The organism is Desulfosediminicola flagellatus (genome assembly GCF_005116655.2).
GTDB lineage: Bacteria > Desulfobacterota > Desulfobulbia > Desulfobulbales > Desulfocapsaceae > Desulfopila > Desulfopila flagellata.
Genome location: NZ_CP050698.1, coordinates 6,335,245 through 6,450,587 on the forward strand (window position 1 = coordinate 6,335,245; position 115,343 = coordinate 6,450,587).

General features: G+C 45.4%; 91 protein-coding genes (1 of these 91 running past the window's edge). 53 read left to right on the forward strand and 38 right to left on the reverse strand.

Annotated elements, in window-relative coordinates; genetic code table 11:
• The first annotated feature begins 159 nt into the window (after window positions 1-159).
• From FCL46_RS26230 to FCL46_RS26345, 24 genes are all read left to right on the forward strand, one after another.
• Window positions 160-846 carry a hypothetical protein gene (locus tag FCL46_RS26230; protein WP_136808700.1) on the forward strand — a complete coding sequence of 229 codons (687 nt, stop codon included), beginning with the start codon at window positions 160-162 and terminating at the stop codon, window positions 844-846.
• 672 nt (window positions 847-1,518) lie between these two features.
• Window positions 1,519-2,238, forward strand: a complete 720-nt coding sequence (locus FCL46_RS26235) for a hypothetical protein (RefSeq protein ID WP_136808699.1) — start codon at window positions 1,519-1,521, stop codon at window positions 2,236-2,238.
• A 5-nt stretch (window positions 2,239-2,243) separates the two neighbouring features.
• A complete protein-coding gene (locus FCL46_RS26240; protein ID WP_136808698.1) occupies window positions 2,244-3,290 on the forward strand; it encodes a polysaccharide biosynthesis/export family protein in 1,047 nt (348 codons plus the stop codon).
• Between the two features lie 16 nt (window positions 3,291-3,306).
• On the forward strand, window positions 3,307-4,809 hold the full coding sequence (locus FCL46_RS26245; RefSeq protein ID WP_136808697.1) for an O-antigen ligase family protein: 1,503 nt from the start codon (window positions 3,307-3,309) through the stop codon (window positions 4,807-4,809).
• A 160-nt stretch (window positions 4,810-4,969) separates the two neighbouring features.
• Window positions 4,970-7,279 carry a GumC family protein gene (locus FCL46_RS26250; protein WP_136808696.1) on the forward strand — a complete coding sequence of 770 codons (2,310 nt, stop codon included), beginning with the start codon at window positions 4,970-4,972 and terminating at the stop codon, window positions 7,277-7,279.
• Window positions 7,279-8,529: a tetratricopeptide repeat protein gene (locus FCL46_RS26255; RefSeq protein ID WP_136808695.1), complete on the forward strand. Its 1,251-nt coding sequence runs from the start codon at window positions 7,279-7,281 to the stop codon at window positions 8,527-8,529. The genes FCL46_RS26250 and FCL46_RS26255 overlap by 1 nt, the downstream gene beginning before the upstream one ends.
• Complete coding sequence (locus FCL46_RS26260; protein WP_275942840.1) at window positions 8,526-10,100, forward strand: J domain-containing protein; 1,575 nt, start codon at window positions 8,526-8,528, stop codon at window positions 10,098-10,100. The genes FCL46_RS26255 and FCL46_RS26260 overlap by 4 nt, the downstream gene beginning before the upstream one ends.
• A 31-nt stretch (window positions 10,101-10,131) precedes the next feature.
• Window positions 10,132-12,213 carry a polysaccharide biosynthesis protein gene (locus FCL46_RS26265; protein ID WP_136808694.1) on the forward strand — a complete coding sequence of 694 codons (2,082 nt, stop codon included), beginning with the start codon at window positions 10,132-10,134 and terminating at the stop codon, window positions 12,211-12,213.
• 97 nt (window positions 12,214-12,310) lie between these two features.
• The gene (asnB, locus tag FCL46_RS26270; RefSeq protein WP_136808693.1) at window positions 12,311-14,167 is read left to right on the forward strand and encodes an asparagine synthase (glutamine-hydrolyzing); all 1,857 of its coding nucleotides are present in this window, start codon (window positions 12,311-12,313) and stop codon (window positions 14,165-14,167) included.
• Window positions 14,164-14,832: a class I SAM-dependent methyltransferase gene (locus FCL46_RS26275; RefSeq protein ID WP_136808692.1), complete on the forward strand. Its 669-nt coding sequence runs from the start codon at window positions 14,164-14,166 to the stop codon at window positions 14,830-14,832. Before asnB (FCL46_RS26270) ends, FCL46_RS26275 begins: the two co-directional genes overlap by 4 nt.
• A complete protein-coding gene (locus FCL46_RS26280; protein ID WP_167505952.1) occupies window positions 14,829-15,704 on the forward strand; it encodes a class I SAM-dependent methyltransferase in 876 nt (291 codons plus the stop codon). Before FCL46_RS26275 ends, FCL46_RS26280 begins: the two co-directional genes overlap by 4 nt.
• A gap of 16 nt (window positions 15,705-15,720) precedes the next feature.
• Window positions 15,721-17,034, forward strand: coding sequence for a lipopolysaccharide biosynthesis protein (locus FCL46_RS26285; RefSeq protein WP_136808690.1), 1,314 nt, complete (start codon window positions 15,721-15,723; stop codon window positions 17,032-17,034).
• On the forward strand, window positions 17,031-18,791 hold the full coding sequence (locus FCL46_RS26290) for a carbamoyltransferase C-terminal domain-containing protein (RefSeq protein WP_136808689.1): 1,761 nt from the start codon (window positions 17,031-17,033) through the stop codon (window positions 18,789-18,791). The genes FCL46_RS26285 and FCL46_RS26290 overlap by 4 nt, the downstream gene beginning before the upstream one ends.
• Window positions 18,792-18,819: 28 nt before the next feature.
• Window positions 18,820-19,884, forward strand: a complete 1,065-nt coding sequence (locus FCL46_RS26295) for a hypothetical protein (protein WP_136808688.1) — start codon at window positions 18,820-18,822, stop codon at window positions 19,882-19,884.
• Between the two features lie 30 nt (window positions 19,885-19,914).
• The gene (locus tag FCL46_RS26300) at window positions 19,915-21,237 is read left to right on the forward strand and encodes an O-antigen polymerase (protein WP_136808687.1); all 1,323 of its coding nucleotides are present in this window, start codon (window positions 19,915-19,917) and stop codon (window positions 21,235-21,237) included.
• A complete protein-coding gene (locus FCL46_RS26305; RefSeq protein WP_136808686.1) occupies window positions 21,234-22,313 on the forward strand; it encodes a glycosyltransferase family 4 protein in 1,080 nt (359 codons plus the stop codon). The genes FCL46_RS26300 and FCL46_RS26305 overlap by 4 nt, the downstream gene beginning before the upstream one ends.
• Entirely contained in the window at window positions 22,307-23,239 is a 933-nt protein-coding gene (locus FCL46_RS26310) for a glycosyltransferase family 2 protein (RefSeq protein WP_136808685.1), read from the forward strand. The genes FCL46_RS26305 and FCL46_RS26310 overlap by 7 nt, the downstream gene beginning before the upstream one ends.
• A 19-nt stretch (window positions 23,240-23,258) precedes the next feature.
• A complete protein-coding gene (locus FCL46_RS26315) occupies window positions 23,259-24,119 on the forward strand; it encodes a class I SAM-dependent methyltransferase (protein WP_136808684.1) in 861 nt (286 codons plus the stop codon).
• A gap of 57 nt (window positions 24,120-24,176) precedes the next feature.
• Complete coding sequence (locus tag FCL46_RS26320) at window positions 24,177-24,914, forward strand: class I SAM-dependent methyltransferase (protein WP_136808683.1); 738 nt, start codon at window positions 24,177-24,179, stop codon at window positions 24,912-24,914.
• 9 nt (window positions 24,915-24,923) lie between these two features.
• Complete coding sequence (locus FCL46_RS26325) at window positions 24,924-26,009, forward strand: glycosyltransferase family 4 protein (RefSeq protein WP_136808682.1); 1,086 nt, start codon at window positions 24,924-24,926, stop codon at window positions 26,007-26,009.
• A gap of 19 nt (window positions 26,010-26,028) precedes the next feature.
• Window positions 26,029-27,984 carry an asparagine synthase (glutamine-hydrolyzing) gene (gene asnB, locus FCL46_RS26330; RefSeq protein WP_136808681.1) on the forward strand — a complete coding sequence of 652 codons (1,956 nt, stop codon included), beginning with the start codon at window positions 26,029-26,031 and terminating at the stop codon, window positions 27,982-27,984.
• Window positions 27,981-29,120: a glycosyltransferase family 4 protein gene (locus FCL46_RS26335; RefSeq protein ID WP_217909528.1), complete on the forward strand. Its 1,140-nt coding sequence runs from the start codon at window positions 27,981-27,983 to the stop codon at window positions 29,118-29,120. Before asnB (FCL46_RS26330) ends, FCL46_RS26335 begins: the two co-directional genes overlap by 4 nt.
• Before the next feature lie 41 nt (window positions 29,121-29,161).
• Entirely contained in the window at window positions 29,162-30,124 is a 963-nt protein-coding gene (locus FCL46_RS26340) for an aldo/keto reductase (RefSeq protein WP_167505951.1), read from the forward strand.
• 82 nt (window positions 30,125-30,206) lie between these two features.
• The gene (locus FCL46_RS26345) at window positions 30,207-30,767 is read left to right on the forward strand and encodes a sugar transferase (protein ID WP_136808811.1); all 561 of its coding nucleotides are present in this window, start codon (window positions 30,207-30,209) and stop codon (window positions 30,765-30,767) included.
• Between the two features lie 445 nt (window positions 30,768-31,212).
• Here FCL46_RS26345 and FCL46_RS26350 read toward each other — a convergent pair whose 3' ends face one another.
• From FCL46_RS26350 to FCL46_RS26365, 4 genes are all read right to left on the reverse strand, one after another.
• Complete coding sequence (locus tag FCL46_RS26350; RefSeq protein WP_136808679.1) at window positions 31,213-31,656, reverse strand: universal stress protein; 444 nt, start codon at window positions 31,654-31,656, stop codon at window positions 31,213-31,215.
• A gap of 150 nt (window positions 31,657-31,806) precedes the next feature.
• Window positions 31,807-32,316: an Hsp20/alpha crystallin family protein gene (locus FCL46_RS26355; protein ID WP_136808678.1), complete on the reverse strand. Its 510-nt coding sequence runs from the start codon at window positions 32,314-32,316 to the stop codon at window positions 31,807-31,809.
• 498 nt (window positions 32,317-32,814) lie between these two features.
• Window positions 32,815-33,828 (reverse strand): RNA 3'-terminal phosphate cyclase, encoded by a 1,014-nt coding sequence (rtcA, locus tag FCL46_RS26360; RefSeq protein ID WP_136808677.1) that lies wholly within the window; start codon window positions 33,826-33,828, stop codon window positions 32,815-32,817.
• 80 nt (window positions 33,829-33,908) lie between these two features.
• On the reverse strand, window positions 33,909-35,099 hold the full coding sequence (locus tag FCL46_RS26365; protein WP_136808676.1) for an RtcB family protein: 1,191 nt from the start codon (window positions 35,097-35,099) through the stop codon (window positions 33,909-33,911).
• A gap of 297 nt (window positions 35,100-35,396) precedes the next feature.
• Here FCL46_RS26365 and rtcR point away from each other — a divergent pair, with 297 nt between their 5' ends.
• On the forward strand, window positions 35,397-36,986 hold the full coding sequence (gene rtcR / locus FCL46_RS26370; RefSeq protein ID WP_136808675.1) for an RNA repair transcriptional activator RtcR: 1,590 nt from the start codon (window positions 35,397-35,399) through the stop codon (window positions 36,984-36,986).
• 401 nt (window positions 36,987-37,387) lie between these two features.
• Here rtcR and FCL46_RS26375 read toward each other — a convergent pair whose 3' ends face one another.
• Window positions 37,388-37,972, reverse strand: a complete 585-nt coding sequence (locus tag FCL46_RS26375; RefSeq protein WP_136808674.1) for a PEP-CTERM sorting domain-containing protein — start codon at window positions 37,970-37,972, stop codon at window positions 37,388-37,390.
• A 746-nt stretch (window positions 37,973-38,718) separates the two neighbouring features.
• On the opposite strand from FCL46_RS26375, the gene FCL46_RS29000 reads away from it, so the two are divergent.
• The gene (locus FCL46_RS29000; RefSeq protein WP_420811298.1) at window positions 38,719-38,970 is read left to right on the forward strand and encodes a transposase; all 252 of its coding nucleotides are present in this window, start codon (window positions 38,719-38,721) and stop codon (window positions 38,968-38,970) included.
• Between the two features lie 103 nt (window positions 38,971-39,073).
• Here FCL46_RS29000 and FCL46_RS26385 read toward each other — a convergent pair whose 3' ends face one another.
• Complete coding sequence (locus FCL46_RS26385) at window positions 39,074-41,779, reverse strand: MlaD family protein (protein ID WP_136808672.1); 2,706 nt, start codon at window positions 41,777-41,779, stop codon at window positions 39,074-39,076.
• A 24-nt stretch (window positions 41,780-41,803) separates the two neighbouring features.
• On the reverse strand, window positions 41,804-43,117 hold the full coding sequence (locus FCL46_RS26390) for a paraquat-inducible protein A (RefSeq protein ID WP_136808671.1): 1,314 nt from the start codon (window positions 43,115-43,117) through the stop codon (window positions 41,804-41,806).
• Window positions 43,118-43,164: 47 nt separating this feature from the next.
• On the opposite strand from FCL46_RS26390, the gene FCL46_RS26395 reads away from it, so the two are divergent.
• The gene (locus FCL46_RS26395; RefSeq protein WP_228723286.1) at window positions 43,165-43,644 is read left to right on the forward strand and encodes a DsrE family protein; all 480 of its coding nucleotides are present in this window, start codon (window positions 43,165-43,167) and stop codon (window positions 43,642-43,644) included.
• 52 nt (window positions 43,645-43,696) lie between these two features.
• Here the strand turns inward: FCL46_RS26395 and FCL46_RS26400 are convergent, their stop codons facing one another.
• Complete coding sequence (locus FCL46_RS26400) at window positions 43,697-44,224, reverse strand: O-acetyl-ADP-ribose deacetylase (protein WP_136808670.1); 528 nt, start codon at window positions 44,222-44,224, stop codon at window positions 43,697-43,699.
• A 294-nt stretch (window positions 44,225-44,518) separates the two neighbouring features.
• On the opposite strand from FCL46_RS26400, the gene FCL46_RS26405 reads away from it, so the two are divergent.
• Window positions 44,519-45,535: a nitrogen regulation protein NR(II) gene (locus FCL46_RS26405; RefSeq protein ID WP_136808669.1), complete on the forward strand. Its 1,017-nt coding sequence runs from the start codon at window positions 44,519-44,521 to the stop codon at window positions 45,533-45,535.
• Window positions 45,536-45,678: 143 nt separating this feature from the next.
• A complete protein-coding gene (locus FCL46_RS26410; RefSeq protein WP_136808668.1) occupies window positions 45,679-46,083 on the forward strand; it encodes a response regulator in 405 nt (134 codons plus the stop codon).
• A gap of 238 nt (window positions 46,084-46,321) precedes the next feature.
• Here FCL46_RS26410 and FCL46_RS26415 read toward each other — a convergent pair whose 3' ends face one another.
• From FCL46_RS26415 to FCL46_RS26425, 3 genes are all read right to left on the reverse strand, one after another.
• Window positions 46,322-48,265 (reverse strand): acetoacetate--CoA ligase, encoded by a 1,944-nt coding sequence (locus FCL46_RS26415; RefSeq protein WP_136808667.1) that lies wholly within the window; start codon window positions 48,263-48,265, stop codon window positions 46,322-46,324.
• A gap of 82 nt (window positions 48,266-48,347) precedes the next feature.
• A complete protein-coding gene (locus tag FCL46_RS26420; protein WP_136808666.1) occupies window positions 48,348-48,836 on the reverse strand; it encodes a DUF4231 domain-containing protein in 489 nt (162 codons plus the stop codon).
• Between the two features lie 134 nt (window positions 48,837-48,970).
• Window positions 48,971-49,462, reverse strand: coding sequence for an Lrp/AsnC family transcriptional regulator (locus FCL46_RS26425; RefSeq protein ID WP_136808665.1), 492 nt, complete (start codon window positions 49,460-49,462; stop codon window positions 48,971-48,973).
• Window positions 49,463-49,607: 145 nt separating this feature from the next.
• Between FCL46_RS26425 and aceE the strand changes: the two genes are divergently transcribed.
• From aceE to trhA, 3 genes are all read left to right on the forward strand, one after another.
• Window positions 49,608-52,310 carry a pyruvate dehydrogenase (acetyl-transferring), homodimeric type gene (aceE, locus tag FCL46_RS26430; protein WP_136808664.1) on the forward strand — a complete coding sequence of 901 codons (2,703 nt, stop codon included), beginning with the start codon at window positions 49,608-49,610 and terminating at the stop codon, window positions 52,308-52,310.
• A gap of 10 nt (window positions 52,311-52,320) precedes the next feature.
• Complete coding sequence (locus FCL46_RS26435; protein ID WP_136808663.1) at window positions 52,321-53,580, forward strand: 2-oxo acid dehydrogenase subunit E2; 1,260 nt, start codon at window positions 52,321-52,323, stop codon at window positions 53,578-53,580.
• A 540-nt stretch (window positions 53,581-54,120) separates the two neighbouring features.
• The gene (gene trhA / locus FCL46_RS26440; RefSeq protein WP_136808662.1) at window positions 54,121-54,786 is read left to right on the forward strand and encodes a PAQR family membrane homeostasis protein TrhA; all 666 of its coding nucleotides are present in this window, start codon (window positions 54,121-54,123) and stop codon (window positions 54,784-54,786) included.
• Window positions 54,787-54,970: 184 nt separating this feature from the next.
• Here trhA and FCL46_RS26445 read toward each other — a convergent pair whose 3' ends face one another.
• Window positions 54,971-56,677, reverse strand: a complete 1,707-nt coding sequence (locus tag FCL46_RS26445; protein WP_167505949.1) for a cache domain-containing protein — start codon at window positions 56,675-56,677, stop codon at window positions 54,971-54,973.
• Window positions 56,678-57,024: 347 nt separating this feature from the next.
• Between FCL46_RS26445 and FCL46_RS26450 the strand changes: the two genes are divergently transcribed.
• The 3 genes from FCL46_RS26450 (at window position 57,025) to FCL46_RS26460 (ending at window position 59,391) form a co-directional block, all read left to right on the forward strand.
• Window positions 57,025-57,579, forward strand: a complete 555-nt coding sequence (locus FCL46_RS26450) for a DUF4136 domain-containing protein (protein WP_136808661.1) — start codon at window positions 57,025-57,027, stop codon at window positions 57,577-57,579.
• A 324-nt stretch (window positions 57,580-57,903) separates the two neighbouring features.
• Entirely contained in the window at window positions 57,904-58,782 is an 879-nt protein-coding gene (locus FCL46_RS26455; RefSeq protein WP_136808660.1) for an NAD(P)-dependent oxidoreductase, read from the forward strand.
• A 78-nt stretch (window positions 58,783-58,860) separates the two neighbouring features.
• Window positions 58,861-59,391, forward strand: coding sequence for a PilZ domain-containing protein (locus tag FCL46_RS26460; protein WP_136808659.1), 531 nt, complete (start codon window positions 58,861-58,863; stop codon window positions 59,389-59,391).
• A 51-nt stretch (window positions 59,392-59,442) separates the two neighbouring features.
• On the opposite strand, the gene FCL46_RS26465 is transcribed toward FCL46_RS26460, so the two are convergent.
• Window positions 59,443-60,786: a sigma-54-dependent transcriptional regulator gene (locus FCL46_RS26465; RefSeq protein WP_136808658.1), complete on the reverse strand. Its 1,344-nt coding sequence runs from the start codon at window positions 60,784-60,786 to the stop codon at window positions 59,443-59,445.
• Window positions 60,783-62,381 carry an ATP-binding protein gene (locus FCL46_RS26470; protein WP_136808657.1) on the reverse strand — a complete coding sequence of 533 codons (1,599 nt, stop codon included), beginning with the start codon at window positions 62,379-62,381 and terminating at the stop codon, window positions 60,783-60,785. Before FCL46_RS26470 ends, FCL46_RS26465 begins: the two co-directional genes overlap by 4 nt.
• 353 nt (window positions 62,382-62,734) lie before the next feature.
• Between FCL46_RS26470 and FCL46_RS26475 the strand changes: the two genes are divergently transcribed.
• The 5 genes from FCL46_RS26475 (at window position 62,735) to FCL46_RS26495 (ending at window position 67,491) form a co-directional block, all read left to right on the forward strand.
• Window positions 62,735-63,109 carry a cytochrome c3 family protein gene (locus FCL46_RS26475; protein ID WP_136808656.1) on the forward strand — a complete coding sequence of 125 codons (375 nt, stop codon included), beginning with the start codon at window positions 62,735-62,737 and terminating at the stop codon, window positions 63,107-63,109.
• A 36-nt stretch (window positions 63,110-63,145) separates the two neighbouring features.
• On the forward strand, window positions 63,146-65,536 hold the full coding sequence (locus tag FCL46_RS26480; RefSeq protein ID WP_136808655.1) for a molybdopterin oxidoreductase family protein: 2,391 nt from the start codon (window positions 63,146-63,148) through the stop codon (window positions 65,534-65,536).
• Between the two features lie 197 nt (window positions 65,537-65,733).
• The gene (locus FCL46_RS26485) at window positions 65,734-66,039 is read left to right on the forward strand and encodes a chaperone NapD (protein ID WP_136808654.1); all 306 of its coding nucleotides are present in this window, start codon (window positions 65,734-65,736) and stop codon (window positions 66,037-66,039) included.
• The gene (locus tag FCL46_RS26490; protein WP_136808653.1) at window positions 66,036-66,635 is read left to right on the forward strand and encodes a 4Fe-4S dicluster domain-containing protein; all 600 of its coding nucleotides are present in this window, start codon (window positions 66,036-66,038) and stop codon (window positions 66,633-66,635) included. The genes FCL46_RS26485 and FCL46_RS26490 overlap by 4 nt, the downstream gene beginning before the upstream one ends.
• On the forward strand, window positions 66,625-67,491 hold the full coding sequence (locus tag FCL46_RS26495; RefSeq protein ID WP_228723287.1) for a 4Fe-4S binding protein: 867 nt from the start codon (window positions 66,625-66,627) through the stop codon (window positions 67,489-67,491). Before FCL46_RS26490 ends, FCL46_RS26495 begins: the two co-directional genes overlap by 11 nt.
• 58 nt (window positions 67,492-67,549) lie before the next feature.
• On the opposite strand, the gene FCL46_RS26500 is transcribed toward FCL46_RS26495, so the two are convergent.
• Complete coding sequence (locus tag FCL46_RS26500; protein ID WP_136808652.1) at window positions 67,550-68,602, reverse strand: ketoacyl-ACP synthase III; 1,053 nt, start codon at window positions 68,600-68,602, stop codon at window positions 67,550-67,552.
• A gap of 386 nt (window positions 68,603-68,988) precedes the next feature.
• Here FCL46_RS26500 and FCL46_RS26505 point away from each other — a divergent pair, with 386 nt between their 5' ends.
• Complete coding sequence (locus FCL46_RS26505) at window positions 68,989-69,369, forward strand: YbaN family protein (protein ID WP_136808651.1); 381 nt, start codon at window positions 68,989-68,991, stop codon at window positions 69,367-69,369.
• Window positions 69,370-69,461: 92 nt separating this feature from the next.
• Here the strand turns inward: FCL46_RS26505 and FCL46_RS26510 are convergent, their stop codons facing one another.
• A complete protein-coding gene (locus tag FCL46_RS26510) occupies window positions 69,462-70,781 on the reverse strand; it encodes an L-cysteine desulfidase family protein (protein WP_136808650.1) in 1,320 nt (439 codons plus the stop codon).
• 30 nt (window positions 70,782-70,811) lie between these two features.
• On the reverse strand, window positions 70,812-71,201 hold the full coding sequence (locus FCL46_RS26515) for a RidA family protein (RefSeq protein ID WP_136808649.1): 390 nt from the start codon (window positions 71,199-71,201) through the stop codon (window positions 70,812-70,814).
• A 399-nt stretch (window positions 71,202-71,600) separates the two neighbouring features.
• Between FCL46_RS26515 and FCL46_RS26520 the strand changes: the two genes are divergently transcribed.
• The 4 genes from FCL46_RS26520 to FCL46_RS26535 all read left to right on the forward strand — a co-directional run bounded on the left by FCL46_RS26520 (window position 71,601) and on the right by FCL46_RS26535 (window position 79,416).
• Window positions 71,601-73,661: a serine protein kinase PrkA gene (locus tag FCL46_RS26520; protein WP_136808648.1), complete on the forward strand. Its 2,061-nt coding sequence runs from the start codon at window positions 71,601-71,603 to the stop codon at window positions 73,659-73,661.
• A 124-nt stretch (window positions 73,662-73,785) separates the two neighbouring features.
• Window positions 73,786-75,171 (forward strand): DUF444 family protein, encoded by a 1,386-nt coding sequence (locus FCL46_RS26525; RefSeq protein ID WP_136808647.1) that lies wholly within the window; start codon window positions 73,786-73,788, stop codon window positions 75,169-75,171.
• Window positions 75,172-75,467: 296 nt separating this feature from the next.
• Window positions 75,468-77,096, forward strand: coding sequence for a SpoVR family protein (locus FCL46_RS26530; protein WP_136808646.1), 1,629 nt, complete (start codon window positions 75,468-75,470; stop codon window positions 77,094-77,096).
• Between the two features lie 34 nt (window positions 77,097-77,130).
• Window positions 77,131-79,416, forward strand: a complete 2,286-nt coding sequence (locus tag FCL46_RS26535; protein ID WP_136808807.1) for a serine protein kinase PrkA — start codon at window positions 77,131-77,133, stop codon at window positions 79,414-79,416.
• 127 nt (window positions 79,417-79,543) lie between these two features.
• Here FCL46_RS26535 and FCL46_RS26540 read toward each other — a convergent pair whose 3' ends face one another.
• Window positions 79,544-80,311: a sirohydrochlorin cobaltochelatase gene (locus FCL46_RS26540; RefSeq protein WP_136808645.1), complete on the reverse strand. Its 768-nt coding sequence runs from the start codon at window positions 80,309-80,311 to the stop codon at window positions 79,544-79,546.
• A gap of 522 nt (window positions 80,312-80,833) precedes the next feature.
• On the opposite strand from FCL46_RS26540, the gene FCL46_RS26545 reads away from it, so the two are divergent.
• The 4 genes from FCL46_RS26545 (at window position 80,834) to FCL46_RS26560 (ending at window position 85,451) form a co-directional block, all read left to right on the forward strand.
• Window positions 80,834-82,348 (forward strand): DUF3373 family protein, encoded by a 1,515-nt coding sequence (locus FCL46_RS26545; protein ID WP_136808644.1) that lies wholly within the window; start codon window positions 80,834-80,836, stop codon window positions 82,346-82,348.
• Window positions 82,349-82,514: 166 nt separating this feature from the next.
• On the forward strand, window positions 82,515-83,288 hold the full coding sequence (gene pgeF / locus FCL46_RS26550) for a peptidoglycan editing factor PgeF (RefSeq protein ID WP_167505948.1): 774 nt from the start codon (window positions 82,515-82,517) through the stop codon (window positions 83,286-83,288).
• Between the two features lie 71 nt (window positions 83,289-83,359).
• The gene (locus FCL46_RS26555; protein ID WP_136808642.1) at window positions 83,360-84,034 is read left to right on the forward strand and encodes a winged helix-turn-helix domain-containing protein; all 675 of its coding nucleotides are present in this window, start codon (window positions 83,360-83,362) and stop codon (window positions 84,032-84,034) included.
• Entirely contained in the window at window positions 84,015-85,451 is a 1,437-nt protein-coding gene (locus FCL46_RS26560; RefSeq protein ID WP_136808641.1) for a sensor histidine kinase, read from the forward strand. Before FCL46_RS26555 ends, FCL46_RS26560 begins: the two co-directional genes overlap by 20 nt.
• On the opposite strand, the gene FCL46_RS26565 is transcribed toward FCL46_RS26560, so the two are convergent.
• Window positions 85,397-86,149: an endonuclease/exonuclease/phosphatase family protein gene (locus FCL46_RS26565; RefSeq protein ID WP_136808640.1), complete on the reverse strand. Its 753-nt coding sequence runs from the start codon at window positions 86,147-86,149 to the stop codon at window positions 85,397-85,399. The two genes, FCL46_RS26560 and FCL46_RS26565, sit on opposite strands and share 55 nt — an antisense overlap.
• A 264-nt stretch (window positions 86,150-86,413) precedes the next feature.
• On the opposite strand from FCL46_RS26565, the gene hemC reads away from it, so the two are divergent.
• The 3 genes from hemC to FCL46_RS26580 all read left to right on the forward strand — a co-directional run bounded on the left by hemC (window position 86,414) and on the right by FCL46_RS26580 (window position 90,138).
• A complete protein-coding gene (gene hemC, locus FCL46_RS26570; protein ID WP_136808639.1) occupies window positions 86,414-87,349 on the forward strand; it encodes a hydroxymethylbilane synthase in 936 nt (311 codons plus the stop codon).
• Between the two features lie 330 nt (window positions 87,350-87,679).
• A complete protein-coding gene (locus FCL46_RS26575; RefSeq protein WP_136808638.1) occupies window positions 87,680-88,144 on the forward strand; it encodes a hypothetical protein in 465 nt (154 codons plus the stop codon).
• A gap of 815 nt (window positions 88,145-88,959) precedes the next feature.
• On the forward strand, window positions 88,960-90,138 hold the full coding sequence (locus FCL46_RS26580; protein WP_136808637.1) for an ABC transporter substrate-binding protein: 1,179 nt from the start codon (window positions 88,960-88,962) through the stop codon (window positions 90,136-90,138).
• A gap of 215 nt (window positions 90,139-90,353) precedes the next feature.
• Here the strand turns inward: FCL46_RS26580 and FCL46_RS26585 are convergent, their stop codons facing one another.
• The 19 genes from FCL46_RS26585 to FCL46_RS26675 all read right to left on the reverse strand — a co-directional run bounded on the left by FCL46_RS26585 (window position 90,354) and on the right by FCL46_RS26675 (window position 114,361).
• Window positions 90,354-94,541, reverse strand: coding sequence for a DEAD/DEAH box helicase (locus FCL46_RS26585; protein WP_167505947.1), 4,188 nt, complete (start codon window positions 94,539-94,541; stop codon window positions 90,354-90,356).
• Between the two features lie 223 nt (window positions 94,542-94,764).
• A complete protein-coding gene (locus FCL46_RS26590; protein ID WP_136808635.1) occupies window positions 94,765-95,337 on the reverse strand; it encodes a helix-turn-helix domain-containing protein in 573 nt (190 codons plus the stop codon).
• 13 nt (window positions 95,338-95,350) lie between these two features.
• The gene (locus FCL46_RS26595) at window positions 95,351-96,574 is read right to left on the reverse strand and encodes a (Fe-S)-binding protein (protein ID WP_136808634.1); all 1,224 of its coding nucleotides are present in this window, start codon (window positions 96,572-96,574) and stop codon (window positions 95,351-95,353) included.
• Window positions 96,574-97,947: an FAD-binding oxidoreductase gene (locus FCL46_RS26600; RefSeq protein WP_136808633.1), complete on the reverse strand. Its 1,374-nt coding sequence runs from the start codon at window positions 97,945-97,947 to the stop codon at window positions 96,574-96,576. The genes FCL46_RS26595 and FCL46_RS26600 overlap by 1 nt, the downstream gene beginning before the upstream one ends.
• A gap of 9 nt (window positions 97,948-97,956) precedes the next feature.
• Entirely contained in the window at window positions 97,957-99,234 is a 1,278-nt protein-coding gene (locus FCL46_RS26605; protein ID WP_136808632.1) for a TRAP transporter large permease, read from the reverse strand.
• A complete protein-coding gene (locus tag FCL46_RS26610; RefSeq protein WP_228723290.1) occupies window positions 99,231-99,743 on the reverse strand; it encodes a TRAP transporter small permease in 513 nt (170 codons plus the stop codon). Before FCL46_RS26610 ends, FCL46_RS26605 begins: the two co-directional genes overlap by 4 nt.
• A gap of 98 nt (window positions 99,744-99,841) precedes the next feature.
• The gene (locus FCL46_RS26615) at window positions 99,842-100,879 is read right to left on the reverse strand and encodes a TRAP transporter substrate-binding protein (protein ID WP_217909530.1); all 1,038 of its coding nucleotides are present in this window, start codon (window positions 100,877-100,879) and stop codon (window positions 99,842-99,844) included.
• Between the two features lie 398 nt (window positions 100,880-101,277).
• Window positions 101,278-102,045: a hydrogenase nickel incorporation protein HypB gene (gene hypB / locus FCL46_RS26620; RefSeq protein ID WP_136808631.1), complete on the reverse strand. Its 768-nt coding sequence runs from the start codon at window positions 102,043-102,045 to the stop codon at window positions 101,278-101,280.
• A gap of 190 nt (window positions 102,046-102,235) precedes the next feature.
• Window positions 102,236-102,583: a hydrogenase maturation nickel metallochaperone HypA/HybF gene (locus FCL46_RS26625; RefSeq protein WP_136808630.1), complete on the reverse strand. Its 348-nt coding sequence runs from the start codon at window positions 102,581-102,583 to the stop codon at window positions 102,236-102,238.
• 5 nt (window positions 102,584-102,588) lie between these two features.
• Window positions 102,589-103,149, reverse strand: a complete 561-nt coding sequence (locus FCL46_RS26630) for a HyaD/HybD family hydrogenase maturation endopeptidase (RefSeq protein WP_136808629.1) — start codon at window positions 103,147-103,149, stop codon at window positions 102,589-102,591.
• 70 nt (window positions 103,150-103,219) lie between these two features.
• Entirely contained in the window at window positions 103,220-104,233 is a 1,014-nt protein-coding gene (hypE, locus tag FCL46_RS26635; RefSeq protein ID WP_136808628.1) for a hydrogenase expression/formation protein HypE, read from the reverse strand.
• Between the two features lie 117 nt (window positions 104,234-104,350).
• A complete protein-coding gene (hypD, locus tag FCL46_RS26640) occupies window positions 104,351-105,439 on the reverse strand; it encodes a hydrogenase formation protein HypD (protein WP_136808627.1) in 1,089 nt (362 codons plus the stop codon).
• A complete protein-coding gene (locus FCL46_RS26645; protein ID WP_136808626.1) occupies window positions 105,439-105,720 on the reverse strand; it encodes a HypC/HybG/HupF family hydrogenase formation chaperone in 282 nt (93 codons plus the stop codon). Before FCL46_RS26645 ends, hypD begins: the two co-directional genes overlap by 1 nt.
• Complete coding sequence (gene hypF / locus FCL46_RS26650; RefSeq protein WP_136808625.1) at window positions 105,683-108,067, reverse strand: carbamoyltransferase HypF; 2,385 nt, start codon at window positions 108,065-108,067, stop codon at window positions 105,683-105,685. Before hypF ends, FCL46_RS26645 begins: the two co-directional genes overlap by 38 nt.
• Window positions 108,045-108,686: a Ni/Fe-hydrogenase, b-type cytochrome subunit gene (cybH, locus tag FCL46_RS26655; RefSeq protein ID WP_136808624.1), complete on the reverse strand. Its 642-nt coding sequence runs from the start codon at window positions 108,684-108,686 to the stop codon at window positions 108,045-108,047. Before cybH ends, hypF begins: the two co-directional genes overlap by 23 nt.
• Before the next feature lie 60 nt (window positions 108,687-108,746).
• Window positions 108,747-110,447 (reverse strand): nickel-dependent hydrogenase large subunit, encoded by a 1,701-nt coding sequence (locus FCL46_RS26660; RefSeq protein WP_136808623.1) that lies wholly within the window; start codon window positions 110,445-110,447, stop codon window positions 108,747-108,749.
• A gap of 100 nt (window positions 110,448-110,547) precedes the next feature.
• Window positions 110,548-111,621, reverse strand: a complete 1,074-nt coding sequence (locus tag FCL46_RS26665; RefSeq protein WP_136808622.1) for a hydrogenase small subunit — start codon at window positions 111,619-111,621, stop codon at window positions 110,548-110,550.
• A 376-nt stretch (window positions 111,622-111,997) separates the two neighbouring features.
• Window positions 111,998-113,365, reverse strand: a complete 1,368-nt coding sequence (locus FCL46_RS26670; protein ID WP_136808621.1) for a tRNA nucleotidyltransferase/poly(A) polymerase-related protein — start codon at window positions 113,363-113,365, stop codon at window positions 111,998-112,000.
• Window positions 113,366-113,374: 9 nt separating this feature from the next.
• On the reverse strand, window positions 113,375-114,361 hold the full coding sequence (locus tag FCL46_RS26675; RefSeq protein WP_136808620.1) for an NAD(P)H-dependent flavin oxidoreductase: 987 nt from the start codon (window positions 114,359-114,361) through the stop codon (window positions 113,375-113,377).
• Between the two features lie 269 nt (window positions 114,362-114,630).
• Here FCL46_RS26675 and hisS point away from each other — a divergent pair, with 269 nt between their 5' ends.
• On the forward strand, window positions 114,631-115,343 hold the 5' portion of the coding sequence (hisS, locus tag FCL46_RS26680; RefSeq protein ID WP_136808619.1) for a histidine--tRNA ligase. The gene runs 535 nt beyond the window's last position; 713 of the gene's 1,248 nt are visible here — the first part of the coding sequence; the start codon lies at window positions 114,631-114,633; its stop codon lies off the right edge, out of view.

Sequence of the window (115,343 nt, forward strand, 5' to 3'; positions counted from 1 at the left end):
GGTGGTTGATTGTACGTTTGTTTTGCGTGCAGTGATGTGGGAATGGTGTTAAATAAAAATGGTATTTGTATATCTTGAGTAGTTTTGTATTTGTTTTCATTTAGTGCTCTCTGGCTTCAGGGAGACTGAGCTTCATCGAAAAGGTTAACGCGTCTAGAAATGAATATTGCATCAAAGCACAACATGTTTGGAACTTTAGCTATCGTCATGTTTATGACTGCGCTTTCTATGAGTATCAGCATACTCCCTAAAGAATTAGCAACAGACATAATACGGGAAAACGGCCCAGTTGAGGTTATTACCGCTTTAGGTTACATGGTTGCTGCGGGCTGGTTGTTTATAGCAGGTCTAAAGCGCCAGATACATTCAGGTGTTTCTGCAGGATTTTTAGTGTTGCTGCTTGGGCTGCGGGAGCTGGATTTTCACGCTCGCTTTACCACTATGGGAATCTTTAAGACGCGATTTTATGTTAGTCCGGATGTTCCAGTGGTTGAGAAGGTTATTGTTTCGATAATTGTCATTGCTCTTATTGTATCTATTGTAAAATTTATCAGACTTCATTATTCACCATTTTTACAATCGTTATGCAGAAAATATCCACCGGCAAGAGCAGTAGCGCTCGCTGTAGGGCTGATGGTGGTGAGTAAAATGCTGGATAGTTTTTCTGGTCCTCTCCAGTCTATTATTAACCTGGTGCACAACGATCCTGCTTTATGCATGTGGGTTATGGAAGAAATATTTGAGATGGGTATTCCCTGCCTTATACTGCTCGCAGTTCTACAAGATACCAGCGTTGAGTTACACGTCTGTTCCAGACTAAAGCATGTCCCTGAGATTTCTGCATGAGTGACGCGGGTTCCCTTGTGTCAATAAAATAGAAATAACTTCTGGGTGCTTGTCAGTGGCAATCCTTCTCAGACTGATCGATTCCGGCAGTCGCTCGAGCATCCACTTCTCCTTACGATCATCTACCCCGCAGAAAATTGCGGATGATGATGTGTTTTGAAAAATAATCGTGTTTGGTTACAGAGCATAAGGTGAGGAATGTCGTTATTTCCTAAAATTCAATGCTCGCATATAGGCGAACGAAGTGGGACTTCGATATCAACTATATGGCTGTGCTTGATTTTTTGAAAATGCCTTAATCTGAGAAAAAATTGCTATAACCCGACAGACTCCTGGATGAGGAATTGTTTACTGGTTGCTTCAGAAACATGGCCTTCCTGATGAACTCCATTTAATTATTTTTTCCAATCAGCCGATCTACTTAAAAGAAGTACAATATATTTTAGGGATAATTTCGGCAGGATGGGGCTGTTCTCACATGAGGGCTGTTAGTGTACAGCTCCATTAGACTGTTATTTACTCTCCTGATATATAAACAGAATTTCTGAATTTTGCATGTTCCTTCAGTAGCGATTCCCTGTATGGGATTTCTTGAAGTATACGTTTTTCTGCGATACTCTTTTAACAAGTAAATGGATTCATCCTGTGTTGCGTCTTATGAGGGAGAAATTTATGAAAGATACGTTCCTTAAGGTGTTTTTGTTGGTGGCGATGGTGGTGCTGCTGCCGGGGAAGACAATTTTTGCGATTGGCGGAAGTGTCAGTCACGGTAACATCTCAGTGTATAAAAATGGTGATTTGGCTGATCAGTTATCTGGTGTGAGTCCGGTTGAGGACGGGGCTCTGCTTGTATGCTATGGCAAGTGCATGGTGAAGTCTGTTGGCATCTCACTGCTTCCTTCAGATAGATCCCAGATATCTGTTACCAACATGAGCGACAGTTATAATCTATTTGTGCGGCAGGGCTGGGTTGATTTTGCCATAAGCAGTAATAAACGAAAAATCGCATTTTTTACAGAAAAAGGCAGGTATACGGTGGCCGAGGCGGTTATGGATAGCGAAGGCTATTCAACGGTCAAAGGTAGATTTGGTGTCGATGATGAGGGGCGTCCTGATATTTCCATTACTGAAGGTGAAATGGATTTTGAGATCGACAAGGCATTGGAAGCTGTCGATGAAGACAATACTCTTGCAATGGCGATTAATCCTGGAACAGAGGTCACTCAGGCTTCATCTCTCAAAACAGCAAGCCTTGCCGCAGGTGGTTTTCTTACGACTGTTATAGGATTGCAGGCAATTGATAATGATATAAGTTCAGAGCCTGTAATTGTGCCGGTTCCCCCTACGACTCCTGATTATCATGATGATACCACAGCCAGTAGAAGTAACTAGGGATTATGAATAATCGTTATCTGCAAAAAACACGATCGGCAGACTGGGTGTTGTATTGTGTGCTTCTGATGTTTCTGGTGATTCAGGGGTGTGGTGGCAAAGAGCAGTTTCAAGAGACCACATCTCTGGAGGAGTTTACTCAGGTACATTCTGCTAAAGATAGTTCTTCTACAAGAAAGCAACAGGCTATGGCAATGCCCAAGGAAAGTGAAGTCGTACAGGGAGACTACCAGCTTGGTGCGGGGGATCTGCTGTCAATAAAGGTGTTTGAATCTTCTGATCTCGATTCAGAGGTGCGGGTTTCATCGCGAGGCTATATCAATGTGCCGTTGCTGGGAGATGTGAAGGTAAAAAACTTAAGCCTTGCTGAAGCGGAACAGAAGATAGAGACCCTCTACAAAAAGGACTTTATTCACGACCCTCATGTCTCTGTGTATATACAAGAGCATGTGAGTAAACAGATCACCATTGTTGGGGCTGTTGAACAGCCGGGAACATTCAGGTTTGTGGCACAAAGGCGGCTGCTTGATGTGCTTGCTCTGGGGCAAGGATTGCGTGATAACGCAGCCTCCTATGCCTATCTGACACGAGAAGACCAGAAGACCGGAGTAAGTCATAACTATATGATCGACCTCGATGATCTGGTGAAAAACGGCAATATGGCCCAGAATCATGTGATCGCAGGTGGAGATGTTATCTATATTCCAGAATCAGGTCAGTGCTTTGTTGATGGAGCGGTGCGAAAACCGGGGATTTATGCAATCAGAAGTAATATGACGGTAACCGAGGCGGTCACTCTTGCCGGTGGTCTTGCCAGGTGGGCCGATGACGATAAGATCAAGTTGATCCGTTTTATGGGGCGCGGCCAAAAGCGGCAGATTGTCAGCCTGAGTTATCAGGACATGCAGGCAGGTCTTGGTGATACCTTATACCTCAAGGACCAGGATGTGATTTTTGCGGAATCCAGTGCCAGTAATAAGCTTTTTTCCGGAGCCGGCTTTACTCTTGGTTTTATGGGAACCGGGGTGAAATTTGATAATCCTGAACGGTAAGCATTGAGCGGTTGCTATGAAGATGCCCATCACGTTGCAGGTGTCACTCGAGAAGATGATCTACTATTTGATCATTTTCATACTAACTACAATCCCACTTGTTTTTGGTTCAGTTCACCCTGTAACAGCAGGTTTCTACGGTGCGATAATGCTGGCAGTGCTGGGAAGCTGGCTATTGATTGCTACCCGGCCGGATAAGCCGATATCCGGTTTAATCTGGTATCTGCTGCCGTTGATTGTTCTTTGTTATCAGATTCTTCAAACGATTCCTCTGCCTTTTTCCCTGATTGAACTGCTTTCGCCTGCCCGGGCAGAGAGAATAGCAATGGTGAATTATCTGGCCGATACTGATATCCGGGCAATGGCTTTGAGTGAGAACAGTAGGGCAGGAGCGCGCGGAGCATTGTTTTTGCTGGCTGTTTATGTCTTTTACTGTTCGTTGACCAGGGTTTTACAGAGTGATAAACGCAGGCTCCTGACTGTTTGTTATTGCCTTATAGCTGTTGGTGTTATTCAGGCGTTATACGGGCTTTTACAATTCATCAAACCTGGAACAGGCATTCTCTGGTTATCAATCGAGGTGAGGGCAGCCTACGGTTCTATAATTTATAAAAATCAGTACGCTTCAATGCTTAATATGCTTTGGCCGCTCGCCATTGGCTGTGGTCTTTTGCAATACTCAAAAACGAAGCGGAGAAGGTCGACAAGCAGAGCAGGAACTGAAAGAACCGGAAGGCGGCTGATTAAAAAGGGATCAACGGGCTGGCAGAAAAAAACGGTGAACAGGCTGATGGTCCAAACCGCTGCAGTTCTAATGATCCTTGCCGGGATTTTTTCTCTTTCGCGGGGAGGCATACTGGCCATGGCTCTTGTGGCGGTGTTGCTCGTAGTGCTTTTGCCCTTTTCAGCTAGGAAAAAGATCATTTTTTCAGGTCTTTTCCTGGGCGTAATCGTAAGTTATGGCACAATGTTGGGGATTGAGACGGCAGTATCACGATTTGTCTCGGTAGGTGATGCCGGGGCGACAAGAACTGATCTGTACATGTCGTCATTGCCAATGCTGGCAAATCACTGGCTGACGGGTATAGGGGCTAATTCCTATGCTGTTCTTTCTCCGGTTTATCTCAAAGGTTTCCCTGCCGATCTGCTCTATGACAGGGTGCACAATGAGTACCTGGAACTGATGATTGAATTGGGTATCCCAATGGCGCTTCTTTTTTTTGCATGGCTTTTGGGTGGGATGGCGCTTCTGGGAGCACGGATTCTGACTGCCCTGAAACACACGGGAAAGATAAAAAACACCATGCTGCTGGCCAGTGTTGCGTATGCAGGAATAGTGGGTTTTCTGGTGCATGGGCTGGTCGATTTCGGCTGGAGATTGCCTGTAAACATTGTCTATTGTGTGACGCTTCTGGCAATCACTGTCACCAGTCTTGAGGGTGTTAACGTCACTGAAAAGGTGATGGTTGATCCTGAACCAGACACCACAGCAGAAATAGCGGTTGTGGGTAATGTTTGAAACACTGGGAGGCCGTCCGGGAATGGCTTTTTTCAATAACTCTTCGGAATTTTATTAAATAATGCTCGCTGGTAGTAAATGCTCAATCTGACACACTTCTGATAGTTTTTTACAAATTCTTTTGTCTTCGAAGTCGATTATGTGCGGGGTGATGTAAAAGATGGATGACATGGATCGGATGAATATGCCTTCGGGTAAAGATAATTCCAATCAACTGGTTGTTCGCAATCAGGAGCATCGGAACCTGCCGAGTACCGAGGTCCGCGAAATAGTGAGTCAGGTCAGGGATGAGATTGATCTCCGCGACCTTATTGATATTCTTATACGACGTAAATCGCTGGTGCTTTTCAGCCTGCTTCTCTGCTTTACCATGGTGGCATTATACACCTTCAATGTGACTCCACAGTTCAGAGCCCGCGGTGTGTTGAGGGTTTCTGCATACTCAGATAATCTCACCAAGTTTGACAGTGTTGAGTCTTCGGCTTTAAAGACCCTGGAATTTCAACAGACCCAGGTGAAACTGCTGCAGAGCGAGCAGTTGGCTTCACGGGTCATCAACCGCATGAACCTGACTGAAAGTGCAGCCTTTGGTAATCGCCCTTTATCTGTCGCAGGCGTTGAGGAAAATAAGGGACTTTTTGCTACGCTGAAAAGTTTTGTCCGGCCGGAGGAAGATTCGGCAACGCTTAACCTGTTGAGCCCGCTTGAGCTGCAACAGGTTATTTTTGATAAGACTCTTGTGCAGTTTCAGGCGCTATTCGGCGTGAGTCCTGTTCGTAATAGTGAATTGATCGAGGTCTCGTTCAGTACAGTCTCACCCGCCATGGCTGCCGAGGTGACCAACGTGATTATGGATGAGTTCATTAATATGCATATGGACAGCAGGTTGCGGACATCACGTGATGCCACACGATTTCTGGAAAAGCAGATCAATGCAGCCCAGATCAAATTGGAAAAATCAGAGAAAGAGTTGCAGGAGTTTGCTCGAAAAATAGGCATTGTTTCGCTTAACCCGAAGATGAACCTTGTTATGCGTCAGCTCGAGGAGTTGAATGATGCACTGGCAAAAGCGCGTTCAAAACGTATAACTCAGGAAGCTATTTACGAGCAGAATAGCGAGTTTGACTCGCAAACCAATTTTCGAACCGTGGAAAACGAACTGATCCAGAAACTTAAAAGCCAGCATGCGACTCTTCTGGCGGAATATCAGGAGCTGGGGACAACGTTTAAACCCGCCTACCCCAAGATGAAGCAGCTGAAAGCCTTAATGGATGAGATCGAAAAACGGATCACTGCGGAAAAAGAGGATATTCGGGAATCAATAGAAAATGAATACAGAACAGCCTTCAAAACAGAGCAATATCTTAGTGTACGCACCGAAGAGCAGAAAGAGCGGGCAATGGCTCTGGAGGAGAAAGCCACCCAGTACAAGATCTACGATCGTGAGGTAGAGACAAATAAATCTATCTATCAGAGTCTTCTTCAGCGCTCAAAGGAGATAGAGGCCACAGTAGGAGCAGCTGTTACCAATATTCAGGTGATTGATACCGCGAGGCCGCCACTCTACCCCTTTAAGCCGCGGGTCTCCATGAATCTGATGATCGGGTTGGCTCTTGGCCTGGTTGTGGGGATAGGCTCGGCACTACTCTATGAATACTTTGATAACACCATAAAACATCCTGACGAGATGGCGGATCGATTTGGAATTCCGGTTCTTGGGATAGTACCCTTTGACCGGGATGCTGTTGATAATCGTAGAGGCATGGCAATGAAGTTTTTTTCAGATCCTCGCTCACCTGTCGCAGAGGCTGTTCGTACGACCATGACCTCGCTGAGACTTTCTGTTACCGAGGAGCCGCCCAAAACCATACTGATGACGTCCATTCTTTCAGGGGCCGGAAAAAGCTCACTATCGTGCAATTCATGTTTTTCGTATCTGGCTGAAGATGACAGATGTTTGCTGATTGATGTGGATTTACGTAAACCAAGTCTCCATCATGTCTTTGATAGTGGTAATTCCAGCAAGGGGTTGTCGACGGTATTGAGTGGTATTTCTACACTCTCCGAGGTTATTACCCAAACAGAACACGAAGGTCTGGATTTTATAAGCAGTGGACCTCTTCCGCCAAATCCTGCTGAGTTGCTTTCATCAAAGAGAATGCGTCAGTTGCTGCAGATCGTCTCGCAGAAATATGACAGGGTAATCCTTGATGGGCCGCCGTATCAGGGTTTTGCCGAGATTTTAGTGCTTTCAAATATGGTTGACGGGGTGATGCTGGTGTCTGTTGAGGGTGATACCCCGCGTGAAGGGGTGAAGCATTTCCGCAGGTCCATCACCAATGTGGGGGGCCGGATTCTTGGCACAATTATCAATAAGAGCGGTAAGAAGAAAGGGTTTAGCAACGGCAGCGGTTATAAATATTACAGCTATAACTACGAGTATGGGCAGGAGCTGGAGACGGATACATAATGGGTATTCTAGGCTTAGTTCAACATAGCACTATCAGATTCAGTATTGCTGCACTGCTCTCTGGATGTGCTGTTGTGCTCATGTTTTTAGCCATACAAGACCAGCGTATTTTCACTGCTAAACGAATAGACAGCATTGACGTGGTTGTAAAGGATGCGCGGCTGTTAACCAGATTGGCCGAGCAGAAATATCTTATCGATGCAGACCTGGACACGGCGTCAGATCTTGTGGAAGAGGCGCTTACACTTACTCCGTATCATGTTCCGGCATTATTACTTTTAGCGCAGATTCTTTATGATTCTGGAGATGCAGAGAAGGCCAATGAGACACTTGATTATATTGATAAGCTCACAACAGATATAAAGCGATATCGTTGGGAAAAAGCCCTTGTGTCCTACCAGTTTGGCAGGACAGAGATGCTAGCCGAAGATATTAGTTACATAGCTCGTGAAATTGGTGGTCCTGTCGGAAATAAAGCTTTGCGGCTTGCATTCAGCACCTGGCAGGAGCCGGAAGAGCTTTTAAATAAGCTTGGGCCTGACGCATTGATGGTCCTTTTTAACTATGCGGTCCGTTATCCTCATCTGGATAAGGCGCTTTTTTTCTGGGAGCAGGTAGAGGCGCGCGGGCTTGATTGGCGGAAAGATGATCTGCTGACATTTGTTGATATGCTGTTCAATATGGGACGACTGAAGGAGAGCGCGGCTATCTGGAAAAAGCATTTTAATCCAGAGACAATTGTTTATGACGGAACCTTTTCAGAAGATTTCAGGCAACATGCGTTTACATGGAGAAGCAATAGTGACAGGAGTTTTACCTATAGTTTCGAACCACCAGTAACCGAATCAGATAAAAGGATTCTGCACTACCGGTTTACGGGCTGGGATAATCCTGAGATTTCATATATTTCACAGGTAATTCCATTGGCAGGAGGTGACCGATATAGTCTGACTTTTGAAATAAAGAGCGATCAGCTGACTACAGATAAGCGACCGTTTATCGATGTGGCTGGATTTAACTGTAACGATGGAAACGTTGTAGAGACCAATATGGTTGCACCGGCTCAGGATTGGACAACATATCGACTTGATTTTGAAGTGCCCGAACAATGCAGTGCAGTGATGTTGCGCTTTCGACGGCAGGAGAGCCTGCAGATAGACAATCGGCTGGCCGGCGATATCTGGCTGCGAAGTATGGCGATTGCAGAGCAGGAGAAACCGTACACAGTGGCTAAAGGTCCTATGCAATGACATCAGAGCAAAAACTGCATATCAGCAATCTGCTGAAGGGCTATGGAAACAACAGGTCCAAAGAGACGCTGATAAGCCTTGTTGCTGAAGAACGCGGGATGCTGGCAGTTTGCAGAGCTGTGCTCAAAGAGGTGTATAGTAACCAGGATGGTATGCGTGACTGGATGAAGGAGGAGTGTATCTCGGGAAAAATAGATTTGCAGCTTTTTCTTTATGATCTCTCCGCTGTAAGCGATATGTTTTCTGAGGAGAAGAACAAAAAGGATAAGCGATACACGCTTCTAGGCATTCCTAGTGGTTCAAGCGCTGAAACCATCAAGAAAGCATATCGAAGGCTAAGTAAGAAGTATCATCCGGATAGCCCTGAAAATACACATACCAAAGATCCTGATAAATTTATTGAAATAACAAAGGTATATAAAGAATTGCTCGAAAAAGAGAGTAACGGCGGAGGACTTGAGGATATCCGCCCGGAAGCAGGTACGGCAACGAGTAGAGGGAAAAGTGGTAATCCCATACAATCAAAACAGAATACTCAGTGGTTTCAGGCTTCGCGGTTGAAGAGTTTTCTACGTCCTCGAAAGGTTTACCTTTGGTCTCTTGGTTGTGTGTTGTGTGTGGCTGTTATTTTGGCTTCGATTTCAATGATTCAGAAAAAGCGGATGATGCTCGCCGGTTTGCAACAGAGTCGGGGTGAGGTGGCGGCGTCAACGGCAGTGGTTGAAGAAGTTACTGAAGAACAACCGTCCCTTGTCGTAGTTGAAGATCTTTTGCAAGATTATGAAAATAATGAAAATTTTGAATTAGACATTGTTGACGTTGCAGCTCTCCCTCAAGAACTGACAGAGATCGTTATGCTGGATGAGAGTCGGGAAGAGCCGAAAGAAGAGGTGCAACTTGTTTTAGAGGAATCAGTATCCATTGAGGATGAACAACCCTCTACAGCCGCACAACTAAGGGTTTCAATCCTCAGGGATTCACAAAAAAGAATCATCGACTCAGCATCTCCTGCCGAAGAGGTGATGAATGAAGATATATCAGGGATACCGGATAGCAGAGGCAATCTGATAGCCACACAGCCTCGCCATCCGGTTGAAGCTGCACTGCAACAGATTGACTGGACTGATCAACATCGAGCAAAGAGCCCGTTGGTACAAACAGCCTCAGTAAGCTCAACAGTTCAGCACGTGAGTACATCACAAGCAACTGTCGATCTGCAGACACGGGTAGACCGATTCCTGCAAGAGTATATCAACGCCTACGAGCAAAGAGATCTGGATCTTTTCGCCAGGTATTTCTTTGAAGATGCCAGCGAGAACGGCGAGCCATTTGCTGTAACGCAGGCCGCATATGTAAAGCTTTTTTCAGTAACATCCGATCTATCCTTAAAGATTGTGAATACTTCATTGAAAGAGGATGAGGACGGTGTGGAAGTCGATGGCCGTTTCAAGGTGTACTGGCATTATAACGATTCGGGAGTGATGTTCGGTAAAGGTGCAATCAGCATGAAGCTCGCTGAGTATCGCGGAGAGTTTCGTGTGAAGCAGCTTAACTACATTTTTGATGAGTGAGCGAAGAGACCCAAAGAGGTAATTGGCTCTAATGAGAAAAACAGTATTCAGCATATTCAGGCGAAACGGGGTGGAGCATCTTGCCCTGGCTGGAAATCTTGTGAGTAACCCGAAGTTCTGGATTATTCTGGCAAGCGATACTGTTTTGCTTTTTGCTGCGCTCTATTTTTCGTATTATCTGCGTTATGAGCACATTCTCGATTTGCAGGGTTTGTTTGACCCATATTTTTCTATTTTCTCTCTTATTCTTTTAATAAAATTGCCCGTATTTTATTTTTTCGGTCTTTATCGCGGAGTCTGGAGGTACACGGGTACTCGCGACCTGATAAATATCGGTAAGGCAATCTGCTTCTCGTTTATTCTCGTGCTTACAGCACTGCTTTATATCAACAGGTTTGAGGGGTTTTCACGCTCTGTCTTCATTATGGATGCGGTTTTTTCATTTCTCTTTGTCAGCGGCCACAGGTTGTGTATACGCTATTTGTATAAGGGAAAGAATGGTGCGGGAAAGCTCTTGTATCTCCCTAAAAAAACACAGAAGAAACGTTTGCTGCTCATCGGGGCAGGTGATATCGCCGAAAAGGTGCTGCGGGAGATAACCGGAAATAGTGATTCCGGCTATGAACCTGTCGGTTTGCTTGACGACGATCTTGGTAAAATTGGGCGGAAGATACATGGCGTACCGGTTTTGGGAACCATCATCAATCTTGAAAAACATGTGAGCAGAACCCATGCGCACGAGGTTCTCATTACAATTGCCGCGACAGGTACAAACGAGATGAAACGGTTTGTAGACCTGTGCAGGATTACCCGGTTGCCGTTTAAAATTATTCCCTGTTTCAGTGAGATTCTTGACGGGAATGTCTCTATTCGGGCAATCCGAAATATTTCCTATAAAGATCTTCTCGGCAGGGAGAAGGTTGAGCTTGAGCAGGATAAAATCGGCGAATACATCTCCGGTGCAACGGTTCTGGTGACAGGTGCAGGCGGTTCTATCGGCTCTGAGCTCTGCCGCCAGCTTGTTCGTTTTAAGCCTGCAAAACTTATTCTGTTTGATAGCAGCGAGGAAAACCTTCACAATATCCAGATGGAACTCATCCACGAGCATAAGGTGGATGATGTGGTGCCGGTTCTTGGCCAGGTGCAGGATGTAAATCTGGTGCGACTGGTGTTTAGCAATCACAAGCCTCAGGTGGTGTTTCATGGTGCCGCGTATAAACATGTGCCTCTGGTTGAGCGCAATCCATGGGAAGCTGTCTATAACAATATTATAGGTACCCGAGTGCTTATCGAAGCCTCAATTCTCTTTCAGGTCGCAAGGTTTGTCCTTATCTCAACCGATAAGGCTGTTCGGCCGACAAATGTAATGGGGGCTTCCAAAAGGTGTACGGAATTGCTGTTAAAAGCGTATGACCGTATGAGTTGGGATGGACGTTTTAGTAATCACTGGGAAGGTCTTTGTCAGAGTGGTGTCGAATTGAGCTCCTCCGCTGGCAACCTGTATGAACTGCATAAAACTCGTTTTATGGCAGTGCGGTTTGGCAATGTTATCGGCTCTTCCGGCTCTGTTATCCCTCTGTTTAAACGACAGATAGAAAAGGGTGGGCCTGTTACGGTCACCCACCCGTCCATGACCAGATATTTTATGCTGGTTGAAGAAGCTGCTCAGCTTACCCTGCAGGCTGGTGCAATGAGTGATGGTGGAGAGATCTTTATATTGAAGATGGGCAGGCCGGTAAATATCGGGCGTATGGCGAGAGATCTTATAAAGCTTGCGGGAAAAGAGCCGGATACAGAGATCGACATAAAATATACTTCGCTAAGAGATGGTGAGAAGCTATATGAGGAACTTATTACTGTCGGTGAAGGAATTGTTAAAACGGATCATGACAAGATTCTGGTGTTAAAGAGTGATCCCGCTGTTGCATGTGATAGTCTCAACAGGCACATCGATATTCTAGAAGAGCAATCGAAGGATTGTGACGGACCGGCAATAAAACGAACCTTGAAGATGATGATACCGGAATATATGCCGGATATGGAGTCACGATCAATTCATGAAACCGATCCTGTCGGTTATTCTGAAGAGGTAGCCATGAAGGTAATCAATTAGGAGCGACTGGAAAAATAATCTGTGTAATACGTGGTAGCCGAAATACGTAATCACAATTGAAGGTAATGAAGTTTGGAGCAATAAGAGAGTCTGTATTATGTGTGGAATAGGCGGCTACCAGTTACGACCATCAACAGACGAACAGTGTGGTGAATTGCTTGGTATCGTGCGGGAAATGCTCAATCATCGCGGGCCGGACGCCAATGGCAGCTGGCAGAGTGAGGATAAGCAAACCGGCCTTGCCCATACCCGTCTTGCCATCGTTGATCTGAGTTCTGCCGCAGCACAGCCGATGTGTTCTGTTGACGGTCTATTGGCAGTGACGTTCAATGGTGAAATTTATAACTGGCGTGAATTGCGTAAAGAGTTACTCCAGTCAGGCGCTATCTTTCAAACTCAATCTGATACTGAAGTTCTGTTGCATGGGTATATTCATTGGGGGCGTGAACTCTTACAGCGGCTGCGGGGAATGTACGCTTTTGCTCTCTTTGATTTTAAACAAAGTATTCTTTTCTGTGCCCGAGATAAAATCGGGAAGAAACCGTTTATCTATAGCCTGAGTGAACAAGGTTTTTTCTTTTCTTCTGAGATTCCCCCACTTCTGACTATGGCGGATACGGTTGGGATTGATACATCCATCGATCAGACCGGCCTTGCCAATATGTTGTTGCATAATATCCGTCATATTCCTGAACCGTTAACAGGAATTAAAGGGATTAAGAAACTACGACCGGGTCATGCCCTCATTGTGAAGAATGGGGTTATTCAAGAGCATTGGCGGCACTGGAGACCGGAGCAGAGAAAGAGTACGACAGCCGGAGAATTGCTTGGGCTACTCGAAGATGCAGTTGCTGTCCGGTCAATGGCGGATGTACCTGTGGGAGCCCTGCTTTCAGGTGGAGTAGACAGCACTGCCATTGTTGCTCTTATGCAAAAGACTGTTGGGCAACCGGTAAATACCTATGCCTTTGGCGTAAATCCAGCAGATGAAGATTTGCGCCGTGCCCGCTTCGCCGCTAAACATCTCGGAACCACTCATGAAGAATTCTACTTTAATCCGGACTGCCAGTTTGAGATTTTTAAAAGCATGCTGGTAACCTATGGCGAACCGTTCATGCTTTTGCCTCTGATTCATGCGTATCAACTTTCCGAAGCGATACATGCTGATGGAATTAAAGTGGTGTTAAACGGTAATGGCGCTGATGAACTATTTTATGGATACACCGGTCATCTGAGAACCGCACGGGTGAGTCACGTGTTAAATCGAATTGGTTGGCTGCGCCATGTTCTACCAGAGAATAGACATCCTGTTCTATCGGTGCTGGGAGCGAAGCCGGGTATGCGCAAGGCAACCATGTATCAAAGAAAGGCGGAAAGCTGCTGGCCGAGAGTCATGCAGGACGATGTTGTAAATACGCTCGAGCATGCGGCAAGTACAGAGATGGCAGCCTGGGGGGAATTGCTGCCTCATCATGATTTTATTGATGAGTCCAATTATGTCAGCCTGCTTGTCGAAAACACTCACTCATTAACGCTTGCCTCAGATCTTCCGGCAATGATGGCCTCTGTTGAGATGCGTTCACCATTTCTTGATCAGGAGGTTATCGCTGCGGCAATGGGAATACATTTTACCGACAAGGTGCACGGTCCGGCTGATGGCAGCGGTCTTAAAAAGATTTTGCGAACTGCTGTAAGCGGGCTCGTTCCTCCAGAATTACTCAATGCCCCTAAGCGTGGCTTTGGGATGGGGGTTCAGGAAAAAGATGTGCTGCTTGGACCATGGTGGAGCCATGCAAATGAATTGTTTCATGAGTATCCCGAAATGGGAATGTTTGATTCTGCAAAGATTCAAGATATGTGGACGAGTGCTTTGCTGAAGAAGACAGGGCAGTGGGATCTTTTAGCAAAATTGTTTGGCATAGGCCTTTGGGCTAGAGGAATGCAATATCAATGAGTGATGCTGGTATTCTAAAACTTACGACGAATCTTCAACGGATAACTACCCCGTTTGATGTGATAGGAGATATGGCGGAGGGTAAAACTGTACTCAATGTCGGTGCGGTCGGCGGGATTGAAGGATATTTGCCGGATTCAAAGGAGGTATGGCTTCATCATAGACTCTGTAAAGCTGGAAGAGAAGTGGTCGGTATTGATATAGATACTGACTCAATCAACTATGCAGCCAGGTACGGTTACATAATTGAGCCGATAAACTGTGAAACGATGAAGATAGACACCCGGTTTGATCTGATCGTTATGTCTGATGTGATTGAGCATGTGAATGCACCTGTACTGGCAATCGAAAACCTTCTCTCGCATTTAACGCCGGCTGGTCATCTGATTATCACTACACCAAATGGAACGGCCGGGAATGTTGCACTCAGAAGTTTATTTAGAAGACGGGTGCATGTATTTAATGACCATGTGGCGATTTACTATCCGGAGCATTTTCAGGTTATCTGCAACAGATTGAAGTGCTGCCTGGAAGCAATCTATATGTTTGATCATATCGATAAAAGATGCCTGGAAACCAGAGTGAAGTCGTATCTGTTCAAGGTGTTGACAGGTATATCTCCCAGGTTGGCAAGTTCAATGATGGTAATCATCGCAAAAACATGAAAATTTCAGAGAATACACGTGATGTATGGAAAGTATGGTTCAGTCATACACGTTCCCGTTGTCATCTACATTTTAATCTTGAAGGAGGGACGATATCTTCGCATATCACAATGTGTACTGAAGCTGCAAAGAGAAAGATGCAGCAATTGGTGGAAGATTTTCCTCAGTCATTTCGACCCAAGACTATTCTAGAGATAGGTGCTTCTGTTGGCTTTAACTCCCTTGCTCTGTCAGACCTGTATCCCGATGCGGTTGTATACAGTGTTGAGCCGGATAATGAAGCAGTGTTGGTAGCGGGTGCGATGGCTTCGGACGCGTCAGCAAAATATCAACCCGTGACTGGTGCCGGGGAGTTTTTACCCTTTGGAGACGGCTACTTTGATCTTGTTATTTGTCATACAGTGATTGAGCACGTGAGTGATGTGGAACGGGTTGTCAGTGAAATGGCGAGAGTGCTATCACCTGATGGGTATATCCATCTGGAGGCACCTAACTATTTGTGGCCCTACGAACCTCATCTGGATGTCTGGTGCCTGCCGTTTCTGGGAAAAGCTGCGGTTAGATTTGCGGCGAGAGTGCAGGGGAAGAAAACGGAGTGTTGGTATTTGGAACATCTACAATTTGTCACTCCGTTTCAACTGACCGCATTTTTTAAACAGCAGGGATTGAGCTGGGAAAACCGGTTTAAGAAAAAACTGGCCGATACGATAGCTGGTACAGCTGAGATTCGAAAATACACGTTTTTCTCCAAGTTAATGTACCTTCTCGGGAAAGTTGGATTGGCACAGGCGGCGGGGGCTGTAGTGGTTGGCCTTGGGCTTTACCCAAGTGTACTTTATACCTTGTACAGGTCTGAACAAGGGGCAGAATGACAGGGAGCAACACCACGTGCTGATATCCATTTTTTCACGATTAACTGCACTGAAAACCTCAAGTCCGGGCTATCTCTCTGCGCTCATAAGCGGGTATCTGCTTATGGGAGCGTATATGGTTGTGCAGTTCGGCTTGACACCGCTCTATCTAAAATATCTGGGAGAGCAGCAGTTTGGTCTTCTGATGATGTTGTTGAGCTTCATCAATTTTGTTGCTGTGGGTATTACCTGGATGTCAGGCGGATTGGTTAGAAAGATCGGTGAATGCTGGGTAAAAACAGATCTTGATGGTTTTCGAGATGCAATTGTTGTTGGGAAATATGTGTATACTCTCTATGCCTCACTGGTGGTCGTGGCGGGTAGTACAGTGTTCCTCACAGCCACCTCTGTGGGAGGTAATGGTGAATCTTTTGTATATACAGTTCTTCCTGCCTGTTTTTATCTGGTTCTGAATTACGAGGCATTACCGGAACGACAAGCTTTTTTCGGAACAAACAATCAGGCAACAGGAAATTGTTTTGAACTGACCAGGGTTATTGTTTTTGCATGTCTGACGTTGTGGTTACTGCCACGTGTGCAAAATATGAGTGCAGTTTGGTATGGATTGATAGGGAGCGTGATGGTCCAGCGACTATTAACCGGCCTTTACTGGCAAAGTCATGTTGGTGGAACTGGTTGGCGGAGATTTTCACAGGAAATGAAGCCGGTGTTCAGGCGATTGGCAGGTAAGCAGGGAGCCGGCTACGTAACATATGGTGCACTTCTGCTTCTTCTTCAGGCTGATACTCTACTTGTCGGATTTGTGGGAGGTGCTGAAATGGCAGGAAAGTTCGTATTGCTTTGGAAAGTCCCTGAAGCAATTGGCTTATTGCTGTGGAAAATACCATCATCTATTGAGCCTCGTGTGATTTCACTTGATGCCTCGGGAGAGCACTCAAAACTACAAGGCATATACATTACTGGCAGGCGCTGGTTTCTGACTCTTACGGTTTTGGTTTCGCTGAGTTATATGGTGGGGGGCCACTGGTTGGCAGAACTTTGGGTAGGCGAATTTGCCCCTGATGCAGGTTGGATGTATATCGCAGGCGGGTTGGCATTATTTTTTAACACATTTGCCAGATGGCCGATTTCGTTTTCCTATGCAATGATCAGGCTGCCGGAACTGATACGTGTTGCCGGGATAGAAGTAATCGGGAAAGTGATATTCATCGGTATACTTTTTCCTTTTATAGATATTGCAGCACCAATAGTGGCTTCGGTGATTATGCATGTGGGGTATGTCGGGTGGAAGTATCAGAACATGCTTGTATTTGAAGAGGTGGAAAAATGAAAACAGTATCTATCCACCTTGGACACAATGCGACCGTGGCCTTATTTGAAGATGGAAGGGTTATGGCTGTTCTGAGCCAGGAACGTTGCGATAATATCAAAAACTCCGCGGCGTTTCCCGCTGAAGCTCTTTACGCTATTCTTTCTGAGATAGGCTGGACGGTGGAAGATCTTGATAACGTATGTATTTGCGGAAAGCAGATATACCCTACTAAGGTTTACGACTATCTATTTTCTCAGGAAAATACGATGGTAAACAGAAACTGGCTTGTGAGTTTTGCAAAAAACATGAGGGATAGTTGGATTGGTCGCACTATCCCTTACCCTTTTGACTGGATGCATGCTTTTAATTCCAAAAGATTGAGAGGTGAAGGTGGGAAAGAGTTGAGTGTAAATTTGCAGCGTGTTGGATTGAGTAACAAGCCGATTGTATATGTAGATCATCACGAATGCCATGCGCGTAGCGCCTATCATGCATTAGAAACATCTGAGAAACAGCAGCAGGCGCTTATCTTTACCATGGATGGTTCTGGAGATGATCTGTGTGCAACTGTGACTATTGCTGATGGAAATGGTCGCTGGGAAAGAATTGCTGTAACACCACCCCATGCTTCATTGGGGGGAATTTATTCGAATACCACGAGATTCTTAGGTATGAAGATTCTGGAGCATGAATACAAAGTCATGGGGTTGGCTCCGTATGCAAAAGAGCAGTACATGCTCTCGACCTATGAGCGTGTTTTTAAGCCAGTGATCCGGTTGAGTGATAAGAATTCGCTCACTTTTGAGTCAACAGTTAATGCTTCTACGTTCTATGATTATCTGTGTAAACATGGTGTAGGGGAACGGTTTGATAATCTTTCAGCCGCCTTGCAGTATTTGACTGAAACATTGGTAACACAATGGATAGCAAACGGGATAAAGCAAACAGGTATCAGCCGTGTATTTACTGGCGGTGGTGTATTCATGAACGTGAAGTTGAACCGGAAAATCCAGGAGATGAAAGAAGTTGAACAGGTCTTTTTCATGCCATCCTGCGGAGATGAGTCAAATCCCATCGGGGCCGGATATCATCAGGCAGTACAGAGTGGTGTTAAACCTGAAGCACTCGATCATCTCTATCTTGGATTGAGCTACTTAAATAGTGAAATTGAGGAATTTTTAGTTCGGAATGACTGTTACCGAAAATTTACGATAAGCCAGCATGATGATATCGAAGAGGTTATTGCTGGGCTTCTATCAAAACGAGAAATAGTTGCCAGGTTTGCAGGACGTTGCGAATGGGGTGCCAGGTCTCTTGGGAACAGGGCAATACTTGCGCACCCCAGCCATATGGAGAGTTTTTACACTGTAAATGATTATATAAAGTCACGGGATTTTTGGATGCCGTTTGCGCCATCTATTCTCGATTCTGCGGCATCTAGATATCTGAAAGGGTATGATCCGCAAAGAAGCAAGGCACCTCATATGATAACGGCATTTGCAGCAACAGAACTGGGAGTAGACCATCTGCGTGCCGCTTTGCATCAGGGGGATCATACCTTGCGACCTCAGGTTGTTGAAGAGGTTGTAAATAGCAGTTATTACAAACTGATCAGTATGTTCGAAGAGAAAACAGGGGTTGGCGCAGTCCTTAATACCAGCCTGAACCTCCACGGTTATCCATTGGCAGCAACGCCGGAACAGGCATTGTCAACCTTTGAAAATTCAGGTCTCATGCATATTGCACTGGGATCGTTTCTTATGTCCAAAAAATAAATAGTTATGGAATTATTGTGATTTTATTATGCGTTTGAAATTAATACTTAAAGTCGTTGTCGGACTTGTGTTGGCACTGGGTGTTGTGGAAGCGGGTTTGCGATATGTGGGATACCCGGCATGTTATCCAGGGCTTTTTACTTTCGATAAAGAGCTGGGATATCGATATGCTCCCGGTAACCGGAGATTTTTTACCGGGAATGATCGCTATTCTGTCTTCATAGATCGTTACGGTATACTTGATCATGTTGGACGGGGACAGGCGGATGTGCTCATCCTGGGGGATGGTTTTGTCGCCGGTCTGGAGCTTCCTGCAGCAGAAAGGCTTGCCACCAGAGTGTATAATAGTTCGAAATTAAAAACCTTAAACCTTTCAGTTCCTGGATATGGAACTGTTCAGCAGTGGCTGGCCATGAGGCGATGGATTACTGAGAACGGCCCACCTGACCACGTATTTATCGTCTATAATTTTGCTAACGATTATTTCGATAATGTACCTGCATGGGAAAGTGCACGTATTCCCGGTGTACAGGCAGATGGAAGTAATTTCTCTCTGGTGCCTCCGATTCAGCCTTCCGCCGCAGGACAGATAGCGCGGAAAATATATTGGAATAGCCGCATATGTAGTGTGTTGGCGCATGCAAGTAAACGTTTTTTTCCTGTTAATTCGGCAATGCCAGAGCAGCAGAAACTGCTTTATTCTACCAAAATGTCCGATGATAGCAGCCGTGGTAATGAGGCAACCAGATTTGCAGTGGATAAAATTAAAACACTTCGCGATCAGCATGGTTTTACACTCACCTGGATCGGTTGGCGTGATTACGGGCTGGAATTGCAGGGAGGATTATCCCAAGAGGAGGGGCTGATTGCTGAACAGAATATCGAAGAGATACTTGGGGAGGAAAGGTTCTGGAAACAAATAATTAAGGCATCCCCGAAATCCGCCGAAGAAGTACATAGCTGGGAAGAAAAATGGCTTCACCCTGGAACCAGGCATGCAAGTAGTGCGACAATTGAGCGGATAGCAGCACGCATTGCTGTCGGAATTGAGTATGAGCTAACATCGTCTGAATTGATAAGAAACGCAGATTAGAGGACATAAACAAATATCGGAGCGTGATTTGTGGTTAACTTTATCCTTTGTATAATCTGTAGCTTTGCCTGGTTATTACTGGCAGGCTTTGCTGGTCGGATTAAAAAGGATTATCTGCACCCTGCGGTTGTATTTTCCTGCCTGTTTGCGATCTCGTATCCGCTAAAGCTCCTTATGTCGTTTTACGGGTTTCATGTCCTCGATAGCATGTCTGTAGATTCCTCGGTGATAATGGCGTCGATTGCTATCTCAAATTTAGCAGGTCTGTTGTTTGTTGCGCCGTTACTCGCTCAAAAGGGAATTCAGATATCAGATACAGCGTTCAGGCTTGATGGATTTTCATTGTATGTAACTCTGTTTCTGGCAGTTGTATTTCTTATTAGCAGGCATGGTGGGATGGATGCCCTAAAGGCGATTTTTTCAACTAATGAACTGATCGCACGAATTGCGGAAAGAGGGCATGAACGAACAGGCAGTGGATTAAATGCCTTACTTGGAGAGGTCAGCACGTTTCTGCTCATAGTCTTTGCATTAAAGCTAACGAAACGCACTATGGTGGAGAATATAATTCCGTTTGTCCTCTTGATCGGAATTTCCTGGTTGGCCCTGATGCTTTCAGGATCGAAGTACAAAGCGCTGTTTCTACCGGTGGTTGTGGTTATGGCCTTTTATTATAAATGGCGAATGAAGGGATTGGAGTTACTCTCTTTTCATAGGCTTATTATAGGCATGGCGGTATTGCTGGTTTTGATAGGTGTTACCGGTTATATCCGCGGTCATGGTGCCTGGGTGGGAGAGAGTGATCATCCGCCTGTTTTACAGATGATCCATCAGTTAAGTAATTCATTTGATGCACCTGACAATCTTATTGTCCTTCTTGATAGAGTCGAAAATTGGACTGTTGGAGAGATGGGCTCTGTCATGCTGCGCGATTACCTGATTATGCCCTTTGTTCCACGAGCCATCTGGCCTGATAAACCGCTGATTTATGGCAATCAATTAGTCATGATGCATTATTTTCCTGAGCGGTTTCTTGATCATACCGGAGAAGCGATAAGTCCAAGTTTTCCCGGTGAGATGATTCTGACCGGTGGCATATTCTATATGATTGTGTGCTCTTTTACTCTGGGGGCCTGCCTGGCCTGGATATACCGAAAAGCTCAAACTCGTGGCGGGTTGTTTTTTGTGGCCTATGTCTGGTGTCTGTTAAATATGTTTAATTTTCTGCGAAGTGGTATCGGCGTGGTCGGTGCGTTTATCCTTTTTATTAGTGTGGTTTTTGCGGCTCAGGCTGTTGTAAATATAATCTCTTTTACAACAAGTAGCTTAAGGCTGTCGAGAAATCCACAATGATATATTTTTATCCTCATAGATATTTACGTGACAGGCAGCTTGATACAATTCGTCAGTGGCCGCAAAGAGATGTGCTGAACCCCATAATAACCAATCGCATGGGTGGTCAGGTTGATGCAGAGAGTGCGGGGGGAGTAAAAAAGATTCGTTCATGGAAAAAGCTCCTTCCACTTCTCAATGTGAAATTGAGACCAAAAGGGCTTCCTGCAGGGGCTGTGGTTTATGTATGGGGTGGACTGGTTAGTACAGGGAAATTTATTGTCGATCTTGATACTCCCTGGGCTATGGTTGGGTACAACCTTCGTGCCATGCCCTTGTATCGTAGAGTCATCAGGTATCTTCTGCTTTCTGAGAGATGCCTGGGGATACGCTGTATGAGCATGTCCTGCCGGGAAAGTCTGGGGCAGCTTTTCGGTGAGAAGGTCTATCGGAAGGCTGAATTGCACTATCCGAAAATTCCTCAGTTTGTAACGAAAAACGTGAATAACACTTTGAAACTATGTCGGTTTCTATTTGTCGGAACCCAGTTTGAGATTAAGGGTGGTATCTCCCTGTTAAAAGCATTTCAACGAGTATATGCGAGACGGAAAGGAGAATGTCAGCTTGACGTGGTTACCCACCTACCCGCAAAACTAGAACCAGCTGTGAAGAAGTGTAATGGTATTAATCTCTATGCGGCAGAGTTTACCAGAGGGGAAATATATTCACGATTTATGAAAAAGGCTGATGTTCTTATTTTGCCAACCTTTGTTGAGTCCTTTGGTATGGTGGCATTGGAGGCACTTGCACATGGCTTGGCCATTATAGCCACGGATGTCTATGCTCTTGGTGAGATGGTGGAAAATGGTAAGAATGGCTGCCTCCTGAAACCTCCAATATCAATTTGGGATGGTGTTATGCCATCGAAAACGTACTACAATCTTTCGTCTATTAAAAACGAGCTCTCACGGACAGATGCACGGTATTTTGAATCGGAGCTTGAAGTAGAAATAGAGCGATTTATTGATGAGCCTGAGTGGAGAAATCGCGCTAAACAGGCAAGCGTAGATTTAATGAGGCAACGATTCTCATGTTGATTTCATTCGTCATACCTGCCTGGAACGCCTCCACAACAATTAGCCGTACTCTGGATTCTATATATTGTGAACAGTGGCCTGAGTCGTTGGAGGTGGAGACTGTAATTGTTGACGATGGGAGTGAAGATTGTTCAGAGCTCAGGCAGTGTCTTTCTGAGTATTCGGGAACGATGCTTGTAGAGCATGGTAAAAATCAGGGAATTTGCGCCGCTCGAAACAGTGGGATATCAGCTTCACAGGGGGAGATTGTCATCATTCTTGATGCTGATGATGAATTAGTTGCCGGGTGGTCAGGGGTGCTTCAAGAGGTTGTCACCGAATGGCCGGGTGACGTGAATGTCTGCTATGCTGTATGTATAAATTCAACAGGCAGGCCGACTGTAACAGATCCTGAGTTTAAAGGATTCCTCACTTTGGATGATATTCTTAATGAGCGTCATTCCGGAGAGTATATCCCGCTATTTCGAGGCGAGTATGTGCGTAATAAATCCTATGTCGATCTGAATATGCGGAAGTCATGCGGAATCGTAAGTTATATCAACTTTGCTATCGATCGACCCTTCTGGGTTTCAAATCATGTATTGAGGATATATCATGACAACAGGAAGGGATCGGTTACTTCAGGATGGTTAAGCCCAGGAAAAGCCGCTGAAACACTCGAATGCTACGAGATACTCTTGCAAAAATATGAAAATCTCTACCGGGAGCATGCACCGGGAGTGTATCAATCAAAACTGCTACGAATGGCTGTTTATCGAAAGATGGCAGGGGTGCCCGGTGCCTGGAAGAAATGGTTTGAAGGCGCATCGCTCAAGGTAGTGAAGGATACGCTTGGAGCAGCACTCGTCTTGATAATGGGACGAAGGTTAGGCGGATCATTTATCTCAGCTGCGAAAAGTAGAGGAGTGATCAGAAGGTACGGTTGAGCAATTTTAAGAGGTCTGGATGGTAACCACTTGCAATCTGCAAAATGGGAAAAGTGAAAAAGTAAACAGCACAGAGTTTTCTTTGCACCAGAGGTTTGATTTTGGCGCGAACTGGTTGAGTTTTCTGAATACTCTCAATGAAGAACGTCTTTCTGAGGCCGTAGTTTCACTACAGGAATTACTCGGAGTTGAGAACCTTGAAGGGAAAAGTTTTCTGGATATCGGTTCCGGGAGCGGTCTGAGCAGCCTTGCTGCGAGAAGGCTGGGAGCCAGTGTCTATTCATTTGACTACGATCCCAAATCTGTTGGTTGTACACAGGAAGTAAAGAATCGCTATTATCCTGACGATACTGATTGGTATGTAGAGCAAGGTTCTGTACTTGATAGAGACTACTTGGCATCTTTGGGTAGCTTTGATGTGGTGTACTCCTGGGGGGTATTGCATCATACTGGAGATATGCTGGAAGGCTTACACAATGTCACTATAGCTTTGTCAGATCAGGGACTGTTATGTGTAGCTATCTACAATGATCAGGAGATTACATCAGGGTTTTGGAAAAGAATAAAGAAAATGTATTGCAGCAGCCGGGTCGGTAAGTTTTTAGTTTCATCTCTTTTTCTGCCGCTGTTTGTGGTTCAGGGGATAGTGATTGGATGTGTGAAGTATAGAAATCCTGTCGGGCATTTTATCCATTATAAAAAAAAGCGCGGAATGTCAGTTTATCACGACTGGATTGACTGGCTGGGTGGGTATCCGTTTGAAGTCGCGAAACCTGAAGAAATAATCCGGTTTTATACAACTCAAGGCTGTGTTCTGGAGAATCTGATCACAACGAACAGGCTCGGCTGCAATCAGTTTGTATTTAGAAAAGTGGTGTGAGTTTTGTTGAAGGCTTTTCGGTTTCTATAGAATTTTTTTTAGACCTGGTGCAAAAAGATGTCTGAACTTTTTATGAAACAATCACAGTTCTATGAGAAGTTCTGGGAGGATGAGAGTCATAGAAATGCCTATTCTCTTGATTCTGCGAAGCGAGAGAAATTCCCCGCGATTTTAAAAGTCTGGGGGAAGCGGCGATTTCCTGTGGAGGTAATGGATTTTGGTTGTGGTAACGGTGTCTTGACTTCCATGCTTAAATCGCATGGTTTTGGAGAACAGATTGTAGGGGTTGATATTAGCACGAGAGCGATTGGGCAGGCCCGGAAGCAGTTTAATGAACCCGGACTGAGGTTTGAACACATCGATTATCTGAACGCGACAAGCAGTAAACACTATGATGTAATGATTGCATCTCATGTTCTTGAGCATATAGAGAATCCGCATGAGACATTTTTGCAGCTCCGTTCCAGGGCCAAATTGTTCGTGCTTGAAGTGCCACTAGAGAGGTGCCTGTGGCAGGATTGTCTGGCTACTTTACGTTCCGGGCCGAGGGCAGCCAATTCTGCCGGTCATGTAAATCACTGGTCTAGGAGAAGCTTCCGGCACTTTATCGATGAGGTTGGCTTGGATGTTGTGGCGGATTATCAGTACGCTTCGGCTCCGTTTTCACCATATACCAGTACTATAAAACGCAGTGTAGAGCGTTGTCTTCTGGCTAGTATCGGTTTGAAACTTTATGGCGTGTGCATGGCCACACATTATGCTGTTCTTGCAAGGAAAAAGTCTACATCGAAATAGGTTTTTTTTATGCGCGTGTTAGTAGTATTTACAACCAGTCAGATCGGAGGCGCAGAGCGAAGCCTGACACGCATGGCATTGAACTCTGATCAGATAACATACGAGCTGGCAACTCTGGGCGGTGAGGGTGTCTGGTGTGACTGGGTCCGGAAAAATGAAGCTGATCCTATAGTGTTCGGCCCCTCTGGTTATGTTGTTACAAAAATGTTTGGCGGCGCTGTTTGGCGCGTAATATCCTATGCCAGATCTCACCATGTCGATGTGATATATGTATGTGGAACACGAGCCTCACTGGCGTTACGGTTTTTACGTGTATTTTTGCCTGGCGTTAAATTGGTGCACGGAGTCCGATGGAATCCTGATTCGGGCAGTCGTCTGGATCGATTTTTCCGGGCCATGGAAAAAAGAACACATGGGCTGGTTGATAGCTGGGTAACGAATTCACAGGCCGCTGCAGATACACTTATTAGACAATGTGGAATTAGTGATAGTAAAGTGACGGTAATCTATAATGGTATCAAGAAAATTCCGCCTGTGTCGATTGCTCATTCAAAAAGACCTTTAGAATTATTGACAGTAGCTAATCTGAACCCAAGGAAAGGGCATCGTCAATATCTACAGGTTATTGGAGAGTTGTATCGATTATTCCCTGAATTGAAGTGTGTTTTTGTCGGTCGTGACGACATGAACGGAGAAATAGAGCGAAAGATCCATTCTGCCGGTCTTGAAAATGTTGTCCAATGTGTTGGATATCAGCAGGATGTTTCAGAGTGGTACCGAAGGGCTCAGGTTTTTGTTTTGCCATCCCTCTATGGCGAGGGGTGTCCTACCTCTATTCTCGAGGCGTTTGCTCACGGTATACCTGTGGTAGCATCAGATATAGATGGTATTTCTGAACTTGTCGATCACGGAGCAAACGGATTGTTGGTCAAACAAGGTGATACTGCAGGCTTTCTGGATGCAATTAAAACACTCTTATGTGACGAAGAACTAGCTGCAGAAATGGGGGTGGAAGGCAGAAGGAAAATTGCTTCCGGTTTTATGGTGAAGCAATGTGCAGAATTGCACCGGGCTCACTTTATGGAGATCGCCTGACAAAGGAGAGTTTACTGGCATGTGTGGGATTGCAGGCTATTTAAGCCCAACCAGAATTGCCTCGCCGGAAATCGTACTGGCTGAAATGGCAGGAACACTCATGCATAGAGGGCCGGATGACTCCGGAATATGGCTTGATGTCTCAAGTGGCATCGGAATAGCGCATAGTCGGCTTGCAGTAATTGACCTCTCTCCGACAGGACACCAGCCCATGGTATCAGTGTCGGGTCGCTACGTGTTTGTATTTAATGGTGAAATATATAATCACCTGGAATTGCGTAAGGAATTAAACGCGTCTTCTGTCGCTCAAAATTGGCGTGGTTCTTCAGATACTGAGACCATTCTCGCAGCAATCGAGACCTGGGGGGTTACGCGGACTCTGGAAAAGAGTCGTGGGATGTTTGCTCTGGCGCTTTGGGATAAAATCGAGAAATGTTTGTTGCTTGCGAGGGATCGTCTTGGCGAAAAGCCCCTATATTTCGGTAGGCAAAATGGCTGTTTTCTTTTTTGTTCAGAGTTGAAGGCGTTGAAAAAACATCCAGCATTTGCTGGTGAAATTAGTCGTGATGCACTTACTCTGTATTTGCAGCATAATTATATACCTACACCATATTCAATATATACTGATATCTGTAAGCTGGCTCCAGGGTCTATGTTGAAGGTACATATTGATTCAATGATGACAGGGCAGGTCTTCAAACCTCAGAAGTACTGGTCGTTTACCGAAACGTTTGATACCGGAAAGCGGGATCGTTTTTCCGGTGGAGACGATGAGGCAATCAATAGGCTGGAACTACTTCTTGGTGAATCTATAGAAACTCAGATGGTGGCCGATGTTCCGCTGGGTGCATTTCTTTCAGGTGGGATCGATTCTTCGATTGTCGTTGCCTTGATGCAGAAACGGTCAGAGAAGCCAATTAAGACGTTTTCCATTGGTTTTGCTGATCATCAATTTGATGAAGCCGGATATGCGAAAGAAGTGTCTCGTATTGTTGGTACAGATCATACCGAACTTTATGTTACTCCACGACATGCAATGGAAGTGATTCCGAATCTGCCATATATCTTTGATGAACCATTTTCAGACCCTTCCCAGATTCCAACCTGCATTCTGTCACAGATGACTCGCCAGCATGTTACCGTTTCTTTATCCGGGGATGGAGGCGATGAGTTGTTTGGCGGCTATGATCGATATCGCTGGGGGCTACAGATTCACCATGTTGCGAGCTTAGTGCCAGATAAGCTTCTGAAATCTCTCGCAATGCTTACAGAAAAAGTGTCTCCCCCTATGCTGAATCGGATTTTTCGTATGATATTTCAGGTAATCCCGAAAAAATATCAGGTGAACAGGCTTGGTGATAGAGTGCATAGGCTGAGCGAAATACTTTTGGCAGAATCACCGGAGATGAGATATTGCAAACTGGTCTCACATTGGAATAAAGCGGAGGATGTTGTAATTGGAGGTAAGAAACCTGCCGCATTATTTGACAACATCTCCTCTGGATTTACTTCTCAGGAGTATACTGAATTCATGATGGTACTGGATTCCGTGACGTATCTGCCGGATGACATTCTGGTAAAAGTGGACAGGGCCGCAATGGCCGCAAGTCTTGAAACACGTATTCCATTTCTCGATCATAAGCTCGTTGAATTTATCTGTAGTCTCCCACTCCACATGAAAATTCGAAAAGGCACCAGCAAGTGGCTGTTGAAACAGGTGCTGTACAGACACATCCCAAAAGAGATGGTAGATCGTCCCAAAATGGGATTTGGCCTGCCCATGGATGCATGGTTGCGAGGTCCGCTCAGGGAATGGGCTGAAGATCTGCTTTCTACTTCACGTTTAGAAAACGATGGCTTTTTCAGGCCCGAGCCGATTCGGCAGAAATGGAAAGAGCATTTGTCGGGAGAGCGTAACTGGCAGTATCATCTTTGGGATATTCTTATGTTCCAGGCGTGGAAGGCAAGGCAATGACGAAACGAATTGCGAAAAGACGACTACTCTATTTTGTCACGGAGGACTGGTTTTTCTGTTCCCACTGGTTGCCACTTGCGGCTGCAGCCCGGGAGGCCGGACATGAAGTTTTTGTAGTCACCCGTGTGCGTGAGCATGGCGAACGCATTCGCAAGGCCGGTTTTCGGTTAATCCCCATGGAAATGTCCAGAAGAGGAATAAACCCTTTTCTGGAGTTGTTGGTTATTCTCAGATTGACCACTGTTTATCGGAAAATCAGGCCGGGAATTGTACATCATATGGGGCAAAAGCCTATGGTTTATGGCTCGATCGCTGCGCGCATGGCCGGTATTCCTGTGGTTGTTAATGCTTTGATGGGGTTGGGCTTTCTATTTATTTCGGAAAATCCCAAGGCGCGTGTTGGAAGATATCTGGTGATGAAACTTTATAAGGCCCTGCTCAATAGGCCGGAGAGTCATGTCATACTCGAAAATCCCGATGATCTTCGACTGTTGATTGATAAGGGGATCCTGAAGACGAATCATTATAGCTTGATCCGTGGGGCAGGTGTTGATATACGAACATTTACAGTGAGATCGGAGTCCGGAAACGTACCGTTGGTTGTTCTGGCATCGCGCCTGCTTTGGGATAAGGGTGTTGGTGAGTTTGTTGGGGCGGCAAGAATATTGAAAAAACAGGGTGTGAACGCTCGCTTTGTTCTGGTAGGTGACAGGGATCCCGAAAACCCTACAGCAGTCAGTCCTGAGCAGTTGGATGAGTGGCAGGCCGAAGGTGTGGTTGAGTGGTGGGGGTATCGTTCTGATATTTCCGAAGTCTTTGGCCAGTCGCATATTGTTTGCCTGCCTTCCTATAGGGAGGGAGTACCCAAAGTCCTTCTGGAAGCAGCGGCCTGCGGGCGACCAATCGTTACATCTGATGCTCCGGGATGTCGTGAAATAGTCAGTAACGGTCAAAACGGTTTTCTCGTGCCATTACGAGATAGTGCTGCTGTAGCGGTTGCTCTGAAAAAGCTTATCGACTTTCCTGATCTTCGGAAAAGTATGGGGCTTAAAGGAAGGGAACGGGTTGAAAACAACTTTACCCATTGCCATATAAATACGGCGACCCTTGGTCTTTATGCTGAATTAACGAATTAATGGTGTGCTGAATAGTTACAAGATAATGAGAAATGCGGGCTATGAAGTATCGAAAGCTAGGAAAAACAGATCTGATCGTTTCTGAAATTGGAGTTGGCTGTTCCGGCTATTGGGGAAACAGGATGTTCCCAGAGGAAAGAGCCGAATCTGTAATTTCCATGGCTTTAGAGCATGGCGTTAATTTTTTTGACACCGGTCATAACTATTGTAGCTTTAATGCAGAACCCCGTCTGGGTCGAATATTGAAAAAAATTCTACCCTCACAAGACAGGTCCAAAATCGTTGTTTCAAGTAAAGCCGGTACAGTTATACCTTCAGCACCACTGTTTTCTCGTAATACGAGAAGCTCAAAAGACTTCTCACCAGATTATATAGAAAAAACATGTGCCAAATCAATTGCCAATCTTAATTGTGATTATCTGGATATATTTCAGTTGCATGGGGTTGAAGCTGCTCAGGTCACTGAGCCACTCGTTGAGCGACTGTTATCAATGAAACAGAGAGGGATGTTTCGCTATCTCGGTGTGAATACGCACTCGCAAGAAGACATGGTGTATGTCTCAACCAATGCCGATGTATTTGATATGGTTCTCATCGATTATAACGTGCTGCAGCTTGACCGGGAATCAATTATCAGTGATTTGAACCAGGCTGGGATAGGTGTAGTGGTGGGTACTGTCCTTGCTCAAGGACATTTAGTTAAAAAGAAAATAGGTTCTCTCAGAACTATGGCTGACCTATGGTATTTGGGACGAGCGGTAACTAAGCCGGCTAGTCGCCGCTATTTCCAAAAATCCAGGAAAATGAAGGCTGCTCTGATGTCTTCAGAGAGAATGAGTAATGCCCAGGCTGCATTTGCATATATTCTGGAGAATAGATCTATATCAAGTTGTGTGTTTGGTACCACTAACGTTCAAAACCTGCTTGAAATTATGGAGGTGACGAATTTGAAACTTGAAGAGGGCTGCAAGGCGGCCATTAGGACTGCGTTTAGTAAACTGTAGTATGACGGGATGCATTTTCAGGTCAGAAATTTTCAAGCGTGAACCGTAACCGCAGAAAGACTATCACAAGGAGAGTTGCATGTTGAAGCGTGTTTTTGATGTGGTCTTTTCATTGATTGCACTTCTATTGCTGGCAGGTCCAATGCTTATTATTGCTGCATGGATAAAGTGGTCATCTCCGGGACCTGTTATTTACTGGTCAGATCGGGTGGGTAAAGACAATGAACTATTTTCTATGCCGAAGTTCCGGACAATGCGTGTTGATGCACCTCAGATTGCATCTCATCTTCTTGAAAAGCCGAATGAAATTCTAACACCGGTAGGGAGTGTATTACGGAGATATAGCCTGGATGAACTCCCTCAGCTGTTTTCAATTATTAAGGGGGATATGAGTATTGTAGGCCCTCGACCAGCATTATATAATCAGCAGGACTTGATAGACCTCAGGACGCAACTAGGAATTCATGTTCTTCTCCCGGGCCTTACAGGCTGGGCACAGGTTAATGGCAGAGATGAATTGGCCATACCACTAAAGGTCCAATTTGACAGGTATTACCTTGAAAACCATTCATTGATGCTCGATATACTGATCTTAAAACAAACGTTTACTGTGGTCCTGGAGTACAGAGGAGTTCACCACTGAAAGTTGAGTAAATGAGTAAACCCCTTCTGAAAGAAAAATTTACACTATGGATAACACAAAAGCCCTATGATGAAATCTTCGGCTTAGGAGTTTATCGGACTGAACAGTTTCACCTCAAGTCAAGGAATTGTTAGAAAAATACGTACAGCCATAGAGTTAATATCGGGATCTTCGTTTACCTTTGAATATTGATATTCCAATTATAACGATGTGTTGAGGATGCAGTCTCAGCCCAGCACCCTCCTAGGAGGCTGTCCGAGAATAGGGATTTTGGTTAAAATCGAGACATTTTCAAAAAATAAGCACAGCCATATAGATGATATCGAAGTCTCACTTCGTTTGCTTATCTGCGAGCATTATTTTTTGAAAATTCCGAAGAGTTTGGGCAGATAGCGTAGACTTCGAAAGGCCATTGTCGGACTGCCTCCTGGGGCGGCCCATGTAATTATTTATACGGGTTCATCACAAGCACAGGACAGTGTGCATTCTTTAATACTCTCTCTGCCACACTGCCAAGCAGGATTCTTTCAAATCCGCGTTTTCCGTGGGTCCCGATGATGATCATATTGCCGTCTTCTCGTTTTGTATAGGCAAGAATCTCATCGACGATATCCCCGATAACAACTTCACTTGTACATTTTCGACACTTGGTGCTGGCTATAGTGACTATTTCACTGAGTGTTTTTTGTGCATTGTTTTTATGCGTGGTGTTCATGTCGTCATAGTTGGGGTTTCCCAAAGCCATTTCGCCCATCGTCATGAATTCAACGGCGTGAAAAAGTGCAACTTCTGCGTCAAATGGCTTGGCTATAGTCAATGCGTAATCCACGAGTTTTTGGGTGTTCTTGTTAAGGTCAACAGGTACGACGATCTTCTTAATATCCAGCATAACTCCTCCTGTTGTATGAGGTATTAGATACCTATGTTCTTTGTCAGGATGTGTGACGTGAGTTGTACACTGCTATACAAAAAGCCTATCAGGAAATCGTTGTGTAATAAAGTGCTTTTGTATGATCGTTTTCTATATGAGAAATGCGGATTAATTGCTAATGGCTTCAGAGGGGGAATAACTTTTCTCTTTTCTCGGAAGAGTGATATACAACCTGCCATGTTTAAAGTGCACCTTCAGGTTCTCGTGGTCTGCATCATCAGGGAGCGATAAGGCACGTTGAAAGGATCCGAATGATCGTTGAATGTGATAGAACTGTGTTTGTTGTTCCTCCTGTTCCTGTCGCTTTTCTCCTTTGATGACAAGGGTCTTGCGGGATACTTCTAATTCAATGCTCTCTCTCTGTACACCGGGAATATCCAGAGTTATAAGATATTCGGTGTTACTTGCTGAGATGTCTATGTACGGGCGTAATAAACCGGGATCAGTAAGCGGGGTGGCCGGGCGTTCAAGACTGAAAGACGACCAGAAGTGGTCATCAAGACCGCTGTCAAAAACCTGATCAATTTCCTCGTAGACACTGAGTTGCTTGAGTCTGGCAGCCGACTGCTCTTTCTTTTTCTTAAACCAATTCCATGGGGCGAGATTTTTAAACTCCATGATCTGTCTCCGAAACGTTAGAGTTCAGAACATCAGTTGACGGTTAATTTACTCAACACAATGATATTGAAATGTGCCTGTCACGTAGATGTGTCCAATCTTGATTGTAAGTCATAGATCCGGCATGGTCAATGAGCAGCGACTGATTATCTAAGGTTGTCAGGTGATTGACGATGTTTTTGATCATAAACTTCAGGTAATAGTTCCCCATGTTGTGGGAAATGACTGCATGCGAGGCTGGTCGAGAGTAGCCGTTTTCCCGAATTGTTGGGAATCTCATCTCAATAACGATCGCAGGTAAGCGTAGACTCCGAGGTCATGCATATGGCGGTGAGTATTTTATGGCAATGTCACAATTTCGAGCCAAATGCCCATTCTTAGATAGTCTCCTACGGAAAATAGTCAGGACTCAGTACGATTCATCTCAGATGAGAATTGGATATAGTGTAAATATTGCGTAATAATTCGTGTTCTTGGAAGAAAGTATGAGATCAGGGTTCATTTAAAGACCCTGATCTCGTAGGATTTATCTGCTTTTTCCGAGACATCGAAATGTACATCAATAAAATTTTGAATTGTTGAGATATTTGTAAGCGTATGGTTGCTGGGGCTGCCTGTTCTAAAGCACCCGGAACCGGCCAGTGCCATTGGAATCAAAAGTTGGTCGGCCAGGTAAGGGCCGACAGGGGCGCCGGTTTCGAGATAATGTCCGGCTTGTCGGGCAACCCGCATAGCAACCTTTTCTGCACTAACATTTTTCTCGCCAAAGCCGGTAAATGTTTCAGTTAACATCTTCGATTCAACAAAGATACTGACGACATTTCCCGGGCCGTAGGAATCGAGTTGGAGATTCTCAAGTTGATTATCGTTAAGGTGTAATTTCGATTGTATAGTTTGGAGTTCTCTGCGTCCTATATGTTCAGGGAGTTTTGAAGATACCGCCTGTGCAGTTGTAGTTGTCTCAGGTAAATCGAGCAATTCGATCGGCTTCAGCGTGGATGTTGGAGAGATGCTGAAGGCAACTTTGCCACCACCAGCAGGGAAGAAACCTGGACGAACAAGTTGAGCATCAACCTTTACACCCATACGGGCAATGAGGGGGAGGAAGGTACGCGTCAGAAAATCAAAGGGTGGTGCATGAGGGTTATGTGTACCTCCTTCAATAACAAGTTCTGTGGGTTTATCCGCCATGAGCAGCCCTGGCAGGATGGCTTGAAAAACAAGGGTGCAACTCCCGGCTGTGCCAATTGAAAACGAATAGTTTCCTCCGCGCAAAGCTTTCGGAATGAAAGAAAGCGTGGAGGAACCAATTGCGTCACCAGAGAGGTCAGCATCACCAATCTCAGCTGCAGCCCGAACAGCGGTAAGATGCTGCCGCATCAGTCCGGGCTTTTTCCGGCTGGCTCGAATGTTGGTAATTGAGAAGGGCTGCCCTGTCACTAAAGAGAGTCCAAGTGCTGTGCGAAGTATCTGGCCGCCACCTTCTCCTGTTGATCCGTCAAGGTGTATCATTATTTTCCTATGGTGTTGTCTCTTGTCTTGAGAGTATTCTTTCCGTCTCGAAAAGCTGTCTGATAACGTTGTATGACTTTCTACCCTTTTACAACTGCCAGAGGCTTCAGGCGTACAGCAATATCCACCAGATCCTGCTGGTTTTCCATTACCCGATCTATGTTTTTATATGCACTCGGAGCTTCATCAAGATCACGTTTTGAACGCATTCCATGGATTATCCCAAGCTCATCGAGACGTGATTGTTCCGCTTCGAGATCAAGAGTACGTTGTGCCTGTTTTCGACCCAGAACGCGCCCAGCTCCATGGCTGCAGGAAGAAAAGCTCTCAGGGTTACCTTTACCAACCACAATATAGCTGCTCGACCCCTGTGAACCAGGAATGATACCCATATCTCCAGTTCTTGCCCGAGTTGCACCTTTGCGATGCACAATCACATGTTCATTAAAATGGTTTTCAACGGCTGCATAGTTATGAGCAATATTAATCAGCGGTTCGTATTGAACTGATCCGACAACCTCTTCAATAGCCTGTTGTACCCTTTCCATCATAAGCTTTCTGTTGGCGAGAGCGAACTCGACACAAAATTGCATTTCAGCCAGATAGTTACTCGCTTCACTGGTGTTGAGCGGCAGAAATGCTAGATCCCATTTTCTTGGAACACTGGTTTTCCACCGTTCATTGAGCTTGATCGCAAGCTGATTATAATGACGGGCGATTTGTAGGCCTATGTTACGGCTTCCTGAATGGATAATAATCCAGATATGGTTATCATCACCGTGTTGGATTTCAATAAAGTGGTTTCCCCCGCCAAGGGTTCCAACCTGCTTCTTCGCAGCCTGATAGAGTTGCATGACTCGTGAGTTCTGAACATTTTCAAGTGGTGCCGTATCCGGCATGTAGGATTCATCCTGTGCTCGCTCGTGATGCTTGAACCCAACTGGAACACGGCCACGGATACCGCGCTTTTCTTTGGGCGATCCGAGTAGTGTTTTAAGGCTCTCTTTATCGATTTCGGTAAGTGATGTTCTCACGGCACACATTCCACATCCGATATCAACACCAACCGCGTTGGGGATAACAGCATCGGTGGTGGCAAGGACTCCGCCTATCGGCATCCCATATCCACAATGTGCATCAGGCATTATAGCAACATGTTTGTAGATAAATGGCAGGTTTGCCAGGTTGCGGGCCTGGGACAATGCTTCAGCATCAATGTCATTAAGCCACATTTTTATGGGTTTTGTTTCAGTACTTATAACACTTTTCATTCCGCAATTTCCTTATTTCCTATTTCCGCTGTTCCTGTTGAACGACAATGATGATTCGCGTTGCAGGACCTAATTGCCACTGTTGGGTGTAGATGTTGAATTTTGCAACGTATAAAGCCTAAAGCAGTTGCTGTGCCACTATACGCGAAAATATCAAGAAAAATGCGTAACATGCCGAATGTGTGATGTTGTGTGTGGGTGATGCATGGTTTGTGCACAGTTGATATGGAGACGAGAATTTGAAAATTATATATTATGGTATACTGATATATAAAATATTCTACATCGAGGGCAGCAATGGCAAAAATAGTTGTGATTGGTTTATTGGGTTCAACTCTGGATAATGCAGGCTGGAACCACAGGCGATGGGAGCGATGGCGACCATCTGTTTCGATTTGTCAGCATGAAGAACTGCTTATTGATCGCTATGAATTCCTCTATCAAAAAGAATTTTCAAGACTTCTGGATTTAACCTGTGAGGACATTCGGCGGGTGTCGCCTGAGACTGAGATCATTACCCATGAAATTTCACTGGATAATCCATGGGATTTTGAAGAGGTATTTGGTTTGCTTCATGATTTTTCAACTGGTTATGATTTCGATATAGATAACGAGTACCTGGTTCATATTTCAACGGGTACCCATGTTGCCCAGATTTGTTTATTTCTGCTTACAGAAGCACGATATTTCCCAGGCCGTCTCATACAGAGTGGGCCGGGTAGAGGGCGTGCAAGCCTTTCATCAGGAACCTATTCAATCATCGATCTCGATCTCTCTCGATACGACCGAATTGCAACTCGCTTCCAGCAAGAACAAATTGACGATATATCATTTTTAAAATCCGGAATAGAGACGAGAAATGAAGCTTTTAACCAGTTAATTGAACGGATAGAAAAAGTAGCGACAAATTCTGTTGATCCAATGCTTCTGGCAGGCCCAACGGGTGCAGGTAAGTCACGCCTTGCAAAACGTATTTATGAACTCAAGAAAAGTCGTAACAGAATAAATGGAGATTTTGTCGAAGTAAATTGTGCCACTCTTCGTGGTGAAAATGCGATGGCCACACTTTTTGGCCATACAAAAGGAGCTTTTACCGGGGCTGTCAGCGAAAGACCCGGGCTTCTTAAAACTGCAGATCATGGTTTACTCTTTCTGGATGAAATCGGAGAACTCGGACTTGATGAACAGGCTATGTTGCTGCATGCTATTGAAGAGAAAAGCTTTTTGCCGGTAGGTGCAGATAGGCCAACGAACAGCGATTTCCAATTAATCTGCGGATCCAATAGAAATCTGAGGCTTGAGTGTACAGAAGGTAGGTTCAGAGAAGATTTATTAGCACGCATCAATCTCTGGACCTTTGAATTGCCAGGCCTCGGTGACAGACCGGAAGATATCGAGCCAAACTTTGACTATGAACTTGAACGTTTTGGCACGAGAGTCGGTAACCGTGTAACTATCAATAAGGAAGCCCGAGAGAAGTTTCTGAATTTTGCTGTTTCACCACAGGCGGTGTGGAATGCTAATTTTCGAGATCTAGGCGGCGCGGTAACGCGAATGGCAACTTTAGCTCCAGAAGGGAGAATTACTGTTAACGAGGTCAGGGAAGAGATCACGAGATTGCAAACTGGATGGAATGACACTTTAGAAGTCACAAGGAGTGGTCAAATGTTGAAAGACATACTTGGTGAACATAAAGTCGCCCAGCTTGATCTCTTTGATCGTGTGACGCTTGAAAATGTGGTGCAGATAAGCAGGTCATCATCAAGTCTGGCGGAAGCAGGGCGGAAACTCTTCAATATTTCTCGCGAGAAAAAGAGAACTGTTAATGATTCTGATAGATTGCGGAAATATCTTGCTAGGTTTGATATGGAGTGGAATACATTGTGAGGCGTTTTAGGCTATGGAAATGCCTTCTATGAGTTTGGTGTTTCAATATGCTTGGGGTCTGTCCCCGATTAAGCTAAACAACTGGATTTGTTCGATCATGGGGCATTGAGAAATGTGGTGCAATCCTGTAAGTTATCGAAAAAATTGGCTGATGCTGGTCGGAAACTCTTTAATGCTCTACGTAAAAAGAAGAAAACCGGGAATGATTCTGGTCGGTTGCGAAAGTACTTGACAAAGATAGTATGGGATAGAGTGGTCAGATGTTTGTGAGTGATGGTAACTCGTTTTACTGTTACTAATTATGCTTGAATTAACAAAAGGAATGTTTGCTTTTTTATTATAAAAAAGCCCGCTGATACGTTTAGATCAACGGGCTCATTTTGAAAGGAAAAGCAATCGGTTTATTTTCTTTTTCTTCTGCTTATACCAGCGAGGCCAGCAAGGCCAGCGCCGAAGAGCAACATAGTTGTGGGCTCTGGCACTGGGCTGATATCATCACCGCTTGAGGTAAAGCGGATTGTGTTTAGATTATTCTGGTAAAAGTTAAAATCCCAAGATGTAATTAATGTTGGATTATTATAGTCATAATTGGGCGTAGCACTAATTCTATCTTCGTTGTTGTAATTTAGGCCTAATGTTTCATCTGTAAGCCACAGTCTATCAGGGTTTGGGTTTATATTTTTAACGTAAATTCCGAACACAGATCCTCCAACAGATCCTGGGGTAATAGTCGTTTCTGCACCGAGTGGCGCATCTGCCCCGAATATTGTTACAAAATTAGTTGCCGTTCCACCTGAGAAAAGAAATGTACCAATTTCCAGTGTCCCTGGATCTAAGTTAATATCAAGCAATTCTACTTCCCACTCAGAAGTGTCAGAATCAAACATCCAGTAATTGAGGTCAAATCCTGATGCTATTGCTGACCCTGTAAAAAGAACCAGTCCTGCTGCAGCTGTTAAGGCACTTGTCAAAATTGTCTTTTTCATATTTCTTCCCCTATGAGTGTTTTCTTATTTGCTACTATTAAACAGTGAGGTTCTGAATGGTGAAACTAACTGTTTAATTGTCACTAAGTTGTAAGTTGTGTGCTATACGAAGATCCGTACAGTTTCTAAGGTCACTGCAAAGTAGATGCCAGGAAGGTAATGATGGCTAATATGGGGAAGAAAACCTGACTAATTGTATGTATGTGTTTGATTGTTAATAGGAACTATACTTAGATGATAATCTGATGTTAGTTGGATGTGTTAGAAATTTGAATTGTTTTAGACAGAAATATCATTAAGACGGAAATAAAATTCGATTAACCGGAAAAAATTCTGATAAGATTTGGTAGTAAAATGGGTTTAGAATAATGCTGGATTTTCAAGTCTTCATGGCATTTTACCTTTCTGCTTGGCAGATAGTAAGAACATTAATGGCCTGAATTACCTTGAATGAAAGAAATAGAAGTTCGAAGTTTTTTTATTTATCTATTTAGATGGTTAGTGTTGTTATGTTCAGTTTTCAGGAAGAATATTGGAAAGAATAGCATGGAGGTTCCTTCTGGACGGAAAAGGGGCAGATTTATTTATTATTGTAGTACATCCTGTTTTTCGGTAAAAAATAAATTATGAGAAGACAATCAAAAATAATACTTCCAAACACCCCTCTCCATATCATGTAGCACGGCCATAATCGTCAGGTCGTTTTCGCCTCAGATAATGATTTCCTCTATTACTAAGAGAATCTGATAGAATTTAAGCAGCAATTTGGTTATGAGGTGTCTGTGTATTGTTTGATGATGAATCATGTTCACCTTGCGATCAATCCCTGTGAGAATCCTGAAGCATTATCCTCGTTGATGAAACGGGCTGCAGTGCGTCAGACTCGTTATACAAATGCAATGGGAAAGCGATCAGGGAGTCTGTGGGAAGGTCGGTATCAGTCGAGTATTATTTTAAATGAGGAATACCTGCTGACCTGCTGTCGATATATTGAGTGAGCTGAACCCATTCATTGTGTGCGGTGATGTTTGAGGAAGCATAACCAGGGATAGACCCAATTGATTATATGAATGCACCGAGCATAAACCCCACATAAAGGAACTAGTTCCCTATCAAAATAATATCCGGATTCCAATCAAGCCAGCCTGGTTCTGCGGAATCATGAAGAGCGAAGTGAGTGCCAGGTGCGATACCTAAACCTGCCTCGCTATTATTTGGCGTAGCCAGGGAAATTCCTCCCTTCAGGATGGAATCTACGGAACCGGTTGCCAATGTCATGCCGGTGAGCAGACCGCCTTTCACCTTAACTCCACTGATATTCCAGAATTTGGTGTTTTCCCGGATTATCGGTGCATATTTAGGTTCGATTATACAAAACACATACACCTGTTGAAAGGATGGTGACAATTCAAAGCCGGTTACCTCGCCAACCTGCATCTCCCGATAATAAAGGGGGGAGCCTACGCTGAGTGAGCTGAGGTGTGTGCTTTCGAGAATAAGAGGTAATCCTTCTTTTTGGTTGTATGGTGTTTGAGGTTTGGAATCCAGCCCTGTGAATTCGAATGTTGGTTTTCCTGCGCCTGGCAGAAAGGTGAGGTATGAACCAAAAATTACGGTATCAAGATTGTTAACCCCGGAGAGTGAAACCTCAGGCTCTACCTGCCAGATACGAGTGGTGCTCTTAAAGAGCGGAACGATACTGTTCTCAACCCTGAAAGTGACGGATACCGATTCCATTTCCTGATTGAACGAAATCCCAGTAACTTTTCCTGCAGTAATTCCTTTATAACGAACTGCTGATCCAACCCTCAGATTACCGGCTGATTTGAAGGTGACTTTTATGAGTCTATCTTCAGCATGTAAGGCTTGATCTATATTTGTATATAAAGGCAATGGTGATTTTGGGCTGATTTGCTTGCTGTCCGGGCTTGTTATACATGCAATCCCGCCTTTTAAAATGGCTTCAAGAGAACCCAGTTGTACGTTTATTCCATCAAGTCCTCCGGATACTTCAACTCCGCTCATGGAGTAGAATTTGGTCGATGAATTGAGAAGTTTTCTATGTTCCCTGGCAATAAAACAATCTACCAGCACAGATTGCTGATCAGGCGAAAAGGTTAAGCCGGTAACATGGCCTATTTTTAACTTTCGGTGCAATATTGGGGTGCCGACATTGATCCCTGCAGGTTCTTTTGTTTGCAGTTGAAATTCAATACCTTGAGGTTGTAACGCTTTGCTCGTGGTACTTGCCTGGTCATAATCTTTATATAACGGGAAGATATGATCATTTTTAACAAGAATATCCGATGTTTTCGTGTATGTTTTTTTAGGAGTAGTAAAAACTATACCACCAGAAAGCATGCGCGCGAGTGGCCCGGTTGAAACCTTTAAGCCGGACATATCTGCTGAAACCTTTATGCCGGTTTGTATCCAGAATATACTCTGTAAGGTTACGAGGTGTTGATATGGCGCATAGACAAATATCGTTGTCAGGACATCAGTGGAATCCGGAGCCAAACCAACATCAAGCACTTCACCTACCTGAATTTCCTTGAAGTATACCGGTGCTCCTGCTCTCAGGCTGACACCATTTTCTGATCGAAGCTGCAGGTATGAGCCTGGCCTAAGTGGTTCCTGCGGTGGCGGCTCCTGCAGCATTGAAAAATGATTAGTAAATTCACCGTCACCTGGCCGGAAGGTAATGTGTGAGCCGGTGAGTAATGTTCTCAGATTATCTACACCTGCAGGCGTGATAGCTGGTTTAACCAGCCAGAAGACGGTGTTCTTCTTAAGAATCAGCTCAGCTCTGGGATCAAGGAGGATGCGAGCCGTTACTGTCTTACGCTCATCATCATTAATCATGATTTCCTTTACAAAACCCGCCTCAATTCCGCGATACATGAGTTTTGTCGAGCCTTCGACAATGCCTGCTCCGGATGCCAGTTGCAGCGTCATGGGGATGCCGAAACTTGCGTCCTCAAAGTCTTTGTAGAGTTGGAATGTCTGGCCATTTTCCGCTGCAGGACCACTGTTCAGCTCTTTAGGCGTATGAATCAGAATTCCACCTCTGAGCAGTGATGAGAGTGATTCAAGCTTAAGTTTCAAGTCCGGGAGTTTGCCTGAAACTGTCAGACCACTGGCATTAAAAAAACGGCTTGTAGTTCTCACAAGACCTGCATACTTCTCATCAATATGGATATCGATGAGTATCGAGTTATCCGGGGTAAGACTGTAGTTTTGGACAGAGCCTATCTCAATGTTTTTGAAATAAATTCCTGTTTCTTTCTGGACAGAACCAAGTTCTTCCGCCTTAAGCTGCAGATGCAGGCCCGGAGCATCTGCGGCAATCGGGGGAGCTGATGCGATCGCAGTGTATGTTCTTTGCTTAACACCGGAGCTGCCTGCCCTGATGCCGATATAACTGCCGGTAATAATAGTCTCCAGTCCTTGAATACTACTCGCGGATATTTCAGGTCGAACAATCCAGAAAAGTGTGTCGGAGACCAGATGCGGTTCAAGGCTTTTGTCCATCAGGATAGTTGCTTTAACCCTGTTGTTTGCGATATCCGGTTCAAGTGCTTTGACGAGTCCGACCGGGATACCTTTAGACATTACCTGTGTCTTGCTTTCTGTAATGCCTCCTGCATCATCAAAATAGATGGTTATCTCAATTCCGGCATTTCGTATTGATTCAATAAAAAGCCAGCCGCAGATGAACAGGGCGAGAATCGGAAGGGTCCATATAACAGATATGCCGCGTGAGCGACGTATATTTGGGGAAGGTGCGGATTGTGTAGGATTAGTCATGAGATCACAAAACGTTAAAGCGGGTTAAGGGGTGTCGTTCTCTTTTTTTTCAGGATAGCAGGTATCCCACATAATGCGAGGGTCGAATGTGTTTGCTGCAAGCATTGTTGCTGCAACAACTATACAGAAAAAGGTGGCTGCCGGAGCAACCTGAATGGTTGTGAAAAAGCCGAAATCTACGAGAGATATGAGTAGGGCGATAACAAATATGTCCAACATCGACCATCTGCCGATAAAGGTAATGACCCGAAACATCGCAGTTTTCTGTCGAAGAAAATGAGAAAATCTGAAAGATGTCGTACAGGTGAGAATGGTGAGGCCGATAATCTTAAAAAGAGGAACCAGGATGGAGGCGATGAGTATAATGAGGCCGATCAGGTAGGAACCGTCTTCAAGAAAAAGCAAAATACCATCAAGTATTGTTGCTTTGTCGCTTACACCAAGGAATTTTACATCCATTATCGGCAGTATATTAGCTGGAATAAACAGCACAGCAGAGGTTAGCGTGAGAGCGAGTGTTCGTGAAATGCTTCCGGGTTTTCGAAGATGTAGATGTTCACCACAGCGATCGCAATGTGATGGTGGCATTGCTGTTACTTTGTCGAGTGGTGCAAGTTTGTTACATGTCAGGCAACTGGCATAGCCAGCTGTTGCTGCGGTATGTTTACAGGAATGCACTGAGGAGGATAAAGATGAATTATCGATTTTCCCAGGTGAATCCTGAGTGGATTGTTCGAGTAACTCCCAAAACAGGGCTTTGTCCATCACCACTGAAATCCCCAGGGCAATAAAGACCAGCACTATAAAAGCGAAAAAGCCGATATTGTATATAATGTCAGCACCATCGGCCATTTTGAAAATAGTTACCAGGATTCCGAAAAGGTACACCTCAACCATTGCCCATTCTTCAAGATGAATATAATAGCGGAAAATTCTAGCGGTGCGTGCCGAGGCCTTACCACGTTTGAGCTGCAAGGCAATTGTCACAACCATGCCGAGGAGGCAGAGAGGCATGAAAGCAGCTGACATGAGGGTCATTGCTGATACGAAATAATAACCACTTTCATAAAAATGGATGATCGTATCAAGTACATTCGCCTGCTCGCTCATGCCGAGTTTTTTTAAGGTAATGAGAGGCAGAAAGATCGCAGGGACATAGAGCAGTAGCCCGGTGATAGCTAGGGCAAGGGTCTTTTCCAATGAGCCAGAATGATTACGACGTATAACACAACCGCATCTGGGACAGGACGTTGTATGATTCGGTGGCGCGAGCACGTTTTGCAATAGAAGATCGCATTGTGGACAGGCGCTTAGGTTATTGGTTTGAATACCGTTCATTACTCTGTAGAGTGGTGTGTAATTGAGGTTTATAGATAACTTTTTGTATGAAAACTAGTATAGTAAGCGGGTTGAAATGTTTTGTCATATTAAAAGCGTTGATTGTTAATCAGATAACTCAGCAAGCATTACACAATATTACGGCAGGTGAAGTTCAGATCTTTCAAAAAAACATGGAGCGTAATATGGAAGCATCACATCTTTATATTCTCTGGACAAATGATAACCCGGTCACCGCCGAAAAAATGGTTTTTATGTACGCCATAAACTCCATGCGGCGTGAATGGTGGCAGGAGGTGACGGTTATCATCTGGGGTGCCACACCAGCCCTGGTCGCTGAAAATCCAGAAATACAGGCTATACTAAAAGAGGCGCAGGATGCAGGAGTCCATCTTACGGCATGTAAAGCCTGCGCAGACCAACTCGGTGTAACAGCAACGCTTGAGGAGTTGGGTATTGCCGTAGAGTATTGGGGGCAGCCGCTAACAGAGCTTTTAAAGAACGATGAGAAGCTTTTGACGATCTGATGAGGATTTCTCGTCAATAAAATAGCAATTTAATGTTTTTAATAACAGATATTTAGCTGCGTGTTTGCTTGTGAGATGTTAAATCCACCAGCTTTTTTAATCTCGCGAATGTGTTGTCGCCAAAACAGGCAAAAATTACCTGTCTGATCGGGCTGCTCGCTGAAACCTGAATAACTTCATTGACGGCTATTTTGCATGCTTTGTCGATCGGAAAGCCATAAACTCCGCAGCTTATTGCCGGAAATGCTATTGAGGTAATAGCATTTTCCTCAGCCAGTTTCAGGCTGTTGCGATAGCACGATGCAAGCAATGCTTCTTCGTTACTACCACCGCCACGCCAGATTGGTCCGACCGTATGGATAACGTATTTGGCCGGAAGGTTGTAGCCAGCTGTTATCTTGGCTTCTCCCGTCAGGCAACCATGCAGATTGCGGCATTCGGCCAGAAGGTCCGGCCCTGCGGCTCTGTGAATTGCTCCATCCACGCCACCGCCACCAAGAAGAGTAGTGTTAGCTGCATTCACTATGGCATCAACTTCGAGCCGGGTAATGTCAGTTTTTACAACCTGTATATCTACCATTTTTTCTCCATTTCAAACCTGTAGCAATATACGAGGTGAAATTTAGATTATCTTCACAGATATGCGGAATAGTAATGTGATTATACTACCTACTGGTGGTATTTTTATACGTTTTTGTTAGAAGTGCAAGAAATGCACAAAGAAATTGAGCTCCTATCATAAAGGTGGTGCGCTGGTAGAGAGGTTGTGCTAATGATAACAATAACGACTAACCTTTTTTGAAAGGTCATCTAACACCTCAAATGTATTATGACTAATTTGGTTCAAATTCTTACTGCCAATGAAGATTGGTTGATGGAACGTGTGCTTATGTATGCCAGAAGATCTGGTTTTACGGCATATACTTCTACACTTCTTGAAGCATGGCGACTGTCTGTTGCCGGTTTGTCCTCCTCAATTATAGATGAGTTTGAGATACGTTCAAAACCGCCGGCAATTATTGCTGATGAGGATATTACCAAATATGAAGTGGCCCGGTTCGGAATAAATGAAGCGAAAATACACCGTGAGCGAGGGATCAGCCTTTCATCCTTCTTTGGAATGTTCAAATATTATAGGCAGGCATACCTTGATCTTCTTCGCACCAAGATAAGGGAACTTGAAGACCCTGACCAGAGTCTGCTGTTTGTTGGCAGAGTATTCGATATTATTGAAGCAAGTATCTGTGTGGAGTGGGCTGGTGGCGGTGAAGATCAGATTGTGAACAGGCTGCAGAAAAAAAATCGTGAGATGACAAATGAGAAGAATAAATATCTCACAATATTTGAAAGTCTGCCTAACCCGGTGTTTCTCCTCTCGGCGAAAGGCACAATAGATAATATGAATCTGGCTGCAGCCAAATTGCTGGATAAAAGAAGCGTGGCTGGCGGACACTATTATTCGCCACTAAGTAAAGATCTGCAGAATACAATTAAGGATAAGCAGATAGGCGATTTGTTGCCCTGGCTGACTGTTGAACTACAGGAATTTATTGCACAGGGTAGTGTCGAGAGGGTGTTTGAAAAGAGTATACAGATTGAGGGTGATTTACGTGTTTTTAGGGTGAAAATCTCTCAAATGCTTGATGTTAGCTCCAAGTTTAATGGGCTAGTTCTCATTCTGGAAGATATTACCTCGCTTAAAAAGGCGCAGGATGAGGTGAAAACTCTCGAAGGTTTTATCCCAATTTGCAGTCATTGTAAGAAAATGCGGGATGATGAGGGGTATTGGAGTAGACTTGAGGAATTTATTGAAAGCCGATCCGATGCACTGTTCAGCCATAGTATCTGTGATGATTGTGTGAAAATGCATTACCACCATATTGATCTCTAAAGGATCGAGGTAAGATAGTGGGGTGCTTTTTGTTAAAAAGGGATGATCAATAAAAAAATCAGTCCTGTTGTAGGAATGTGATGCCAAACATCATACGAATACATTCTGTGTATGTAATTTAAGGAGTAAGGAGTGTCGTGTTGATGCCAATTGTCCTTATTGCTGATGATGAAGATATTTGTCTGACTCTGACAACCAGGATGCTGGAACAGTTAGATGTAGGCGTATTATGTGCTCATAGTGGTGCTGAGGCTGTGCAACTGTATAAAAAACATCACGAGGCGATTGTTTTGGTAATGCTGGATATTCAGATGCCTGTCATGGATGGTGTTGAAACTTTTCGCCGTTTGAAACAGTTACAAAAGGATGTCTTTGTTGTCTTTGCATCCGGTAATGTTAATACAAAGAAACGGCAGCTGATAGATCCTCTTAATCCTGCAGGATATTTAACTAAGCCTCTTTTCCCAAAAGAACTCTCATACTACCTCAATCAGGCTATTGAACATAAAAGAAAATCTGATTCTTTATCTTTTAGGAAAGAGGACTGATGGTTTAATCCTATTGGTAAAATGAGATACATAAAGATTTCGTAACTACTTACAGGGTAATCGACTTGGTTTTCTAAACCTCTGTATTTTTAACTGCTTGCAGGGTGCCGAAGATTTTCGCAAGCAGGTTGGTGAAGCGTATATGTCATACGTAAACCAGACTGCTCGCGGAAAGATTTGGTGCCCTGTGAGCAGTTACAAGATTTCAAGAGTTCTTCAGCGTATCTGGTTACATGTTTTACTCAGTGAGTTCCTTGATATTTCGAAATAATTCCAAAGCGTCAGGGTTAGCAAGAGAATTACTGTTTTTCACTTCACGATTGTGAACCACCTGGCTTACAGCGAGTTCGACGATTTTTCCTGATTTGGTACGCGGGATTTCTGCAACCTGAATCACCTTTGCCGGAACATGCCTTGGGCTGCATTTTTTACGTATAGTGTCACGGATTGTAGTAATAAGCTCAGGCGTAAGTTCTGCCTCTTCTTTAAGAACGACAAAGAGGACAATACGGGTATCTCTTTCCCATTCCTGACCTATGACGATAGCCTCCACGACCTCATCAAGTTGCTCTACGTGGCGATATATCTCAGCAGTGCCGATCCTGACTCCTCCAGGGTTTAATGTGGCGTCTGAGCGGCCATAGATAACCATACCTCCATTTTCTGTTAGCTTTACATAGTCTCCATGATGCCAGACATTGGGGTAGGTAGTGAAATAGGCGCTGTGGTATTTTTTTCCGTCTGGATCATTCCAGAAGTATACCGGTTGTGCGGGAAAGGTCTGGGTGCAGACAAGCTCTCCTTTTTCTTCAGTAACAGCTTGTCCATCCGCGTTGAACACCCTTGTGGCCATGGCGAGCCCCCTGCACTGGCATTCTCCCCTATATACAGGCAGAATTGGGCAGCCCTGAATAAAACAGGAAATAATATCAGTGCCACCAGATATAGATGAGAGGCACACATCACGTTTTATCATCTCATATACATAGTCAAACCCCTCCGGGGACAGAACTGAACCGGTTGAACAGATGGTTCTGAGTTTGGGGAGAGGAAACGTTTTGATCGGGGCCATCCCCTGTTTTTTCATGGTGTCGATGTATTTTGCTGATGTTCCGAAGAGTGTCATTCCGATATCTTCAGCATATTGCCAAAGTACATCATTAGCAGGATAAAACGGGGAGCCGTCATAAAGCACCACAGTGGCGTTGGAAGCAAGTGCAGTGACCAGCCAGTTCCACATCATCCAGCCGCAAGTGGTGAAGTAAAAGACCTTATCATTCGGCCTGATATCACAATGTAACTGATGTTCTTTGAGGTGTTGCAACAGTACTCCGCCGATTTTATGTGTTATGCATTTGGGTTTTCCTGTGGTTCCTGATGAGTAGAGGATATAGAGAGGATCATTGAAGCTCATAGGGGTAAATTTCAGCTCATTCCCGGCATACTCATCTACAATGTCCTGCCAGCCAATCTGCGGAGTCATTTTGCTGCTGTGGATGAGTGGGATTGTTACTGTATGATGTATAGTGGGGAGCTCGTTTTGAATCTGTTCTACTCTTGCAGTAAGGTCTATGGTTTTGCCGTTGTAATAATATCCGTCTGCGCAAAACATAACTTTGGGTTCGGTTTGTCCGAATCTGTCTATAACACTTTCATAACCAAAATCAGGAGAGGTAGACGTCCATACCCCGCCAACACTTGCTGTTGCCAGCATGGCAATAATAGTTTCGGGCATATTGGGCAGATAACCGGCAACCCTGTCACCAGGCTGTAGTCCTGTGGTTTTGAGCCAGGCGGCTACCGCGCTCACCTGTTGATAAACGTCTTTAAAGCTCAGGCTATATTCAATCGTATCTTCACTTTTGAAATGGATTGCTGGGGCGTCGTCTCTTCTGCGTAGGAGATTTTCCGCAAAATTTACGCGTGCATCCGGAAACCATTGAGCATGCTCAATATCTTCACCATTAACGAGAATACGCTCACCTTTATCGCCGATAACCTCGCAAAAATCCCAGAGAAGATCCCAAAAAGTCGAGGAGTCTGATACAGACCAATCATAAAGAGCATGGTAATCCGGGTGGTGGATGGATGTTCTTTGGGCAACATATTCAATAAACTCCTGGATACGCGTACTCTTTATATGCTGTTTCTGAGGGGTCCAGAGAGGGGTGGACTGTGCCATTAAAGCCTCCTGATAAGGTCTGGTTAAGACGAGCTTGAAGGAAGGTGTTGTGCAATTAGTCTAACACAACCAAAGAGATAGGTTAAGTTTGCGGGTCGGGTTTTTGCTCAATTTTTTCGTTCTTGTCATTTAATCCCCAGAAATTATTCTGTTCTTCTGCTTTTATGAGGATGGATCGCTCAACAAACAGGGTATACACACTATCTTCATCGCGGCCGAATTGATACGGGGCAATTCCTTCAGTATATTTCTCACGTTCACGCAGCAGGGCTTCCGAGGCTTTTCGGTAATTTACCCATTTTTCTTCGGGTAGCCAGATTCGTTCAACACCCTTTAAGATTACAATCAAGCCACCGCATATCCCTATGAGTATATCCCGTTTACCGGAAGCGTCATCAAACAAGGGGAGAAATCCTACTAAGGAACCAAGAAAAATTATGACAATTCCTATAGCTTGAAAGAACTTTTTGTTAACGTTGGCCCTGTTGCAGTACCACTCTGCCTGGTAACGGGTTCTCTGGTCGTATTGATCGGCTCTCTCGATACGTTTATCTGTTAACTCGCGACTCATATTATTAGCCTGTGGTGTTTAAAGCCTCCTGGGGGCCGTCCGAGAATGCCCTCTCGACGTCTGCGCTTATCTACCCGAATTCTTCGATTTTAGAAAAAATGTCTATTCTCGGACACCCTCCTCGCCTCAGAAACTCATGAGATATTGAGGATAGGAAGTGCAGTTTTATATTTCACCTGTTTTAGCGCGATACTTGAACGGAGGTTCGCGACATTTGGTGTGCCTGCCAACTTGTCAGTGATAAATGTCTGTAATGATTTAAGGTCTTTTGCTACCACACGCAAGAGATAATCAGAAGTTCCGGTCATCAGATAGCACTCCATAACTTCAGGAAAACGTTCGATTATTTCTTCGAAAATACGGAGGTCACTTTCCACCTGTCGCTCAAGCCGGACCTCGATAAACACACTGACATCCCAGCCAAGCTTTTCAGGGTCGAGCAGAGTGGTGTAGCTTTTAATAATTCCGTTTTTCTCAAGTTCCCGTACTCTTCGAAGGCATGGTGCAGGAGAGAGGTTAACGGACTCCGCCAGGGAAACATTGGTTATTCTGGCGTCTTTCTGCAGCCGGCTAAGGATGCGCAGATCAAGATCGTCCAAAGAATTGTCTTTGCTATTGTTGCTCATAATCCTCGAATTAGTGTTGAATGTTGCTTTATAGTCGCATAATACAATGTATAAAGCAATGTTTATCGTCTGAGATTCCGTTATATTACTATCTGTTAATACTATCAAAAACACCCTGTACAATTCTCAATTGAGGAGACCGACTATGGCCCATAAACCACTGTCTCAGGAACAGATACCAGCATTCAGGCCTGATAGTGATGCAGATGAGACTCAGGACTGGATCGAGAGTCTGGCAGAAGTCATTGAACGCGATGGCCTTGGCAGGGCGGAATACCTGACGGATCGTCTTATCGAGTATGGCAGGCGAGCCGGTGGCCGGTTTCATACCAGGCATACAACGCCGTACCGCAACACGATCCCTGTTGCAGAACAACCACCATATCCCGGTGATCTTGATCTTGAGGCACGTATTACGGCGATCCATCGCTGGAATGCGCTGATGATGGTTATGCGGGCAAATACGTCACATGCGGAATTGGGTGGTCATATAGCCACCTACGCTTCAATTGCCGATCTGTTTGAGGTTGGATTTCATCATTTCTTTCGGGCTCAGAGTGAAAAACATCCTGGTGATCTCGTTTACTTCCAGCCACATGCTGCGCCTGGCATTTATGCCCGTGCTTTTCTTGAGGGGCGATTAGCCGAACAGAACCTTATCTATTATCGGCGGGAAGTAAGCGGCGGGATTGGTGCAGGCCTCTCATCGTATCCACATCCGACACTGATGCCGGATTTCTGGCAATTTCCCACGGGTTCTATGGGGTTGGGTTTACTTTCTGCTATTTATCAGGCGCGATTTCAGCGGTATTTACTGCACCGCGATCTACTTGATGCATCAGATCGAAAAATCTGGGCCTTTGTCGGAGATGGCGAGATGGATGAGCCTGAATCGCTCGCGGGGATATCGCTTGCGGCCCGGGAACAGCTCGATAATCTTATTCTCGTTGTTAACTGCAACCTGCAGCGTCTCGATGGCCCGGTTCGTGGAAATGGTAACATCGTTCAGGAACTCGAAACCCTTTTTGCAGGTGCGGGCTGGAATGTTATTAAATGTTTATGGGGTTCCAATTGGGATGTTCTTTTTGCCCGCGATACGGAGGGCTGGATATTAAAGCGAATGGCTGAGGCAGTTGACGGTGAATTCCAAAAACTTTCAGCGACTGACGGCCATTATAACCGTGAGCAGTTCTTCTCAAAATATCCTGAGCTCGCAAGTCTTGTGGCAAACATGTCAGATCAGGATATCGATGCACTCATCCGTGGCGGTCATGACCCTATAAAAATCTACGCTGCATATGCAAATGCTGCAGCTCATACGGGGCAACCGACGGTAATCTTGGCGCAGACCACAAAAGGCTATGGTATGGGGGCTGCAGGACAGGGTGTAAATAGCTCTCATCAGACCAAGAAACTCTCTGTTGATGGCTTAAAAGAATTTCGGGATAGATTTGATCTGCCGTTAAATGATACTCAGGTTGAAGCGTTACAGTTTTTGCATCCGGGAGAAGAGAGTGCAGAGATTCGTTATTTGAAAGGTAAGCGTGAAGATTTGCATGGTTATATTCCGCGACGTCGCAGAAAATCTCAATCACTTTCAGCTGCCAAGCCGGATCTGTTCAACTCCTTCCATACTGATACAGGTACGCGGGAAATTAGTTCGACCATGGTGGCAGTGCGCTTAATGACTAAACTTATGCGCGATAGTGAATTGGGGCCGAGGATTGTGCCTATTATCTCGGATGAAGCCCGCACATTCGGTATGCAGGATATGTTTCGTCAGTTTGGCATATATTCACCTTGGGGGCAGAACTATATTCCTCAGGATGCTGATCAACTTGCATATTATCGTGAAGATATTAACGGGCAGATACTCGAAGAAGGTATCACCGAAGCAGGGTCACTCTGTTCATGGATAGCTGCAGGAACTTCGTATTCTCATAGCGATCAGCCGATGATCCCTTGCTACATATTTTACTCAATGTTTGGTTTTCAGCGAGTAGCCGATCTTATCTGGAATGCTGCTGACTGTAAAACAAAAGGCTTTCTGTTGGGGGCCACTGCCGGCCGTACGACGCTGTCCGGAGAGGGATTACAACACGAAGATGGTCAGAGCCATGTGTATGCGGCAACTGTCCCCACCTGTCATGCCTATGATCCTGCCTTTGGTTATGAAGTTGCGGTTATCATGGAAGAGGGAATTCGGCAGATGATGAGTGAGGAAGAGACAGGTTTTTATTACCTGACACTCTATACCGAAAACTACCCGCATCCGCCGCTGCCAACAGGAGCCGAAGAAGGAATTATCCGCGGTATATATAAACTGCGATCTGCTGGCTCAGATGAAAAAAACCTACGTGTTCAGTTGCTTGGAAGTGGCTCTGTTATGCAGCAGGTATTTGCTGCAGCAAGTCTCCTTGATGAGAATTTTAATGTGACTGCAGATATCTGGTCTGTCACAAGTTTTGGTGAATTGCGAAAAGATGCTATGCATTGCGATCGCTGGAACCTTCTTCATCCTGAACTGGAGCCTCAGGTTCCCTATCTCACAAGTCAACTTATCGATACGGATGGGCCGGTAATTGCCGCGACAGACTATGTGCGGGCATATCCTGAGCTTATTCGTGCATGGGTTCCGAACCGCTACAAGGTGCTTGGTACTGATGGCTTCGGTCGCTCCGACACCCGTGCTGCATTACGGGACTTTTTCGAAATAGATGGCCGCTATATTGCCCTGCAGGCCTTAACGAGTCTGGTTGAAGAGGGTTCTCTGGAACGCGCTGTATTATCCGAAGCGATCGCCTTATTCAAACTTGATACCAACAAACCGAATCCTCTGGTCGATTAAGGGAGCAATCATGGGAAATATAATAGATTTGCTGGTACCTGATATCGGCGATTTTGCCGAAGTACCCGTCGTGGAAATCATGGTGCAGTTGGGTGAGGTACTGACACCCGATACTGCGGTGGTAACGCTTGAGTCAGATAAAGCCAGTATGGAGGTTCCCGCGGAGGTTACAGGGGTTGTTACGGAGATTCTGGTTGCAGAAGGTGATCTGGTCTCAGAGGGGAGTTTGCTGCTTCGTTATGAAAAGGGTGAAGGACTGAGGGGAGAGGACTCGGTTGTAGAACCTGATAAGATATTGAAACAGAAGATAGTCGAAGTTCAGGTGATTAAAGAACAGACCAATCCTTTGCAACAATCTGTTTCTGTTCAGCCCGAAAAAGAAAAAATGAGCATGAATCATGGTCCGGCCGGTCCTGCTGTTCGGCGTCTGGCGAGAGAACTTGGTGTAAAGCTTGCGGATGTGTCAGGATCGGGCCCAAAGGGCAGATTACAGAAAGAAGATATTCGTGCCTATGTAAAACGGGTTATGCAGAGTGGAGGACCGCAGAAAGCGAGTTATGAAGAGCCGATTATCGATTTTTCAGCCTTTGGCCCAATTGAAACATCTCCGCTTAGCCGTATTCAGCGAATCAGTGGGCCGCAGTTGGCAAAAAACTGGGCGGCTATTCCTCATGTGACGAGTTTTGATGAGGCTGACATAACGGAGATAGAAGCATTTCGCCGGGAACTCAATCAGGAACAGCCGGTAAAACTGACTCTGCTGCCTTTTATGATCAAGGCAGTGCAAAACACCCTGCAGGTCTTGCCACAGTTGAACAGTTCATTGCAGGGTGGGCAGCTCATTATAAAAAAATATTACCATATCGGTTTCGCAGTCGATACTCCCGGAGGTCTTCTTGTTCCGGTAATTCGTGATGTTGATAAAAAAGGACTTGTCCAGATTGCAACCGAAGTAAGTGAACTCGCATTACTGGCGCGGGAAGGCAAATTAAAGGCAGAGCATATGCAGGGGGGAACGTTTACTATTTCAAGCCTTGGAAGCGTTGGCGGCACGCATTTTACCCCGATAATCAATGCCCCTGAAGTTGCGATTCTCGCTTTAGGAAGGTCATCTATAAAACCGCAATGGAAAGGCAGTGAATTTATCCCCCGCCAGATTCTTCCTCTGTCATTAAGCTGGGATCATCGTGCACTTGATGGTGTGACTGCATCTCGATTTAATGTTCATTTATGCAGGGTACTGGCTGATTTTCGCAGGGTTGTTTTGTGATGTAATGCCTTGAGGAGATGGTCCATTCTATTTGAGGAGATTCATGCGGCGGGTTAAGTTGAATAGTACAATGTATGGTTAAGAATAATTTTTGACATCACAACAGTGGCTAAGCCATTTCTAAAAGAAAATTGATAGAGAAAGATCATGAAAGAGGATAGGGTAAGGGATACTACGTTTGAGCCTGGGACGGCCTATTACCCATAAGTCAAAACCTCAACCTTGCAGATTGCGTGGGATCTTTGAGAACGCGACAAAAAGGACTGTGGATAAAGGGCTTAGGACTGAGTAAATTGCATTGAGCATGCAATTAGCTTCTGAATTACTCAGTCCTATTACCTTCGGCCTAAGTCCTTAAGCCCGCTTCCAGTCTATGAAGAGTGGCGAAAAAACAACATATTTCGCAAAAGCTGAGAAGATATGGGTAATGGACAGCCTCCTGGTTGCCTTGTAACAGTTTCATTCGTAATATATCTCACGAATACTTTTGATTATAACGCATTTCGGTAAATGAACGGTTGCCGTTTAACGAGGACCCCTATGAATTCTGAGGCTACAGTGTTGCCCCGTTACAGTTTCTACGAAGAGTTGGCCAATAGTATAACCCATGGTGTCGGTTTGCTTCTGGCTATTGCCGGACTGGGTGTTCTCACCGCTTTTGCCAGTGTCTTCGGGACAGTATGGCACATCGTTTCGTGTAGTATTTATGCCGGGACGATGATTATGCTCTATATGGCATCTACGCTCTATCACTCTATCCCTTGGGAAAAAGCAAAAGCGGTATTCAGGATTCTCGATCATTCCTCAATCTTTTTATTGATCGCCGGAACCTATACCCCATTTACTCTGGTGAGTTTGCGAGGGCCCTGGGGTTGGTGGCTTTTTGGTACCATCTGGGGGTTGGCCGTGGTCGGAATTCTGATGGAGATTTTCCTGCCTAAAAATTTGCGATTTGTCACCATAGGGTTCTATGTGGCGATGGGCTGGACTATTGTCGTGGCTATAAAACCGATGCTGGCAGTGGTTGCACCAGGTGGTTTGATGCTGCTTTTGGCCGGTGGCCTCTGTTATACTCTGGGAGTTCCGTTTTACATTAAGAAGTCCATACCGTTTAACCATGCTATCTGGCATCTATTTGTACTTGCCGGTACCATTTTTCAATTTTTCTCAATATTGCTGTATGTAATTCCTGTTTTTTCGAACTAGTGTCATGTGCCAGATACCGTAATAATGCGAAGCTTTTTCTCTTCCTGCAAGGCATGACTGATGGAGCATAGCAGCGCTATGTAACTGAAGGAGTAACGAAGTCAGGAAGTGAAAAGGGCGAGCAGAATTAGAGATTTGAGGCATGACAGGACACTAGTTTTTGTAATACAAAAGAAACGAAAAATCAGGCGTCAGTTCCCAGATTGAACTGACGGTCAATAAGCAGGTAAATGCAGGCTTCTACTGCCTGTGGGTGATATTTAATCCCTTTGCCTGCTCGAATTTCATCAAGTGCTCTATCAAGACCCAGGGCCGGGCGATATGGTCGATGAGAAGACATTGCCTCAACAACATCGGCGACAGTGATGATCTTTGCTTCAAGCAGTATATTGACATCTTTCAGGCCGCGGGGGTATCCTGACCCATCGAGTAATTCATGGTGCTGGTGGACAATATCGGCAACCGGCCAGGGGAAATGGATCGATTTCAGGATGTCATAGCCTGCTTCTGTATGACATTTTATTATTGTCCGTTCCTCTTCAGAGAGCTTTGTCGGTTTTGCAAGATACTCTGAAGGAAGGGATATTTTCCCTATGTCATGGAGAAGTGCGGCAAAATGAAGTCCTTCCAATTGCTGATCAGATAATCCGAGTTCTAGTCCTATGGCGTGCGCGAGCCGTTCCACCCTCACCTGATGGCCGGCTGTATACGGATCACGTTTCTCGGCTGTGAGAGCAAGTGACCGAACAGTTTCTTCAAGATTCCGGTGGAGCTGGTTATGGCTTTTCCATAATGCCTCTTCAGAGCGTTTTCGTTCAGAAATGTCACGGGCGACGCCTCTGAATCCCAGTAACTCTTTGTAAGAATTGAAAAATGGAACACCATTTATTTCTATAACTACGGGGGAGCCGTTGCTATGTCTGCAAATGGCTTCAAGGCCGGTAAACGGTTCGGTTTGATTGACCAGTTCCAGAAATTTTCGGCCCGAATGTCCTTTTTCTCCCGGTACCAGAAAATCAAAAAGCGTTTTACCCTCAATCTCTTTTGGCTTTATGCCAAGCAGTTCTATAATCTTCATACTGGAATAGGTAAATGTCCCGCTCAAATCTACCTCCCATATCCAGTCGCTGGTATAATCAACCATTGAGCGGTATTGCTCTTCACTTATAACCAATGCCTCAAATAGGGCTGAACGTTCCTCCCATATATACTCTCTTAACCGGTCTGCAATAATGGTCTGACGGACGATATATCCAACAAGAACAATAACGATACAAAAAATCGTGGCAGATGTTGCGTAGAGCGTTCCACGGATTTGTGACAATTCTTTATACACATCGTCGATATAGATGCCGGAACCGATAATCCAGCCCCATTCCCTGAATTCTTTTACATAGGATATCTTAGGGACGATACGGCTGCTATCATCCTTCCATTGCCACATATATTCCACATATCCCGCTCCATTTTTTTGGACTTCCTCTACAAATTTAACAAAGAGCCTTTTCCCGTTCGGGTCTTTAAAGTCACTGATATCCTTGCCATTGAGGTCAGTTCTGTAGGGGTGCATGATCATTCGCGGGGTCATATCGTTTAGCCAGAAGTAGTCTTTTCTTTCAGGCCCGTATCTGAGGCCTTGTATGATATCGATTGCCCTTGAACGTGCCTCTTCTTCTGACAGAACTCCAGACGTAACCTTGTCAGCATGTTCTGACAAGATAGACCATGCTGATTCTGTAACCTCCTTAATCATCTCTTTTTTTCTGGCGAGAAAACTCTTCTCCATAGCGGGGAGGATGATAGCAAAGACAGCAGCAGCAAACAGAAAAACAGTGAGCAAGGCAGGTAAACCTATTCGGGCTACTACTGGATAGGGTTTTTGATTGCTCATTGATTACCTGTTAAATGCAGATTCGTGAAATATTCGGGTTTGGTGTTTCTTTATTTGTATCAAAAAAACGTAGAAATAAGAAATAATCCTGAAAACCGGCAGGCGTTACCGGAACTCTTAAGGCCCAAAAAACGGAGGGGAGATATCTTAAGCTGAAATTTGTCATTGTACATCAGACCAATAGTAGCTAACGTATTGTCTACAGTTAATATATTCAGAGGTGTATATGAATGTCATCTGCTGCATGATTTTCAATACGGTTTTGGAATAAACGAGTGATCACCCGAAACGAAGAATTGGGCGAAAAGCAATGTTTTCGGACGGTAATTAACTACATTGGAGGCGGTATGAAGAACTGGATTAGTACTGCGATCATCGTTGTACTGCTGTTGCTTACCGGGTGTTCAAAGGTTCAGGTCAGCCAGGACTATAGGGCCGGGATGGATTTTTCCCAATACCGCCAATACCAGTGGAAGACTGTTTCTATTGAACCAGCTGATGATATCAGGGTGAATAACCCTCTGCTGCATGAAAGGTTTCGTCAGGCTATTGACAGTGCTCTTTTACGACGAGGTTTTGTCGTCGGTGCACCTGCTGATTTCCTCATCACCTATACCTACTCAATACAAGCCAGGCTGGAATCAGATCCGGTCGGCACAACATTTGGTTTTGGAGTTGGGCGGCATCACCGTTATAGCGAAATTGGATACGGTACCGGCAACATTGTGCGTCAGTATGATGTCGGAATACTTGCTGTTGATGTTATAGATGTGCCTTCAGGAACTCTCGCCTGGAGGGGGACCGGTTCTGAAATTGTCACTACACATTCCACTCCTGAAGCAACTACAGCTTTTGTGTATAGAATGGTAGACTCCATACTTGCTCAATTTCCTCCACCGTAATTTTTGTCTTAACTATCAAAGTGGTTGTATACCCAACCACTTTGCCATGTATCTGTAATCGTTCAGTCATGCTCAATATTTACACAAGCAGGACGGAATGCTATAGCTCTGTATACTGGACAGGCTGATAATAGCCAGGCAGATGTCTTTTAGTTTATTGCTTTTTTGCATATATATTCAATATGTTGAAAAGATGGGAGACCTCTGCTAGGATTACTTCTTTTACTATTGTTTGGATAAAATACCAGCACGAGACATGCGATTGTCAACGTTATCGGGGCGATAACTGAAGATAGAAAATATTGATTAAACAGGGAGTACTAGATGGCGCTTACAGTTGAGAATACAACTATTGGCTTTATAGGAATTGGCGTGATGGGCAAGAGTATGGCTAATCACCTCATGCAGGGCGGATATCCGGTACATATTTACACACGTACTAAAGCAAAAGCGGTGGATTTGATTGATGGCGGTGCAGTCTGGGAAGAGTCTGTAGCCTCTCTTGCTGCAAAATGTAATGTGATTTTTACCATTGTAGGGTTTCCACCTGATGTTGAAGAGGTTTATCTGGGGGAAACCGGAATCCTGGCTCATATGCAGGCTGGTGGCTATGTGGTCGATATGACAACCTCACGCCCGGATCTGGCGGTAAAAATTGCCAACGAGGCTGCTGCTAAAGATATTACTTCACTTGATGCTCCAGTTTCTGGCGGAGATATAGGTGCTCGTGAGGCGCTGCTCTCGATAATGGTTGGTGGTGAGAAAGCTGCCTTTGATGAGGTGATTCCACTTTTTGAACTGATGGGTAAAAACATTGTCTACCAGGGCAAAGCAGGTAGTGGCCAGCACACAAAGATGTGTAACCAGATCGCCATTGCTGCAAATATGATGGGAGTGTGTGAAGCACTTGCCTACGCAAAGAAATCAGGTCTTGATCCTGAAACTGTTCTGAAGTCTATCGAGAGTGGTGCGGCGGGCAGTTGGTCGCTTACAAATCTCGCACCGCGTATCATTAAAGAGGATTATGCGCCAGGATTTTATGTAAAACATTTTGTTAAAGACATGTCCATTGCCATTGAGTCGGCTGACGCTATGGGCGCTGAACTTCCCGGCCTTAAACAGGCAAAAAAGTTGTATGATCAGCTTATCGAAGAAGGTGGCGGTGACGACGGGACACAGGCATTATTTAAACTGTATGTCTGATAGTTACGGCATGTTTTTGCTGGCCGGGAGAGTGCGTTTTTGCGTCTTGGCCAGCCATTTTTACCAGGTGTGACGTGTATGAAAACAGTGTATGTCGGGAGTGATAATAAGGTGGCACTGGCCTGTCCTGGCTGTGAAAAAGCGAAAGTCGTTGATGTCAGCAAATATTTGAAATCATCAGGATCCGTAAACCTTACCTACAGGTTTCGTTGTGATGATTGTGAATGTGGTCATAAGGATTGCAATGAATGCCTGCACAATGAGTGTTCTCAAGGTTATGTGAATACCGTCAAGCTTGAACGACGCGTGCATATACGAAAAGATACCATGCTGCCAGGAAAGTTGACACTTAACAGCGACGATCATTTACCTGTTCAGGTTCTGGATCTGAGCAGGACCGGTGCCCGCATTCGAGTGTCATCACCGATAACAGTTAAGCTCGGTCAGAAGGTGATAATTGATTTTCAGCTGGATGACCGTAAGAAGACAGCGATTCAAAAGGAAGGTAAAGTTGTGCGTGGTAAAGGTAGTGTTGCCGCACTTGCTTTTTCAGAGATTGAGACCTACTCGACTGCCGATAAGGCAATCGGCTTTTATCTTATGAAGTAGTAACCGGTTACCGCGCAGTGGCCTGGTTTACAGTCACTGCGCGGTGGCAGGTTATGCTCGAATAGCGTGTGATTTCATTTTCTCCCAGAGGTTTTTTCTACTTATTCCCAACAGATCTGCAGCTGCCTGCTTTACTCCACCCGCCTTGTTCAGGGCCTTTAATATCACTGCTTTTTCAGTACGCGCGAGTGCCTCGGCCAGTACCAATGTATACGGCTCATCGACTTTGATCGGGCTGCTATTGAGATCTGAAGGTAAATCCGACGGGCATATTGAGGGTTCGGGTGCTAGTACTGATGCACGTTCGAGGATATTTTTCAATTCTCTGACATTGCCGGGGAAGTCATAGTCGAGCAGTCTCTCCATCGCATCGGCAGTGAGGTTCATGGCCACGCCTCGTTTCAGGCTGAAGCTGTGCAGGAAATGTTGGGTGAGTTCCGGAATATCCTCTTTTCTCTCGCGCAATGGTGGAAGTTTTATGGGTATGACCCGCAAACGATAATAGAGATCCTCCCTGAAATTTCCTTTCTCTACTTCTTTACCGAGATCTTTGGCAGTTGCACAGATAATGCGGACATCGACTTTTACCGTTCGGGAACCACCAACGCGGTCAAGTTCCTGTTCCTGAAGAACGCGTAGGAGTTTTGGTTGCAGGGTCAGCGGTAGGTCGGCAATCTCGTCAAGGAGTAGTGTGCCGCCATTTGCCATCTCAAATTTGCCGATTTTCTGCTTGAGAGCACCGGTAAACGCCCCCCGTTCATGGCCGAACATTTCTGATTCCATCAGTCCTTCCGGGATGGCGGCACAGTTCAGACGTATATATGGCTGTTTATGTCGTCTGGAAGCGGAGTGTATTGCTTCTGCGACAAGTTCTTTTCCCGTACCCGATTCCCCGGTGATGAGTATCGAGGCATCACTTGGAGCCGCCTGTTCTATGAGTCGATAGACTTCCTGCATTACGGGGCCGGATCCGATAAGCTGTTGTTGCTGCTGACGACAGTGGTCTTCGAGTGAAATGTTCCTGGCCTTGAGGTTCTGCACAGCCAGGATACGGTTGATACGGATGACGAGATCATCCATGTCAAAGGGCTTGAGCAGATAATCTGCGGCTCCCATCTCTAAGCAGTTGATGGCACTGTCGACATTACCATAGCCGGTCATCATGATGATATCGGTATAGGGCGTCACTTCACGAACATGTTTAAGAAGCGCCATGCCGTCGAGGTTGGGCATGCGGACATCCGAGATAATAATCCTGAAACTGAAGCGATCAAGCATATCAATGGCATTCTGGCCGTCTGTTGCAACTTCGACATGCCAGTTATATTTTTCCAGACGATCCTGGATGGTGATACGCATGATTTCATCATCTTCCGCAAGAAGAATCCTGATCATTGTGTTACTCCATTATCAGATAGTTCGACAGGTTCGCGCTGTAGTTTCGTATCACAGCATTGTTCTATTGGCAGGATAACTGTAAACGTCGTGCCAACATCGGGGCTTGATTCCACCACTATTTTTCCCCCCATTTTACGAACCAGGCTGTATGTTACCGCAAGGCCGAGGCCTGTACCCTCACCTACCTGTTTTGTTGTAAAAAATGGATCATATATTTTGTTAATTATCTCGTCAGAGATACCGCTGCCTGTGTCTCGTATTCGTATATATAGGTTGTGATCTTCTTTCCAGGAGTTCACAGACATTACTCCACCACGCTCTTCCATGGCCTGTATACCGTTCAGACCGATATTGACAACGATCTGCTTAATTGCCTCAGTGTCGATACAGTAGGAACCTGCAATATTGAGATCGAGGGAGAGCTCGATGGCGTTCATTTTGTATTCCAACAGAGCAAAACACTCCCTGATTTCCGCATCGACATCGAGTTTTCTCAGCAGTAGCGGGTTGTCTCTGCCAAAATTCAGCAGTTGTCGCATGGTCTGTTCAATTCTTTGAAGACCTTTATCAAGCAGTGGCAGATAACGGGCATGAAGTTCCAGGTCATCAGGAGAATCCTTCATGTTTTTTACGCAGTTGCGAAGACCACCCAGCGGGTTATTGACCTCATGGGCAATCCCCGCGGTAATCTGGCCGAGTGCAGCCATCTTTTCGTTGTAGGAAGCCTGCTCAGCAGCTTGACGAAGCTCCTTTTCCGAGTGTTCCAGGCGACCGCAGAGTGAAGAAAAGCCCTGGGCCAGATGACCGATTTCATCATTTCCGGATGGTAGAGGATGTTTCAGATCTTTAGATGCAGGATAGCTGTCCATGGCCAACTTCAATCGTGATAGGCGGTTGGCAACCAGCACATTAAAAAGCAGGAAGACTACGCCGGCTACCGAAACAATTGAAAGCAGGCCATAGAGGATGATGGTCTGGTTGTTTTTTTTGATTACTGTATCAGCCCAGTCGATGGGAATGGTGATACTGAGTGCACCACGAATATCCCCAAGTGAATAACCATGCCGGGCATGACAGGTGAGGCAGTTTTCTTTCACCTTTAACGGCGCAATATAGCGAAGAACCTTTGTTCCGCGACTCTTCATGATTTCCATGCGTTCAGGCAGATTCTCTTCCTCGAATTGTGTAAGACTGAACTTTTCAAAATCATCGGGGGAATTCAAAGGGTTAACAGGTTTGAGGCTGGTGACACGGAACCAGCCAAATCCGGCTTTGTCCGCATATTCAGATAGTTCACGAGTCACCATGGCGGGGTTACGTTTTACCAGGGTCACGCCGTCATTGGTTTCGAGATTGGGGTAGTCTAGAAACGGGTTTTCACGTACTGAATCAGTTTTGACTACAAAAAGGCCATGATGATCGGAAACCCACTCACGTGTGAGAATCAGTTGCCTGTGCAGCATGCGGGCCTGATGTCGTGCCTGACCAATTACTAGATCATTTTGCAGGCCGGATGTATAATACAGGATGGTCATGTAGGTCAGGGTTAGCACTGCGCCGATCACGATGATAAATTTATACTGCAGCTTCATCTTTACTCCTTGATTGATGTTTCGTTCGGTTGCTGCATGCATAAGGTATTCCTAAAATTCAAAATGCGCCAAGATGTCTGTATTGCATCGGAACATCGAAATCAATGATCCGCCATGATGAGGCAATGTTACCAAGCGGTAACGGGGAGTGTCAAGAAGTGTTACGTGGAGGTAACATCCGCAGCCCCGGTTTCTTTAATGACCTGAAAACAGAAGGGTAAAAATATTGGAACGTTGTTTGCAAACAGTAAACGTTGACAGAATTAATTGGGGAATGAGCTGATAACAGGTTCCTGGGAGGTGTAATCAGCCCATATGATTAAGACAGTTATTCTAACTGCAAGCGGAGGTTGATGGTGAGAAAAAACATTGGTGTGAAACATGCTGTAAGTATGCTGGCGATGCTGGCATTGATGCTTTGTGCAGTATCAGTTATGGCGAGCAAGAAGGAAGGGGCGGTGCATCCTGAACTGACAGAGCAGGAGCAACTTATTGCCTGTGCCGAATGCCACAAGGAAGCTACTCCTGAAGTTGAGAAAGAGTGGTACGATTCAGTTCACGGTATTGCCATGGTCAAATGTTATCAGTGCCATGGAACGTTCGGTGAATTTGCTGTAACTCCGACCAAAGAAAATTGTGCAACCTGCCACGCTGATATGCTGGACAAGGAGCCGAATACGCCATGTTGGGAATGTCATGTTCCTCACTCATTCAAGGCGAAGAAATAACAGAGCGTATTCAACGAACAGCAAGGAGATCAGAAAATGGCACAAACACGACGAGATTTTATAAAAAAGGCGGCGGCACTTTCAGCTGCTTCTTATGTGAGCATGAGCTTGCCGATTGATAAAGCCAATCAGGCAAAAGCAGAGGAAGGCATTGTATGGCATCGCGGCAGTTGCCGTCTTTGCGGTGTTGGCTGCAGGGTTGAACTTGGTGTAAAAGGTGATACCCCGGTTGGACTTCGCGGTGTACCTAAATCCCGCACAAACTTTGGTTATGTCTGTATGAAGGGCATGCATTTCTGGAAATGTATGCGTCACCCTGACCGTCTGACCAAACCACTTTATCGCGAAAAAAAGACCGACAAATTCAAGGAAATCTCCTGGGACAAAGCCCTTGATATCGCAGCGACAAAATTTGCCGAAGCCCACAAAGAGGGCGGTGGTGCCGCAGTTGGGTATTACGGTTCAGGTCAGGCATTAACCGAAGAAACATATCTCTTCCAGAAGGTTATGCGTGCAGGTCTACAGTCCAACAATGTCGAGGGTAACCCGCGCCTCTGTATGGCAAGTGCTGTTGGCGGGTACCTGACCTCGTTTGGTGCGGATGAGCCAATCGGTGGTTACTCTGATCTTGAGAAGGCACACTGTTTCTTCATCGTAGGCTCCAACACTGCTGAGGCACATCCGGTACTGTTCAGACGTATTATGCGTCGTAAGCTCGATAACCCAAATGATGTAAAAGTAATCAACATCGATCCTCGTATTTCTCAAACTTCCCGTATCGCTGATAAGCATCTGCAGTTCAAGCCTGGTACCGATCTTGCGCTCTTAAACAGCATGGCTCATGTCATCATTGAAGAGAAATTGTACGACGAAGAGTTTATTAACACCTACACAACCTTTAAAAAGGGTAAAGGCGACTCAACAACATTTGAGGACTATGCTGTGCAGGTTGCCAAGTATACCCCTGAGATGGCTGTTAAGATGTGTGGCGATGCATTCACCGCTGATGATGTTCGCACAATTGCCCGGTGGTTCGCTACATCCAAAGGAACTGTGAGTCTCTGGACCATGGGCCTAAATCAGCGTAAGCGCGGTGTATGGGCCAACAACCTGATGCATAACCTCCACATCCTCACCGGTCAGCTGATGAAAGACGGTGCTGACAGTCTTTCTCTTACCGGTCAGCCAAATGCGTGTGGTGGTGTACGTGAAGGTGGAGGATTGTGTCACATCCTTCCAGGTCATCGCCTGGTGGTAAAAGAAAAACTGCGTAATCAGGTTGAGGCTGCATGGGGCGTACCCGCTGGTCGTATACCACCCAAGCCGGGTCTGCACACCATGGCAATGTTCTCTGCAGTAAATGAAGGCAAGATTAAGGCGCTGTGGGTAAACTGCACCAGCCCTGTTCAGAGCCTTCCCAACTGTAACCTGTACAACAAGGGTATGGATCGAGAAGATGTGTTTATCGTAACCACCGATATCTTCCACACACTCACAACCCAGAAGTCAAACCTTGTTCTGCCGACTTCCTTCCATTTTGAGAAGACCGGTGTTTACGGTTGTACCGAGCGACGTTCACAGATCACCAAAAAGGCAATCAGCTCTCCGGGCGATGCAATGCCTGAGGTGTGGATTGTTCGTGAATGGGCACGTAAGCTTGCAGAAAAAATGAATGATCCGGTTATTACCCAGTGTATCAAGCCCTTTGAAGGTCTTGAGGAAGGATATGAGCTGCCTAAGGCGATCTGGGACGAGTATAGCCAGAAGCTGACTGCACATCGTGATAACGATTTGCGTGGTGCTACTTACAAGGTTCTTGAGTCTATGGCTGATGGTGTTCAGTGGCCTGCGCCGACCGAAGAGTACGCTCTTACCGGTGGTACCGTAAAAAAATTCGTTAAGGGTCGTGATCCAATGGCTACTACCGAATCAAAGAACGATCTGCCATACCAGTTCTACGGTCCTGCACATCCGGACAGAAAGCTGTGGATCTGGCAGCGTGAGCAGGCTGATCCTGAAGAGATGCCTGATGCGGAATACCCATTCTACCTCTCAACCGGCCGAATCATCGATCACTGGCACACAATGTCAATGACCGGTCGTATTCCTGAGTTGCTTCGGGCTAACCCCTATGCATATATCGAGATCAATCCGAAAGATGCGAAGATGCTGGGAATCAAGCCTGGGGATATGGTCGAGGTGAGATCACGTCGTGGTGTTAACCTGCTGCCCGCAAAGGTATACGAAGGACCGATTGAAGGAATGGTCTTTGCTTACTGGCACGATCAGCATGAAGATCGTATGATCAACAAGGTTACCAAAGATGCGTATGATCCGGGTTCAAAGGAGCCTGAGTTCAAGATCTGTGCGGTGCAGATTAAGCGTGTGTCCGGCCCTACGCCTCTTACTCCGTACATCGCAGGGTAATTTAAAGAGCAGATACGGCCAGTTCTCCGGCGTCTCGTGAGCACATCGCATATCGTAAATATAGCGATGTGCTCAAGTCCTTGGATAACAGGCCGTCTCCACTCTTTGTAGGGGGGAGACTTTGCACACGGATTAAAAAATTTGCTGAATTTCTGTAGTAATCAGAATAAACCACGCAGTATTAAAATGAGGAAAACATGCCCATAGGTGGAGTAGTTATTTCCAGCGTTCCTGAGAAGAAGGACCTGGTGCTGAAGGCGTTGGAGCCGATTGTAGAAGTTGAAGTTCATGGTGACGATGCTGAGGGCAATATTGTGGCTGTTCTCGATACGAAGACATCTGAGAAAATGGAACAGATCATCGATCGGATCAATAAAGATGTCAATGTTTTGACTGTCGGGATGACCTATCTGAATACCGAAGATGAGGCGGACCTGATGGCGAAAGGCGAGAGGGTTGCTAAACCGTTTGGTTTCAAAAAATCATTGCCGAAAGATTCGTGAAACGTCGTACATTTTTGCAAATGATCGGGGCAGGGCTTTCGGGCCTTGCGCTATCGCCTGCAACAACACGGGCGAATATGTTGAAAAGTCCGGTCGGCACAAATAGTTTGCGGCCACCGGGGGCTGTACCTGAAGAACTCTTTCCTGCCAAGTGCATTCGTTGCGGACGTTGTGTAGAGGTCTGTCCGTATCGCGCCATCACCATGCTTGATATCCGCCGGGGTATCCATGCAGGAACTCCGCTTATCGATGTGACAAAAGTTCCCTGCTATCTCTGTATGAAATGTGTTGATGTCTGCCCTACCGGGAGTCTGCAGCGGGTAAAACAGGACAAGACACGCATGGGCCTTGCGGTAATTAATACCTTCAACTGTCTAGCTTATGAGGGGATTACGCTTTGCCGTACCTGTTATGACAAATGCCCATTTATGGAAAAAGCTATTCGGCTTGAACAGTTACGGCCGGTTATCGATGAAAACCATTGTACCGGTTGCGGAATGTGTACCAATGCCTGTCCTGAAACTGACAAACATGGGAGAAAGGCGATCAATATTGAGCCGATTTATGCCCGGGAAAAGGTCACCCATGATGAGTGAGTCAAAGGGACAGGGAATCAATATCGCTGTGGCGGGTGATCAAAAAAAACGACGTGTCAGCTGGTCGACTCTGCGCTTGACTACATTGAGTGTTGCTTTCTTGTTTATTCTCGTTAATCCGCTGTTGAATTACTATCTGCATATAGATTTTATTCAGGGCTGGTATCAGTCATTTGGCTTTGGCGATCTCTGGTTTGTCTCACCGCTGGAAGGGCTTGAAAGCCTGCTGATTACAAAGTCGTTTTATATGCCCGCACTCATAGGTATGCTTATACCGGTGCTGGTCGCTTTTATGCTGGGACGTGTCTTTTGCTCCTGGCTCTGCCCTGTAAATTTTATTTTAGAACTGGTTGATCGGATTCGCCGTTTTGTTGCGCGAAAGCGTTTTTTACAGAATAAGCTGATTGTGGCCAAGCGGGTCCTCTGGTTTACCTTGATGGCCGAATTGTTGATGAGTCTTGTGCTTGGAGCGCCACTTTTTGTTTTTCTCTCACCACCCGGTCTTGTCGGGCGTGAGATAATGATGCTGGTCTTTTTCAGGACGATGGCGCTTGAAGGTGTTATCCTGATCCTGGTCCTGGTCCTTGAACTTGTCACTCGCCGGTTCTACTGTCGGAGCTTCTGCCCATTGGGAGCACTGCTGGCGCTTATCGGCAGTAAAAGAAATCTGCGAATCATACGAGTTGCTGGCAAGTGTACCGCATGCGGGCTTTGTAATAAAAGTTGTCCTATGGGGCTTGAACCTGAGCAGGGTGAGGGCGCAGGGAATTATTGCTGGAACTGTGGGGAATGTATAGATAGTTGTAATTTTGAAGCGCTGGATTTTGCCTGGAGCGGAAAGCAGGAAAAGCATTAGAAAATGTAGTCCTGCTCAACGTGGTATATTCTTGACGGAAATATGAAATGAGAGTGGGTTAACGAAGCGCGTTGACCATTTCAAGCCCGGTTTTGGTGTTTTCCGGTAGCTCTACTGCTGATTGCGCTACTGGTTGGGTGCGTTCTCCCCATTTCACCAGATGCGCGCTCAAGGTAAGCCCTCCGCCAAAAGCAGGCATAAGCAGTAGGTTGCCGGGCTTTACATATCCTTCTTCTACTGCTTCAACAAGTGCAACAAGTGCGGTAGCCGCAGACATGTTGCCGTATCGTTCGATATTGATAAATACCTTGTCGTTTGGCATTTTCAGCTTTTTCGTCAGGGTATCAATTATGCGCAGATTGGCTTGATGGGGAACTACCAGGTCAATATCTTCAGGTTGCAGATCGGATTTCTCCAGAGTCTGCTGACTGGCTTTTGTCATTCCGTTGACTGCCTTTTTGAATATTTCCTGGCCAACAAATGCCCACTGTACATCACCAAGAATTCGTTTTTTATCGGCATATTTCATGCCCCAGCCCTGCAGTGAAAGAATATCGCGGGCTTCACCAAAACACCCTAAAGACTCAGCCAGTACTCCCTCAGCCGTTGTGCTTGCCTCAAGGTACAGAGCTGCAGCACCATCGCCAAAGAGCACCGCGACATCTCTGTTGGACCAGTCCATCACCTTCGAAATAACTTCAGCACCAATAATTATGGCGGATTTCACTACACCACTTTTAATCATTGAGGTTGCAACTGTAAGGCTGTACATGCCGCTGGTACATGCAGTATTAAGATCCATACATGCGGCATTTTCAGCTCCAAGTAAACGCTGAATGTTAGAGGCACCATTGGGGCACAATTCATCAAACGTGGTGGAGCCAAATACGATGAGTTCAACGTCTTCAGGCTGTTTGCCTGCTGCGGCTAACGCTCTGGCTGCGGCGACATAGCCGAGTTCTGAAACATCAACGTGAGAGATGCGTCGCTCTTTCATTCCTGTACGACTGGTGATCCATTCATCACTTGTATCGAGAAAGGTCGCAAGATCATCGTTTGAAAGAATGGCGGGTGGTAAACACTTGCCCCAACCCGTGATAGCTGCATACATATTCGTCCACCTTCAAATTAGAAGATTGTTGGGTAATCAAACATCGCTTATAGCTAAACAGTCATTTCCTGCCGATAAACACGCGTTAACGCTTATAACAAATTGCCGGTAAACATAATGTGATAGTGGGTTGATGTCTATATTTTAATTGAACTGAAAGAAGGGCGAAATGTTGAAGTGCGACACTGTGGCTGAGTGAGTGAGAAAGGGTCACTGTCACGGAGGTAATGACAAACCATAAAGCAGGTGGGGTACTTTGTTAAGCACGGAAAAAGAGCAGCCTTGCTTGAAGTTTGCATGCAGTGTATTAGATTCCTGCGTAGCATTTAAAGATAGACTGCCTGCTATGCAGTGAAACACCACATTTACCTTTATTGAAATCTTGAATGAACGTCCTGACCGAATCACTGCTGAAGACTTTAAGCAAAATTGCAGCCTGCATCTGTATTGCACTTGGACTGATTGGTGCCTTCCTCCCTGTTTTACCAACAACACCGTTTTTATTGCTTGCGACATTTTTCAGTTACAGGTCATCACCAAAACTCAGGCGATGGCTTTTGGAGCATCCTGTTTTCGGTGAAACTATTCAGAACTATTTTGATGACCGTTCTATTTCCACATCTGCTCTGCGCAGTGCGCTAGTTACTTTGTGGTTATGTATGGCGTTGAGTGTCTGGCTAATTCAAAATGTATGGATATCAATACTGCTCGTTTCTATCGGTTTAGGAGTGACAACATATCTCCTCCGATTAAAGCGATCTGACTGATATCCAGTGTATTTGTAATTGGCAGGGTTGTGCAGATCAGTTTCCCCCTGTATCAGTTCAAGGCTGGTAATGATAAAGGGGGAATGTACTATTTAACGTTTTCGGTTCTTCTCTTTCTCAAGCATGATATTCAGGATGGTTTTATCCGTTTCAATCATTCCTTTGTGGCTGAGAGTGCCCATATTCCGAATAGTATTTTCAGTTGATGTTCCGACAATGCCGTCAGTATCCTTAACGTTTATTCCCTGAAGAGAAAATAATGCGGATTGAACTGCGGCTCCGGCAGCAGTGTTCAGTTTGAGGGCGCATCCGGCTTTTGCTCCATCACAGATGACTCCAGCAAGGTCCTCCATAATGTTTCGGATGGCACCAGCCATATGGTCAACATCTCCACCGACAAGGTAAGTTATACCTGCGGTTGCACCCGCTCCGGCTGCAACTGAGCAGCCGCATACTGCAGACAATCTGCCTGTGTGTGCTTTAACATAGGCGGTAATAATATGACTGAGGCCGATTGCTTTAAGCACATTCTCCTGATCATGATCGATAAAATCTTTAATTGCCCAGATTGGAAGTATTGCTGTGAGGCCATGGTTTCCACTGCCCGCAGAACTCATGGCGGGCAGATTAGCCCCGCTCATTCTGGCGTCGGCTGCAGCAGAAGTGAGCCGTCTGGCTGAAGTGGCCATGTCGTTTACCAGAAGTTTCTGTTTCAATAACCGGTCAATTCCTTTCCCGATACCAAGGCCGCTGCCATATTTCAGACCATGCTGGGCAAGTCGGAGGTTGTGATCGACTCCTTCCTTTAAAAAAGCAAGATCAGACTCGTCGAGTTCATCAACCAACTCGTAAATATCTTTCAGGGTTAATCCACGTAACCACTCTTCAAGCTCAGCCATCAGATTTTTACCTGTTTTGGCATTCGGCTCGGAAATTAATGGAGAGTCGGTCACCGCCTCACCATTAAGAGTAAGGCTTACGATGTTACTATGGAGGTCGGTAATAAGGGATTCCGCAATATTTTCGCCTGAGACAATACGTGAACGGACGTAAAGACCTGATTCTTCACGCAGGTTTACTGTAACAACGTTTCTCTTTAATAATTCGGTGCTTCGCTGTACCGATTCTTCGTTTAAGCATTCCAATACTTCAAGGCCGCGGGCAGGATCACATCCGCAGGCACCCAGTGCTGCAGCGGTATCAATTCCGCATAATCCTCCTGAACCGGGGATGGTTACTGCCATGCCGTTTTTGTAGATGTTTGGATCTACCCATATTTCTATGGAATCAAATGACTTCTTAGGGAGAAGGCTTGCAGCAGCGGCTGCACCAAGTGCAACCGCGACAGGCTCGGTACAACCAAGGGCGAGTGTGACTTCCATTCGCAGTATGTCTTTAACGGTGAAGTTCATTAATTTCTTATGTCTCGATAGAGATGGATACTAGTTAGAATCCAAACTGAGAATAGCTTCAATCTCAATATTGGAGCCAAGTGGCAAGGCCGCAACCTGAACTGTTGAGCGGGCTGGTGGATTATTCGGAAAATATTCACCATAAGCTGCATTTACAGTTTGGAAATCATTTAAGTCAGTGAGAAAAATTGTTGTTTTCACAATATCATCAAGGGTAGCGCCGGCAGTTTCGGCAATGGCTTTGATGTTTTTTAAGATCATGTGGGTGCGGGCACCAATGTCACCTTCGACAAATTTACCGGTTGCAGCATCGAGGGGTAATTGCCCAGAGATAAATAATAAATTTCCTGTGGAAACAGCTTGAGAGTAGGGGCCGAGAGCAGCCGGTGCCTTATCTGTGTGGAACGTTTTTTTTGTCATTCGGTTTATCCTCAAAAAGTATATTTATGGCGGTACTACAATGGTATATTTGGGGGTGGAGAAAACCGCTACTGTTACAATGTCGTATTTTCTGTCCAGCTAATTTCCCAACTTTACAGAACTCTGTCAATGATAATTTGTTCATATGCTCAATAAAAAATGCGGCAGATTGTCAAACCTGTATTATCATAAACTTAGGGCTACCTAATCGCGTACAAGATTTTATGACCCCAAAAGTTGAGCGTATAGTGGCCTGATCAGTAGCTGGTGAAAATAACTGATTCAATCATTAATTTTACCTAACCGCTACTTGAATTTAAAGTAAATCTGTGCAGATAATGAGAAGTAACAAGGAATGCAAAGAATTTCTATCTCTCTACCTTGCAAAGGAGGGGCAAGATGCCAGCGCAAAGGAATAACACACTCCATCATCATATCAGTGCAGTCAAAAAAGGCGATCGGGTCTTTGAGAATGCCTTTCAGTGTGTCAGTCGAATGATCCTGGACAGGAATATTGAAAAAGTCGTTGTAAATGGGAAGTCCACATTTGATTTCACGATATTTCGGGACGGCAAGAAACATATTATCGGCATGTATGATGAGATCAATTCATTTGTTTCATTTGTAAAAGATGCAGCTGAAGGTGGATCATCAAAAGAGATGGCCTATGTCCTGGTTGGTGAACCGGGTAATGGTAAAACATTTCTGGTCGAATATCTCTGTAGTATGTATAGAGATTTCCTGACAATACCTGAGAATCGTAAGTATACATTCAGATTCAATAACCTGGATAAGCTTGGCCGTTACGGCAATATCACTACCATTGAGTCCCAGACTTATGAAGATCCAATGGTTCTGGCGATGAATCTGCATGAGAGCAAAGAAGAGTCAATGCAGTATCTCGAAAGGAAGTATCGGCTCTCCACTGCAAAACTGGAGGAGTGGTTCGATAATTATCGGGGACTCGGTGCCTGTTCAGCCTACATCTGGAATGAGATCCGGGAGTTTACCGGAGGTAAGGTTGAAGATATGTTAAAGTTTATCGAGATTGCACCTGTTCCACTGGTGGAAAGTCTTGGTACTGTAACGGGCAAATATCCTGCCAAAGATAAAATAACATCTTCAGCTGTGGATCTGCTCGGTGAAGAATCTATCCAGCGACTGCTGCATATCACTGATACCAACAACCCGTTTCGTTTTGATCTGAGGCGCGGTGCACTGGCAAGAGTAGCAGGTGGTGGTATCCATTTCAGCGATGAGATTTATAAGAATAAAAAGGATCTTGTTCAGGTCTATCTCGGAGTAATCCAGAACAGAACAATTGAGATTGACGGTTACCGCTGGCCGATAGATACGCTTATTATTGCTACCAGTAACAACTCGGAATTTAATCGATTTCTGTCTGAGAAGGAGGAAGCACCGATTATTGACAGGTGCCGTATCTGTTATGTTTCACATAATACCAACTATAAACTACAGAGTGAGCTCACTGCATACGCCATAGGTAATGAGTCAAAGACCACACTGACAGGCGATGTAATGCATCAGGATCCAAACCTGAATTATGCAGCGTCTACGGCTGTTGTCCTGACGCGTCTTCCCCGCTCTGAAAAACTGACGCCTATCGAGACTATGAAACTGGCATCAGGTGAAGTGGCTGGTGAAAAAAGTCTGAAGACCTTATCAGAGGTGATTGATTCACTGAATCAGGACCATGATATCACCAAGCGATTTGGTCAGAAAGGGCTCGGCCAGCGAAATCTCGGCCGTACTATGCAGCTGATGCTTGAAAGCAGCGAAACCAACGAGGGCAAATGTATGTTTGCCTATGATGTGTTTATCTCGCTTGAAAGAATCATCCTTGATTATGTAAGTGACGCAAATGACCGTGCTAAATTCCTTGATGATCTGAAAATAGCGCGTGGCCTGTATCGTGAACGTATCCTGACCGAGATGTTCAATGCGTATATGGATGAACCGCTGGCGATCCGCAAAGATGTTTTCCATTATGTGAACATGATTATTGGAATCGATGCTGAGAATCTGGGCGCAGACAAGATGTGGAAATATAAGAATCCACAGACCGGTGAACTGCAGGCCATCAAGATAGATGAACGGTACATCGATTCAGTTGAAGACCGGCTTGGACTCAAGACCCGGGAACAGAAGGATTCATTCAGAACCTCTATCCGCAAAGTGTATGGGCAGAAGATTTCAGTTGATCCGAATTATAGTTTTATGGACAACCTGGAACTGGTTAAGGCGGTCACCGATGTGCGGTTGAAGTCTGACATTGCCGGGGCCGGAAGTCTTATTGGCGCTCTCGCCAACAGGACGAATGAAGAGAACCAGAAACTGTATGATCGTATGATAGATACTATGCTGAATAAGCTCGGATATTGTGCAACCTGTGCCCAGAAGACTATCGAATATTTCTGTACCCAGGTGGACGAAAACTGATTAGCACAAAGAGGATAGGCTGGGTATGAGGAACGTCGGCGAAACTGATGATGTGTGAAACCGACCCAAACTGATAAGCCATCGCTTTAGAGATGGTTATGTATCGCAAGAGCTTTATGAAATTATGAAAAAGTTACGCGAACTATATAAAGAGTATAAGAAAAAAGGGCTCACTCCAGAGCAGGACAGCATGATCGAGAGGGAACTGGAGATGGTGGAGGGGGGTGGCGATATCACCCTGATTCACCAGATGCAGGACCCTGTCAGGCCGCTTAGTTTGTACGGCTATAATGACATGATGATGTTTGAAAACAACTCTGGACCTGAAGCCGGTTCAGTCACTTCCGTGCACTCCCTCGACTATCTGCTGGAGAAGGACTCCCAGCGAGAAAAAGATGGTTTTCCGCGTAAAATACGGGTGGGCAAAATGGTGAAGCCCGGCGGTGACGGGGATGACAAGGTTGTCGTTGTCCCTTCAACGGTTGAGGAAAAGCTTATTCACGACCGCATCAACCTTGATGAAGAGGGAGAAGGTGAGGGCGAAGGTGTCGGTGAAGGTGGATCCGGTGAAGGTGAAGAAGGTGAAGTAATCGGTGAACAGCCTGTTCGACAGGAAAAGGGCGAAGGGACTGGCGCAGGCCAGGGTGATGCAGGCTCACATGAAATAGAGGCTAATGCCTATGATCTTGGACGGGTGCTGACTGAGCAATTTAAATTACCAAATCTGCGCGATAAAGGGAAAAAACGTTCTCTTACTCGCTACACCTACGATCTCACAGATAAAAACAGAGGTTTTGGTCAGGTTCTTGATAAGAAATCGACACTTAGGCAGGTGATCCAGACCAATATCGCACTGGGACGGATAAAGCAAAATGCCCCTATAGACACCACAGGGTTATTGATGTCACCACGAGATCGAGTCTATCGAATTCTTTCAAAAGAGAAAGATTATGAGTCGCAGGCGGTGGTGTTCTTTGTTCGGGACTATTCGGGCTCAATGAGTGGAAAGCCGACGGAACTGGTGGTGAATCAGCATGTTTTGATCTACTCATGGCTTATATTTCAGTATGAAAAACAGGTCGAGACCCGGTTTATTCTGCACGATACCGAAGCAAAAGAAGTTGAGGATTTCAACACGTATTACAATTCAAAAGTTGCCGGAGGAACCCAGGTATCTGCTGCTTACAAGCTGGTGAACAAGATAGTGGAAGAGGAGAGTCTGGAGAAGGACTACAATATCTATATCTTCCACGGGACTGATGGTGACGATTGGGATACCCGGGGTGATGAAGCTATTCCTGAAATGAAGAAAATGCTCAAATATGCAGCCAGGATAGGCGTGACTATAGCAGAAAACGGCTACGGCATTTCCGGGAAAACAGAAGTTGAAACCTATTTGCGAAAATCAGGCATGCTTGAAGAGTTTAAGCAGCATCTGCGTCTGGATGTCCTGGGTAAGGATTCAACAGAGACGCGGTTAATAGATGGCATAAAGAAGCTTATCTCGTAGCCATTAAGGAGGCTGTCCGATAATGCCCGTTCCGCTCATATCTTCGTTAAACTCGAAATGTTATCCTCCGGTAAGCGAGGGACGAGACTCCGAGATATTAACTATATGCCTGCGGTAATTTTTCGAGTTTGCCTCGATCTGAGCGACAATGCCTATCCTCGGACGGCCTCTTAGGTTCATGATGGATGTGGGCTGCATAAAGTGTTGGAGGTAACAGGTAGTACGAATGAACGTCAGATGTTTATCCTATCCACTAAAAACGGGTGTAAGAACAGCCCGTCAGGATTTGAAATACTATGGAACTGATTAGTCAACATGCAAAAAAAATCATGGAAGGGTGCAAGGAGCGCGCGCGGGATGCCGGGCTGACCTTCCAGGACGAGAGCCTGGAGTATATCGTTACAAACAGGGATATGCTCGAGCTTGGCCCGAAGAACATGATTCCTACCCTGTATGATTACTGGGTACAGGATGTTGAAGTGTTAAAAGAAGCGGGCCGCTATGAATTGTATCCGAATAACCCGTATGAGACGGTCATAAATACCCGACCGCCCATCTCGTTTTATAACGATAACAATCCCGACTGGCTGAACGTGATGATCTTCTATCATGTTATCGGGCATATCGATTTCTTTCAGAACAACCTTTATTTTCGGCATACATGGGACTACGATTTTGCCAGCAAGGGCATTTCGGATAAACGGTTGATCGCCATGCTGCGTTCGGAGCATGGGCGATGGGTCGACTATATCATCGAATTCTCAAAGGCTGTCGATAACCTGGTGGGATATTATGACATGCTGGGTGATTACAGTAGGGATGACGGTAAGAAGGTAAGCCTGCTGGACTATTACTTTGATGTCTTTATGCAGCGCACGAAGAAGAAAAGTATTACCGAGTACGTCAAAGAGATCGAACGGTACAACAGTGCGCTGCGTGATAATCCGGAAAAAGGTGAGGCGCAGTTTCTTGAGACTGTAAAGAGTGAACATCCAGAGCTTGAGGCATTTTACAAAAAGCATGTTGCGAGCTCAGCAAGCAGGGCAAAGATGGATATCCTGCAGTTCCTCATTGAGAATTCACCATTCTTGAACAAAGAAGAAAATCGCTGGATGGCCACTGTAATGGAAGTGATTCGCACCACGTCACTCTATTTTCAACCGCAGATACGCACCAAAATATTAAACGAAGGCTGGGCAAGCTACTGGCACGAAGAGCTCTTTCTGCGCGATGACAGGATAAAGGGGCATGAGGTGGAGTTTGCTATTATCAATGCCAAGGTCACTTCTATGCCACGAGTTGGCCTGAATCCGTATGCTCTTGGTATGCGTTTGTTTTATTATCTTGAAGATATTGCTAATAAGGGCAAAACCAGTCTTGAATTTGATAGGTTACGAGATAGTTACAGGCGCAGAAAATATGATGCAGGCAGCAATACAGGTCGGGACTATATCTTCTATATCAGGGAGAATTATTCAGACTCTATGTTTGTCCACTCATTTATAGATCAGGACTTTGTAGATCTACATAAACTCTTTGTGGCAGGTAAGCGGCTGAACAAGGAACGGATGACCTGGCAGTATTACGTCAAGAGTCGCGAAGCCAGTGCGTACAAAGCAATGGTTGCTGAATCCCTTTATCATCCGCCCTCTGTTTCAATTCATGTTGATGAAACAGGTATGCTTGTCTTGAATCACAGATTTGAAGGTCAGCCGCTTGTTCGTGATTTTGTCAATGGAACCCTGATGGGGCTTGAGTTCCTCTGGGGATCTCCGGTCAGTTTGTACACATCCGAGCCTATTCCTGTAAAATCAGAAGGGACACTGGCGGCTGCCAAGGAAGAGAAACCTCCGAGGCAATATGTCTGGAAACGTTTCAGGTACATCATGAAAGACCGTAAACTCACCAGAGAACTGGTTGAGTAACGATAGAACTGCAGCTGATAACACAGGTGGTTACATGCGCGAACTAACCAAAGCCTTAGATAGTTTAAAAAAACACCAGGGCGGCTGGGCCAGGAGGCCGGTGATGCCGTTTGCAGATTTTCTGCAGGAGGTTATCAAACACCCCGAACGAAACATCCGGGATGTCTACCAGGTGTATGTCGATATGATCAACACGTTCATCTGTGAAGGTAATGATGAATATAGCCATGACAGTGAGTCGATAGATTACCTCGATTATAATTGTAATCAACTTTTTGTCGAAGGATCGGACAGACCGTTTTTTGCAGATCGTCTTTTTGCAAATAGACTGATGCGCCATGTCGATTCTGTTTCGGTGGGTGCACAGCAGAATAAAATTTATATTTTCGAAGGACCGCATGGAAGTGGAAAATCGACTTTTTTAAATAATCTTCTGCGAAAATTTGAAGAGTATACAAACACTCCTGACGGTGCACGTTACGAAGTCGTCTGGCGTCTTAAACGGGAGAATTTCGCGGGTGGAACGCAGTCTATATCTTCAATAACAGACAGAATTGCTTCCATTCTTGAAGGTGATGGCAGAAAGGATGCAGCCTCCGATATACGTGGAATCGTCGAGCCTGGTGAGCAGGTCAGTGAATACTTCAGTGTGCCCTGCCCAAGCCACGACAGCCCGCTGCTCATTATACCAAAAGATGTTCGAAGGCAGTTCCTTGACGACGTATTTGAAAATGACGAGTTCAAGTGGAAGCTGTTCACCGAAAAGAAGTATGATTGGGTTTTCAGGGACGAGCCATGTACTATTTGTACATCTATATATCAGGGATTATTGAAAAAATACGAGAGTCCCGAACGTATTATGGAGTTTGTATTCGCTAGGCCGTATTCCATCAGAAGGCGACTTGGGGAGGGCATTTCAGTGTTCAACCCTGGTGACAGACCGGTCAGGCAGACAGTTATTCACAATGACGTGATTCAACGCAATCTTAACTCGCTATTTGCCGGCTCACAACAGGTTGCCTACCTCTATTCACGCTACGCCAAGACCAATAGCGGTATCTACGCGCTGATGGATATAAAATCGCATAACACAGAGCGATTGATGGAGTTGCATAATATCATCAGTGACGGTGTGCATAAAGTAGAAGACCTTGAAGAACGTGTGAATTCTCTGCTTTTTGCGCTTATGAACCCTGAGGACAGGAAGGTTCTCACTGATCTTCAGGCATTCTCCGATAGGATCGAATATATCAAAATCCCCTATATCCTCGACCTGAAAACAGAAGTTGAGATCTATAGAGAGAGTTTCGGCAAGCATATCGACGAGGGGTTCCTGCCGAGAGTATTGCACAATTTTGCCCGGGTAATTATCGCAACACGATTACGTACCAAATCGGAAGCGATGCTGGAGTGGATTGGAGATCCGGAAAAATATGAACTGTTCTGCGACAGGCATCTGCAACTCCTGAAGATGGAGATATTTACCGGTCATATTCCCAAGTGGCTTGAGTCACAGGATGTTGAACGATTCTCAGCAAAGCGGAGAAAATCAATCATTGCGGAATCTGAAAAAGATGGGTGGAAGGGGCTATCCGGGCGTGATTCCATTCGTATGTTCAATGAGTTCTACACCAGCTTTCACCATGAAGACAAACTCATAGATATGTCAATGCTTTGCAGGTTTTTCAGGGCGTATTGCAAGCAGGACAAAGATATCCTCCCAATGGGCTTTCTGGATTCACTGCTGCGGATGTATAATTACTCAGTATTACAAGAGGTTAAGGAGGCATTGTATTACTACAATGAGGCGGCAATCTCGCGGGATATTCAGAACTATATGTTTGCAGTGAGTTTTGACCTGGGTACCAGGGAAACCTGTACCTATACTGGAGATAGTATTGAAATTACGGAGGACTTTTTCAGGAGGGTTGAGACTCGACTGCTGGTGGCGGAAGCGGATTCGTCATCTTTTAGAATGAATGTGCAGAAGGCCTACACAACTTCAACGCTTACTCAGGAGATTATTAGGGACGGGCTTGATATAACCGAAACCTCTCTGTTCAGTCACCTCTATGAGCGGTATGTACATAATCTCAAGGAGAAAGTTCTTGAGCCGTTTCTGCAAAATGAGAATTTCAGGATGGCGGTTCGCGATTTTAATACTGCCGATTTTAAGACCTACGACACGAAGATTCAGGAGGATGTCAATTACATGATCGAAAATCTCCAGAAGAAATACAAATATTCTCGTCAGGGTGCTAAGGAAATCTGTATTTATGTAATTGATAATAATCTGGCAAAAATTTTTGCAGGCCAGTAACAACAGCTGGCGACTGATACGGTATCATCGAAAAAACAACAGGAATGGGGCGACGGTAGAAATGTCGCCCCTTTTTTTGCTCAGAAGTATGCTTTGCTTGGGGCGCAGTTTTCGATCCCGGTAAAGCTTATCTGGCACTTTCTGCATCTTCTATATGACGTATCACCAGGTCACCGATTCCGTCAAGCATGCCAATTCCTTCTTCAAGAGATTCCACCTCAAGTCCCTTTGCTTCAAGTCGACTCTTCCAGGACTGTTCATTCTCGCCAATCATATCTCGTCGATAATGTAAGCCTGCCACCAAAAAAAACGGAATCAGCAGCACCTTTGTATATCCTGCACTACAGATTGTCTCCACGACATGATCAGACGAAGGAAAGTGTTCAACAACGCCTGTCATAACTCTGGAGCCAAATCGTTTTTGCAGCAGGTTCTCAAGAGCCAGATATGCAGGCCAAACCGGGTGCCGGGTTCCATGCCCCACGACGACGACGGCATGATCAGTACATTTCGTAATGAGTGGACTGAGCATTTCGATGATAGAGATGTAATCATGCTCAGAAGCGAGCAGAGGTAAACCCATCCTGCAACGTATTGCAGAAATATTTCTGACTTCCATATGAAGACTGTGGAACTCATGCCCGGGAAGGAGGTGAAGAGACTGAATAGTTGCTTCTTTATGTCCTGCGTTAACAAGGTCTTTCAATATTTCGGCAGGATGTTGAATTACCAGGTCCTTTGACCGCTTCAATTCTCGAGCGACAACCCGTGAACTATATCCCCAATAAATATCTCGTGTCGGATATCTCGTTCTTATCGTCTTCTCAATGTGATTGTAGCTTGCCCGGGCCGCTGATGTTGTGCCGAAAGCTGTAAGAATTAAAGGCGTGTGCATAGGTTTTGTCCATTGTGTTGAAGTGATTCGATACTCTATCCGCAGTCAGGCAGTTTTTCCATAAAAAGATTTTCCGATCGTAGACGAGTGGTGGGTAAATGTGTTGTTACCTCAAGCGCAGGTCATACTGAGTGCCTATCACATGTTCTGTCGGGAATCTATTTACATCTCGGGTGGATGAGCGATAAGCAGGAAGATATTGTAAAGGATGCCTCATTTTTCATATTGCTATTTGTACAATTCTCTAATGCTTTTGGCTATTTCATAAGAAACAAAGACATTTGTAGCACTTCAAACTCGCCAGACAGTTGTGGTACGATAATGTGTTGACAGATTGGAAATAAGAAGATATTCAATAATATAATTAATTAATAATATAGTTTAATAGTGTTATTCTTAAGCAGTTGTTGGGGGGAATAGCATTATAATCTGGCTGTTTAAAGTGGTTAGGAGTGAATCTCTGCGGGTAAGGCATTATGGAAGAGAGCGCAGGGACCATAATTAATTAGAGGAGGTAGGTAGATGGTGAAAAAGATTTCTGTGGTGGCCCTTGCGGGGTTAATGATGTTGCCGGCGGTAGCATCGGCAAATACATCAGATCTGGAAGCAAAGATTGAAGAATTGAGTAGACAACTCAATGAACTCAAAGCGGTAGTTGCTGCTCAAAAAGAGACCAACGAAGAGCAGGATGAGGTCCTTGAAGAGCTTGATGAAAAATCAGAAGGGTGGGATGAATCTTCACGGTTCAAGTTTTACGGTGATTTCAGATCACGCCTGGACTATTACAATGCTGATACCGCTGGTGGAAATAGCCTTGAGAATGATACCCTTTGGTCCAATAGATTACGCTTGAACATGCGGGTGAAGGCGACAGAAAATGTTGAGTTTAAAGGGCGTTTGGCAATGTACAAAACCTGGGGAAATCAGTCTGCATTTACTGATGAGTCAGGAGCAATGTGGCCAGTATTTGATGGTAATGTTACTCGTACACCAGTCGGAAGCAGTGCGCTCTACGTAGACCGGGCGTTTGTTAACTGGAACAATATTGGCGGTCTTCCAATGTGGTTCTCCATTGGGCGTAGACCAACTACAGATGGAAGCCCAGCAGAGGTTCGTTTGGGACTTGATGAGAGACAGGCTACACCAATGGCTTTCATGGATTGGCCTTTTGATGGTATTTCAGTTGGCTATGCTTGGGACTGGGGGAGCGAGATGATGGGTAGTAGCCGAATTCGATTCTGCTACGGACGTGGTTTTGAGTCAGGGTTGTATGATAGTGATGATAGCGATTCTGTCTCCCAAATCGATGATATGGATTTTGCCGGGTTAAGCTGGGACATCATGAAAAGTGGCGACCGGTTTGCTTATATCCAATCGTTTATGGCGTTTAACGTAATTAATTACCCGAACTTCCAAGATCCGATTATCAATCAAGCCTTTGGAGAAATGAGTGGCATGGGGGCACGAGATAATTTGGGCAAGATCTGGCATACCTCTGCTGTCTATAAGAACAAGGTCAAGGGCTTGAATTATTTTGTAGCTGCCGGGCATTCACAGACTCAGCCAGATTCTGGCGGCATGGGAATGTTTAGTGACTTTGCTGGAATGGGTGCAGGGCTTGTCGGACCAAACAGTGACAACGAAAACGGTTACAGTCTCTATGCTGGCTTGCGTTATGATCTGGATGATGCTGGTTTGAAGTTCGGTGCTGAATTTAACTATGGTTCTGAGTACTGGCTGGCTATGTCTCCTGGGCATGATGAGATTTATCAATCTAAGTTAGCTACTCGCGGACAAGTTTATGAACTTTATGCGATATATGACCTGCCAACAGGTGAGACAATTTCTAAATATGCTAAAACCTTTATTCGTTTAGGTTATCAGCATTATGAGTATGATTATTCAGGTTCTGGTGATTGGAACATGAAACCATATGATCTGAGCAGTAGCTATGACCTTGCAATGCTTCAAGCTATGGGACAGGATCCTGTTGAAAGTGCAGACCAGATTTATCTGACTTTTGAGGCATATTTCTAATCCGCATAGAGTTAGAAAAACATAGTTCCGTTATTAGGGAGGGGAGTGCTCATTGTAGAGCGCTCCCCTTTTTTGTTGCCCTGAGCAGTGCTTTGATTTACCCTTTTTATCATATGGTTGAGAGAGCACTACATAATAGTTCATCACGATAACAGGAACCTGTCATTTGAAGAATACTCTGGAAAAGTCGACGACAATATGCAGTTTTAGTGGTTACACTCCTGACTCAGTTCGATATGGTCTGTTTGACCGTCATAATGGTGTGAGTGAAGGCCTTTTTTCTTCTTGTAATATTGGGCTTGGTGTGGGTGATAATCCTGAGTTGGTTATTGAAAATCGTGATCGTGTTCGCAGAGAACTTGGGGTTGATTATCTGCTGAGCGGCAGACAAACTCACGGTGACAGTATTTTTATTCTTGAAGAGCCGCTTAACGAAGATCTTGAGGTAGATGATTACGATGCCTTTATAACACGTCAACGCAATGTGGGACTGGTTATCCAGCATGCGGATTGCCAGGCTATTTTGCTTTACGATCCTGAGCATGAGGCAATTGGTGCTGTGCATAGCGGCTGGCGTGGAAGTGTTATCAATTTGCTGGAAAAAACTGTATCTGAAATGACACGTGTTTTTTCAACACATCCTGCTCAACTGCGCGTTGTTATAAGCCCTTCACTTGGACCATGTTGTGCCGAATTTGTGAATTTTAAACAGGAACTGCCGCCTTCTTTTCACGAGCATATGGTGGCAGATAACCATTTTGATTTCTGGCAGATCTCAAAGCAGCAACTCATGACTTGTGGAGTGAAAGAGCACTCTGTCACTATTCCTACAATTTGTACAAGCTGTTCAAGCGACTACTTTTCATATCGCCGAGCCTGCAGGGATGGCAGTGGTGTGACTGGCAGGAACTGTTCTGTTATTGCCCTGCCTGGCAACTAAATAAAAAACAGAATGGAAAGCAGATAATTGGGATTACGGAATATGTATAAAGGAATACGGAAATACTGAAAATGCGAATCTTGTTGATAGAAGATGATACAAAAATAGCAGGGTTTATCGAGAAAGGGTTGCGTGAAGCAGGCTTTGTTGTCGATGTCTGCAACGATGGCCCGGACGGACTCTCACGCGGGCTGGATACCGTCTATGATGCCGCAGTAGTGGATATTATGTTACCGGGTATGGATGGGCTTCAGGTGATTGAGGAAATGCGGAAAGCAGATGTTAATACCCCCGTGCTCATCTTGAGTGCCAGACAATCTGTAGATGATCGTATTCAGGGATTGCAGCGTGGCGGCGATGATTACATGATCAAACCGTTTTCGTTCAGTGAATTGCTTGCCCGGGTACAGGCACTTATCCGACGCGATAAAAAAAGTACACAGCCTATGACACTTCAGGCTGGAAACCTTGAGATGGATCTGTTGAAGCACGAAGTAAAGCGTGGAGAAGAGAAGATTGATCTTCCTGCCAAAGAATATGCACTGCTTGAGCTGATGCTTCGCAATTCCGGGACTGTACTCTCGAAAACGACAATTCTTGAGAAGGTTTATGAATATAACTTTGATCCACAGACTAACGTGGTTGATGTTCTTGTCTGTCGTCTGCGCAACAAGGTAGATAAGGATTTTGAACAAAAGATGATTCAGACCGTCAGGGGTGTTGGCTATGTACTTCGGGCTGAGTAAATCGGATTTTACCTTTGCCCGCTGGAAATCGGCTCTGCCGATATTTCTGCTTATATTTCTTTCAATTTTTGCACTTTCATTGATCCTGACCTTTAGCCTGCGTTCTCAGATTCAACGAGGTGAACTACGAGAAACTGAGCAATTACTTGCAACGTACCTTCGTGAAAACAGCTCAGCACGGCTACAGTTTGCACCGCCCTCCTCACGCGATAAAACTCGTCTGAATGGTTTAACTTTCGTTAGAATCAGTCGTGGAAATGACAAATTGCTTCTGGCAAATGATGCAATAGTTACAAATCTCTTTCAGGAACTGCTCCATCTTGACCGTGATATCCATAAAGTATGGTTAAAAAGGAAGACTCCTGAATACACATTTGTCTGGACAGTAGTAAGCAGGCGTCTGGAGAATGGGGTTGAACTGCTGGCAGGCAAAGAGAGCATTGAGTCATACGAACGCTACCATGCTATGATCAGGGCCGTCGCGTTTTCTCTGGCGCTGGCGTTTGGGATTTCGAGTTTGGCTGCGTTACTCTGTGTAAAAAGAATGTTATCCCCGCTTCAACGGTTACATGATGAACTTGAACAGCTGGTCGGGAAAGGCAAAGGGCAGCTGCTTTTGGATGATCAGTGCAGTGCTGAATTACAACACCTGTATAATCAGATAAATCGTCTGATTACTCAAAATAGGCGACTTGTAGAAGAGATGCAGGGTTCTCTTGATAATGTTGCTCATGATCTGCGTACACCGATGACGCGCCTTCGCTCTGTGGCGGAGTTCGGCCTTCGTGAAGATTCTGATATTGAGAAATTGCGGGAGTCACTTGCCGACTGCTTAGAGGAGTCTGAACGAGTACTCTCTATGCTCAGGATAATGATGAGTGTGGCAGAAGCAGAAACCGGCACGATGCAGCTTGAACGTGATACTATTTCTGTTAAGGAAAGCATCGAAGAGATGATCTCGCTTTATGAATATGTCGCGGATGAACGGAGAATTACCATATCATCCCATATCGATAACGAGTTGACCATTTTTGCCGATAAAACAAGGATCGCGCAGGTTTGGGCTAACCTTCTGGATAATGCTATCAAGTATGGTAAGGAAGGAGGCATGGTCGATGTGAATTCAGGAGAGGCGGGAGCCAATATCCTCATAACATTTCGTGATGATGGTATGGGTATTTCACCTTCGGAACAGAGACGTATCTGGGACAGACTTTATCGCGGCGACCGCTCAAGATCCCAGCAGGGTCTGGGGCTGGGCCTGAATTTCGTAAAAGCCATTGTAGAGAGCCATGGTGGCACGGTCAGTGTTGAAAGTACGCTCTATGAAGGGAGCACGTTTTCGGTGCTCTTACCGCGATATCAGCATGTGCATCCCGGAGCTGTGAAAGAGAAATCAAACACCAGCGGAGAATGATCCGAGAGTCGTACATCGGGGATGTAAAAATTATTTAGGCAGATTCCTGGGCTATGAAGAATAAAATCTATTTGCCGCTGTGGGGAGTGGCTTGGATGAGACGGGAGATTCTGCAAGTTGGCATTTTTCAGGTTTGAGGCGGCAAGAAACAGTTTAAGCTCCCGTTTTCCAAAGAAGGTGTTGAAGTCTCCTGCAACGATGACTTCTTTGTCAGTTCGTTTAACTAGAGTGTGAAGGTATTCAAGCTGATGCTGCCGATGTCTGTATTTCAGTGACAGGTGCACAAGGAAGATAACGGCATCTTTAAGTTCCGTCATAATAATCAACCGCTTTACACCCTCCTTGAAATAATGGAAGGTGTGACCATGAATGCGCTCCCGTGTCAGCAGCGCATTTGACTGTTGTTTGAGGACCGGCACCATATGGGCAAGAGAACTGTCGCTGTATTTGGTTTCAGCCACATAATTGTAGCCGAGTTTGTCAGCAATTATCTTTGCCTGACAAATGTTGCGGGAGCGGTAGGAGCCTGAATCCACCTCGACCAGGCCAACTATGTCCGGGTCGACAGTCCTGATAAAATTTATGATTCTCTGAAGATTGACATCTGTCCGCTTAAAAAAACCTATATACGGTATCGGCGTGTGGTAACCATTAAGGTGACCCGTACAATATCGTATGTTATAGAGTAACATTCGCATGAATAAAACGGTATAACCCGGTGCTAATGTGTATGGCAGATGCCTTGCTGAGGTTTCAGCAGGGTATTCTGCAGTGAAGGCTAAAATCTATTATCATTAAGAGACGTTCGTGTGAAATTATCGCTTTCTGAGTATTTTCTTATGAAATACTCAGACAAAGTTGAGATTTCATATCATTAGTCTATATGGTAGGTTCAGGCCCAGTCCAGATAAAAGCACTCATGATAAAATAAACATTTTTCCAGATGAAGTAAGGATTGAAAGATGACCGCAATTTCAATAGGAACACGAAAAAGTAAGTTGGCTATGTGGCAGACAAACACCGTTGCCAAGGCTCTTGAAGATGCAGGGATGACAACCAGCATAAGCAGTATGGAGACAATTGGAGACAAGGTTCTCAACACCTCAATCGCCAAAATCGGAAGCAAGGGCGTGTTTACTGAAGAACTTGAAGAACAGCTTGCAACAGGCGTGACTGATATTGCGGTTCATAGCGCAAAGGATATGCAGTCCAGCCTTCCAGAGGGGTTTGAGCTTATAGCATTCACCGAGCGTGAAAAGGTTAACGATGTACTCCTCAGCCAGGATAAGACCATCGATCTTTCTGATACTTCACGAAAAATAAAGATAGGCACATCTTCTGTTCGCCGGGTAGCGCTTATGCGTCATTTTTACCCCCATGTCGAAACTGTAGAAATGCGTGGAAATCTGCAGACCAGAATCCAGAAGATGAAAGATGGTGACTGTGATGCGCTGATGCTCGCCTATGCGGGTGTGAAGCGGATGGAATATGATGATATGATCGTTAAGATCTTCTCTGAAGACGAATTGATTCCGCCCGTTGGTCAGGGCTGCATTGCCATTGAAGCGGCTACGAGTCTCAGCCCTGAAAAACGTGATGGAGTTCGTGCATGTTTGAACAACTGCGAAAGCGAAGCCTGCCTTCTTGCAGAACGAGCGTATCTCAAGCAACTTGAAGGTGGATGTTCAATTCCTGCTTTTGGCCTGGCAAAACTCAATGGAGACCAGCTGACATTGAATGTTGGTTTGGCAAGTCTTGACGGCTCAACCATCTTGAAAAAGACTATGCAGGGCTCTGTTTCTGAGGCTGAAGCAATGGGTAAAGAAGCTGGTGACTATATACTTAATAATGGCGGCCGCGAGATGCTCAAAGCGATTCGGGAGCAGCAGGCAAGTTAAGTTTAAGCGTTTTTTTCAGGTCAGCGTATTAAATCCACAATGGTTCTTGGAATAGAATCACTGTGGATTTTTTTTTGATGTATGTCTGGAAATTAGCTTGTCTGCTATTGGGACGGTGCAAATAGAAATTCCAAATACATATTGATTCTTTAGGAGTTCTGGAATGATCGAATACTATTTGACAATAGAGGGTTGTTGATAGAGGATTAAGTAATTTGGTGATTTCTCCTGTAAATCGTAACACGATTAAATAGCTCTGCATTTTTTCTGTCACTATGAAATTTGTCATGTAGGTTTGTCAGAAAGCGACTCATGTCCGGAGGATCTTTTATGAAATACATTACACTGTTCATCGTTTCATCTGCTCTGGTTGTATTTGCCGGGAACCTTGTAAATGCAGCAGATATACTCCCCGATCCTGCTCAGCTTACGTCCCTTTTCCAAGGAAAAACAGTAACGATCACAAACGGCAGGCCTGCTGATAAAAGAGGAGGTCCTGATCAACCAGTTAATGTCTATTTTTCCGAAATGGGAATTCTTGAGTATCTTAATGATGAGGGAGAATCCAACTATAGAAAATGGACAGTTTCTGAAGATGGGCTATTTTGCGTTAGCCGCAATTTCAAGCGAAGAGAGCAGGCTATGACTTGCGGTACTATTGTCGGAGATGATAGTGGTGAATACCGGCTCTATAAATCTTCAGATATAAAAGTAAAAGGTGGCCAGGTTGTCGGAATGAAAAAGAAAGAGATGCTGTTGATTTTTTCTAATTTTGTTACAGGAAAAAAACTCTAATAGGAGTCTGTGGGGTTGTAGAATTTTTTTCGAAAAATCAAGCACAGCCATGTGTTTGATATTACGAGCATTGATTTGTTGAAAATAACGCCGAGCTGGGGAGAAAGGGTCTAATCCGATAGACTCCTAATAGAACAGTCATAAACTTCTGCAACTGAAAGGTGGAGCTGCAGATTACAATGTGCCGGTCAAACACATGCTATTGGCTACTATAAAAATGAAAAACATGTATCTGAATATGGCACATATTCAGCGGTGTTAAGATTCAGGTAAGCATTGGATGGCTTTGTAAGGTGAATTCCATTTTTTACCGTCTTCTCAAGCTTGTGAGGCTTGCTAAACCTGTGTCAAATACAAGCATAGTAATTGGCCCTGGGACACTATTGCCGGTATTGGGTAATGAAAGCAAATGGTGATTAGAGTGCCGGTGCGAGCATAGATTTACGTAATTGGACAGATAAATACCTGCAGTTGTAGTGTTTCCCGGTATGATTGGTAGCCCAGTGGTCTTTTTGCGAGATGTCTTTAAGATATTCTGTTGAATTAGCATGTTTGCGGATATTGTTGTCGATGTGCTGGGTGAGAGTGTTTTGAATGAAAATAATCAGTAAATGATCTTTGGAATCGGTGCATATCGGCAAGATGCTTGAAATGGCACAATAAAATTGTTGCTGACTTGTTGTGCCATAGGGTAGAAGGGTAGGTGCTGAAAATATTTGCGATAGTCTATATTGGTCTAATGAATGTGGCGCTGTCCATGCGGGAAGCCGTTAATGATGATGTGCCATGTTCGAAACTTCAATTGGAGTAGAGCTATGCCCCTCACCACCCGTTGTAAAGTTCTGTTTTGGGCAGCGCTTGTTGCGCTGTCTGTGTCGGCAACACCGGCAATGAGTCTGGAAACTATCACAATAGGCTTGAACCTACCCTTGAGTGGTCCGCGAAAGACCACTGGATTGAGCACAAAAGAAGGTGCCGAGTTAATCAGGAATCAGGTTAACAATGCAGGAGGTCTTCTGGTTGGCAATAAGCGATATCCGGTAAACTTTGTCTATGGTGATAATGAGTCGAATCCGCAGAAAGCTGTAAGTGTCACTCTGGATCAGATCACAAAAGACAATGTTCTGGGTATAGTAGGTCCTAATTCAAGCTCCAACGCTATTCCTGCAGGTGGCATCTGTGAGTCTTTTAAGGCTCCTATGGTATCTCCTACTTCGACAAATCCGCGCACAACCCAAGACAGACCCTATGTATTTCGTGCCTGCTTTCTGGATAATTTTCAGGGAGAGGTTATGGCAAGATTTGCCATACGAGAGTTTAAGGCGGAGAAGGCTGCGGTGCTTTATAATATTGCAAGCGCTTATCCAAAAGGATTGGCCGAGTATTTTAAGGATTCATTTGAAAAGGAGAAAGGTAAGGGATCTGTTGTTGCTTTTGAGAAATTCCTGCCAAATGAAACAGAGTTATCTGCCCACTTGAAGCGAATAGTTGATTCTGGTGCAGACGTACTGTTTGTCCCTCAGTATGCTCACGAAATTCCGGAAATCGTTAAGCAGGCTCGTGAAGCTGGTTGGAATAAAATAATCCTGGGTGGTGATGCCTGGGAAGCATCAGATCTGGTAGAAAAATGCGGGGACCAGTGTAAGGGGCTTTTTTATAGTTCGCACTTTGCGGCAATCGGTGCAAAAGGAATAACCGAAACGTTTGTTAAACAGTATGAAGCGCAGACAGCAATGCTTCCTACTGCTTACGGTGCTTTAGGGTATGATTCAGTAAATTTGTTGCTTACTGCAATATCACAATTGGATGGCCTTACTGACAATGTCCTTGATAATAGAAACGCTATCATGCAGCGGCTTGCTTCGATAAAAAACTATCAAGGTGTTTCAGGTAGTCTGGATATGGACAAGACCGGTAACCCTGCAAAGAGTGCCGTTGTCATAAAAATTAATGATAATGGTGACTTTGAGTCATATGCGGTTGAATCACCGTGAAATAGACAATGTAAGGAATGACGTGTTTGTAATCAGATTTATGTGATATTCAAATGCGTCATCTGGTCTTTAGTTGGGGGACCTGCAGGTGAGTAAGCGTTTGTGATCAAAGATATATCAGTTCTGAGTGCTGCTTTTCTGGCAGGCTATTTGCTTGATTGATGATTTTGACAGGCAACCAAGATGTTCAAAATTTTGTGCCAGCAAAAAACATCTCATTCATTTCTCAGTAATTTGAGCAATTCTGAAGTCGAAATTTTTCCACTCATATCACTTCCCGCCAATAAGCCGTCAGCCAGATCGCGTTTTTCCTTATGTAGAGCAACGATTTTCTCCTCAATGGAGTCTTTGACTACCAGTCTATAGATAGTGACCGGTCGTTGCTGGCCAATTCGGTGAGCCCTGTCTGAAGCCTGATCTTCCACGGCCGGGTTCCACCATGGGTCCATATGAATAACATAATCTGCAGCTGTCAGGTTGAGCCCAGCTCCACCGGCTTTCAAGCTGATGAGAAAAATATCGCCTTTTCCTGCCTGAAAATCCTTCACCGCTTTTTTTCGCTTTTGAGGAGTTGTGGAACCGTCGAGGTATTGGTAGGAAATTCCAAGTGATTCGAGTCGCTCTCGAATAAGGGCGAGATGGCCGACAAATTGACTGAAAACCAGTGCCTTGTGGTTGTTTTCCAACAGTTCCTTAACAATAGTGGTGAACACCTTGAGCTTAGAGCTGGCAATACCCACATCGGGAACAACAAGCTCAGGATTGCAACAAAAACGTCGCAGTCTGGTAATTTCAGCAAGTACCTGGATGTGCTGCTGGCCAGCGCCGACGGTTTGTTCTTCGGCAAGTGCTTCCAGTGCCTGCAACCTCTGTGCTTCATACATTGCTGCTTCTTCAGCACTCATCTCGACCTGCATGGTAACCTCAGTTCGGGACGGCAGTTCCTGCAATACAGCGTGTTTAAGTCTGCGCAGAATGAACGGCTGGATCAATTTCCTTAGGTGATTAGTTGCAGTTCTATCCTGATGTTTTTCGATAGGATTTGCAAATTTGCGTTTAAAATTTGCAAAAGAACCGAGTAGGCCTGGATTGAGAAATCGGAAAAGATTCCACAGTTCACCGAGATGATTTTCAATTGGAGTGCCAGTAGTTATGAGTCTAAAACTGGCCTGCAATTTCATAGCTGATTGCGACCTCTTGGTCTGCATGTTTTTAATAGCTTGTGCTTCGTCCAGTACAACGGTTTGCCATTCTACACCAGCAAGCATTTCTCCTTCACTCTGAAGTAATCCGTAACTGCAGATAACCAGATCAAATTCACCAAGCCCGTCAAGAATCTCCTGTCGGTTACCGTTGCCAAAGTATTGTACATTCAGGGTGGGGGTAAAACGAGTAGCTTCATCCTGCCAGTTCATCATTACTGAAGTCGGTGCAACCACTAAGGTCGGACCTTCCGGTGCACGTAACAAAATGGCTGCCAGAGCCTGAATGGTCTTACCGAGCCCCATATCGTCAGCAAGACAGGCCCCAACCTGAAGAGCGGAGAGGCGGGCAAGCCATGAGAAACCTTCCAGCTGATAGTCACGTAAAGTTGCCTGTAGGGTAGATGGGAGTTGTGTGTCACCTAATGTCTGAAAGTGTTTGAGGTTTTTCTTCCAGTGTTTGTCTGTGGTGCAATCTCCAATCTCTTCGGTGAACTCTTCTAAGGCAGGTGCTGCCAGAGGGCTGAAACGAATGCCATCACCATGGCTTTCAGAATAGGCCCGCAGTTCCTCTATTCGCTTTTTGAATGCTTTGGTCAGTGCCAGAAATCTACCATCATCAAGTTGAACAAACCGGCTTGGTGAATTGGCGGTCAGGGCAAGCAACTTCTTCATATCAAGTGTAAGTTCTTCGTCTACCTGAAGGCTTCCTGTGGCACCAAACCAATTGTTATCTTTTTTTATGCCCATTGAAAAGTGAGAAAAGGAGACGGTAGGAGTTACGCGCATACTCTCGCCTTTCGGCCACTCAACAATTGCTTCATCTCCTAAATCACGCAGCTCACACAGTAGTTCCAGAGATGTTTCAGGATCATCAATAGTCCACTCATTTCCGTGGACCTCAACACGGTTCAGCGTGGGACATTTTTCCTGTACAAACTCAGCATTTTTCCGCTCCTGTTCTAAATCTCTTACGGTCTGAAGTTGAACACCGTCAACCTCTGCAAGCACAGTTTTACCACCACTTCCGGGTTGATAATATGAACCACCGGTGGAAAAAGGGCGGCATAACACTTCTACCTGCATTCCTTCATTTACAGGGAGGAGATGGACATAGGGGCGTGCGTCCGCTTCGACAGTTTTTGCATCAATAGATGCTCCGCCGATATCAGAGTGGACAGTCAGGATTTTAGAAACCTGGGAGAGTGCTTCCAGTACCTTATCTTTTGCCTGAAAGGGAACATCTACAGAATTGCCGATGATGTCCCATATTCTGGCATAATCCTGAGTGAGTGGGATATACCGTAAACGTGTTGGCGTTTCCTGAATCAAACGAAATGATTCACCTTCGTCCATTTCGGGAGAAAGTGAAATTTCATAACGGTTTCTCTTCTTTACTACATGGAGCTCCGGGCTTCCCTTGACCAGTTCGAGTCGTGTCGTCGGATGGTCTGCCCAAAATAGCAGCGGGTGGTCAACAAGGGCTGGTAAGGCCTGACTTTGTTGAATACTGTAGGTGCTGGAACTGCCATAATACCCCCATGATGATGAGTGGGATTTTTGAATGGCAGCCACAACATGTTTATCCTGTTCACTCAGATATGTCAGAGTGTTCACGTTACTGCAGAGAGTGGAGAGGGCAACTGCACGTCCCTTGCTCCATTTGCCGTTTTTGCCGAGCTTCTGCAAACGGGGGACAATTTCACATTCGTAGTAGTCATCATCAAACTCGATAAGCCAGACCATCCGTTCATTCCCCGTGGCCTTAGATTCATTCGCATTGCTGTTAAGATGACTCAATGCATCAAGCACTTTCTCCCAATTTTCCTGAGGCTGTATCGCTTTAAAGAAATCAGGCAGGGGGCAGAGTGTTTTAAGCTTTTCATATCTCTTGCGGTTAATGTCCGGCATATACCCATTTTCCAGCAGTATTGCCGTTGCTTCCTTGGCAAACCAGTAATAGCCGTTTTGTTCTGCTCTTTGTCGCATGACTTCAATGATCTCAAAATCATCCTGGTCAAACGCCTCTCCCTGCCAGGCAAGTGTGAAAACAGCAATCAGCACTGAGGGGAAATCGTAATAGTTATGAGTGCCAAAAGAGTGGCCTGTTTTTTCGGCCTGACTCTTTCTCCCCATGGCAAGAAGCAGAGTTTGTTCTACGTCGTCGCAGATGCAGTAGCTCATGAAATTTTCTTTCTGCTTTTTTACCCGCCGGACGTATTCAAGTGCCTCTTGTAAATTTTCATTTCCGCCGACCTTAAGCAACGCTACACAGTAAAAGATACCAGCCAGGTTGCTAAAGGAAACCTTGCGCTTTCCTGTTTCTTTTTTGAGCAATTCGAGTCCCTGCCGATACAACTGAAGGGATTCATCTGTGTTGCCTTGTAAAAGAGCGAGCCATCCGCGATAACTGAACATTTTTGAAGAGTGTTCCCAGGAATCCATCTCCTGGAGGGTTTTAGTCATCTCTCCTCTGCAAATAGAGTGGAGCGCAATAGCAGACTGAAAACCATCACCCTCAATATGATTTATCTCGTCATAGTTACGAACAAAGGCAAGGAGGTTGTTGGCTGGTTCGAGCAGCATGACGGCATCAATGAGCCTCGGAATGATAATCATTTCAATAAAAAACGGGGAGCGTGAGTGTAACAGATCTGTATCGAGAGGATTAAAAAAGATACGTTCGACCAGAGGTTCGCTTAAGGTTTTTCCCGGGAACTGATTTTGGACGGACCTGAGAATACGTATGATCGAATCGTCTTCCATCCGAGAATAGAAAGCTATTCTAATTTCACGAAGGCCTTGTTCATAGGTTCTGTACCAGACAGTGTTGTTCCACCGTTGCTCTAATGGTATGTTTTTCTGTACAACCTCTGCTAAGGTGGCGAAGCTGTCATCACGCACGGCTTCGCGACTGGCAAGTTCGACTATTTCCTCATTGCAGCAAAGTCCCTGCGCAGTCATCTCAATGAGCTTCTTTTTTTCAAGATCTTCCAGGTATGGCTCAATATTTTTGTGTGTGTATCTTTTGCCAAATTCATTTTTATATTCTGCCTTGTTGAGGCATGTGAGCAGGTTGGTCCGGGAAATATGTTGATATATGACTGACAGGCATTTCAGTACATCTTGCCTGGATATGGAGAGATGGGTATAGGTATCGGGGAATTTTTTCTGTGCTGAAGTCTGATTGGGGTGGGTCATGGGAGTCATAACGTATTAAGTGAATGGTGATTTCAGGCTGATATGATCGGTGTGTTCAAACATATCGGGTTATTCTGATGAAAGAAAGTGTGAAGTGGCTATTAAAGATTTAGCCTGAAATTCTTAACCGTTATTGGGGCATCAACGCTGATATTAGGCAGAAGGGTCGTTTTAGGATGGATACTCAGTAGATTGTAGATCTGACGGGTCTATTTGAGAGGTGTTATTGACGGTTACGTTTATAAAAGTAAATCATCACCATTAATTTAGCACGGGTATCACCAATACTTCGACCTGTGTGCGGAATGCGGGAATCAAAATAGGTATGATCGCCTTCTTCAAGAATAAAGAGCTTGCCGCCATAGTTGAATTCCATAGACCCTTCGAGGACGTATATAAACTCCTCACCTTCATGTTCAAAAAGTGAGGTGAACTCAAATGGAGCATAGATGATAAATGGCTCCATGTTCTTGCCTGGTTTATCAATTGCGAGAACCTCGTAATCGTAGCCGACATACTTACTACTTTCTCTGATGATGCGTCCGTCAGCCTTTTTTGCGATAACTATGGGCAACTCTTTTAAAGGCTCGACACGTTTTTTCAGAACATCGGTAATTTCAACTCCTAGAGCACCGGTAATCTTGCTGAGAGTTGAATACGGTGGAGCTTTCTCAGATCGTTCTACTTTGGAGAGATACCCTTTTGTAAGACCGGTGTTATCAGCAAGTTCCTGCAAGGTCATTTTTTTGAGTTTTCTGACCTTCTTGATGTTTTCAGCTATAATTTTTTCATCCATAGAGAGTTCCTGTCTATTTTTGCAGCAATGAAAGAAGATAAACGGCAGGATGCATCATCGTGAGTGTATCGTCGTCGTCCAGCTGACCTTCAAGATTGATTCTGCAGACAGGGCAATCAGTCAACCAGAGGGCTGCACCTGTTTCCCGCGCACTTTCTATTTTCGTAGATGCCATTTTTTTAGAAACATCAGGATACTCGTAAAAGAAGGTGCCACCGCCACCGCAACAGTCAGCGCCGTTTGCAGCTGGGGTGTATTCTATTGCCGGAATCGCGTCGAGCAATCTCTCGGCTGATACAAAAGAGTTTTTCAAATGACAGGGCAAGTGGTAGGTAACGTTTTTCTCGCAGGCCGGGTTGGTTTCTTCAAAATTGAGATGCTCCAAGTTTGCATAAACAAACGACATCAAATCCTGTGTTTTGGCAGCGATTCGATCTGCGGCTTCAGCGTCAAGACCAAATTTTCTCATCATGGCAGGAAACTCTTTTTTGAGCGCAGAGCCGCAGGTAGGGCAATCGACTAATATCGCATCGATTGATTCGCGGTCAAAACATGCCACGTTGTTTTGAATATTAGCCTGTGCTTCTTTCACTCCGCCATGATAGAGCATGGGGATTGAGCAACAACACTGTTTTTTCGGGGTGATTACCCGATACCCCATTTTACTGAGCAGGCTGATGGTTGCAAAGCCGGTCTGGTCAAAAATATAGTTGGTCGCACATCCGGTAAAATAGAGGACTGTACCTCGTTCTTCACCTTCTGGAGCTATTTCTTCAGGTATTGTGGAACGGAACGGTTTTTTATTGAGCTTGGGATAATTAGTAACAGCTATGTTGCCGAGTTTATATTTCTTTGCCAAAAAGTCAGGAAGGACTGCCTGGCCCATGCGAGCCATGCCCATGCTTAAGCGCAAACGCTGCTCTTTCGCGAGTAGGTAGACGAGACCGCGAATCTCAACCCTGTCTCCTTCAGCAGCAATAAGTTCGGAACGCATTTCCATGAACTTTGAATTATGGTCTACGCCGGACGGGCAGATCGCAGCACAGCTACCGCACATCACACATTTAGATATTAACTCTTTAAGTAATGGTGACGAAGGAAGCTTCTTATCCTCATAAGCACGAATAAGCTGAACCCTGGCTCTAGGAGAAGCCTGTTCTTCTTTCAGCACTTTAAATACCGGGCAAACTGTCAGACAGATGCCGCATTTTCCACAATTTCCTGTCGTATTCTGCATCACACAAATTTCCCGGGATTAAGTATATTATCTGGATCTACAGCATTTTTAATAAGAGACATAAAGTCGCGTGAGTTCTGATCCATGACAAGTGGCAGAAACTCAGCTTTTGCAAGGCCTATTCCATGCTCACCGGACAGGGTTCCATCAAGTGAGGCAGCGGCTACAAAAATCTCTCTAAATGCTTTTTCCACACGCATCCATTCAATTGTGTTAGTTCGATCTGCGCAGATTAGCGGGTGCATGTTGCCATCGCCGGCATGGGCAAGAACCCCGGCTTTGAGATTATATTTGCCGGTAATCTCATAAATTTTCCTGATCATATCGGGAACTTTACTTACCGGAACCGTAACATCTTCAGAAAGGATGTCCGGAGCGATCTTGGCAAAGACACCATAAGCGGCCCTTCTGGCGGCCCATAATCTGTCTCTGTCTTCTTGGTTTTGGGCTTCCTCTATTGAGACTGCGCCATGTTCCTGTACTTTTTCAATGATCTGCTCGCGTTCACGATCGCATGCTTCGCGACTGCCATCGACCTCAATCAGTAGTGACCCTTCAGCTTCTCTTGGTAAGCCAAGCTGGACAGAATCTTCAATGGCGTTGATGGTCATTTTGTCCATTAACTCCATTGAAACCGGTAGGATGCCAGATCCAATGACATCCGATACGGCCTGTGCCGTGTTATCCAGATTGTCAAAGGTAACAAGAAGGGTCTGGGTTGTTTCTGGTTGAGGTACTACCCGAAGGGTTATTTCTGTAACAAGACCAAGGGTTCCTTCCGAGCCGCAAAATAGTGAAGTGAAATTATACCCGGTGACATCCTTGATGTTTTTCGAGCCGAACCGCACGATCTTGCCTGAGGCAAGTACCACCTGCATTCCCAGAACGTAATCAACAGTTACCCCATATTTCAGGCAGCGAGGGCCACCCGCGTTCAGTGCTACATTTCCACCGATTGTCGAAAAATTCATTGAGCCGGGATCAGGCGGAAAGAAAAATCCTAAAGGTGCCAGGGCGCGTTGCAGATCACCGTTGATCAAACCCGGTTGCACAATTACATGCCTGTCCCGCGTGTTGATATCGATGATCTTATCCATTTTGGAAAAACAGAGCACTATGCCGTGTTCAGCTGCGATTGGGGCTCCGCATACACTTGTTCCAGCACCTCTTGCGGTAACAGGCACACCGGATTTAGAGGCAACCTGCATGATTTCAGAGACCTCTTCGGTAGTAAGCGGGAAAATAACCGCATCAGGCATCGATTCTTCAAGAAAAGAGTCGTACGAATAGCAGGTGAGTATTTCGATCTGGTCGATATATCGATCTTCACCAACAATTGTAACAAGGTCGTTTTTTACGGCAGAGTCCAGCATAGTTCCTCTCTAGCGGAGCAGCATTTCAGGTAATATTAATGAAATACCCGGAATATACGTTACGAACATCAAGCAGAGCAGCATGATTCCAAGAAACGGTAGTACGCCACGGGCAATTGTAGTGATTGGCCTTCCGGTCATTCCTGACGAAACAAAAAGGTTTAGCCCGAAGGGTGGGGTAAGCATTCCCATCTGAATATTGAGCACCATCACAACTCCAAAATGGACGAGATCAATACCATAGCGATTTAAGGTGTCCAGAAACAGCGGGGCAAGAATCAGCATTGCGCTGACGTCGTCCATAAAGCAACCGAGAATCAGAAACAGCAGATTGACACAGAGTAAAAACATCCAGGGACTATGGATATGCTCAATAATTATATCAGCAAGTTGCTGAGGGACCTGTTCTGCGGTCAATAACCAGAGAAAGGTCATGGCACAGGAAAGAATAAAGAGTAAACAGGCCGAAAGGATTGCAGCCTCCTGGCAAATGGAGGTTATTGAGCTAACCCCGAACTCACGATAGATACAAAGCTCAACAAAGAGCGCATAAACAACACTGACAGCAGCTGCTTCTGTAGGGGTAAAGAGACCGGAATAAATACCACCCAGGACAATAAGCGGCAGTAATAAGGCCCATATTCCGCGTTTTCCTGCAGTAAGAATCTCTTTGAGTGAAGCCTTTTTCTCAATCCGCCAGTTGGCGCGTTTAGCAATGACATAGGTGTAGGCCATGAGCGCGGCGCCGATAAAAAGACCGGGAAGCACACCTGCCATAAACATCTCGGCTACAGATACATTCATTACCAGACAATAGAGAATCATCGGAATGGATGGCGGTATTACAATACCAAGCGAGCCGGAAACGGTAATAAGGCCCAGAGAAAATTTCTCACCATATCCAGCTTTAATGAGTGCCGGTATCATAATAGAGCCGATGGCGACTACGGTGGCAGGAGAAGAACCTGAGATGGCAGCAAAAAAGATGCATGCCAGGATCCCGGCCATACCTAGGCCGCCAGGGAACCATCCCACCAGCGCATTGACAAACTCAATCAGGCGTCGGGCAATTCCGCCACGGGTCATGATGGAGCCGGCCAGTATAAAAAACGGAATTGCCAGTAACACAAATTTATCCAGCGCATTAAAGAGCTGCTGGGTGATTATATGAAGAGGTGTATCAGTAAAGAGTACTAGTGAGAGTGCAGTGGTAACACCGAGAATTACCGCTATAGGTACACCGGCAAAAAGCAGCAGGAAAAAGCAAAAACATATAATAGCAATCATTGTGCTTCTCCTTCACGAGCGCTGTCACTGTGCCGAATATCTCGTAGGAAGTCGAAGCTGTGTACAAAGAACCTGATTCCCATGGTCATGGAAAATATAGGGATTGGCAGATATGCTATATACATCGGTATTTCCATTGTGGGAGAGGTGGTCTCGTAGCCGTACATACGGGTCAGAATCTTCCACGAATACCAGGTGACCAGAAAGAAAAAAGATCCAGAAAGCGCGGATGTTGCCGACCTGAGGATCTGCTGCCAGGGGCTGGGTATCCTGGTGACAAAGAGATCCATGGTGAAATGGCTGCCACTTTTTACACCAATGGAAGCACCGAGAAAGGTTATGAAGACGCCCAGATATCTGCCTAATTCTTCATACCAGGTAAACGAATAATTAAAGAGATATCGAGTGAAAACCTGCACAAACCCGATTAATGCCAGCCCGAGGATGGTCCAGACCAGAACAGTTTTCTCCGCTCTGTCGAGCAATTGACCAGCGTGTTTTACACCCACTACAAATCTCCAGGGTATCGTTGTTGCAAAAGCGGCCCGGACAGCGTCCTACATGGCGCAACCGGGCCGAAATGAAAACTAACTATATAAAAAAAGTTCTATTTCGTATTTTCTTCGATTTTAGCGAGAACAAAGTCAAACAGGTCATTACCGATTTTCTTGCGATATTTATCCCAAACAGGAACCATTGCCTCGCGGAATGCAGCGCGTTCTTCATCGCTCAAAGTAACCAGCTCAATGTTATTGGCTTTTGCATAGTCTTCGATTGAAATGTTTGATTTAGGAAGGTTCTGGTGGAGCTGTGCATTCACTGTGCGGTTGGTCTCTATGGCAATTTTTGATGCTTCTTTAAAGATTTTTTTGTCAGCGTCGCTCAGTGACTCCCAGTAATCGACGCCTACAACAATCACACACTCAGTCAGACAATGCTGGGTGAGTGTCACGTACTTGGTTACTTCGGTGAACTTCATCAAGACTGTGGTCAGGATAGGGTTTTCCTGTGCATCAATCACACCTGCCTGCAGAGCGTTATAGGTCTCAGGAAAAGGAATTCCAACGGGTGATGCACCGAGCTGCTTAAATGTATCAAGGTAGATAGGCGAGTTCATTACCCTGACCTTTAATCCCTTAATATCTTCAGGCTTATGGATAGGGCGTTTATTATTGGTGAAATCGCGAATCTCGTTTTCGGTCCAGCCGATCGCGATAAACCCTTTCTTTGGAAAATATGAAAAGAATTTCTCCTGTAACTCTTCATCATCAAGCGTTGCATAAGCAGTTGCACGATTTGGGAAGATGAACGGCATATCAATTATTGCAGCCTGAGGAACAAAATTCTGCATTACCGCAGTCGTTACAGCGGCAATTTGCAGCGTACCGCTCTGGACCTGCTCTGCCATTGATCGTTCGCCGCCCAACTGACCTGCAGGAAATGTCGCAATATCAATTCGTCCATCGGTCTTTTCTTTGACATACGCAGCAAATGCATCTACACCTTTTGACTGTCCGTGAAATGGAGGCGCAACATGACCAAATTTAACACTCGCCTGGGCAGTAGCTGCCAACCCTGAAATCATTGCCAGGGCAGTTAATCCACAAGCAATTTGCGCAACCTTCTTTGCTAACACACTTTTCATTACCTATTCTCCCTGTTGACGAGATAATTTTTGATCTGCAACTGTAATACCCTTTTAGATTAGTCGTTATAAAGGATCGCTAGTACCACAATGCAGCCAGATACGTTCAAAACTCGATATTACTGAGAGTTTTCTTTTTGTCAACTTTTATTGAGTTTTGGCGTGGTGGCGTTAGCTGATAGTGAGATTGTTGTTAATTATGTTAAGGCAAATGTCTTTGTACATATGTTAAAAGCTCTATGAACATTTCTTTGTAGTGACGAGTTGCATTAGAGGAAACATTCGTTCTTTTAAGGGATGTGATGGGGCGGGAAGGTAAGACCTGTCAGTACAAACACAAAAGACTCTGGACGGATTGCCCAGAGTCATTTGGTAATGGTGCAGAGAATTGATCTGATTTAGGCTTTTTTTGCCTTCATCTCCTTGACCATTCCTCTCAAATAATCAAGCCATGCTTCAAATCCGTCACCGGTAGTGCTGGAGAGTTCCATCACTTTAAGGTTCGGATTAGACTTTAATGCTTCCTTACGTGCTTCCTCAACCGGGAAGTCAAAGTATGGCAGCAGGTCAGTTTTGGTAATAAGAAAAGTGTGAGATGTAGCAAATGTTCGCGGGTATTTTGCAGGCTTATCGGGCCCTTCAGGCACAGATACAAGAACAACACGCTCATGCTCACCAAGATCAAAGCTAGCAGGGCAGACGAGGTTACCGACATTTTCGATAAAGAGAATATCAACAGGTGCATATCCAGGCTCTTTCTCCAGCAGATGAAAACCCTTGTGGGTCATCGCAGCGTCAAGATGACAAGCACCGCCGGTAGTAAGCTGAACAACGGGTACACCTTTTGCGCGGATACGCTCAGCATCACGGTCAGTCTCAGGGTCACCTTCAATTACCCCAATAGATATCTCGCCTTTCAATGCTTCAATGGTGTGCTCCAAAAGCGTTGTCTTTCCAGACCCCGGGCTACTGATAAGGTTCAGCGCCACAGCACCAATCGCATCAAAATGATCCCTGTTGGCTTTAGCCATAGCATTATTTGCCGCAAAAAGGCTGGCATGAACATCTACTTTCTTTGCCTCATGCTCATGACTGTGTGAGTGGCCATGGTCATGATCGTGATCGTGTGTGTGTGACGGGCTCGGGCAACCGCATGTATCGCACATAGTCCTTCCCTCATATATTGTTTTAAAAAAGAGTATCTTATAATTCTATTTGTTAAGACTATATCGTATTACTTCCAGTTAAGCGTTTTGCAGAGCGCTAGATGTGTGCAAGCATGGGGTGCAGCTATACGTTTTTGTATGCTGCACCCTATGATCGTGCACAGATAGTGTTCTGCGGAGCGCTTAACAATTACTCCATTTCTACTTGCTTGAGGATCAGATCATCTCCCCCCTTCGGGGTGAGGAAAAACTCTCCACACTTTGCACATTCATCGGGTCGTGGTCCGGCTATGACTTCCTTATGCTGACATGTTGTACATGTATAGGTGACTTCAGGAATCTCAATAACCAGTTCAGCATCTTTAAAAAGCGGCTCCTGAGAGGAGAGAATTTCAAAGCCGAACTCAAATGAGTCCACAACAACACCGCATAACGGGCCGATTTCCATTGTTACTTTTACAACTTTAGTGGCCTTGTTTTCTGCAGCAAGATCTTTCAACTGTTCAAAAAGACCTGCTACCAGAGACATCTCATGCATAATTCTTAGCCCTGTACCGGTTCTTTTTTAGTTACTTCAATACCAAGTTCTTCGAGTCGTTTCAGTATCATTTCGGCGACTTCAACCAGTCTTGCTGCTACTACATCAGAGAGATGAATGCTCATCTCTTCTATCGCGGAAGTTTTGTTTGTGGCTTCGTTGAATGCTTCGATGGTTTCGGTCAACTCTTTGGGGATGATGGTGTAGAACTCGATCTCTTTCGGCGCTTCGCCACGAAGCTTACACACCTCGTAAATCTCGAGCAGTCCGAGTTGATGTGGAGACATTCTGGTCTGAAATGTTCCGGCCCTTACATCATCAAGAGTAAAGAAATGAAAAGAGCCGGGTTCACCTTCAATATCCACGACATCGATAACCAGCACAGGATCACATGCCTCAAGAAACGGAGCCATGTAGATTCCGGCGGTGCCAACATCCTGAATGTCTACGTTGTCAGGGAACTCGTAGTTGTTTTGAAGGTAGTGAATAACGTGAACACCAAACCCCTCATCACGAAGGAGCAGGTTGCCAATACCGGCAATCCCTATTTTTTTTGTCTCTGTCATTGTCTTTTTGATACCAAATATCTCTTATGGCTGGAATGCCACCATTGTGGATGATTGCTCAACCAATATCTCAACAGATTCGCGGAAGCGGTTCACCATGTAACGGTGTCACAACGCGTGAGCCGCCAACAGGTGTGTTGATAATTACACGTCCGGCCTTTCCGTCTGTGATTTTACCGATCATTACCGCTTCTTTTCCTTCTCGAGTAGAATGCATAATCTCAAGAGCCTTGTCTGCTTTGTCAGCACTGACTACGAGTAGTAATTTCCCTTCGTTAGCGAGATAAAGCGGTTCCAGCCCCAGCATTTCGCATGCTGCACGAACAGTCGGGCGAACAGGTAGATCTTCATCTTTCAACTCGATTGAATGTCCACACGCGCCGGCAATTTCGTTAAGAGAAGTGGCAACTCCACCACGGGTTGGATCGCGAAGCGTATGTACATCGTCGGGTATTTCTTCGAGGAGTTTGGCAACCAGTGTATGCAGAGCCATTGTGTCACTCTTGAGGTCGCCTTCCATGCTTATTCCGGCACGCCTGGTCATGATTGTAATGCCATGATCTCCAAGTGTTCCTGAGATGATGATAGCGTCCCCTACCTTGCCGTTTTTAGATGAAATATTGATATCTTCAGGAACAATACCTATACCGGAAGTGTTGATGAAAATCTTATCACCTTTACCCTTGGGAACAACTTTAGTATCTCCGGTAACAACAGGTACGCCGGCTTCTTTCGTTGCTTCGCTAATAGAGATGATGATGCGCTCAAGTTCATCCATGGGCATCCCCTCTTCGAGGATAAGACCGAGACTGAGACAAAGCGGTTTAGCACCACGCATGGCAAGGTCATTAATGGTTCCGTGAACCGCGAGCTTACCGATATCGCCACCAGGGAAGAAGAGTGGGTCGACAACGTAGGAATCTGTGGTGAACGCCAGTCTGCCCGGCTGGTTTTCAATGATTGCGCTATCTTCAAGACTGTGCAGGGTCGGGTTGTCGAGATATTTCAGGAACAGATTGCCGATAAGTTCCTGGCTGGCCAGTCCGCCGCTGCCATGATCGAGAAGAATGGTTTTTTCAGCCATGCAATTACTCTTATTTCGTTATATTTAAACAACAATGTCCGGAGAAAGTTGAACGGTTCTGGTTGAAAAAAATATTCAGAGCCGTCGCGTTTTCCGGACTGCGATGTGTGTGTGAAATTAGCTGTCCTGACCGTATTTATAGTAAGCGGCACACGTGCCCTCACTTGAAACCATACACGGGCCTATTGGGTTGGCTGGTGAGCATCGTTTCGCATAGAGTGGACAATCCATAGGAGTGTTGATTCCTTTAAGAATCTGACCGCACATACATCCTTTGGCTTCTTCAACTTCAGGAAGTTCTATTTCGAGACGAACCTGAGCGTCGAATTCTTTGTATTTATCCCTGATTTTCAAGCCACTCTGTGGAATAACACCAAGTCCACGCCATTCCATGTCGGCAGGCTCAAAGATCTCATAGACCATGCTCTGGGCACGCTGATTACCTTCCCAGCTTACAACGCGAGGGTAGACATTTTCAACCTTCACCTCACCACTCGAGACCTGATTGGCCAGACTGATAAGGCCTTTGATAAGATCTGCAGTTTCAAATCCGGCTACAACACAGGCGAGGCCATATTTTTGAGCAAGTGGCTCATAGGCACCGGCCCCGATTATTGAAGAGACATGACCGGGACAAAGCAGACCGTCTATTTTGAGTTCAGGGTCATCAAGGAGTGCGATGAGCGGCGGCGGCATGGTTTTCTGGGTGGAGAATACGACAAAATTCTTTACGCCTTGAACTTTTGCAGCCATTATTGTGGCAGCAATACCGGGAGTGGTTGTTTCAAAACCGACTCCGAGAAAGACCATGAGTTGATCAGGGTTCTTTTTTGCAATTTCAAGGGCGTCCATGGGCGAATAGACAATGTCGACTTTGGCACCTCGTGAGCTGGCGTTTGCCAGAGAACCATTTGTACCGGGAACCCTGAATAAATCGCCAAAAATTGCAACACGAACGCCGGGTTTGTCGGCCATGGAGATAAACGCGTCCATATGCGGCGCGGATGTCACACAAACAGGACAGCCCGGGCCTGAAACCAGCTCAAGGCCTTCTGGCAGGATGGAGCGAATACCGTTTCTGAATATAGCCATAGTGTGCGAACCACACACTTCCATTACTCTGAGCGGCTTAGTAACAGAACACTTAAGTTCTTCTAAGAGCGGTTTAACAAGCTCTAAATCTCTATATTCATCAAGATGCTTCATTATTCACTTCCTTGGGGCGGGGCGAGGAGTTCCTCCGGCATTGTCTCAGCCAGTTGTCGCAGGAGTTCGAGGTTTTTCTTGGCCTCTTCCTCAACGAGGGAATGAATGGCAAAACCAGCATGGATGATGACGTAATCACCAACATTTGGCCAATGGTCAACTATGTCCAGACGTACTTCTTTGCTGATACCGTCGGCATCGACAGTAGCTATCTGGTTGGTGGTGAAATCGTCCGGGTCACCTTCAACCTTGGTAACCCTCATGGGTATTGCGAGACACATGTTGCAGACCTCCTATAATTGTCTGACCTAGAGAAATCGAGCCATCATTTATTGGCATGGATTCCCCTGTAAAAATCTCGATATTATTTGCTGTTAGTGTGTGGGAGAAACCTTCCAGTAATAGGCTGTTCTGCATGCAACCACCAGCCAGGATTACTTTCCTGACATGGGTTTCTGCAGAAAGTCGGTGGATAAGTTCGTTGATACTGCTGATGAGCAAATAATGAAACTGTAGTGCAATATTGCCGATACTGTGACCGTCGGCAAGAGCATCCAAAATCAATTTAACAAATTTCGACGAACAAATCTCCCACTTTTCGCCCCTTTCGCACAATAGAGATGGTGTGGAGAGGCTGTTGAAATCGGGGATGTCGTTATACCACGTAGTGGTTGTTGCCTTTCTTGCGACCGCTTCCAGTTCAATGGCGGCCTGGCCTTCGTAAGAAATTTTTTGACGAATACCAAGAATGGAGGCGACTGCATCAAATAGTCGTCCGCAACTTGAGGTGAGTGGGGAGTTAAAGCCGTTACTCAACATCGAGTTGATAACAGCAATTTTCGCGGCGGGTATGATTGATAGTGAGTCTGGCAGGTCTTCTACAGGCCATGGCGAACCATTGTTGGCAGTGAAGAGTGCTGATAATCCCATGCGCCAGGGTTCTGATGCAGCAGCGTCCCCACCGGGAAGGTGGAGTTGTTCAAGGTGTGCAAGGCGTTTATATGAGGTTAAATCTGCTAGAAGTATTTCACCGCCCCAGATGGTTGAGTCGGGGCCATAGCCGGTTCCGTCAAGTATAACTGCCAGCACAGGTTCTGAAAGTCCATGTTCTGCCATCACCGCCACCGCATGGGCATGATGATGCTGTACCCGATAAAGTGGTATGCCTAGTTCTGCGGCATAATGACTGGACATATAATCCGGATGCAGGTCGCAGACAGCAATTTCAGGTTCTATCTGAAAGACTTTTTTAAGGTGATCGACTGACTCACTAAAAAAATCAAATGACTCAAGATTAAAGAGATCCCCGATATGCTGACTAGGAAAAACAGACTTTTCCCGAGCAAGACAAAATGTTGATTTTAAACCGGCGCCACAGCCGATAGTCTGGGGGAGTTCCCAGTCAACCATAACAGGAGAGGGGACAAAGCCGCGTGCGCGTCGTAAAATCTGGGTTGTATTGCCAACAATACGACAGACAGAATCGTCTATTCGTGTGACAATATCACGGTTATGGAGCAGAAAGAAGTCGGCGATATGGTTGAGACGAGTTAACGCATCATCATTTGCCGTGCAGATGGGTGCGCCGCTGGCGTTACCTGATGTCATCACGAGGGCATCAGGGCAATCTTTTTGCTGAAAAAGCAGATGGTGAAGTGGAGTATAGGGGAGCATGACTCCCAACTCGGAAATCCCGGGAGCCAGGTCTGCGGTGAGCGAGAAATCATGCTGGAACTCGTTCTTTTTCAGAAGGACTATCGGATGCATCATGGAGAGTAGAAGATTCTCTTCTTTTTCACTCACCTCACAATACTTTTTAATAGTCACAATATCCGGCATCATAACCGCAAGCGGTTTATCCGGTCGCCCTTTTCGTGTGCGGAGTAATTTAACTGCACAATCTGAATGGGCGTTAACAGTAAGATGAAATCCACCAAGACCGCGAATAGCTAAAATAGCATCAGTACAAAGAGCAGCGGCAGCCTCAGCAAGTGGTGATTTGCAAGAAATCGCTTCACCAGATTTCTCATGCCATGATAGTTGAGGGCCACAATCGCCACAGGCGTTTGGCTGGGCATGAAATCGTCTATCGGCCGGATCATTATACTGCGACTGACATACCGGACACATGGGGAACACTTTCATCGACGTTTTTGGTCTGTCGTACGGAATGGTCTCGACAATAGTGAATCTCGGGCCACAGTTTGTGCAGTTTATGAATGGGTAGTTGTGACGATGGTCGGCAGGGTCGAGCAGTTCGCGAAGGCAATCATCACACAGTGCGATATCCGGTGGAATGACTGTTTTTGCAGATGCTCCGGCCACTGATGCCAGAATGGTAAAAGAACCCTCTTCAACCGGTTCGGTCAGAGGTTTCTCTTCAATGGAAGTGATACGCGCAAGTGGAGGGGCGTCGTTCTTCAACCCCTCCAAAAACAACACGAGCCTGTCGTCTTGAGCTGTTGCCCTTATAAGGACACCGTCACTGGTATTTGATACCGTGCCGGATATCTCAAGACGAGAGGCCAGATTGTAAACAAAGGGTCGAAACCCAACACCCTGAACGGTGCCGCGGATGAGGATTTCGAGCCCTTGTTGGTCCTGCTTATTTGTGTAAGAATTTGTCACCGGTAAAGATGGAGGAAATAATTCCCTCCGGCTCCTTCACGTCATTCCAGATACACAGGTATACGTGAATGATAGCGAACATCATGAACCACCACATTAACAGATGGTGGATGTAACGGGCCCACTGCTGGCTACCGAAGATGCTGGTTCCAATATTGAACCAGGTTGTTGCTTCGGGAAACAGCATGAAGAAGCCACTGATGATCATAAATATAGCGACGACGAAAGTGAAAAGATAGGTCAGTCCGGCAAGAACATTGTGTCCAAGACGAGCATCGTGATCTTCACTGATATACGCGTAGCGGAGAATGGTAGAGAACAGGTTCTTGATGTTACGCGGGGTAACAGGAAGTATGTCCCATACTCGTTCCTGAGCGTTGCCGAAGATGTAAAGGAATGCACGAATAATTATTGCACTCGCAAATGCATAACCGGCGATAAAATGGATGAAGCGCATGATTGCCATTGGGAAACTTGCGCTACCCTCGATCATTGTGTTGGTCCACGGTCCGTTAATGTAAAAACCGGTGACACACAGAGTCACAATTGACAGGGCATACATCCAGTGAAACAGCCGGAACAGTACACTCCAGCAGTACTTCTTTTCAAATGTTGCCATTGTATTTACCTCCTACGGTTAGTTCCGGAAAAGAACGATTAAGTGTTTGTAAGACCTCAATTACAGAGCCTTCACTTTTACCGTTTCCTTGCCTTCCGGATCGAGCATGTGAACCGCACAGGCGATACATGGATCAAATGAGTGAATGGTACGCAGAACCTCAAGTGGTCTCTCAGCATCGGCAATAGGATTACCCATAAGAGAAGCCTCGTAAGGTCCGAGCTGACCTTCAGCATCACGTGGACCCGCATTCCAGGTTGAAGGAACAACAGCCTGGTAGTTCTTGATCTTGCCGTCCTGAATAACGATCCAGTGAGACAGGAGACCGCGTGGTGCCTCGTGAACACCAACGCCGCGCTGCTCGCCTTTCGGGAATACAGGTGGGTTGAAGATCTCGTAATCGCCTGAAGAAATGTTGTTGGCGAGAAGTTCCCAGTGCTCAAGGCAAAGGTCAGCCATCATGCCTGCGCGTACTGCACGGGCTGCGTGACGTCCAATAGTACTGTGAAGAATCTCAGGACCAACCTGAACACCAGCAACAGAGCTGATCTTGGCAAGACAGGCATCAACAGCTTTAATGGTTCTTTCATGACCCTGTGCATACCCGACGACCATCTGTGCAAGAGGACCAACCTGCATAGGCTTACCCTGGAAGCGAGGTGCTTTGAGCCAGGTATATTTGCCATCGTCTTCAAACTGGGTGAACTTCGGATCGGTTGAGCTGTCCCAAGGATGCTTGGACCAGTCGCCATCGTACCATGCTTTAGCAATCGACTCTTCAACGTTCTTGATGAAGTATTCGTCGGCAATGGTGTTGATTGGCTTAACAGTACTGAGGTCACCGTTCATAACGGTACCACCAGGCAGATCAGCTTTGGTTCCTGCAGCGTCGAGGAACATGTCAGGAGCTGCCATGTAGTTGGTAACGCCAGCGCCGTATGGCAGCCAGTCTTTGTAAAGTGCGCCTACTGCAACTACGTCGGTCATGTAGACCATGTCGATGAACTGCTTTACTTCTGTAACAAGCTGCTTGATGTAGTAAAGACGCTCTACAGTTACCGCGGTCTGGTTGTCAGGATTCAGGTTAGTGGTAACGCCACCAACTGAAAGGTTCTGAACGTGCGGATTCTTTCCGCCAAGGATAGCGAGTGCCTGAGTAGCTTTGCGCTGATAGTCAAGAGCTTCCAGGTAATGGGAAACTGCCATCAGGTTAGCCTCGGGCGGAAGCTTCATTGCAGAGTGGCCCCAGTATGCATTAGCAAATGGTCCAAGCTGGCCGGAAGCTACAAGGCCTTTGACTTTATCTTTTACAGCTGCGAAACGCTTAGGGCTGTTGCCGGGCCAGTCTGACAGGCTGTCTGCGAGCTTGGCTGTAGCGACAGGATCCGCATCAAGAGCAGAAACCACATCTACCCAGTCAAGTGCGGAAAGCGCGTAGAAATGAACGATATGATCGTGCAGACAGTGAATGGACTGAACCATGTTTCTGACGAGCTGTGCGTTCAGTGGAATTTCGAGTCCGAGTGCGTTCTCAACGGAGCGAACTGAAGCGAGGGCGTGAACAGTTGTACATACACCGCAGATACGCTGAACGAACAACCATGCATCACGTGGATCGCGACCTTTGAGAATGTTCTCAAGACCACGGTACATCTGGCCGGAAGACCAGGCCTTGGTGACCTGACCGCCGTCAACTTCTACATCTATTCGTAGGTGACCCTCAATCCTGGTAACCGGATCAATGGTAATTCTCTGAGCCATGTGCAAAACCTCCATTATATATTGGTCTACCTGGCTGGTTGGAAATCGAGTTTCCTAAAGCGCCCAGCAGGTATAAAATTCAATCAACTACTGTAGCGAATTATTCCTCGCTGCTGCCTTTACCTTTGATAAGGCCTTTGCCAATACCAACGGCGGCATGTACACCGACTGCTGCTGCGGTAACACCAAGAACTTTCTTGCCGATGTTGTCAGCGTCTTCGATGATGCCGGTGCCAGGGATTTTGACTTTTGGCAGTCTGTCGTAGAATGGGGTCATGCTGTCCCAGAAGCCAGGCTCTGTACAGCCGATACAGCCGTGGCCAACGCTTACAGGCCATACATCTACGTCATTAAAGCGTACTGCAGGGCAGTTGGAGAAGGTCTCAGGACCTTTGCAGCCAACTTTGTAGAGACAGTAACCGAGCTGGTGGAATTTATCACCGAACTGCTCAACAAAACGTCCCTCGTCGAAATGAGCACGTCTTTCGCAATGATCATGGATTCTGCGACCATAAGCAAAGAGTGGACGGCCAAGCTTATCAAGCTGTGGCAGACGATTGAATGTGAGATAATGGAGAATTGTTCCAAGGAAAGACACTGGATTTGGGGGACAGCCGGATATGTTAACAACCGGTTTGTCTACCAGATCCTGTACACCGACAGCGCCGGTTGGATTTGGAGCTGCAGCCTGAACACCGCCAAAGGTAGCACAGGTGCCGATCGCGATGATGGCAGAAGCCTTAGGAGCAACCTCAGCCAGGATCTCCATTGCTGTTTTGCCTGCGATCATGCAGTGGATTCCGTTATCTTTTGTAGGGATAGCACCCTCAACAACAAGAATGAACGGGTGATTCTTTACGGTATCATGCAGATTATGCTCAGCCTGATGTCCGGCTGCTGCCATAATCGTTTCATGGTAATCAAGTGAAATGATATCAAGAAGGAGTCGCGCAAGATCAGGATGAGAAGAGCGAAGAAGACTCTCAGTACATCCTGTGCATTCTTGAAAGTGAAGCCAAATAACTCGTGGGCGTTTGCCGGATGCGGCAGCTTCTACCATTTTGGGAACAACTGTCTCGGACAGTCCCAAAGCAGCAGCTGCCATAGTGATTCCCTTAAGGAAACCGCGCCTGTTCAGTTGCGGATCCAGAGTTTTGTTAACCGTGTCTGCCATATCAACCTCCTATTGCTGTGACAACAATTGTGCGCTTAGAGCGCGATTGTGCCGACACCTCGGTGTCGGACAAAAAATAAGACTTACAGCCTAACCCTGAGTTCCCTAGTGATAATCAGTGCGCCTGAATTCTCTGAAAATCTGGGAAAAAAGGGGTTTACGACAACCAAGCAATCACCGTTGTAATTAGATATAAACGGTGATAAATGCAAATGAAATGAGAGTGCTTTGCATAAATAATATTTGCACTAGACCAAAATGGAATTTATATAAAAAATAATATCCATGAATATCAAAATCTTACGTGACATTCAAAGTCTTTTATAATACAGGCAGGAAGAAGTGTCAAGGTGGGCGTGTTGGTCGAGAGAGGCGTTTATTTCTTGAATCCGAAGATGCCTTTTCTCGATGTGGGAGCGAACGCAGGCTTGTTTGATGCACTTGAATCACTTTTCGAGTCAGGGCGTTTTGGCTCTTTGTGCGGTTTGTGCGGCGTGTAAAGTATCTCGTCGTCGACATGTTGACCTGAAATGGCTTCAATGTAGCAGTGGTAGAAAAGAGAGCATCGTTTAAAGTAACTTTTCTTACGCAGCCATTTGGGCCAGGTGCCATTTTGTCTGTGATGAATAAGCGAGCTTAGATTGGTGAGCAGGGTAGTGATGTCCTGTCGGAGAGAGCGGCGGAGGTTGAGTTGTACGCCTAGGTCGCGATCAATATCAGAACGGATTCTTTTTCCGGTTTGAAAAAGAGCGGGTCCCTTAAGCTTCTCGGTAAATATACCATATTTTGCTTCCGCCCATGGTATGAGGATAAGGGCAAGCATAAAGAAGTCTGGCTGTCGTGAGCCTTTATTGCTCACGGCGACACTGTTTATCCGGTCGATGGTGCTGAAAATACTGCTCAGTTGATCTTTACATGATGTAGATTGGTCAACCGGGCTGTAAAGGTATTTGCGATAAATACCAAATAAATCGTTAAAAATTCCAGATTGGGCTGCCAGCTCAAACCAGGCTGCTGATGCGCCGCTATAGATGTCTTTTAGCGTCTCATCACGGAGGCGTGAGGGGGGACAGAGAAGAAGTTTATTGTGATTGGAACAGATGGCATGCCACGAATTGTCTTCGATGGTGAATCCATTTCTGGCAGCATGACGAATTGCCCGGATTGCACGTACAGGATCACGATTGATCCGTTTGTCGGGGTTGCCGACTATACGTATTATTGCCTTGTCGAGATCTTCAACACCATTTACGTAATCAATAATCGTGTTTGTTTTAATTTCGTAAAACAGCGAATTGATAGTCAGGTCACGGCGTTGAGCATCCTCGTCAAGAGATCCGAAAGTGTTATTCGGTGCAAGAACAGCCTCTGGGCCATCAAGATCATGCTCGCTCAGTGACCGGAGAGTCGAGACCTCAATGGCATTGCCATTTTTGCAGAAAACCTGGACAAGTCTGAACCTTCGACCAATAGCCCTGGAATTAGGGAACAGCTTTTTGAGTTGTCCCGGTCTGGCGTTAGTGCTGATGTCAAAATCTTTGGGTTCTTTGTCAAGGTAGAGATCACGGACACCGCCACCAACCAGGTAGGCTGAAAAGCCGGCCTTGTTGAGTTTGCGCATCACAAAAAGTGCATCCCGACTAATCCTGTCAATGGTGATCGGGTGCTCGCTTGGTGGAATGACCCTGCCTGCGAGCACCTTATCGGGTTGCGTGCCTGACGCGACATCCGTTGTTGTTTGCATGCTGTGTTATCAGATGGTAGGAAGGAAGCCTTTACCTTCTTTGAAAACGGATTCCGCTTGTTCTCTGAACTGTTTGAAGATCTCTGCAACTGGCAGAATATCTTTCATCTTGTATGTGTTGGCTCCTGCGAAAACAAGTCCTTCTTCAATGTTGCCATCGCGGGATGCCATGAGTCTATCGCTGATGCAGTAGTGATGATCGCATTTTTTCAGACAACGGTGGACACATTTCTTTGTAGAATGGTCCTCACCCTCATTTTTTGAAGAAACAAAGGGTGTATTGACTGCGCGGCCGGGCATGCCAACTGGAGATGAGGTAAGGACGATATCATCTTTTCCAGCATTAAGGTATGCCTGCTTGAATTCATCAGCCACATCGCACTCTTCACTGAGCACAAAGCGAGAAGCGACTTGTACGCCATCTGCGCCGTATTTATCCATCATCTCTGCCATCTCATACCCGTTGGTGATACCACCGGCTGCGATGAGGGGGATGTTTTTAACAACGTCCCTGATGGCTGGAAAGATCTCACGAAGCGGCTTGTCTGTACCGAGATGTCCACCTGCTTCAGTGGCTTCTACGATTACAGCCGAAGCACCGAGTCTTTCGGCAAGCTTAGCAAGTGCTGGAGATGAGACAATCATGACGATGGGCACATTATGTTCCTTGCCAATCTTGAAAATATCTCGAGAAAAACCGGCACCGGTGATTATCATGTCGACACCGGAATCTATAGAACACATGACCAGATCGTAAAAGTTTTTCATGGCGTACATTATGTTTACGCCAACAACTCCGTCTGTCATGCTCTTAGCTTTTTTAATATCGGCCTTAAGTTCTTCGGTGGGAATTCCAGAACCACCGATAATTCCGATTCCGCCGCAGGCTGCAACCGGGGCTGCAAGGGCAGAAGTGGAAACACGAATAGACATACCTCCCTGAAGTAGCGGGAAGGAGGCGGTAAAATTTCCTATGGTAAGCGACGGTAACTTCATGTACGGCAGTACTCCTTTAGATATTAATAATGACAGCAGTGTCGGATAATGCCCGTCTTGCAGATTTTTGTCAAGCAGTCTAATTGCACGGCAGTACGCGCGTTTTGGTGTTGCATACCAACGATAAGCGGGTGTTTTGTGTTATGGCGAGGAATTTGCATCACTTTTTGCCTGTGCTTGACAAAGTGGGAAAATTGCGTTTAATTTTATTCTTTTTTTGATTAAGAACTACAATAATCACTCTATTCCCAAATTGCGGAGACATTTTAGTGAAACTCAAGGCCCTTAATGGGTTTAAAGATATACTTCCGGCAGATATTGAACTTTGGCAGCGGGTTGAGTCCTGCGCCCGTGACGTCCTTGCACGTTTTCAGTTTTCAGAAATTCGTCTGCCTATCCTTGAAAAAACAGACCTTTTTGCACGATCAATTGGCGAAGCCACTGATATAGTCGAAAAAGAGATGTACAGCTTTGTTGATAAAGGCGTTACGATGCGCCCCGAAGCTACCGCATCGTTAATCCGTGCCTATATTGAGCATGGCCTGTATGTGCAAAGACCAGTGCAGAGATTGTTCACCATTGGTCCTATGTTCAGGCATGAGCGTCCTCAAAAAGGACGACTTCGACAATTTCATCAGCTGAGTGTCGAAGTGCTCGGAGCAGACAGTCCGCGGCTTGATGCAGAAATAATGGCCATGGGTTCCATGATTATGGAGCGTCTTGGCATTTCTGTAAGCCTTGAGGTGAATTCTCTTGGTTGTCCTGACTGTCGCCCACAGTATCGCGAGAATCTTTTGACATTCCTTGCTGAGCGTGAGGAGCATCTCTGTGATGACTGTAAGCGCAGGATTGTAAAAAATCCGTTGCGGGTTCTGGACTGTAAAAATCCGGTTTGCCGGGAACAGGTTGCAGATGCACCATCAATGGCTGAAAATCTTTGCGATGTCTGTGACGATCATTTTGCTGTAGTTAGAAAAAGCCT

Bases quoted from the DNA above. Each gene is read 5' to 3' on its own strand.
- FCL46_RS26230 (WP_136808700.1), top strand. From the start codon at position 160: ATGAATATTGCATCAAAGCACAACATGTTTGGAACTTTAGCTATCGTC.
- FCL46_RS26235 (WP_136808699.1), top strand. From the start codon at position 1,519: ATGAAAGATACGTTCCTTAAGGTGTTTTTGTTGGTGGCGATGGTGGTG.
- FCL46_RS26240 (WP_136808698.1), top strand. From the start codon at position 2,244: ATGAATAATCGTTATCTGCAAAAAACACGATCGGCAGACTGGGTGTTG.
- FCL46_RS26245 (WP_136808697.1), top strand. From the start codon at position 3,307: ATGAAGATGCCCATCACGTTGCAGGTGTCACTCGAGAAGATGATCTAC.
- FCL46_RS26250 (WP_136808696.1), top strand. From the start codon at position 4,970: ATGGATGACATGGATCGGATGAATATGCCTTCGGGTAAAGATAATTCC.
- FCL46_RS26255 (WP_136808695.1), top strand. From the start codon at position 7,279: ATGGGTATTCTAGGCTTAGTTCAACATAGCACTATCAGATTCAGTATT.
- FCL46_RS26260 (WP_275942840.1), top strand. From the start codon at position 8,526: ATGACATCAGAGCAAAAACTGCATATCAGCAATCTGCTGAAGGGCTAT.
- FCL46_RS26265 (WP_136808694.1), top strand. From the start codon at position 10,132: ATGAGAAAAACAGTATTCAGCATATTCAGGCGAAACGGGGTGGAGCAT.
- asnB (WP_136808693.1), top strand. From the start codon at position 12,311: ATGTGTGGAATAGGCGGCTACCAGTTACGACCATCAACAGACGAACAG.
- FCL46_RS26275 (WP_136808692.1), top strand. From the start codon at position 14,164: ATGAGTGATGCTGGTATTCTAAAACTTACGACGAATCTTCAACGGATA.
- FCL46_RS26280 (WP_167505952.1), top strand. From the start codon at position 14,829: ATGAAAATTTCAGAGAATACACGTGATGTATGGAAAGTATGGTTCAGT.
- FCL46_RS26290 (WP_136808689.1), top strand. From the start codon at position 17,031: ATGAAAACAGTATCTATCCACCTTGGACACAATGCGACCGTGGCCTTA.
- FCL46_RS26295 (WP_136808688.1), top strand. From the start codon at position 18,820: ATGCGTTTGAAATTAATACTTAAAGTCGTTGTCGGACTTGTGTTGGCA.
- FCL46_RS26305 (WP_136808686.1), top strand. From the start codon at position 21,234: ATGATATATTTTTATCCTCATAGATATTTACGTGACAGGCAGCTTGAT.
- FCL46_RS26310 (WP_136808685.1), top strand. From the start codon at position 22,307: ATGTTGATTTCATTCGTCATACCTGCCTGGAACGCCTCCACAACAATT.
- FCL46_RS26315 (WP_136808684.1), top strand. From the start codon at position 23,259: ATGGTAACCACTTGCAATCTGCAAAATGGGAAAAGTGAAAAAGTAAAC.
- FCL46_RS26320 (WP_136808683.1), top strand. From the start codon at position 24,177: ATGTCTGAACTTTTTATGAAACAATCACAGTTCTATGAGAAGTTCTGG.
- FCL46_RS26325 (WP_136808682.1), top strand. From the start codon at position 24,924: ATGCGCGTGTTAGTAGTATTTACAACCAGTCAGATCGGAGGCGCAGAG.
- asnB (WP_136808681.1), top strand. From the start codon at position 26,029: ATGTGTGGGATTGCAGGCTATTTAAGCCCAACCAGAATTGCCTCGCCG.
- FCL46_RS26335 (WP_217909528.1), top strand. From the start codon at position 27,981: ATGACGAAACGAATTGCGAAAAGACGACTACTCTATTTTGTCACGGAG.
- FCL46_RS26340 (WP_167505951.1), top strand. From the start codon at position 29,162: ATGAAGTATCGAAAGCTAGGAAAAACAGATCTGATCGTTTCTGAAATT.
- FCL46_RS26350 (WP_136808679.1), bottom strand. From the start codon at position 31,656: ATGCTGGATATTAAGAAGATCGTCGTACCTGTTGACCTTAACAAGAAC.
- FCL46_RS26355 (WP_136808678.1), bottom strand. From the start codon at position 32,316: ATGGAGTTTAAAAATCTCGCCCCATGGAATTGGTTTAAGAAAAAGAAA.
- rtcA (WP_136808677.1), bottom strand. From the start codon at position 33,828: ATGATACACCTTGACGGATCAACAGGAGAAGGTGGCGGCCAGATACTT.
- FCL46_RS26365 (WP_136808676.1), bottom strand. From the start codon at position 35,099: ATGAAAAGTGTTATAAGTACTGAAACAAAACCCATAAAAATGTGGCTT.
- rtcR (WP_136808675.1), top strand. From the start codon at position 35,397: ATGGCAAAAATAGTTGTGATTGGTTTATTGGGTTCAACTCTGGATAAT.
- FCL46_RS26375 (WP_136808674.1), bottom strand. From the start codon at position 37,972: ATGAAAAAGACAATTTTGACAAGTGCCTTAACAGCTGCAGCAGGACTG.
- FCL46_RS26385 (WP_136808672.1), bottom strand. From the start codon at position 41,779: ATGACTAATCCTACACAATCCGCACCTTCCCCAAATATACGTCGCTCA.
- FCL46_RS26390 (WP_136808671.1), bottom strand. From the start codon at position 43,117: ATGAACGGTATTCAAACCAATAACCTAAGCGCCTGTCCACAATGCGAT.
- FCL46_RS26395 (WP_228723286.1), top strand. From the start codon at position 43,165: ATGAAAACTAGTATAGTAAGCGGGTTGAAATGTTTTGTCATATTAAAA.
- FCL46_RS26400 (WP_136808670.1), bottom strand. From the start codon at position 44,224: ATGGTAGATATACAGGTTGTAAAAACTGACATTACCCGGCTCGAAGTT.
- FCL46_RS26405 (WP_136808669.1), top strand. From the start codon at position 44,519: ATGGAACGTGTGCTTATGTATGCCAGAAGATCTGGTTTTACGGCATAT.
- FCL46_RS26410 (WP_136808668.1), top strand. From the start codon at position 45,679: ATGCCAATTGTCCTTATTGCTGATGATGAAGATATTTGTCTGACTCTG.
- FCL46_RS26415 (WP_136808667.1), bottom strand. From the start codon at position 48,265: ATGGCACAGTCCACCCCTCTCTGGACCCCTCAGAAACAGCATATAAAG.
- FCL46_RS26420 (WP_136808666.1), bottom strand. From the start codon at position 48,836: ATGAGTCGCGAGTTAACAGATAAACGTATCGAGAGAGCCGATCAATAC.
- FCL46_RS26425 (WP_136808665.1), bottom strand. From the start codon at position 49,462: ATGAGCAACAATAGCAAAGACAATTCTTTGGACGATCTTGATCTGCGC.
- aceE (WP_136808664.1), top strand. From the start codon at position 49,608: ATGGCCCATAAACCACTGTCTCAGGAACAGATACCAGCATTCAGGCCT.
- FCL46_RS26435 (WP_136808663.1), top strand. From the start codon at position 52,321: ATGGGAAATATAATAGATTTGCTGGTACCTGATATCGGCGATTTTGCC.
- trhA (WP_136808662.1), top strand. From the start codon at position 54,121: ATGAATTCTGAGGCTACAGTGTTGCCCCGTTACAGTTTCTACGAAGAG.
- FCL46_RS26445 (WP_167505949.1), bottom strand. From the start codon at position 56,677: ATGAGCAATCAAAAACCCTATCCAGTAGTAGCCCGAATAGGTTTACCT.
- FCL46_RS26450 (WP_136808661.1), top strand. From the start codon at position 57,025: ATGAAGAACTGGATTAGTACTGCGATCATCGTTGTACTGCTGTTGCTT.
- FCL46_RS26455 (WP_136808660.1), top strand. From the start codon at position 57,904: ATGGCGCTTACAGTTGAGAATACAACTATTGGCTTTATAGGAATTGGC.
- FCL46_RS26460 (WP_136808659.1), top strand. From the start codon at position 58,861: ATGAAAACAGTGTATGTCGGGAGTGATAATAAGGTGGCACTGGCCTGT.
- FCL46_RS26465 (WP_136808658.1), bottom strand. From the start codon at position 60,786: ATGATCAGGATTCTTCTTGCGGAAGATGATGAAATCATGCGTATCACC.
- FCL46_RS26470 (WP_136808657.1), bottom strand. From the start codon at position 62,381: ATGAAGCTGCAGTATAAATTTATCATCGTGATCGGCGCAGTGCTAACC.
- FCL46_RS26475 (WP_136808656.1), top strand. From the start codon at position 62,735: ATGGTGAGAAAAAACATTGGTGTGAAACATGCTGTAAGTATGCTGGCG.
- FCL46_RS26480 (WP_136808655.1), top strand. From the start codon at position 63,146: ATGGCACAAACACGACGAGATTTTATAAAAAAGGCGGCGGCACTTTCA.
- FCL46_RS26485 (WP_136808654.1), top strand. From the start codon at position 65,734: ATGCCCATAGGTGGAGTAGTTATTTCCAGCGTTCCTGAGAAGAAGGAC.
- FCL46_RS26495 (WP_228723287.1), top strand. From the start codon at position 66,625: ATGATGAGTGAGTCAAAGGGACAGGGAATCAATATCGCTGTGGCGGGT.
- FCL46_RS26500 (WP_136808652.1), bottom strand. From the start codon at position 68,602: ATGTATGCAGCTATCACGGGTTGGGGCAAGTGTTTACCACCCGCCATT.
- FCL46_RS26505 (WP_136808651.1), top strand. From the start codon at position 68,989: ATGAACGTCCTGACCGAATCACTGCTGAAGACTTTAAGCAAAATTGCA.
- FCL46_RS26510 (WP_136808650.1), bottom strand. From the start codon at position 70,781: ATGAACTTCACCGTTAAAGACATACTGCGAATGGAAGTCACACTCGCC.
- FCL46_RS26515 (WP_136808649.1), bottom strand. From the start codon at position 71,201: ATGACAAAAAAAACGTTCCACACAGATAAGGCACCGGCTGCTCTCGGC.
- FCL46_RS26520 (WP_136808648.1), top strand. From the start codon at position 71,601: ATGCCAGCGCAAAGGAATAACACACTCCATCATCATATCAGTGCAGTC.
- FCL46_RS26525 (WP_136808647.1), top strand. From the start codon at position 73,786: ATGAAAAAGTTACGCGAACTATATAAAGAGTATAAGAAAAAAGGGCTC.
- FCL46_RS26530 (WP_136808646.1), top strand. From the start codon at position 75,468: ATGGAACTGATTAGTCAACATGCAAAAAAAATCATGGAAGGGTGCAAG.
- FCL46_RS26535 (WP_136808807.1), top strand. From the start codon at position 77,131: ATGCGCGAACTAACCAAAGCCTTAGATAGTTTAAAAAAACACCAGGGC.
- FCL46_RS26540 (WP_136808645.1), bottom strand. From the start codon at position 80,311: ATGCACACGCCTTTAATTCTTACAGCTTTCGGCACAACATCAGCGGCC.
- FCL46_RS26545 (WP_136808644.1), top strand. From the start codon at position 80,834: ATGGTGAAAAAGATTTCTGTGGTGGCCCTTGCGGGGTTAATGATGTTG.
- FCL46_RS26555 (WP_136808642.1), top strand. From the start codon at position 83,360: ATGCGAATCTTGTTGATAGAAGATGATACAAAAATAGCAGGGTTTATC.
- FCL46_RS26560 (WP_136808641.1), top strand. From the start codon at position 84,015: ATGTACTTCGGGCTGAGTAAATCGGATTTTACCTTTGCCCGCTGGAAA.
- FCL46_RS26565 (WP_136808640.1), bottom strand. From the start codon at position 86,149: ATGCGAATGTTACTCTATAACATACGATATTGTACGGGTCACCTTAAT.
- hemC (WP_136808639.1), top strand. From the start codon at position 86,414: ATGACCGCAATTTCAATAGGAACACGAAAAAGTAAGTTGGCTATGTGG.
- FCL46_RS26575 (WP_136808638.1), top strand. From the start codon at position 87,680: ATGAAATACATTACACTGTTCATCGTTTCATCTGCTCTGGTTGTATTT.
- FCL46_RS26580 (WP_136808637.1), top strand. From the start codon at position 88,960: ATGCCCCTCACCACCCGTTGTAAAGTTCTGTTTTGGGCAGCGCTTGTT.
- FCL46_RS26585 (WP_167505947.1), bottom strand. From the start codon at position 94,541: ATGACCCACCCCAATCAGACTTCAGCACAGAAAAAATTCCCCGATACC.
- FCL46_RS26590 (WP_136808635.1), bottom strand. From the start codon at position 95,337: ATGGATGAAAAAATTATAGCTGAAAACATCAAGAAGGTCAGAAAACTC.
- FCL46_RS26595 (WP_136808634.1), bottom strand. From the start codon at position 96,574: ATGCAGAATACGACAGGAAATTGTGGAAAATGCGGCATCTGTCTGACA.
- FCL46_RS26600 (WP_136808633.1), bottom strand. From the start codon at position 97,947: ATGCTGGACTCTGCCGTAAAAAACGACCTTGTTACAATTGTTGGTGAA.
- FCL46_RS26605 (WP_136808632.1), bottom strand. From the start codon at position 99,234: ATGATTGCTATTATATGTTTTTGCTTTTTCCTGCTGCTTTTTGCCGGT.
- FCL46_RS26615 (WP_217909530.1), bottom strand. From the start codon at position 100,879: ATGAAAAGTGTGTTAGCAAAGAAGGTTGCGCAAATTGCTTGTGGATTA.
- hypB (WP_136808631.1), bottom strand. From the start codon at position 102,045: ATGTGCGATACATGCGGTTGCCCGAGCCCGTCACACACACACGATCAC.
- FCL46_RS26625 (WP_136808630.1), bottom strand. From the start codon at position 102,583: ATGCATGAGATGTCTCTGGTAGCAGGTCTTTTTGAACAGTTGAAAGAT.
- FCL46_RS26630 (WP_136808629.1), bottom strand. From the start codon at position 103,149: ATGACAGAGACAAAAAAAATAGGGATTGCCGGTATTGGCAACCTGCTC.
- hypE (WP_136808628.1), bottom strand. From the start codon at position 104,233: ATGGCTGAAAAAACCATTCTTCTCGATCATGGCAGCGGCGGACTGGCC.
- hypD (WP_136808627.1), bottom strand. From the start codon at position 105,439: ATGAAGCATCTTGATGAATATAGAGATTTAGAGCTTGTTAAACCGCTC.
- FCL46_RS26645 (WP_136808626.1), bottom strand. From the start codon at position 105,720: ATGTGTCTCGCAATACCCATGAGGGTTACCAAGGTTGAAGGTGACCCG.
- cybH (WP_136808624.1), bottom strand. From the start codon at position 108,686: ATGGCAACATTTGAAAAGAAGTACTGCTGGAGTGTACTGTTCCGGCTG.
- FCL46_RS26660 (WP_136808623.1), bottom strand. From the start codon at position 110,447: ATGGCTCAGAGAATTACCATTGATCCGGTTACCAGGATTGAGGGTCAC.
- FCL46_RS26665 (WP_136808622.1), bottom strand. From the start codon at position 111,621: ATGGCAGACACGGTTAACAAAACTCTGGATCCGCAACTGAACAGGCGC.
- FCL46_RS26670 (WP_136808621.1), bottom strand. From the start codon at position 113,365: ATGCAAACAACAACGGATGTCGCGTCAGGCACGCAACCCGATAAGGTG.
- FCL46_RS26675 (WP_136808620.1), bottom strand. From the start codon at position 114,361: ATGAAGTTACCGTCGCTTACCATAGGAAATTTTACCGCCTCCTTCCCG.